The sequence below is a fragment of the Pantoea dispersa genome (genome assembly GCF_035783935.1).
GTDB classification, from domain to species: domain Bacteria; phylum Pseudomonadota; class Gammaproteobacteria; order Enterobacterales; family Enterobacteriaceae; genus Pantoea; species Pantoea dispersa_C.
Genome location: NZ_JALKOV010000009.1, coordinates 114,618 through 227,178, shown reverse-complemented (window position 1 = coordinate 227,178; position 112,561 = coordinate 114,618). Strand labels below are relative to the sequence as shown.

General features: G+C 56.3%; 114 protein-coding genes, 1 tRNA gene, 1 pseudogene and 1 riboswitch (2 of these 117 only partly in view). Of the genes and pseudogenes, 63 read left to right on the top strand and 53 right to left on the bottom strand.

The genetic code is table 11. The annotated features are described in order from the left end of the window. Positions 1-790, bottom strand: partial view of a glutamate--ammonia ligase gene (glnA, locus tag MXF20_RS17970; RefSeq protein WP_031279641.1) — the 5' portion only. It extends 620 nt beyond the left edge of the window; 790 of the gene's 1,410 nt are visible here — the first part of the coding sequence; its start codon is at positions 788-790; its stop codon lies beyond the left edge, outside the window. A gap of 440 nt (positions 791-1,230) precedes the next feature. Here glnA and typA point away from each other — a divergent pair, with 440 nt between their 5' ends. From typA to fabY, 5 genes are all read left to right on the top strand, one after another. Further along, the gene (typA, locus tag MXF20_RS17965) at positions 1,231-3,051 is read left to right on the top strand and encodes a ribosome-dependent GTPase TypA (protein WP_021507116.1); all 1,821 of its coding nucleotides are present in this window, start codon (positions 1,231-1,233) and stop codon (positions 3,049-3,051) included. 183 nt (positions 3,052-3,234) lie between these two features. Continuing rightward, positions 3,235-3,831, top strand: a complete 597-nt coding sequence (yihX, locus tag MXF20_RS17960; protein WP_325970606.1) for a glucose-1-phosphatase — start codon at positions 3,235-3,237, stop codon at positions 3,829-3,831. Positions 3,832-3,837: 6 nt separating this feature from the next. Continuing rightward, positions 3,838-4,704 carry a virulence factor BrkB family protein gene (locus tag MXF20_RS17955; protein ID WP_325970605.1) on the top strand — a complete coding sequence of 289 codons (867 nt, stop codon included), beginning with the start codon at positions 3,838-3,840 and terminating at the stop codon, positions 4,702-4,704. Beyond that, positions 4,701-5,138 (top strand): D-aminoacyl-tRNA deacylase, encoded by a 438-nt coding sequence (gene dtd / locus MXF20_RS17950; RefSeq protein ID WP_021507113.1) that lies wholly within the window; start codon positions 4,701-4,703, stop codon positions 5,136-5,138. The genes MXF20_RS17955 and dtd overlap by 4 nt, the downstream gene beginning before the upstream one ends. A 59-nt stretch (positions 5,139-5,197) precedes the next feature. Continuing rightward, on the top strand, positions 5,198-6,145 hold the full coding sequence (gene fabY / locus MXF20_RS17945; RefSeq protein ID WP_021507112.1) for a fatty acid biosynthesis protein FabY: 948 nt from the start codon (positions 5,198-5,200) through the stop codon (positions 6,143-6,145). Positions 6,146-6,350: 205 nt separating this feature from the next. Here the strand turns inward: fabY and MXF20_RS17940 are convergent, their stop codons facing one another. The 3 genes from MXF20_RS17940 to MXF20_RS17930 form a co-directional block, all read right to left on the bottom strand. Then, positions 6,351-8,030 carry an AsmA family protein gene (locus MXF20_RS17940; protein WP_325970604.1) on the bottom strand — a complete coding sequence of 560 codons (1,680 nt, stop codon included), beginning with the start codon at positions 8,028-8,030 and terminating at the stop codon, positions 6,351-6,353. 122 nt (positions 8,031-8,152) lie between these two features. Beyond that, positions 8,153-9,541 (bottom strand): uracil-xanthine permease family protein, encoded by a 1,389-nt coding sequence (locus tag MXF20_RS17935; protein WP_325970603.1) that lies wholly within the window; start codon positions 9,539-9,541, stop codon positions 8,153-8,155. Positions 9,542-9,616: 75 nt separating this feature from the next. Beyond that, a complete protein-coding gene (locus MXF20_RS17930; protein ID WP_325970602.1) occupies positions 9,617-10,567 on the bottom strand; it encodes a zinc-binding alcohol dehydrogenase family protein in 951 nt (316 codons plus the stop codon). A gap of 70 nt (positions 10,568-10,637) precedes the next feature. Between MXF20_RS17930 and MXF20_RS17925 the strand changes: the two genes are divergently transcribed. Further along, positions 10,638-11,123, top strand: coding sequence for a MarR family winged helix-turn-helix transcriptional regulator (locus MXF20_RS17925; RefSeq protein ID WP_325970601.1), 486 nt, complete (start codon positions 10,638-10,640; stop codon positions 11,121-11,123). On the opposite strand, the gene recG is transcribed toward MXF20_RS17925, so the two are convergent. From recG to gmk, 5 genes are read right to left on the bottom strand one after another with little or no spacing between them, the layout of a single operon-like run. Next, entirely contained in the window at positions 11,120-13,198 is a 2,079-nt protein-coding gene (recG, locus tag MXF20_RS17920) for an ATP-dependent DNA helicase RecG (RefSeq protein WP_325970600.1), read from the bottom strand. The genes MXF20_RS17925 and recG overlap by 4 nt on opposite strands. Then, positions 13,195-13,890 (bottom strand): tRNA (guanosine(18)-2'-O)-methyltransferase TrmH, encoded by a 696-nt coding sequence (gene trmH / locus MXF20_RS17915; RefSeq protein WP_325970599.1) that lies wholly within the window; start codon positions 13,888-13,890, stop codon positions 13,195-13,197. The genes recG and trmH overlap by 4 nt, the downstream gene beginning before the upstream one ends. Before the next feature lie 3 nt (positions 13,891-13,893). Then, the gene (spoT, locus tag MXF20_RS17910; protein ID WP_325970598.1) at positions 13,894-16,008 is read right to left on the bottom strand and encodes a bifunctional GTP diphosphokinase/guanosine-3',5'-bis pyrophosphate 3'-pyrophosphohydrolase; all 2,115 of its coding nucleotides are present in this window, start codon (positions 16,006-16,008) and stop codon (positions 13,894-13,896) included. Between the two features lie 20 nt (positions 16,009-16,028). Further along, on the bottom strand, positions 16,029-16,304 hold the full coding sequence (gene rpoZ, locus MXF20_RS17905; RefSeq protein WP_021314198.1) for a DNA-directed RNA polymerase subunit omega: 276 nt from the start codon (positions 16,302-16,304) through the stop codon (positions 16,029-16,031). A gap of 57 nt (positions 16,305-16,361) precedes the next feature. Further along, positions 16,362-16,985, bottom strand: coding sequence for a guanylate kinase (gene gmk, locus MXF20_RS17900; RefSeq protein ID WP_325970597.1), 624 nt, complete (start codon positions 16,983-16,985; stop codon positions 16,362-16,364). 238 nt (positions 16,986-17,223) lie between these two features. On the opposite strand from gmk, the gene ligB reads away from it, so the two are divergent. After that, positions 17,224-18,993: an NAD-dependent DNA ligase LigB gene (gene ligB, locus MXF20_RS17895; protein ID WP_325970596.1), complete on the top strand. Its 1,770-nt coding sequence runs from the start codon at positions 17,224-17,226 to the stop codon at positions 18,991-18,993. Here ligB and MXF20_RS17890 read toward each other — a convergent pair. After that, positions 18,907-19,524, bottom strand: a complete 618-nt coding sequence (locus tag MXF20_RS17890; protein ID WP_031279636.1) for a trimeric intracellular cation channel family protein — start codon at positions 19,522-19,524, stop codon at positions 18,907-18,909. The genes ligB and MXF20_RS17890 overlap by 87 nt on opposite strands. A 288-nt stretch (positions 19,525-19,812) precedes the next feature. Here MXF20_RS17890 and MXF20_RS17885 point away from each other — a divergent pair, with 288 nt between their 5' ends. Further along, complete coding sequence (locus MXF20_RS17885) at positions 19,813-20,502, top strand: response regulator transcription factor (RefSeq protein ID WP_325970595.1); 690 nt, start codon at positions 19,813-19,815, stop codon at positions 20,500-20,502. Positions 20,503-20,581: 79 nt separating this feature from the next. Here the strand turns inward: MXF20_RS17885 and MXF20_RS17880 are convergent, their stop codons facing one another. Together MXF20_RS17880 and MXF20_RS17875 are read right to left on the bottom strand one after the other, a co-directional pair. Then, positions 20,582-21,226 (bottom strand): oligosaccharide flippase family protein, encoded by a 645-nt coding sequence (locus MXF20_RS17880; RefSeq protein WP_325970594.1) that lies wholly within the window; start codon positions 21,224-21,226, stop codon positions 20,582-20,584. A 74-nt stretch (positions 21,227-21,300) separates the two neighbouring features. After that, positions 21,301-21,567 (bottom strand): hypothetical protein, encoded by a 267-nt coding sequence (locus MXF20_RS17875; protein WP_325970593.1) that lies wholly within the window; start codon positions 21,565-21,567, stop codon positions 21,301-21,303. Between the two features lie 153 nt (positions 21,568-21,720). Here MXF20_RS17875 and MXF20_RS17870 point away from each other — a divergent pair, with 153 nt between their 5' ends. Then, complete coding sequence (locus MXF20_RS17870) at positions 21,721-21,993, top strand: hypothetical protein (protein ID WP_325970592.1); 273 nt, start codon at positions 21,721-21,723, stop codon at positions 21,991-21,993. A gap of 10 nt (positions 21,994-22,003) precedes the next feature. Here the strand turns inward: MXF20_RS17870 and MXF20_RS17865 are convergent, their stop codons facing one another. The 3 genes from MXF20_RS17865 to lpxP all read right to left on the bottom strand — a co-directional run bounded on the left by MXF20_RS17865 (position 22,004) and on the right by lpxP (position 24,637). Further along, positions 22,004-22,399 (bottom strand): polyketide cyclase, encoded by a 396-nt coding sequence (locus MXF20_RS17865; RefSeq protein ID WP_325970591.1) that lies wholly within the window; start codon positions 22,397-22,399, stop codon positions 22,004-22,006. 119 nt (positions 22,400-22,518) lie between these two features. Beyond that, positions 22,519-23,664: an alanine racemase gene (locus tag MXF20_RS17860; RefSeq protein WP_325970590.1), complete on the bottom strand. Its 1,146-nt coding sequence runs from the start codon at positions 23,662-23,664 to the stop codon at positions 22,519-22,521. A 49-nt stretch (positions 23,665-23,713) separates the two neighbouring features. Beyond that, positions 23,714-24,637: a kdo(2)-lipid IV(A) palmitoleoyltransferase gene (gene lpxP / locus MXF20_RS17855; protein WP_325970589.1), complete on the bottom strand. Its 924-nt coding sequence runs from the start codon at positions 24,635-24,637 to the stop codon at positions 23,714-23,716. A 432-nt stretch (positions 24,638-25,069) separates the two neighbouring features. Here lpxP and MXF20_RS17850 point away from each other — a divergent pair, with 432 nt between their 5' ends. The 5 genes from MXF20_RS17850 to MXF20_RS17830 all read left to right on the top strand — a co-directional run bounded on the left by MXF20_RS17850 (position 25,070) and on the right by MXF20_RS17830 (position 28,494). After that, on the top strand, positions 25,070-25,357 hold the full coding sequence (locus MXF20_RS17850; RefSeq protein ID WP_325970588.1) for a transcriptional regulator: 288 nt from the start codon (positions 25,070-25,072) through the stop codon (positions 25,355-25,357). Continuing rightward, positions 25,354-26,649: a type II toxin-antitoxin system HipA family toxin gene (locus MXF20_RS17845; RefSeq protein ID WP_325970587.1), complete on the top strand. Its 1,296-nt coding sequence runs from the start codon at positions 25,354-25,356 to the stop codon at positions 26,647-26,649. The genes MXF20_RS17850 and MXF20_RS17845 overlap by 4 nt, the downstream gene beginning before the upstream one ends. Before the next feature lie 513 nt (positions 26,650-27,162). Continuing rightward, positions 27,163-27,588, top strand: coding sequence for a hypothetical protein (locus tag MXF20_RS17840; protein WP_325970586.1), 426 nt, complete (start codon positions 27,163-27,165; stop codon positions 27,586-27,588). A 15-nt stretch (positions 27,589-27,603) separates the two neighbouring features. Next, complete coding sequence (locus tag MXF20_RS17835; RefSeq protein ID WP_325970585.1) at positions 27,604-27,912, top strand: helix-turn-helix transcriptional regulator; 309 nt, start codon at positions 27,604-27,606, stop codon at positions 27,910-27,912. Then, on the top strand, positions 27,913-28,494 hold the full coding sequence (locus tag MXF20_RS17830; protein ID WP_325970584.1) for an ImmA/IrrE family metallo-endopeptidase: 582 nt from the start codon (positions 27,913-27,915) through the stop codon (positions 28,492-28,494). It abuts the gene before it with no gap. 331 nt (positions 28,495-28,825) lie between these two features. Here the strand turns inward: MXF20_RS17830 and dcd are convergent, their stop codons facing one another. From dcd to MXF20_RS17815, 3 genes are read right to left on the bottom strand one after another with little or no spacing between them, the layout of a single operon-like run. After that, positions 28,826-29,455 carry a dCTP deaminase gene (dcd, locus tag MXF20_RS17825; RefSeq protein ID WP_325970583.1) on the bottom strand — a complete coding sequence of 210 codons (630 nt, stop codon included), beginning with the start codon at positions 29,453-29,455 and terminating at the stop codon, positions 28,826-28,828. Next, entirely contained in the window at positions 29,439-30,536 is a 1,098-nt protein-coding gene (locus MXF20_RS17820) for a hypothetical protein (protein WP_325970582.1), read from the bottom strand. Before MXF20_RS17820 ends, dcd begins: the two co-directional genes overlap by 17 nt. Next, positions 30,536-30,841, bottom strand: a complete 306-nt coding sequence (locus MXF20_RS17815; protein WP_325970581.1) for a hypothetical protein — start codon at positions 30,839-30,841, stop codon at positions 30,536-30,538. Before MXF20_RS17815 ends, MXF20_RS17820 begins: the two co-directional genes overlap by 1 nt. Positions 30,842-31,493: 652 nt before the next feature. Here MXF20_RS17815 and MXF20_RS17810 point away from each other — a divergent pair. Further along, positions 31,494-32,613 (top strand): annotated as a pseudogene (locus tag MXF20_RS17810) (IS3 family transposase). 267 nt (positions 32,614-32,880) lie between these two features. Here the strand turns inward: MXF20_RS17810 and MXF20_RS17805 are convergent. Further along, positions 32,881-33,744: a YicC/YloC family endoribonuclease gene (locus tag MXF20_RS17805; protein WP_325970580.1), complete on the bottom strand. Its 864-nt coding sequence runs from the start codon at positions 33,742-33,744 to the stop codon at positions 32,881-32,883. Positions 33,745-34,311: 567 nt separating this feature from the next. Here MXF20_RS17805 and MXF20_RS17800 point away from each other — a divergent pair. From MXF20_RS17800 to pyrE, 15 genes are all read left to right on the top strand, one after another. Further along, positions 34,312-34,836 carry a fimbrial protein gene (locus tag MXF20_RS17800; protein WP_325970579.1) on the top strand — a complete coding sequence of 175 codons (525 nt, stop codon included), beginning with the start codon at positions 34,312-34,314 and terminating at the stop codon, positions 34,834-34,836. A gap of 65 nt (positions 34,837-34,901) precedes the next feature. Continuing rightward, a complete protein-coding gene (locus tag MXF20_RS17795) occupies positions 34,902-35,435 on the top strand; it encodes a fimbrial protein (RefSeq protein ID WP_418936860.1) in 534 nt (177 codons plus the stop codon). 110 nt (positions 35,436-35,545) lie between these two features. Then, complete coding sequence (locus MXF20_RS17790) at positions 35,546-38,011, top strand: outer membrane usher protein (protein ID WP_418936861.1); 2,466 nt, start codon at positions 35,546-35,548, stop codon at positions 38,009-38,011. A gap of 14 nt (positions 38,012-38,025) precedes the next feature. Next, complete coding sequence (locus MXF20_RS17785; protein WP_325970577.1) at positions 38,026-38,775, top strand: fimbria/pilus periplasmic chaperone; 750 nt, start codon at positions 38,026-38,028, stop codon at positions 38,773-38,775. Between the two features lie 3 nt (positions 38,776-38,778). Then, a complete protein-coding gene (locus tag MXF20_RS17780) occupies positions 38,779-39,309 on the top strand; it encodes a fimbrial protein (protein ID WP_325970576.1) in 531 nt (176 codons plus the stop codon). Positions 39,310-39,328: 19 nt separating this feature from the next. After that, a complete protein-coding gene (locus MXF20_RS17775; RefSeq protein WP_325970575.1) occupies positions 39,329-39,808 on the top strand; it encodes a fimbrial protein in 480 nt (159 codons plus the stop codon). Positions 39,809-39,817: 9 nt separating this feature from the next. Next, positions 39,818-40,333 carry a fimbrial protein gene (locus MXF20_RS17770; RefSeq protein WP_325970574.1) on the top strand — a complete coding sequence of 172 codons (516 nt, stop codon included), beginning with the start codon at positions 39,818-39,820 and terminating at the stop codon, positions 40,331-40,333. A gap of 9 nt (positions 40,334-40,342) precedes the next feature. Next, on the top strand, positions 40,343-41,194 hold the full coding sequence (locus MXF20_RS17765) for a winged helix-turn-helix domain-containing protein (protein WP_325970573.1): 852 nt from the start codon (positions 40,343-40,345) through the stop codon (positions 41,192-41,194). Next, the gene (locus MXF20_RS17760) at positions 41,161-41,670 is read left to right on the top strand and encodes a hypothetical protein (protein WP_325970572.1); all 510 of its coding nucleotides are present in this window, start codon (positions 41,161-41,163) and stop codon (positions 41,668-41,670) included. Before MXF20_RS17765 ends, MXF20_RS17760 begins: the two co-directional genes overlap by 34 nt. 367 nt (positions 41,671-42,037) lie before the next feature. Beyond that, positions 42,038-42,262 (top strand): hypothetical protein, encoded by a 225-nt coding sequence (locus MXF20_RS17755; protein ID WP_325970571.1) that lies wholly within the window; start codon positions 42,038-42,040, stop codon positions 42,260-42,262. A gap of 115 nt (positions 42,263-42,377) precedes the next feature. Further along, on the top strand, positions 42,378-43,097 hold the full coding sequence (locus tag MXF20_RS17750) for a fimbrial protein (protein WP_325970570.1): 720 nt from the start codon (positions 42,378-42,380) through the stop codon (positions 43,095-43,097). 277 nt (positions 43,098-43,374) lie between these two features. Then, entirely contained in the window at positions 43,375-45,210 is a 1,836-nt protein-coding gene (locus MXF20_RS17745) for a PglL family O-oligosaccharyltransferase (RefSeq protein WP_325970569.1), read from the top strand. 7 nt (positions 45,211-45,217) lie between these two features. Beyond that, entirely contained in the window at positions 45,218-45,619 is a 402-nt protein-coding gene (locus tag MXF20_RS17740; protein ID WP_325970568.1) for a DUF3574 domain-containing protein, read from the top strand. 85 nt (positions 45,620-45,704) lie between these two features. Beyond that, complete coding sequence (rph, locus tag MXF20_RS17735) at positions 45,705-46,421, top strand: ribonuclease PH (protein ID WP_325970567.1); 717 nt, start codon at positions 45,705-45,707, stop codon at positions 46,419-46,421. A gap of 49 nt (positions 46,422-46,470) precedes the next feature. Next, positions 46,471-47,112 (top strand): orotate phosphoribosyltransferase, encoded by a 642-nt coding sequence (pyrE, locus tag MXF20_RS17730; RefSeq protein WP_021507081.1) that lies wholly within the window; start codon positions 46,471-46,473, stop codon positions 47,110-47,112. Between the two features lie 210 nt (positions 47,113-47,322). On the opposite strand, the gene slmA is transcribed toward pyrE, so the two are convergent. The 3 genes from slmA to coaBC form a co-directional block, all read right to left on the bottom strand. Further along, positions 47,323-47,919: a nucleoid occlusion factor SlmA gene (gene slmA / locus MXF20_RS17725; protein WP_021507079.1), complete on the bottom strand. Its 597-nt coding sequence runs from the start codon at positions 47,917-47,919 to the stop codon at positions 47,323-47,325. 115 nt (positions 47,920-48,034) lie between these two features. Next, positions 48,035-48,493, bottom strand: coding sequence for a dUTP diphosphatase (gene dut / locus MXF20_RS17720; protein ID WP_325970566.1), 459 nt, complete (start codon positions 48,491-48,493; stop codon positions 48,035-48,037). After that, complete coding sequence (gene coaBC / locus MXF20_RS17715; RefSeq protein ID WP_325970565.1) at positions 48,462-49,691, bottom strand: bifunctional phosphopantothenoylcysteine decarboxylase/phosphopantothenate--cysteine ligase CoaBC; 1,230 nt, start codon at positions 49,689-49,691, stop codon at positions 48,462-48,464. Before coaBC ends, dut begins: the two co-directional genes overlap by 32 nt. 190 nt (positions 49,692-49,881) lie before the next feature. On the opposite strand from coaBC, the gene radC reads away from it, so the two are divergent. The 4 genes from radC (at position 49,882) to mutM (ending at position 52,077) form a co-directional block, all read left to right on the top strand. Further along, positions 49,882-50,538 (top strand): RadC family protein, encoded by a 657-nt coding sequence (gene radC, locus MXF20_RS17710; RefSeq protein WP_021507076.1) that lies wholly within the window; start codon positions 49,882-49,884, stop codon positions 50,536-50,538. Between the two features lie 243 nt (positions 50,539-50,781). Next, complete coding sequence (rpmB, locus tag MXF20_RS17705; protein ID WP_010616494.1) at positions 50,782-51,018, top strand: 50S ribosomal protein L28; 237 nt, start codon at positions 50,782-50,784, stop codon at positions 51,016-51,018. 11 nt (positions 51,019-51,029) lie between these two features. Next, the gene (gene rpmG, locus MXF20_RS17700) at positions 51,030-51,197 is read left to right on the top strand and encodes a 50S ribosomal protein L33 (protein ID WP_001051798.1); all 168 of its coding nucleotides are present in this window, start codon (positions 51,030-51,032) and stop codon (positions 51,195-51,197) included. A gap of 70 nt (positions 51,198-51,267) precedes the next feature. Next, positions 51,268-52,077 (top strand): bifunctional DNA-formamidopyrimidine glycosylase/DNA-(apurinic or apyrimidinic site) lyase, encoded by an 810-nt coding sequence (gene mutM, locus MXF20_RS17695; RefSeq protein WP_325970564.1) that lies wholly within the window; start codon positions 51,268-51,270, stop codon positions 52,075-52,077. On the opposite strand, the gene coaD is transcribed toward mutM, so the two are convergent. The 8 genes from coaD to MXF20_RS17655 all read right to left on the bottom strand — a co-directional run bounded on the left by coaD (position 52,078) and on the right by MXF20_RS17655 (position 60,247). Beyond that, positions 52,078-52,563, bottom strand: coding sequence for a pantetheine-phosphate adenylyltransferase (coaD, locus tag MXF20_RS17690; protein ID WP_058771021.1), 486 nt, complete (start codon positions 52,561-52,563; stop codon positions 52,078-52,080). Continuing rightward, a complete protein-coding gene (locus tag MXF20_RS17685) occupies positions 52,560-53,336 on the bottom strand; it encodes a glycosyltransferase family 2 protein (protein ID WP_325970563.1) in 777 nt (258 codons plus the stop codon). Before MXF20_RS17685 ends, coaD begins: the two co-directional genes overlap by 4 nt. A gap of 3 nt (positions 53,337-53,339) precedes the next feature. Continuing rightward, positions 53,340-54,614 carry a lipid IV(A) 3-deoxy-D-manno-octulosonic acid transferase gene (gene waaA, locus MXF20_RS17680; protein WP_325970562.1) on the bottom strand — a complete coding sequence of 425 codons (1,275 nt, stop codon included), beginning with the start codon at positions 54,612-54,614 and terminating at the stop codon, positions 53,340-53,342. Positions 54,615-54,699: 85 nt separating this feature from the next. Next, positions 54,700-55,833: a glycosyltransferase family 4 protein gene (locus tag MXF20_RS17675; protein WP_325970561.1), complete on the bottom strand. Its 1,134-nt coding sequence runs from the start codon at positions 55,831-55,833 to the stop codon at positions 54,700-54,702. After that, complete coding sequence (gene rfaQ / locus MXF20_RS17670) at positions 55,826-56,902, bottom strand: putative lipopolysaccharide heptosyltransferase III (protein WP_325970560.1); 1,077 nt, start codon at positions 56,900-56,902, stop codon at positions 55,826-55,828. The genes MXF20_RS17675 and rfaQ overlap by 8 nt, the downstream gene beginning before the upstream one ends. Positions 56,903-56,975: 73 nt before the next feature. Continuing rightward, positions 56,976-57,977: a glycosyltransferase gene (locus tag MXF20_RS17665; protein ID WP_325970558.1), complete on the bottom strand. Its 1,002-nt coding sequence runs from the start codon at positions 57,975-57,977 to the stop codon at positions 56,976-56,978. Further along, positions 57,958-59,079, bottom strand: a complete 1,122-nt coding sequence (locus MXF20_RS17660; protein WP_325970557.1) for a glycosyltransferase family 9 protein — start codon at positions 59,077-59,079, stop codon at positions 57,958-57,960. The genes MXF20_RS17665 and MXF20_RS17660 overlap by 20 nt, the downstream gene beginning before the upstream one ends. 43 nt (positions 59,080-59,122) lie before the next feature. Next, positions 59,123-60,247 (bottom strand): glycosyltransferase, encoded by a 1,125-nt coding sequence (locus tag MXF20_RS17655; protein ID WP_325970618.1) that lies wholly within the window; start codon positions 60,245-60,247, stop codon positions 59,123-59,125. 314 nt (positions 60,248-60,561) lie between these two features. Between MXF20_RS17655 and MXF20_RS17650 the strand changes: the two genes are divergently transcribed. Further along, positions 60,562-61,527 (top strand): deacetylase, encoded by a 966-nt coding sequence (locus MXF20_RS17650; RefSeq protein WP_325970556.1) that lies wholly within the window; start codon positions 60,562-60,564, stop codon positions 61,525-61,527. Positions 61,528-61,540: 13 nt separating this feature from the next. On the opposite strand, the gene rfaC is transcribed toward MXF20_RS17650, so the two are convergent. Genes rfaC through rfaD form a run of 3 tightly spaced genes read right to left on the bottom strand, consistent with a single transcriptional unit; the run spans position 61,541 to position 64,505 of the window. Then, on the bottom strand, positions 61,541-62,509 hold the full coding sequence (rfaC, locus tag MXF20_RS17645; RefSeq protein WP_325970555.1) for a lipopolysaccharide heptosyltransferase RfaC: 969 nt from the start codon (positions 62,507-62,509) through the stop codon (positions 61,541-61,543). A 2-nt stretch (positions 62,510-62,511) separates the two neighbouring features. Next, complete coding sequence (gene rfaF / locus MXF20_RS17640) at positions 62,512-63,555, bottom strand: ADP-heptose--LPS heptosyltransferase RfaF (RefSeq protein ID WP_325970554.1); 1,044 nt, start codon at positions 63,553-63,555, stop codon at positions 62,512-62,514. A 17-nt stretch (positions 63,556-63,572) separates the two neighbouring features. After that, the gene (gene rfaD, locus MXF20_RS17635) at positions 63,573-64,505 is read right to left on the bottom strand and encodes an ADP-glyceromanno-heptose 6-epimerase (RefSeq protein WP_325970553.1); all 933 of its coding nucleotides are present in this window, start codon (positions 64,503-64,505) and stop codon (positions 63,573-63,575) included. Positions 64,506-64,736: 231 nt separating this feature from the next. Here rfaD and MXF20_RS17630 point away from each other — a divergent pair, with 231 nt between their 5' ends. Both MXF20_RS17630 and tdh read left to right on the top strand, forming a co-directional pair. Beyond that, positions 64,737-65,948 carry a glycine C-acetyltransferase gene (locus MXF20_RS17630; protein WP_325970552.1) on the top strand — a complete coding sequence of 404 codons (1,212 nt, stop codon included), beginning with the start codon at positions 64,737-64,739 and terminating at the stop codon, positions 65,946-65,948. Further along, entirely contained in the window at positions 65,945-66,973 is a 1,029-nt protein-coding gene (tdh, locus tag MXF20_RS17625) for an L-threonine 3-dehydrogenase (RefSeq protein ID WP_325970551.1), read from the top strand. The genes MXF20_RS17630 and tdh overlap by 4 nt, the downstream gene beginning before the upstream one ends. Before the next feature lie 30 nt (positions 66,974-67,003). On the opposite strand, the gene MXF20_RS17620 is transcribed toward tdh, so the two are convergent. The 4 genes from MXF20_RS17620 to envC form a co-directional block, all read right to left on the bottom strand. Further along, positions 67,004-67,915 (bottom strand): hypothetical protein, encoded by a 912-nt coding sequence (locus MXF20_RS17620; protein ID WP_325970550.1) that lies wholly within the window; start codon positions 67,913-67,915, stop codon positions 67,004-67,006. Beyond that, positions 67,908-69,137 carry a glycosyltransferase gene (locus tag MXF20_RS17615; protein ID WP_325970549.1) on the bottom strand — a complete coding sequence of 410 codons (1,230 nt, stop codon included), beginning with the start codon at positions 69,135-69,137 and terminating at the stop codon, positions 67,908-67,910. Before MXF20_RS17615 ends, MXF20_RS17620 begins: the two co-directional genes overlap by 8 nt. Before the next feature lie 67 nt (positions 69,138-69,204). Then, on the bottom strand, positions 69,205-70,113 hold the full coding sequence (locus MXF20_RS17610) for a divergent polysaccharide deacetylase family protein (RefSeq protein ID WP_325970548.1): 909 nt from the start codon (positions 70,111-70,113) through the stop codon (positions 69,205-69,207). Further along, positions 70,114-71,415 (bottom strand): murein hydrolase activator EnvC, encoded by a 1,302-nt coding sequence (envC, locus tag MXF20_RS17605; protein WP_325970546.1) that lies wholly within the window; start codon positions 71,413-71,415, stop codon positions 70,114-70,116. 249 nt (positions 71,416-71,664) lie between these two features. On the opposite strand from envC, the gene MXF20_RS17600 reads away from it, so the two are divergent. The 5 genes from MXF20_RS17600 (at position 71,665) to cysE (ending at position 74,778) form a co-directional block, all read left to right on the top strand. After that, positions 71,665-72,096 carry a rhodanese-like domain-containing protein gene (locus MXF20_RS17600; RefSeq protein WP_325970544.1) on the top strand — a complete coding sequence of 144 codons (432 nt, stop codon included), beginning with the start codon at positions 71,665-71,667 and terminating at the stop codon, positions 72,094-72,096. 19 nt (positions 72,097-72,115) lie between these two features. Continuing rightward, the gene (gene grxC, locus MXF20_RS17595) at positions 72,116-72,370 is read left to right on the top strand and encodes a glutaredoxin 3 (protein WP_010616518.1); all 255 of its coding nucleotides are present in this window, start codon (positions 72,116-72,118) and stop codon (positions 72,368-72,370) included. A gap of 40 nt (positions 72,371-72,410) precedes the next feature. Beyond that, on the top strand, positions 72,411-72,875 hold the full coding sequence (secB, locus tag MXF20_RS17590) for a protein-export chaperone SecB (RefSeq protein ID WP_125309602.1): 465 nt from the start codon (positions 72,411-72,413) through the stop codon (positions 72,873-72,875). After that, positions 72,875-73,894 carry an NAD(P)H-dependent glycerol-3-phosphate dehydrogenase gene (gpsA, locus tag MXF20_RS17585; RefSeq protein ID WP_125309600.1) on the top strand — a complete coding sequence of 340 codons (1,020 nt, stop codon included), beginning with the start codon at positions 72,875-72,877 and terminating at the stop codon, positions 73,892-73,894. The genes secB and gpsA overlap by 1 nt, the downstream gene beginning before the upstream one ends. Positions 73,895-73,962: 68 nt before the next feature. Continuing rightward, positions 73,963-74,778: a serine O-acetyltransferase gene (gene cysE / locus MXF20_RS17580; RefSeq protein WP_125309598.1), complete on the top strand. Its 816-nt coding sequence runs from the start codon at positions 73,963-73,965 to the stop codon at positions 74,776-74,778. Here the strand turns inward: cysE and trmL are convergent. The 3 genes from trmL to cpxR are packed head-to-tail and all read right to left on the bottom strand — an operon-like array spanning position 74,775 to position 77,355. Further along, entirely contained in the window at positions 74,775-75,248 is a 474-nt protein-coding gene (trmL, locus tag MXF20_RS17575) for a tRNA (uridine(34)/cytosine(34)/5-carboxymethylaminomethyluridine(34)-2'-O)-methyltransferase TrmL (protein ID WP_325970542.1), read from the bottom strand. The genes cysE and trmL overlap by 4 nt on opposite strands. Positions 75,249-75,283: 35 nt before the next feature. Continuing rightward, complete coding sequence (gene cpxA, locus MXF20_RS17570) at positions 75,284-76,660, bottom strand: envelope stress sensor histidine kinase CpxA (protein ID WP_031279625.1); 1,377 nt, start codon at positions 76,658-76,660, stop codon at positions 75,284-75,286. Beyond that, complete coding sequence (gene cpxR / locus MXF20_RS17565) at positions 76,657-77,355, bottom strand: envelope stress response regulator transcription factor CpxR (RefSeq protein WP_007885339.1); 699 nt, start codon at positions 77,353-77,355, stop codon at positions 76,657-76,659. The genes cpxA and cpxR overlap by 4 nt, the downstream gene beginning before the upstream one ends. A 150-nt stretch (positions 77,356-77,505) precedes the next feature. On the opposite strand from cpxR, the gene cpxP reads away from it, so the two are divergent. Beyond that, positions 77,506-78,018: a cell-envelope stress modulator CpxP gene (cpxP, locus tag MXF20_RS17560; RefSeq protein ID WP_325970540.1), complete on the top strand. Its 513-nt coding sequence runs from the start codon at positions 77,506-77,508 to the stop codon at positions 78,016-78,018. 218 nt (positions 78,019-78,236) lie between these two features. Here the strand turns inward: cpxP and MXF20_RS17555 are convergent, their stop codons facing one another. Continuing rightward, entirely contained in the window at positions 78,237-78,893 is a 657-nt protein-coding gene (locus tag MXF20_RS17555) for a tyrosine-type recombinase/integrase (RefSeq protein ID WP_325970539.1), read from the bottom strand. Between the two features lie 309 nt (positions 78,894-79,202). Here MXF20_RS17555 and MXF20_RS17550 point away from each other — a divergent pair, with 309 nt between their 5' ends. The 6 genes from MXF20_RS17550 to MXF20_RS17525 all read left to right on the top strand — a co-directional run bounded on the left by MXF20_RS17550 (position 79,203) and on the right by MXF20_RS17525 (position 84,219). After that, positions 79,203-79,445, top strand: coding sequence for an ogr/Delta-like zinc finger family protein (locus MXF20_RS17550; RefSeq protein WP_325970538.1), 243 nt, complete (start codon positions 79,203-79,205; stop codon positions 79,443-79,445). Between the two features lie 101 nt (positions 79,446-79,546). Next, positions 79,547-79,849, top strand: a complete 303-nt coding sequence (locus tag MXF20_RS17545; protein WP_325970537.1) for an NINE protein — start codon at positions 79,547-79,549, stop codon at positions 79,847-79,849. 277 nt (positions 79,850-80,126) lie between these two features. After that, positions 80,127-81,029 (top strand): CDF family cation-efflux transporter FieF, encoded by a 903-nt coding sequence (gene fieF / locus MXF20_RS17540; RefSeq protein ID WP_325970536.1) that lies wholly within the window; start codon positions 80,127-80,129, stop codon positions 81,027-81,029. A gap of 207 nt (positions 81,030-81,236) precedes the next feature. Further along, positions 81,237-82,199: a 6-phosphofructokinase gene (gene pfkA, locus MXF20_RS17535; protein WP_021507047.1), complete on the top strand. Its 963-nt coding sequence runs from the start codon at positions 81,237-81,239 to the stop codon at positions 82,197-82,199. 147 nt (positions 82,200-82,346) lie between these two features. Next, positions 82,347-83,336, top strand: coding sequence for a sulfate ABC transporter substrate-binding protein (locus tag MXF20_RS17530; RefSeq protein ID WP_211725470.1), 990 nt, complete (start codon positions 82,347-82,349; stop codon positions 83,334-83,336). A gap of 127 nt (positions 83,337-83,463) precedes the next feature. Then, positions 83,464-84,219: a CDP-diacylglycerol diphosphatase gene (locus tag MXF20_RS17525; RefSeq protein WP_325970535.1), complete on the top strand. Its 756-nt coding sequence runs from the start codon at positions 83,464-83,466 to the stop codon at positions 84,217-84,219. A gap of 67 nt (positions 84,220-84,286) precedes the next feature. Here MXF20_RS17525 and tpiA read toward each other — a convergent pair whose 3' ends face one another. From tpiA to fpr, 3 genes are all read right to left on the bottom strand, one after another. Continuing rightward, positions 84,287-85,054, bottom strand: a complete 768-nt coding sequence (gene tpiA / locus MXF20_RS17520; RefSeq protein ID WP_125309590.1) for a triose-phosphate isomerase — start codon at positions 85,052-85,054, stop codon at positions 84,287-84,289. Between the two features lie 121 nt (positions 85,055-85,175). Next, on the bottom strand, positions 85,176-85,766 hold the full coding sequence (locus MXF20_RS17515; RefSeq protein ID WP_325970533.1) for a YiiQ family protein: 591 nt from the start codon (positions 85,764-85,766) through the stop codon (positions 85,176-85,178). A 105-nt stretch (positions 85,767-85,871) separates the two neighbouring features. Beyond that, positions 85,872-86,618, bottom strand: coding sequence for a ferredoxin--NADP(+) reductase (fpr, locus tag MXF20_RS17510; protein ID WP_325970530.1), 747 nt, complete (start codon positions 86,616-86,618; stop codon positions 85,872-85,874). A gap of 291 nt (positions 86,619-86,909) precedes the next feature. Here fpr and emrD point away from each other — a divergent pair, with 291 nt between their 5' ends. After that, complete coding sequence (gene emrD, locus MXF20_RS17505) at positions 86,910-88,103, top strand: multidrug efflux MFS transporter EmrD (RefSeq protein ID WP_325970617.1); 1,194 nt, start codon at positions 86,910-86,912, stop codon at positions 88,101-88,103. Here emrD and glpX read toward each other — a convergent pair. From glpX to MXF20_RS17490, 3 genes are all read right to left on the bottom strand, one after another. Next, on the bottom strand, positions 88,093-89,103 hold the full coding sequence (glpX, locus tag MXF20_RS17500; RefSeq protein WP_325970528.1) for a class II fructose-bisphosphatase: 1,011 nt from the start codon (positions 89,101-89,103) through the stop codon (positions 88,093-88,095). The genes emrD and glpX overlap by 11 nt on opposite strands. A gap of 95 nt (positions 89,104-89,198) precedes the next feature. After that, entirely contained in the window at positions 89,199-90,710 is a 1,512-nt protein-coding gene (glpK, locus tag MXF20_RS17495; protein WP_211727024.1) for a glycerol kinase GlpK, read from the bottom strand. Positions 90,711-90,739: 29 nt separating this feature from the next. Continuing rightward, positions 90,740-91,588 (bottom strand): MIP/aquaporin family protein, encoded by an 849-nt coding sequence (locus MXF20_RS17490; RefSeq protein WP_325970527.1) that lies wholly within the window; start codon positions 91,586-91,588, stop codon positions 90,740-90,742. A 418-nt stretch (positions 91,589-92,006) separates the two neighbouring features. On the opposite strand from MXF20_RS17490, the gene zapB reads away from it, so the two are divergent. Further along, positions 92,007-92,246: a cell division protein ZapB gene (gene zapB / locus MXF20_RS17485; protein WP_021507038.1), complete on the top strand. Its 240-nt coding sequence runs from the start codon at positions 92,007-92,009 to the stop codon at positions 92,244-92,246. 51 nt (positions 92,247-92,297) lie between these two features. On the opposite strand, the gene rraA is transcribed toward zapB, so the two are convergent. The 5 genes from rraA to MXF20_RS17460 form a co-directional block, all read right to left on the bottom strand. After that, positions 92,298-92,783, bottom strand: coding sequence for a ribonuclease E activity regulator RraA (gene rraA, locus MXF20_RS17480; RefSeq protein ID WP_021507037.1), 486 nt, complete (start codon positions 92,781-92,783; stop codon positions 92,298-92,300). A gap of 165 nt (positions 92,784-92,948) precedes the next feature. Further along, positions 92,949-93,497, bottom strand: a complete 549-nt coding sequence (gene mtlR, locus MXF20_RS17475; RefSeq protein ID WP_325970526.1) for a mannitol operon repressor MtlR — start codon at positions 93,495-93,497, stop codon at positions 92,949-92,951. Positions 93,498-93,557: 60 nt separating this feature from the next. Then, on the bottom strand, positions 93,558-94,706 hold the full coding sequence (mtlD, locus tag MXF20_RS17470; RefSeq protein ID WP_325970524.1) for a mannitol-1-phosphate 5-dehydrogenase: 1,149 nt from the start codon (positions 94,704-94,706) through the stop codon (positions 93,558-93,560). A 94-nt stretch (positions 94,707-94,800) separates the two neighbouring features. Then, positions 94,801-96,735: a PTS mannitol transporter subunit IICBA gene (locus MXF20_RS17465; RefSeq protein WP_325970522.1), complete on the bottom strand. Its 1,935-nt coding sequence runs from the start codon at positions 96,733-96,735 to the stop codon at positions 94,801-94,803. Positions 96,736-97,168: 433 nt separating this feature from the next. Beyond that, positions 97,169-97,885 (bottom strand): DUF3053 domain-containing protein, encoded by a 717-nt coding sequence (locus tag MXF20_RS17460; protein WP_325970520.1) that lies wholly within the window; start codon positions 97,883-97,885, stop codon positions 97,169-97,171. Positions 97,886-98,155: 270 nt separating this feature from the next. Next, positions 98,156-98,250, top strand: a riboswitch (guanidine-I (ykkC/yxkD leader). Between the two features lie 63 nt (positions 98,251-98,313). Here MXF20_RS17460 and MXF20_RS17455 point away from each other — a divergent pair. The 7 genes from MXF20_RS17455 (at position 98,314) to MXF20_RS17425 (ending at position 106,566) form a co-directional block, all read left to right on the top strand. Then, positions 98,314-99,372 (top strand): putative urea ABC transporter substrate-binding protein, encoded by a 1,059-nt coding sequence (locus MXF20_RS17455; protein ID WP_325970518.1) that lies wholly within the window; start codon positions 98,314-98,316, stop codon positions 99,370-99,372. A gap of 14 nt (positions 99,373-99,386) precedes the next feature. After that, complete coding sequence (locus MXF20_RS17450; RefSeq protein ID WP_058771035.1) at positions 99,387-100,199, top strand: ABC transporter permease; 813 nt, start codon at positions 99,387-99,389, stop codon at positions 100,197-100,199. 10 nt (positions 100,200-100,209) lie between these two features. Beyond that, on the top strand, positions 100,210-100,971 hold the full coding sequence (locus tag MXF20_RS17445; RefSeq protein WP_325970516.1) for an ABC transporter ATP-binding protein: 762 nt from the start codon (positions 100,210-100,212) through the stop codon (positions 100,969-100,971). A gap of 11 nt (positions 100,972-100,982) precedes the next feature. After that, on the top strand, positions 100,983-101,690 hold the full coding sequence (locus MXF20_RS17440; RefSeq protein ID WP_325970513.1) for an urea amidolyase associated protein UAAP1: 708 nt from the start codon (positions 100,983-100,985) through the stop codon (positions 101,688-101,690). Beyond that, a complete protein-coding gene (locus MXF20_RS17435; protein ID WP_325970511.1) occupies positions 101,690-102,325 on the top strand; it encodes an urea amidolyase associated protein UAAP2 in 636 nt (211 codons plus the stop codon). The genes MXF20_RS17440 and MXF20_RS17435 overlap by 1 nt, the downstream gene beginning before the upstream one ends. A gap of 80 nt (positions 102,326-102,405) precedes the next feature. Next, entirely contained in the window at positions 102,406-106,005 is a 3,600-nt protein-coding gene (gene uca, locus MXF20_RS17430) for an urea carboxylase (RefSeq protein ID WP_325970508.1), read from the top strand. 264 nt (positions 106,006-106,269) lie between these two features. After that, a complete protein-coding gene (locus MXF20_RS17425; protein ID WP_058781651.1) occupies positions 106,270-106,566 on the top strand; it encodes an HTH-type transcriptional regulator in 297 nt (98 codons plus the stop codon). Between the two features lie 46 nt (positions 106,567-106,612). On the opposite strand, the gene MXF20_RS17420 is transcribed toward MXF20_RS17425, so the two are convergent. Beyond that, on the bottom strand, positions 106,613-107,206 hold the full coding sequence (locus tag MXF20_RS17420) for an HD domain-containing protein (protein WP_211725844.1): 594 nt from the start codon (positions 107,204-107,206) through the stop codon (positions 106,613-106,615). A 60-nt stretch (positions 107,207-107,266) separates the two neighbouring features. Here MXF20_RS17420 and MXF20_RS17415 point away from each other — a divergent pair, with 60 nt between their 5' ends. The 5 genes from MXF20_RS17415 to dppA form a co-directional block, all read left to right on the top strand. Continuing rightward, positions 107,267-107,731, top strand: coding sequence for a MarR family winged helix-turn-helix transcriptional regulator (locus tag MXF20_RS17415; RefSeq protein ID WP_010616544.1), 465 nt, complete (start codon positions 107,267-107,269; stop codon positions 107,729-107,731). Between the two features lie 95 nt (positions 107,732-107,826). Then, the gene (locus MXF20_RS17410) at positions 107,827-108,255 is read left to right on the top strand and encodes an organic hydroperoxide resistance protein (RefSeq protein ID WP_021507024.1); all 429 of its coding nucleotides are present in this window, start codon (positions 107,827-107,829) and stop codon (positions 108,253-108,255) included. A 269-nt stretch (positions 108,256-108,524) separates the two neighbouring features. Continuing rightward, positions 108,525-110,219, top strand: a complete 1,695-nt coding sequence (gene eptB, locus MXF20_RS17405) for a kdo(2)-lipid A phosphoethanolamine 7''-transferase (RefSeq protein ID WP_325970502.1) — start codon at positions 108,525-108,527, stop codon at positions 110,217-110,219. Positions 110,220-110,343: 124 nt separating this feature from the next. Beyond that, a tRNA-Pro gene (locus tag MXF20_RS17400) sits at positions 110,344-110,420 on the top strand. Positions 110,421-111,399: 979 nt separating this feature from the next. Next, positions 111,400-112,561 carry the 5' portion of a dipeptide ABC transporter periplasmic-binding protein DppA gene (dppA, locus tag MXF20_RS17395; protein WP_325970500.1) on the top strand. The gene runs 449 nt beyond the window's last position, so the window shows 1,162 of its 1,611 coding nt (coding positions 1-1,162); it begins with the start codon at positions 111,400-111,402; its stop codon lies off the right edge, out of view.

Below are 112,561 nucleotides of genomic sequence, written 5' to 3'. Positions count from 1 at the left end.
CGCCAAACATCGGCTTCGGCATAAAGGTTGCCGTTTTGCCGTAGGCGTGCGCAACGTTGTGCACGACATATTTGTAGATCTGAATTTCGTCAGCTTTCTTGGTCATGGTGTTGAAGCGGGTCGCCACTTCGTTCTGACCCGCGGTTGCCACTTCGTGGTGATGCGCTTCAACCACCAGACCCATCTGCTCCATGGTCAGACACATGGCAGAACGGATGTCCTGTGATGAGTCAACCGGTGGCACCGGGAAGTAGCCGCCTTTCAGACCTGGACGGTGACCTTTGTTACCGCCTTCGTACTCTTTACCGGTGTTCCAGGCTGCTTCGATGTCGTCGATAGCCACGTGTGAGCCGGAAGTTGACGAGCCGAAACGGATGTCGTCAAACAGGAAGAACTCTGGCTCAGGTCCGAACAGTACGGTGTCGGCGATGCCGGAAGAACGCAGGAACTCTTCTGCGCGCTTGGCAATGGAGCGCGGGTCGCGATCGTAGCCCTGCAGCGTGCCTGGCTCGAGAATGTCACAGCGGATGATGAGCGTCGGATCTTCGAAGAACGGATCCATTACGGCAGTTGTTGCATCCGGCATCAGCACCATGTCTGATTCGTTAATGCCTTTCCAGCCGCCGATGGAAGAGCCATCGAACATTTTGCCTTCTTCGAAGAAGTCAGCGTTAACCTGGTGAGCAGGGATAGTAACGTGCTGTTCTTTACCTTTGGTATCGGTAAAACGCAGGTCAACAAACTTAACTTCGTGCTCGTTCATCATCGAGAGAACGTGTTCAGCGGACATACTCAACTCTCCTGGAAATGGTCATTTTGTCGTCGTGGTGAGAGAACTTCTGTTGCCGGGAATGTGTCACGACTACTGACCACCCCTGACCAAGATCTCGGCAAGCTCTTCAACCGTTGTGCAACTGTCGTTTTCGCTTAAAAGATATAAAGCGAATTCTGTGCCAACTTTATTACAATGGTGAAAATGGCGCTGCGATGCGCCCTGCGGTGAGACGACGGCTGCACCAGCGTGGATGGAATGCACCAAAATAGTGCCGTCAGTTTAGGGGTGAGCACTTAAATGGTGCAAAGCGCCATCAAAGTGCAGCTTAATGCACCGTTATTGGTGCTAAAAACGCGCACTGCGAGAATCTTTCGGCGAAAACTGTGATCATGTTCAGTCTTTCGCTTAATCCGTGTACAATACCGCGTTATTTCTATAATGCCTGAGGCAAAGCTGTGATCGAAAATTTGCGTAACATCGCCATCATCGCGCACGTTGACCATGGAAAGACCACCCTGGTTGACAAACTGCTGCAACAGTCCGGTACTTTTGATGCCCGTACCGAAGCGACTGAGCGTGTGATGGACTCCAACGATTTGGAGAAAGAGCGTGGGATTACCATCCTCGCGAAAAACACCGCCATCAAATGGAACGACTACCGTATCAACATCGTTGATACCCCGGGACACGCCGACTTCGGTGGTGAAGTTGAGCGCGTCATGTCCATGGTGGATTCGGTGCTGCTGGTTGTAGACGCGATGGATGGCCCTATGCCGCAAACCCGCTTCGTAACCAAGAAAGCCTTTGCCCACGGTTTGAAGCCGATTGTAGTGATCAACAAAGTTGACCGTCCTGGCGCGCGTCCGGACTGGGTTGTGGACCAGGTATTTGACCTGTTCGTCAACCTCGACGCGACTGACGAGCAGCTCGATTTCCCGATCATTTATGCGTCTGCGCTGAATGGTATCGCCGGTCTGGATCACACCGACATGGCTGACGACATGACCCCGCTGTATCAGGCGATCGTCGACCACGTTTCTCCACCGCAGGTTGAAGTTGAAGCCCCACTGCAGATGCAGATCTCGCAGCTGGACTACAACAACTACCTCGGCGTAATCGGTATCGGCCGCATCAAGCGCGGTAAAGTGAAGCCAAACCAGCAGGTTACTGTGATCGACAGCGAAGGGAAAACCCGTAACGCGAAAGTCGGTAAAGTGCTGGGCCATCTGGGTCTGGAGCGTATTGAATCCGATCTGGCTGAAGCGGGCGACATCATCGCTATCACCGGTCTGGGCGAGCTGAACATCTCCGACACCATCTGCGACACGCAGAACGTCGAAGCGCTGCCAGCGCTGAGCGTGGATGAGCCAACCGTAACCATGTTCTTCAACGTCAACACCTCACCGTTCTGTGGTAAAGAAGGTAAGTTTGTGACGTCGCGTCAGATCCTTGAGCGTCTGAACAAAGAGCTGGTGCACAACGTGGCGCTGCGCGTGGAAGAGACCGAAGATGCCGACGCGTTCCGCGTATCTGGTCGTGGTGAGCTGCACCTGTCCGTTCTGATCGAAAACATGCGTCGTGAAGGTTACGAGCTGGCGGTTTCCCGTCCGAAAGTTATCTTCCGCGAATTCGAAGGCCGCAAGCAGGAGCCATTCGAGAACGTTACCCTCGACATCGAAGAAACCCATCAGGGTTCGGTGATGCAGGCCATGGGTGAGCGTAAAGGCGATCTGAAAAACATGGATCCGGATGGTAAAGGCCGCGTACGTCTCGACTACGTGATCCCAAGCCGTGGTCTGATCGGCTTCCGTAACGAATTCATGACCATGACTTCCGGTACCGGTCTGCTGTACTCCACCTTCAGCCACTACGACGACGTGCGTCCGGGCGAAGTGGGCCAGCGTCAGAACGGCGTGCTCATCTCCAACGGTCAGGGTAAAGCGGTTGCTTTCGCCCTGTTCGGTCTGCAGGATCGCGGTAAGCTGTTCCTCGGTCACGGTGCGGAAGTGTATGAAGGCCAGATCATCGGTATTCACAGCCGCTCTAACGACCTGACCGTTAACTGCCTGACCGGTAAGAAACTGACCAACATGCGTGCGTCAGGTACTGACGAAGCCACCACCCTGGTACCACCGCAGAAAATGACGCTGGAACAGGCTATCGAGTTCATCGATGACGACGAACTGGTAGAAGTGACGCCACAGTCAGTGCGTATTCGTAAACGTCACCTGACCGAGAACGATCGCAAGCGCGCGTCTCGCGGCAGCAAAGAGTAAGCGAAACCGTCTGATAATGAGCCCCGCACCCGCGGGGCTTTTTTTTGTCTGTCGGTTGTGACGGCGCGGCCTGGGCGAAATCAGACCCCGCTTGCGGAATGCGGATTTCCCCTAAGCGTACCTGTTCAGGCTTCTCTTTTACCGCTAGAGTGAATGATCCAGGGAACGTAGAGGAGAGGTGTCATGCTGTACATCTTTGATTTAGGCAATGTGATTGTTGATATCGATTTCAATCGGGTACTCGGCGTCTGGAGCGATCTGGGACGCGTGCCGCTTGCCACGCTGCAAAGCCGTTTTCGCATGGACGAGACTTTTGAGCAGCACGAGCGGGGCGAAATCAGCGACCCGGAGTTTGCCGCGCGGCTGTGTGACCAGCTCGATATTGCGCTGAGCTATCCGCAGTTCACTGCCGGCTGGCAGGCGGTGTTTATTGGCGTGCGCCCGGAAACGCTGGCGATCATGAACCAGCTGCGCGCCAGCGGCGAACGCGTGGTGATTCTGTCCAACACTAACCAGCTGCATTTCGAGTTCTGGCCAACGCAGTATCCGGAAGTGCAGCAGGCTGCCGACCACATCTATATGTCGCAGGATATTGGCATGCGCAAACCGGAAGCGCGCATCTGGCACTACGTGCTGGAACACGAAGGCTTCACTGCCGATCAGGCCGTATTTTTCGATGATAACCAGGCGAACATTGATGCGGCGCGCGCGCTGGGCATTGAGAGCGTGCTGGTGGAAGACGCGAAAACCGTGCCTGACTGGTTCGCGATCCGTCGCTGAGTGACCATGCGAACTCATCTGCGCCACTCGGCGCATGCGTTTTTCCTGTGGATCAAGCTGCTGTGGCGCCGCATTGATGAAGACAACATGACCACGCAGGCCGGTAACCTGGCCTACGTGTCACTGCTGGCGCTGGTGCCGCTGATCGCCGTGGTGTTTGCACTGTTTGCCGCGTTCCCGGTGTTCTCTGACATCAGCGTGCAGCTGAAGAACTTCATCTTCACTAACTTCATGCCGGCCGCCGGTGACGTGATTCAGCGCTATCTCGATCAGTTTGTCGCCAACGTCAATAAAATGACGGCGGTGGGAGCGGTCGGGCTGATTGTCACGGCGCTGCTGCTGATGCATTCGGTCGACAGCGCGCTGAACGCCATCTGGCGCAGCGACAAGCCGCGCCCGATGGTTTACTCCTTTGCGGTGTACTGGATGATCCTGACGCTGGGACCGCTGCTGGCCGGTGCCAGTCTGGCCATCAGCTCCTATCTGCTGTCGCTGCGCTGGGTGAACGTCACCGGCGTCACCAGCCTGATCGAGCAGGCGCTGCGCATCTTCCCGCTGGTTCTGTCGATTCTCGCCTTCTGGCTGTTGTACAGCATTGTGCCGACACGGCGCGTGCCGGGGCGCGATGCGCTGATCGGCGCAGTGGTGGCAGGCCTGCTGTTCGAGCTGGGCAAAAAGGGCTTTGCGCTCTATGTTACGATGTTCCCTTCGTATCAGTTAATTTACGGCGTGCTGGCGGTGATCCCCATCCTGTTTCTGTGGGTTTACTGGACCTGGTGTATTGTGTTGTTAGGCGCGGAAGTGACCGTCACGCTGGATGACTATCGCCAGTTAAAACAGCAGGAACGCGATAAAGAACGAGAGGAAACATGATTGCTTTGATTCAGCGCGTGACGCGCGCCAGCGTCAGCGTGGACAACGCCACGGTGGGCGAAATTGGCGCCGGTCTGCTGGTGCTGCTGGGGGTGGAAAAGGGGGATGACGAGCAGAAATCACAGCGCCTGGCGGAGAAAGTCTTAGGCTATCGCATCTTTGGCGATGAGAACGACAAAATGAACCTCAGCGTACAGCAGACAGGCGGCAGCGTGCTGGTGGTTTCGCAATTCACCCTGGCGGCGGACACGCAAAAAGGCATGCGTCCCTCTTTCTCTGGCGGTGCGCATCCGGCGGAAGCCGAGCGCCTCTATCACGACTTTAGCGATCGCTGCCGGGCGCTGGGCGTCACCACTGCCAACGGGCGCTTTGCCGCCAACATGCAGGTTTCACTGATTAACGATGGTCCGGTGACCTTCTGGTTACAGGTGTGAGATTTTTAGCCGAGCGGCAAGGGATCAGCCACGCAAGCTCCGAACGAGAGAATCACTTTATGTATCATCTTCGCGTACCGCAAACGGCGGAAGAGCTGGATATGTATTACCAGTTCCGCTGGGAAATGTTACGAAAGCCGCTGCGCCAGCCGCAGGGCTCAGAACGTGATGCCTGGGATGCGCTGGCGCATCACCAGATGGTGGTGGATGAGCACGGCAAACCGGTAGCGGTCGGCCGGCTGTATATCAATGCGGAAAATGAAGCGGCGATCCGCTTTCTGGCGGTGCATCCGTCGGTGCAGGGCAAAGGGCTGGGCACGCTGGTGGCGATGACGCTGGAGTCGGTGGCGCGCCAGGAAGGAGCCAAACGCGTGACCTGTAGCGCGCGCGAGGATGCGGTGGAGTTCTTTGCCAAGCTGGGCTTTGTTAATCAGGGTGAAATTACCGCGCCGCAAACCACGCCGGTGCGCCACTTCCTGATGATTAAACCGGTGGTGACGCTGGATGATATTCTGCATCGCGCCGACTGGTGCGGACAGCTACAGCAGGCGTGGTACGAGCACATCCCGCTGAGCGAAAAAATGGGCGTGCGTATTCTGCAGTACACCGGGCAGAAGTTTGTCACCACCATGCCGGAAGCTGGCAACCAGAACCCGCACCACACGCTGTTTGCCGGCAGCCTGTTTTCACTTGCCACACTCACCGGCTGGGGATTGATCTGGCTGCTGCTGCGCGAACGCCATCTTGGCGGCACCATCATTCTGGCCGATGCACATATTCGCTATAGCAAACCGATCAGCGGACGGCCCGGTGCCATCGCCGATCTCGGCTCGCTGAGCGGCGATCTCGACCGACTGGCGCGCGGACGTAAAGCACGCGTACAGATGGAGGTGGAGCTGTTTGGTGATGATGAGCTGGGCGCGGTGTTTGAAGGTGTGTATATCGTCTTACCCGCCGATCCTGACGGACCGCTGGAAGAGGGCGGTTCAGGCGCGCGCATTAATTAACCACGCAGCGCGCAACAAAACCACAGAGTCACTCTGCATGGCGTAATGCTTGCCAGCTAAGATTCAAATGCATTCAACAACAGTTGCATTTTTGGTAGCGGCGCAATTTATTGCGCGATAAATCGCGCCGCTACAAGTATTGTGCGACTGGCGATGGCCTGACTCGTCCGCATCGCGCTTTTCAGCGCGATCGGTCAGGCAAATATCACTGCACCTGCCCGCCACGCATTGTCTGCTGCAGCGACTGCGTATCCGTGGTCACCGACAAACTGCCTTCTGCGCTAGCACGCAGCGGTGCGCCCGCGCTGAGCGAGCCCTTCAGCTGCAGCTGCAAATTACTGCTACCGCTTAGCGGCAACGCAGGCCAGCCCCAGTTTTGCAGCACGTTTGCCGGCACCGCCTGGCCTTTCAGGTTCAGCGTAAACGGACGCTGTGCTTCCTGTCCTGCGGTTGCCGTGCCTTCCAGTAAGCCACTGCCGTTAAAAGCGCTCATCTCGCTGACCTCAATCTGCCGATCGCTGGCGTTCAGGCTAATCGACGGATGGCGCAAATCGGTGCGGTTAAAGGTGGCTTCCGCCGCGTTAAAGCTGGCTTTGCCGGCCCAGATGCCCCATTGATGCTGGCGCGCCAGCAGCAGATTCTCTGCATTACCGTCAAGCGCGGTCATCTGGAACGGGAAGGCCGGATTGATATCAATCACCAGGTTACGGTTAGCGGTGGCACGCTTCACCAGCACGCTATCCAGCCAGCCCGGCAGTGTCTGCTGCCAGCGATCGCGCCAGTTTTGCGGCAGCGTGTATTCCAGGCCGGCAATGGCTAAATCGTCAAGCGTCAGGCGCTTGTCGCTGCGCGTCCAGCTGCCGCTGGCGCGAATCACGCCGTTGACCCAGCGTGAGCTGAACTGCGTCAGCTGAATGCCCTGCGGTGAGAATTCGGCGTTGACGATCGGATCGTTGAGTTCAAAGCTGCCGTTAATAAAGTTACCGGCGTTCATGGCCAGCGAACCGTCGTCGCTCTGCCAGTCATCGCCGCGCAGCGTGATGTTCTTCAGGGTCAGATCGAGATCGGTCACCGCCCAGTCCGGGCCCTGCAGGCGCGCATCGGTCATATCCAGCCGGTTGATGCTCACCGAAGGCACGTCGCGCAGCGGACTGAGGAAGTCGCTCAGGCTCTGCTGGGTTTGCAGGCGAATGTCGTTGAGGCGCAGCTGATTGATTTGCCAGTTACCCTGCGCGTCGCGCTCGGCGCTCCCGGTCATTGAGCCACGCGCCAGATCGGCCCCAATATTGGCCAGCACCAGCCGGCGTTTGGCGATATTGCCCTGCAGCAGCACGTTGTTACCGGCGACGCCGTCCAGCGTCATGGCCCCTGCGCTCATCTGGAACTGCGCATCGCTGCCCAGCATATCGTCAGGCGTGGGCTTCCACGGCACAATGCCGCCGTTTACCCGCTGCGCTGCCAGCGGCAGCGCGCTGTGCGGGCTTTCGATCTGCACATTATTGAGCTGCAGCCGGTTGGCCTGAATCGGCAGCGTGGTTTGTGGTGACTGGTTAGCGAGGTTGATGTCGCCGTCGCGCACCTCAATGCTGTCAAAATGCAGCGGATCGCTGAACTGCACCAGTGCCAGTCCGAGATCGACGCGCTTCGCCACCAGCACTGCCGGCTGGCCGTCGTGGCCGAAGCTGAAGTCATCCAGCATGATGTGGGAAGGCGAGGAGAAGTTGTGCTCAATTTTACTCAGCGACAGATGCCAGGCGGTTTTATCGCTTACCCAACGGCTAAACCAGCCTGCGCCCCACTGGGTTTGCAGCAGCACATAGAGAACCACCAGCGCCAGCAGAATCAGCAGTAACAAGGTAAGGAAAAACTTGCCTAAAAATTTCATCGCATCCATCCATCCCGATATTTATCCGGTGAGTGGTTGTTATGCCTGAATTACCGTTACAGCTCAACAGCCTGGATGAAAAAGCGGATAAATAACAGGCAGGCCGTAGCCTGCCAGCAGCATTACTTTTCCTGCGGAAAGACGAGGTTGAGCACGATAGCGGTGATACCACCGGCGGCAATGCCGGATGACAGCAGGGTTTTCAGCCAGTCCGGGGCAAACTGCAGAATCAGCGGCTGTTGCGACACGCCAAGGCCCACCGCCAGCGACAGCGCGATGATCATGATGGCACGCCGGTTAAGCGGCTCGCGCGACACAATGCGCACGCCGGAAGCGGCAATGGTGCCGAACATCACGATGGTGGCACCGCCCAGCACCGGTTCCGGAATATGCTGCACAAAGCCGCTCACCGCCGGGAACAGGCCGAGCACGATCAGCATCAGCGCCACCACAAAGCCCACGTAGCGGCTGGCTACGCCGGTCAGCTGAATCACACCGTTGTTCTGACCAAAGCAGGAGTTAGGGAAGGTATTGAACAGCGCCGACACACAGGAGTTAAGACCGTTGGCCAGCACGCCGCCTTTCAGGCGCTTCATATACAGCGGACCGCTGACCGGCTGTTCAGAGACATCGGAGGTGGCAGTGATATCGCCGATGGTCTCCAGCGAAGTCACCATGAACACCAGCATCAGCGGGATCAGCAGATTCCAGTCAAAACCCAGGCCGTAATAGAGCGGCGACGGCACGGCCAGCAGCGCCTGATTAGTCGGCGCGGAGGTGGCGGGCAGCATATCCAGCGCCCAGGCCAGCGCATAACCCACCGCCATGGCGATCACCAGCGATGCGACGCGCAGATAAGGGTTGCGCTGGCGATTAAGCAGGATGATCACCAGCAGCACGGCACCGGCCAGCAGCAGATTTTTCGGCGCACCAAAGCTGTGATCGTTCATGGCGGCGAAGCCACCGCCAATCGAGGTCAGGCCGACCTGAATCAGCGACAGACCGATAATCATCACCACAATGCCGGACACCAGCGGCGTGATGATGCGGCGCGCGAGGTGCAGCACGCGTGACAGCAACATCTCGGTACAGGAGGCCACCATCAGGGTACCAAACAGCGCCGCCATCATGGTCGGCACATCGGCACCGCCGTTTTTCAGCGCCATACCGCCCATGATCAGCGGCGTGACAAAGTTAAAGCTGGTGCCCTGAATCGACAGCAGGCCAGATCCCACCGGTCCCCAGGTTTTGATTTGCAGAATGGACGCCACGCCCGATGCAAACAGCGACATGCTGATGATGTGCTGCGTGTCCTGCGCCGGTAAGCCGAGTGCCTGGCAGATCAGCAGTGCCGGGGTAATCACCGCCACAAACATCGCCAGCAAATGCTGGCAGGCGGCAAACAGCGTTTGCGGCAGTGGCGGACGATCTTCAAGACGGTAAATCAGTTCACTTTTGCTCTCGCCTGCCTCGCTGGCAGTCTGGCGGGATTCAGCAGTATTGACGGACATGGTGGCTTCTCAATAACAACAAAGGGGCGATTTTAAACGGTTGCGTTGTGAAAGCAATCGTTTGCAATGCCCCTTTTAGTTGTGATTGATCTGGAGCGTAAACACCGTGCGGCAGCGGCTGTCATCCTGCTGCCACGCCTGCGCTACCTCACTCAGCGGACGCTGATTAAAGGCGATGGAGAAGTCACTTTCAGCGGCGGCGTGCAGCATCTCACCGATACAGGCGATCAGCTCGCTGTCAGAGACGCTGCCCAGCCCGCTGCCCATCAGCGTCAGCCCGGATGAGCGCAGCAGTTTACTGTGCAGCGTGATTTCCTGGCCGCTGAGCGAGCCAATTTGCACGAAGCGCACCGTTTTCTCACCGCCGGCCACGGCCGCGTGCATGATGTCGAGCGCACTCTGGCCCCACAGATAATCCAGCACCACATCAATGCCTTGCTGCATCAGCGCTGGCAGCGCGCCGGGCAGTTCATCCAGCGTCAGGATGATATCGGCGCCCTGCGTGCGCAGCTGTTCCAGCACCGCGCGGTTACGGCCGGTAGCGATGATTTTCCCGGCACCGAGGTGACGCGCTATGCGCACCGCCAGCCCGCCGGAGGTGCCGGTTGCGCCGTTAATCAGCACGGTTTCACCTGCCTGTAACCGGGCGCGGCGTGTCAGTGCGGCCCACGAGGACATGCCAGGATTGGCGATTGCCGCAGCCAGCAGCGGATCAAGCGTCGGCGGCAGCGCAACCACCGCCGCAGCCGGCACCCGGGTCTGCTGCGCCATACTGCCCCACGGCGCGCTAAACGCGAGAAAATAGACCGGATCGCCGTTGCTTAATGTGCCGGTGCCATCAATACCGGCGATAAACGGATAGTGGCTACCTGCGCTGTAATGGGTTCCGGCGGCACGGGCTTTCGCCAGCTGGCTAATCGCAGCGGCCTTCACCGTCACCACCACATGATGTTCATCGGCCTGCGGTGCCGGAAAATCGCCCCATACTGGTTTCTCGCCTGCGGCACTGACAATGGCTGCTTTCATGTTTTCACCTTCAGTTCATCGGATAATATGTGTAATATGCACACATTAGGCTTGCTCCGGGATGACGTCAATGAAAAGCGTGCAAAATACACATAATAAGGCTGACTTCGATGATCTGCACAACGCGCTGCTAATGATTGTCGGCACCTTTAATCGTCCGCAACGTGATGAATTACTGATAAAAGAGTCTGGTATCCAGCTGGACCGCGCCCTGTTTCCGCTGCTGATCCAGATTGGCCGCTTTGGTCCCCTCGGCGTGGTGGAGCTGGCGGATCGCGCCGGGCGCGATTACACCACCGTCAGCCGTCAGGTGGCGAAGCTGGAGGAGCTGGGACTGGCGCAGCGGCAGAAAAATGCCAGAGACAAGCGGGTGAATGAGGCGGTGATCACGGCGGCGGGAAAAGCAATGACGGACAAAATCGACGCGGCGCGCACGCAGATTTATCAGCAGCTGTTTGCTAACTGGCCCGCTGAAGAGCGCGCTGAGTTAACGCGCCTGTTGCAGCGCTTTGTCGGCGATTTCATGGCGGTGGATCGTCAGCCGCAGGCGGATTAAGCGTGGCTGTAGCGTTCGGTTTCCGGCAGCCAGCGCTCGATCAGTGCCTGAGCCTGTTCAGGATAATGCTGGTGAATATGGCGCGCCACGCGCTGAACTTCCGGAATCATGCTTTGATCGCGCAGTAAATCGGCAACTTTAAACTCGGCGTTACCGGTCTGGCGCGTGCCGAGCAGTTCACCGGGACCGCGAATCTCCAGATCGTGCTGGGCGATGACAAACCCGTCGTTGCTGTCGCGCAGCACCTGCAAACGTTTCTGCGCGGTCTTACTCAGCGGCGCTTTGTACAGCAGCACGCAGTGTGAGGCGACGGCACCGCGGCCAACGCGTCCGCGCAGCTGATGCAGCTGCGCCAGTCCGAGTCGTTCCGGGTTTTCAATGATCATCAGGCTGGCGTTGGGCACATCCACGCCGACCTCAATCACCGTAGTAGCCACCAGCAGCTGGATTTCGTTGGCCTTGAACGCCGCCATCACCGCCTGCTTCTCCGCCGGCTTCATGCGGCCGTGTACCAGACCGATCTGCAGATCCGGCAGCGCCACCTTCAGTTCCTGCCAGGTGGCTTCCGCCGCCTGCGCTTCCAGCACCTCGGATTCATCGATCAGCGTACACACCCAATAGGCCTGACGGCCTTCGTGGCAGGCGCTCTGCACCCGGGTAATGATGTCGCTGCGGCGAGTATCGGGAATCGCCACCGTGGTCACCGGCGTACGGCCCGGCGGCAGCTCGTCAATGGTTGAGGTATCCAGATCGGCGTAAGCGGTCATCGCCAGGGTGCGCGGAATTGGGGTGGCGGTCATGATCAGCTGATGCGGATGGAAACCCTGCTCTTCGCCTTTTTCCCACAGCGCCAGCCGCTGATGCACGCCGAAACGGTGCTGCTCATCAATGATCACCAGCGCCATGCCGTTAAACTTCACCTGTTCCTGGAACAGCGCATGCGTGCCGACCACCATCGCCACCTGACCGCGGGCAATCGCCTCCTGCTGCGCTTCGCGCGCTTTCCCTTTCTGCTTTCCGGCCAGCCAGCCAACCTCTACGCCAAGCGGCGCAAACCACTGGCGGAAATTACTGGCGTGCTGTTCTGCCAGCAGCTCGGTCGGCGCCATCAGCGCTACCTGCTTGCCGTGGGCGATCACGTTCAGCGCCGCCAGCGCGGCCACCAGCGTTTTACCGGAGCCGACATCGCCCTGCACCAGGCGCATCATCGGGAAGTCGTGCGCCAGATCGCGCTCAATCTCTGTGACCACGCGCCGCTGCGCCGCGGTGGGCGAGAAAGGCAGCGCGGCCAGCAGCTTATCCACCAGTTCGTGGCGTGCCGGCATGGGCAGGGCGTGATGGCGCTGTGCGCCAGCGCGTACCGCCAGCATGCTGAGATTGTGCGCCAGCAGCTCTTCAAGAATCAGGCGCTTCTGCGCCGGATGACGGCCGGTTTCCAGCTCGCTCAGGCGCAGGTCCGGCGGCGGCCGGTGCAGGGTGCGCAGCGCCTCCGGCAGGCTAATCAACCCGCCGCTCAGCTCCGGCGGCAGCAGTTCGGCAATCGGGCAGCTTTCCAGCAGCGTCAGCGCCTGATCGGTGAGATTGCGCAGCGTAGCCTGGCGAATACCTTCGGTGGTGGGATAGACCGGCGTCAGGGTTTCCTGCAGCTCAACGCCACCCAGCTCGCCCTGGACGCGATACTCCGGATGAATGATTTCGGCGCCGCGCTGGCCGCGTTTGATCTCGCCGTAAGCGGTGACGCGACGGCCCGGCGCCAGGCTGTTTTTCATGCCGGCGTTGAAATTGAAGAAGCGCATCGTCAGCACGCCGCTGCCGTCGCTGATCTGGCATACCAGCATGCGGCGTCGGCCAAAGGTGATTTCGCTGTGCAGCACTTCACCTTCCACCGTCGCCCAGATGCCGGGCAGCAGATCGTTAATTTTGTACAGCTGGGTGCGGTCTTCGTAGCGCAGCGGCAGGTGCAGCAGCAGATCCTGAATGGTAAACAGGCCGAGTTTCGCCAGTTTACCCGCCTGGCTGGCGCCGACGCCGGTCAGGGTACTGAGCGGGATGGCATCCAGCAGACGGCCTTTCATTTTTTACCCGTCGCTTGCATGGTGGCCCACCAGGCGGCATCGGCTTCGACATCGCCCTGCGCGTTGATGTGCGGATAGGGCAGGCCTTTCTGCTTCGCTACGCGCGCCAGCACCGGATAACCGCCCTCAAACAGCAGGCGCTGCTGCTCATCCTCGTCCAGCAGGCTGTGCTGGCGGCGATACATGCCGGCGTTTTGCCGCTGACGCTGGGCTTCATACAGAATCAGCGCGGAGGCCACCGAGACATTCAGCGACTGCACCATGCCGACCATCGGAATGATGATATCGCGATCGGCCAGTGCCAGCGCTTCGGCGGTGATGCCGGTTTTTTCCTGACCCATCAGAATACAGGTCGGTTTGGTGTAATCGATCTCGCGGAAGTCGACCGCTTTGTCTGACAGATGCGTCGCCAGCACCTGCATGCCGCGATCTTTCAGATGGCGCACCGCATCAGCGATGTGGCGATGGGTTTTCACCTTCACCCAACTGTTGCTGCCCGCTGACGCCGACACCATGGTGCGCATGCGCACGCTGGGCCATACCGCGTGGACTTCATGGATGCCGACGGCGTCAGCGGTGCGGATCACCGCAGAGACATTGTGCGGCTTATGCACCTGCTCCATGCAGACGGTGAGATCGTGCTGGCGCATGGCCAGCATCTCCTGGATACGAGCAAAACGTTGAGCGTTCATGCACTAATTACGGTTACGGTGAACTTTAATCACGTCCGGCATCACGCGGATTTTACGCATGATATTGGCCAGATGGACGCGATCGTTCGCGGTGAGGCGGATGAAGGCGCTGTAAACGCGGCCGTCACGCTCTTCGGTATTGAGGCTTTGAATATTCGAACCAGCGGTGTTGATCGCCGCAGTCAGGTTGGCCAGCGCGCCCTGGTGGTTAAACATATCCACCTTAATCTCGGCGACAAACTCCTGATCGGTCACTTTATCCCATTCCACCGGCATGAACTTTTCCGGTTCTTTCTGGTAGCCGCGAATGTTGCGGCAGGATTCGTGATGCACCACCAGCCCTTTACCGGGACTGACGTGCGCGACAATCGGGTCGCCAGGAATCGGACGGCAGCACTTGGCGAAGGTGATCAGTACGCCATCAGCGCCTTTGATCGGCAGCTTTTTGCTGCGCTTACTGCTGCCAGAAGCAGGTTCTTCGCTGCCGGATTGCAGCAGGTTCTTCGCCACTACCACGCTCATGGCGTTGCCGAGGCCAATTTCCGCCAGCAGATCGTCGATGCTGGTGAGCTTCATGCGCTCCAGCTCCTGCTGAATATTCTCTGCCGGAATCTCGGCCAGCTTTTTGCTGCCGCCGAGCGCGTGGCTCAGCAGACGTCGACCGAGGTTGACGGAATCTTCGCGTTTGAGGTTTTTCAGCAGCTGGCGAATTTTGGCGCGCGCTTTCGAGCTCACCACAAAGTTGAGCCACGCGGCATTTGGCCGGGCGCCAGGTGCGGTAATGATTTCAATCGTCTGGCCGCTGGTCAGCGCCTGCGACAGCGGATACGGCTGGCGATCGACGCGCGCACCGACGCAGGCGTGACCGATATCGGTGTGCACCGCATAGGCGAAATCCACCGGCGTGGCGCCAGCGGGCAGTTCGACGATGCGGCCTTCCGGCGTAAACACGTAGATCTCATCCGGGAACAGATCGGATTTTACGCTCTCGATAAACTCGAACGAGCTGCCGGCGCTCTGCTGCAGCTCCAGCAGGCTTTGCAGCCAGCGCTGGGCGCGAATTTGCGCGGTAGTGCCGCTTTCGCCGGCTTCTTTATAGGCCCAGTGGGCCGCCACCCCCATTTCCGCCATCTGATCCATATCTTCGGTACGGATTTGCACCTCAACCGGCACGCCGTGCGGGCCGATCATCGAGGTATGCAGTGACTGATAGCCGTTGGCTTTGGGAATGGCGATGTAATCTTTTACGCGTCCGGGACGCGGTTTGTACAGGCTGTGCATCTGACCGAGCACGCGATAGCAGGTATCAAGGTCTTTCACGATGACGCGGAAGGCATAGATATCCATGATCGAGTGAAATCGTTGCTCTTTCAGGTGCATTTTGCGGTAGATCGAATAGAGATGCTTCTCACGCCCGCTGACGCGGCAGGGAATGCCGGCTTCCTGCAGGCGCCCGTCGATTTCCGACAGGATCTTCTGAATCATCTCTTTACGGTTACCGCGCGCTGCTTTCACCACCTCTTTAATCACGCGGAAACGGTTCGGATAGAGCGCTTCAAAGCCGAGCTCTTCCAGTTCCGTTTTCAGGTGGTGAATACCGAGGCGGTGCGCCAGAGGACTGTAAATCTCCAGCGTTTCCAGCGCGATGCGCCGCTTTTTATCCGGACGCAGCGCGCCCAGCGTACGCATATTATGCGTGCGGTCAGCCAGTTTGATCAGGATGACGCGAATGTCCTGCACCATCGCCATGATCATTTTGCGGAAGTTTTCAGCCTGGGCTTCTTTCTTGTCGCGGAATTTCAGCTTATCGAGCTTGGAAACGCCTTCCACCAGCTCGGCCACGCTTTTCCCGAACAGCTGTTCCATGTCCTGGTAGGTGGCGGGCGTATCCTCAATCACATCATGCAGCAGCGCCGCCATCAGCGTTTCGTGGTCGAGTTTCATCTCGGCCAGAATGCAGGCAACCGCAACGGGATGGGTAATATAGGGTTCGCCGCTGGAGCGTGTCTGTCCCTCGTGGGCATCACGTGCGACAAGATAAGCTTGCTTGAGGCGCTTGATTTGCTCCTCAGGCAAGTATTTTTCAATCAGCTGATTGAGGCTTTCAAACAGATACAAGGTTGACCTGCAGAGTGCTGTTAACGACGACCTTCAGCGATAGCGGTAACGGCTTGTAACTCAGCGGCTTCCTGCTCTTGCTGTTCCTGACGATCACGCACATCCAGAATCTGGTTGGTGATCAGGCCTTCTTCGATTTCGCGCAGGGCGATAACGGTGGCTTTATCGTTCTCTTCCGGAACCAGCGGATCTTTGCCGCCTACCTGCATCTGACGTGCACGACGTGCAGCGACCAACACCAGGTCAAAACGGTTACCAACTTTCTCTACTGCGTCCTGAACGGTTACGCGTGCCATAGGTGTGCTACTCCACAGATGATGAAGAAATGACTGGGCATAATACTGAAAGTGACTTCAGACTGCCAATAGTTTGCTGATTAAAGCATCATGTCGCGCTTTCTGGCGACCCATACGCAGACGTTCTGCGCGAATAATGGTTTTCAGATCCGACAGCGCCAGATCGAAATCATCATTAACAATCAAATAATCATATTCGGCATAGTGGCTCATTTCTGCCACTGCCTGTGCCATGCGGCGGGCGATCACCTCTTCGCTGTCCTGACCGCGACCGCGCAGGCGGCGATCCAGCTCTTCGGTGGACGGCGGCAGAACAAAGATGCTGCGGGCGGCCGGCATTTTCTGGCGAATCTGCTGCGCGCCCTGCCAGTCAATGTCGAGAAACACGTCAACGCCGGTGGCCAGCACCTGCTCAATCGCCGCGCGGGAAGTGCCGTAATAGTTGCCAAACACTTCTGCGTGCTCAAGGAAAGCATCTTCGGCGATCATGCGCTCGAATTCAGGCTTTGAGACGAAAAAGTAGTGTTCACCATGCGCTTCGCCGGGGCGCACGCCGCGGGTGGTATGAGAAACAGACACCTGCGTATCGTACAGCGGTTGTGTCTTTAACAGCGCCTGAATCAGGCTGGATTTACCTGCGCCGCTGGGGGCGGAAACAATATAGAGCGTGCCTTGAGCCATGGTTATCTTGAATTGAGTAAAGAGCGGAGTCGATTTCCTGCACAGTATACACGGCTTAAGCGCAGCACGCAGCGTTTGCCGCCCGCAGGCGGCAATTCTTTTTCTGTGCGCGGCCTCTCGCGGCGGCGCAATTTCCTGCAATCCGGACGAAAACCCGTCAGCCTCGCTCCACACTTCGCTTTTTAGCGCTGGTATCGCTCGCTGCGGCACGCTGCAATCAGCAAAAAAGGAGGCGACGATGAAAGGATGGAGAGGGCTGTGCGCGATGTTGCTGGCGGGATGTGCGAACGTAATGGCGATATGTCCCAACTGGTCGCCGGTGCGCGCAGAGCAGGAGATGGCCGGGCTGCATAATCAGTTGCGCCACTGGGATGATGCTTACTACCGCCAGGGGCAAAGTCCGGTAAGCGATGCCGACTACGACAGCCTGCAGCAGCGCTTACAGCAGTGGCAGCGCTGCTTCACGCCGGCGCTGCCGGGCTATGCGTCGCGGCTCAGCACCGACGGCAGCACGCTGCATCCGGTGGCGCATACCGGCGTGCGCAAGCTGCGTGACAGGCTGGCGGTGGCCTACTGGATGCAGGATAAACCGGCGCTGTGGGTGCAGCCGAAAGTCGATGGTGTGGCGGTGACGCTGGTGTATCGTCACGGCGAACTGGCTGCCCTGATTAGCCGGGGCGATGGACTGCGCGGTGAACAGTGGCTGGCGAAAGCACCGCACATTGCGGCGATCCCGCAGCATATCGCCACTGACCGTGCGGAAGTGGTGCTGCAGGGGGAACTGTTTCTGACGATGACCGATCACCAGCAGGCACGCGATGGCGGTCAGAATGCGCGCGCTCAGGTGGCGGGCGCGATGATGCGGCGCGAGGCCAGTCCGCTGTTGTCGCGCATTGGCGTGTTTATCTGGGCCTGGCCGGATGGGCCGCCGATGATGCAGGCGCGGCTGGCGCAGCTCGCGCAGTGGGGCTTTGGTCTGACGCAGCAGTGGAGCCGGCAGGTCAGTAATGAAGAGGAGGTCGCAGCGTGGCGCGAGCGCTGGTATCGCCAGCCGCTCCCTTTTGTCACCGATGGCGTGGTGATTCACCAGTCACCGCAGCGTGTCGGGCGCGACTGGCAGCCCGGCCAGGGCAGCTGGTCGGCCGCATGGAAATATCAGCCCGCCGAAGTCAGTAGCGAGGTGCTGTCCGTGGATTTCAACGTGGGACGTACCGGCAAAATTGCCGTGGTGCTGAATCTGCAGCCGGTGCAGCTGGAGGATAAAACCGTCCGGCGGGTCAATCTGGGTTCGCTGCGCCGCTGGAAGCAGTGGGATGTCATCGCCGGCGATCAGGTCACGCTGTCGCTGGCCGGGCTGGGTATTCCGCGGCTGGAACGGGTGATCTGGCGCGTGGCGCAGCGCGACTATCCCCAGCCGCCGCAGGACGACGAATTTCATGCGCTGAGCTGTCTGCACTTCAGCGCGGGATGTCGCGCGCAGTTTCTCTCGCGCCTCAGCTGGCTGAGTCATAAGTCGGTGCTGGATATTGCTGGCGTGCAGCACAGCAGCTGGCAGCGCCTGCTGGACAGCGGCAGCATCAGCCACCTGTTCTCCTGGCTGACGCTCACGCCAGCGCAGATTGCGCAGGCGCAGGGCATCTCCAGCGTGCGCGCACAGCAAATCTGGCATCGTTTTAACCTGACGCGCCAGCAGCCGCTGCGCCGCTGGATCAGCGCGCTGGGCTTACCGCTGCCGCGCACGGCGCTACAGGCGTTGCCCGATACGCAGTGGTCGCAGCTGCTGGCGCGTTCAGCCGACAGCTGGCAGCAGCTGCCGGGCATCGGCAGTGTCCTGGCGCAGCGGCTGGTGGCGATGCTGCAGGATGCGCACCTGCAGTCGCTGATTCACTTTTTGCAGCAGCAGGATATTCCTGCGCAGCCCTCAGTGCTCGGGATGGGGATAGTTGAAAATCGGCAGGCCGAGGCGGAAGCGCAGCGCCAGCAGGCGGGCGAAGAAGCCGAACAGTAGCGTGATGATCACCACCACTTCATGCGCCAGCGGCGTTTTCAGCAGCAGGATATACATCCAGCCGGAGGCAAAAGCGATACCGGCATACAGCTCTTTCTGGAACACCAGCGGGATGCGGTTGCAGAACATATCGCGCAGCACGCCACCAAACACGCCGGTAATCACCGCGGCGATGGCCGCGATAATCGCCGCATGGCCAGAATCCAGCGCAACCTGTGCGCCGATAATCGAGAACACCACCAGCCCGAGCGCATCCAGCACCAGAAATACCTTGCGCAGATGGTTCATCAGCGGCGCGACAAAGGTGGTGACCACGGCTGCCGCGGCGACAATCATGATGTACTCCGGGTGTTTCACCCAGCCGAGCGGATAGTGGCCCAGCAGAATATCGCGTACCGAGCCGCCGCCAATCGCCGTGACCGACGCAATAATAATGACGCCAAACAGATCCATTTTGCGTCGGCCTGCCGCCAGCGCACCGGTCATCGCTTCGGCGGTAATACCAATAATGTACAGGACGGTTAATAACATAGAGCACTCCAGTAAACTGGCGGCAAGGCTAAAGATTTCCCAGAGTGTAGACCACTGAGATTTTCTAAAAAAATCTTTTCGGATTAGCCAGATTGATAATGTGCTGGCTTAGTGGTTTGTCAGAGAGGAATCACCGTCATCGGCCGGGATTTTCGCATCAATAAAAATGATGCGAAACGCCAGGGCTGGCCTGATTTAAGTTTCGCTGTGAATGTGTCGTACCTGATTAATGCCTGCTCACTCAGGCTCATCATTTACGGGCGCGACGTGCAGCAACTTTGGACAGGCATGAAAAAATTCAGCGAAGACATCCTCTATTACTCCTCCGATAAGCTGGCCGCGCTTGGGCTGGAAAGCCTGCTATCAGCGTTACCGGTGGGTTGCCGGGTGCATGAACTCTGGTCGCTCAGTACCGTCATCTCTCAGTGTGAAAGAGTGCGGCCGCGGTTGCTGGTGTTTATTTTTCACGAGAATATGCCGCTGGCGGGCACCTTCAAAGTGCTGTATGCGCTGCAGCAGCAGTTTCCGGCCATGCAGATGCTGGTACTGACCCGACGTCTGTTGCCGATGATGCGGGCGCTTGGTCGCTACCTGCCGGGACTTAGCGTGCTTGACTTAAAGTCTTCGCACGCCGCGCTGTGCGACTGGCTGCTCACCTGTATTGCCGGTGGATCGCCACAGCAGCAGGAGGGCGCCGACATTCTGCTGCCGGATCGGCAACTGCGGGTGCTGCTGATGATGGCGTGGGGCTACAACACCGAACAGATTGGTAACCGGCTCGGCATCAGCCATAAAACGGTGAATGCGCACAAGCTTAATGCGCTAACCCGCCTGCAGGTGAAAAGCAAAAATGATATGGCTGACTTATATATGGTGATTGATGAACTGCGCATGCTGGTGGGATGGCTGCGCCTGCACCGCAATGGCAAGCTGAGCGAACTGGCTTATCACTCGCTGGAAGAATTACTGGAAGCGTAAAAAGAAAAAAGCGTGCTGGTAACCAGCACGCGAACGCATCTTGCAGATGCCCAGAGCCCACCATACAGACTTGTTGTTATTATCCGTTTCTTGCTCGCACTGCGGCGAAAGCTTTCAGGCTAAAACGGTATTCCGGTTGAAACCAGGAGCGCCCGTAGTAGCAGTAGACCAGCATTCTGATGGAAACCATCGCCAGGTAACCCCAGATAGCGCACAGCACTGACGGCGTCAGCCACACGGTAAACAGCGTGACCGCCAGCCCGGCCAGCACGGAAGAGGTTTCCGTAAAGGCAATGCGCGTAAATTGTTTTTCCCGCTGCAGAATGGCGCGATAGTGCTGCCCCTGCGGAATAATAATAAAGATGACGGATATCATCTCCAGCATAATTGCCAGTTCCGGCTGGCCCATCAGACGGCTGTAAATATCACTGCCGATGAACAGCACGGCAAAAATAAATAAGCCGCTTAATACATTGCCCCAGTAAAGCGTGGACAGTTCGCTGTTATTTAAGTTTTGATTGCGAATAAGGCTATTACCGAAGCCGCGATCGGCCAGCGTATCAATCACTAATAGCATGACTATGGCAATGGCGAGCAAATTGATTTCATTCGCCTGCAGTATTTGCGCCAGCAGTGAAAGCTGTAATACCCCAATACCCACGATTTTAATTGAAGACAAAACGGACCATTTGGCGCTGGCCAGATTTCTTTCGCGTATCGCCATGCTCTGCTCATTATGGTACATGTACCAGTGCAATTAAGGTTTCACCCGGGCGGCGGCCCAGAGTCCAGGTCACATCAATGCAGCGCTTCCTGCCGCAGCCCTGAGATACCTTTCAGCGCCGGCCACGTCGCGATGCTGTTAATTAAGTGATGTTCTGATGATAAAGTAATGCCCCTGGCGCGTAATATTTTTTTTGTCTGCACGGTATCTCCTCCGGTAAGGAGGAAATCCGCGAGATCGTTATAAAATCCCTTTGCATTATTATATTCCCCGGCCAGCATCCTTCTGGCAATCTCAACAAATTCTTTTTCAGATAACAAAGGATAGGTTGAGCGATCCATGTTGTTCCCTGCTGTTGTTATTATTAAGTACTGCTGTGTGTGAGGGAGTTATACCGTGTTTTAATTAAATTAACACCATAAGAAAACTCCTATAAATCGACTGCAGGAATAAATGGTTTCAGAATATAGATGTGAATATATAAGTAATGGCTGATGCGATTTATTAGTCATTTTCTATCATTCATCGTGTGGCAAAGTTGCGCCAGCCTATGCGACGGAAAAAACAGTGATAAATCAGAAGCACTCAGCCATCGTCAGGCCGACGCCACCAGGAATTTTCCCGGTAGCGACGCTTTAGCCAGACTGGTGAATGATGAGAAAATGCGCGCTGTCGTGGGTGAAACAGTTAAACACTGCTGCGCGAAAAAAATGCCGTTTTTTTATCGATTACTTCCAGCGGAGGATAAAGTGCAGCTGGATGGATAATGCATTGATTCTAATGGGTTAACAGATGCAGGAGGCGCTCGAGGTCGCGCTTAACCCAGGCAACATCCTGCGCAAACTTCTCATCAGACATCAGCGGCTGGCGATAAATGACCATCACCACTTCTGCGCCCTGCTGATTGGCTATCACCCGCATCGGCATATAAATCTCTTTACCACTGCCGGTATCGATCCAGTGATCCATCACGCCAAACGGGTTATAGGGGGTAAAACGAATCTTCACCGTACCTTCCGGCCCTTTCGCTTTCCAGTACTGGCCTTCCTGCGTCAATGTGCTGCTGCTCAGGCCGCTGGCCCACTTCGCGAAACATTCAGGTTTCCAGATGGTTTCATAGAGATCTAACCAGTTGCGGGGAATGGTGAGCGTCACTGTCTGAGATGGCAGCATGGAACCTCCAGGGTGCAGGTAAACGGCAAATTAAACCTGAAACATCGCCTCACCTTAACTGAAGGTCACCGGGCTGCAAACGGCCCGGTGACGGAAGTGTGCGGCAACAGCGCTTTCTGTCAGATAAAGCGGCCGCGCCCTTCAATGTCATGCAGTTCGGCGCTGCCATCAGCCTGGCGCAGTACGAAGCGTTCGGATTGTGCCACTACCGCGCAGCTGTGGTTGGGGAAGATGCGCAGCAGGGCACCCACCGCAGGCGCACGTTCACCATAGGTTACAAAGCCGTGCTCTTCCGACAGCTTCTGCACTTCATACTGATGGCCATGCTCGTCAACCGCGATGCCGAAACCGCTGGCATTGGTGCCGTGCGGGCCTTTGTCCGAGCTCAGCATTTTGGATCCGGCATCAATGATGGCGTAATGCGGATTGACTGCCACCACGCGCGTCACGACCGTCAATGCCAGCGCATCCGCATCACATAAGCCCAGACGCCAGGCGGTGAGATCCAGCAGGGCATAATTACCGGGACGGATTTCATCGCTGCCGGCGGCTACCGGTGCCGCCAGCGCCGTGGGCGTGGAACCCACCGAGATCGGGCAGGGGACAAAGCCGGCATCCAGTAATCGCCGCTGTAAATCACGCATCAGCACCATTTCCTGCTGCGCCACTTCGGCTATCGCGGCGGCATGACCCGCAGCGTAGGCGTGACCGGCGTGCGAGATCAGTCCGGCGAAGGGCAAGCCGCTGGCAACAATCTGCTGCGCCAGCGTTAGCGCCATGTCGCTGTGCGGATCGACGCCAACGCGCTGCAGACCCACATCCACCTTGATGGCAATTGCCAGCGCGCAGTCAGGCTGGCGCTGATGGGCGTCAGCAATGGCAGCGACCCCAGCCGCGCAGTCCGCGATGCAGGTAATACGCGCCTGACGCTGTGCCGCCAGCTGCAGCAGTTCGGTCAGTGCGGCGGCGTGCACCACCGGATAAGCCAGCAGTACATCGCGTGCCCCGCCGTGCACAAACGCCACGCCTTCACTGGGTTTTGATACGGTGATACCGTGCGCGCCCAGCTGGCGCTGCTGCTCAGCGATCCAGACGCTTTTATGGGTTTTGATGTGGGGACGCAGCGCGACGCCGGCGGCATCGGCTTTCTGTTGCATCCGCTGCAGGTTACGCTGCAGGCGCGCAGCATCAATTTCAAGGTAGGGCGTAAGGCGGTCGGCGAGCAACGGTCGCTGCCAGCCTGCTGTAAGAGAGTGTTCCATCATGATAGTCCGCAGGTTTGTCTTGGTGCGGACTATCATCGACCAGCGGCGATCAGACGTAAAGTGACGCTTCGCCTGGCGGACGGGTTTTGAAGCGGCGATGCAGCCACAGGTATTGCTCAGGCGCGCGCAGAATTTCTTTTTCAATCACCCGGTTCATGTAGGCTGCAGCGGCCGCTTCGTCATCATGCGGATAGCCTTCCAGCTGCGGCTGAATGATCAGCTGATAGCCATCTTTGCGGGCATTGCGAATCAGCACGATGGTCAGCATTGCCGGTTTAGCCAGCCGCGACAGCACAAAGGTGCCGTTGGTGGTGGCGGCTTTCTCAACCGCGAACAGCGGCGCAAACACGCTGCCTTTCGGGCCGTAATCCTGATCCGGTGCGAACCAGACGGCTTCGCCCTGTTTCAGGGCCTGCACCATACCGCGCAGATCGCGTCGATCAATCATCGCTTTATTGGATCGCATGCGGCCTTTGGTCTGCGCCCATTCCATCGCCTGATTGTTGTGCGGACGATACATCGCCATCATCGGCTGACACAGCCCGGTAATGCGACCGCCCAGCTCCAGCGACATAAAGTGCACGCCAATCACCATTACGCCGCGCTGCTGGCTCTGCGCATGCTGAAGATTGGCGATGCCCTGCACCTGAAACAGCTGACGCACACGCGCATCGGACCAGAACCAGGCGATGCCGGTTTCCGCCAGCGCCATGCCCAGCGATTCAAAGTTGCCGGCAATCATCATCTCTTTCTCGCGTTCATTAATATGCGGGAAGCAGAGTTCGATGTTGCGTCGGGTGATGCGTTCGCGCCGCTTCAGGAAATGACGTGATAACCGACCCGCCGTGGCACCCAGCCGGATCAACATGGGATAGGGAAGCTGCACCAGCAGCCAGAGCACTGCCAGCCCGAACCAGGTAAACCAGTAGCGGGGATGCAAAAGTTTGGAACAGAACTGCCCGGTTTTCTTCATAGCGCCTTCATGTCTGGAGTGAATGTAACGCGCGAAGAAGTCGGTCCATGGTTCCCGGTGCGGTACAACTGTAGTTATTACGACCGGCACTTTAGCAAATAGTGCCGTATAAGTGATGTAAACTCTGCAATCTTCAGGATTCAGATGATTGATGGATCGTGCACTAAACAGTGCAGGAGTGAAATCGGATTGGGTTTAAACTGCAGAAAAACAATGGGTTGGTAACTTGCCTGGTCAGATTTATATGTCATTTTCGGTCAGTAACAGACACAGTTGTTCATCATTCAGGCAATAATCCTTACATTGCGAAAATTAAATATTGGTCTACTGCATCGACTGGCAGCCCGCTGCAAATGAATTTTAGATACAGTGATGTCCTTTTTGCGCTAAAAAAACTATAATGAGACACTATTGTATCTATATGGAGGCACTATGGCGCAGTTAAGCTTACTCTCGGGATACAGTGTGCAGCAAAATCTTGCTGAATACCTGCGGCAGCGCCGTAAAGCCGGCAAAATGTCACGCGATGACCTGGCCCAGCGCAGCACGGTTCCAGCCTCCACCATCAAAAAGTTTGAAACCACCGGTCAGATTTCTCTGCGTCAGTTGTTATTACTGTGGCAAAGCCTGGACGATTTATCGCGTATTCAGACCCTGCTTGAACCCCAAAGGCGGCTCACGCATTTACCTGCCACTATCGATGAGGTGCTGAAAGGATGAGTTTCTCCCCGGTTAACAGGCTGGAAGCATGGCGCACACTGAGTGATGGCCAGCAAATTCAGGTGGGTGTATTAGCGCAAAACCGGGCAGGGATTTTTTTCCAGTACCACACCGATTATCTCAGCACGTACGCCAATCTTTCCCCCTTCAAACTGGAATGGAACGCGTCCGTCCAGCCGGCTCCTCCTGAACCCCATGACGGCCTGCCTGGCACGTTTGCGGACTCATTGCCTGATGGCTGGGGGTTATTGCTAATGGATCGTGTGTTTCGTCAGCATGGCCTTTTTCCCGGGCAAATTACGGCACTTGACCGTTTGGCTTTTGTGGGTGACAGAGCGATGGGAGCGCTCAGTTATTTGCCTCACTCCAGCTATAAAGAGACGTACCACGAGGGCGAGCTTGAGCTGCACGAATTAGGCTTACAGGCGCAGGCGATATTTGATGGTCAAACGGATGATGTGCTCGGTGCATTGGTAGCAGCGGGCAGTTCAGGTGGTGCCAGACCCAAAGCGCAACTCTATTTTTCTGACGACGATTTTCTACATTGTCGGGCCATTGCCAGGCCCGGTGATGAAGCCTGGCTGGTGAAATTTACCTCCGGGCATCTCGCTCTGGGTCATGAAGAAGGCCTTTGTGAAGCGGCGTACCTGACGATGGCCGCCCGGGCAGGCCTAGCTGTGCCTGACTGGCAACTCTTGCCAGCCCCTGCCGCATCAGGGGCTCGCTATTGGCTGGGGCTTAAACGGTTTGATTGGGTTAGCGGGTCTGAATGGAATGGCAGGTTACATATGCACAGCGCATGCGGATTGCTGGGCGCAGATTTCCGACAGCCTTCTCTGGATTATGCCGATCTCATTCGGGCAAGTAGCGTGCTTTGCCAAAGTCCTTCCGCCGGGCAAATACAATTTCGTCGTGCGTTGTTTAATCTGTTTTCACTTAATCAGGATGATCACAGTAAAAACTGGTCATTCCTGCAGGACGATCAGGGTAATTGGTCTCTGGCCCCGTTTTACGATGTGACTTTCAGCCTGCATCCGTTTGGGGAACACGCCACCGCGTTTAACGGTTATGGCAAAAATCCCCCGTTAAAGGCGATACAGAAACTGGCTGCAGAAGCGAGTTTCGCTTCGTGGCACGAGGCGCGGCAGTGCATTGAAGAAATAGTCGATGCCATTGCCCATTTCCCGCAAGTGGCGAAACAGCTGGAGATAAAAGCCCCAACGATAAAATTAATTGAGCAGCAACTTAAAACCATGCGATCCAGCAACCAGGCGCTATACAAACCGGCGTAATGGCTGCTGTTAGCAAGGAAAGATAAAGCCCTGAGCAGGGCTGTACAGAGATAAGTGTTACTCGATGTTGAATCTGAATGTTGAAGTTTTAATTAACTAATTGATTTTTATGCTTTTTTATTTTAAGTTAAAAATATGTACACTCATAAGTACACGATACTTTGAAATTAGATTGTTGTTTTTAGATAGATTGTTAATTAGGTTAGTTAACAAGTCTGTTTTCTGCTGACTTTTCATATCTTGTTTGACAAATATGGATAAGTGCAAGTTTATAAGGGTGTACTTCACAATATAAGCGGTCCCCATCCTTAAAATAGAGGCCCATTAAGTATGAAATAACCATGGGAATTGAATCCATCTCTCACCTCGGATCGGCTCAAACGTCTCGCTTCCCTTATAAGAGATGTAAGGGATGACGTAATAAATCGGCATGATGAAGATCTTGGTGATCCAGCTCGTTCTACAAGGATGAGGGCATATGAATGTTCTCGTACAAGGATCATTTGTGCAGCTATGCGTCAGAGGGATTGGCCGTGGCTTGGTATTGTAAAAAAGGATGGGAAGTTCACTTTTTCAATTGAGTCAGTCCCTATACGTTTTATACGTTTGTATCGAGGAAAGCCTAGTAGCCCGGAGGAGCGGCGATTAATCCCTTCTATCGAAGCCTTGAGTCAAATGTCTTTGCTTGAACCAGAGATCGGTAATGTAGCAAGTGACCTTTGGTTTTTTGCTATCGAAGTTGATGAATTCAGGTATGTGGAGCGTGTTACATTCTCTGGATTCCTTGATGGGACGCAGGTTTCTTGTTGGGAGATACCACTTGATGAGCGTGTTGCTGCTATTAGTTTATTTGAAGCAGATCTTCCGGAACCTATTAAAATTGAGAAAGCATCTGTCTTTCTTAAAAAGAAAGTCAAAAAAGCAGAGAACGATGGATAAAATAGTTTATAAATTATGGCACTAAAATTTTATGGGGAAAGACTTCGTCTAGCCCGCCTAATAAAGGGTGTTACGCTTCAAAAGATTGGAGATGCTGTCGCTGTAACTCGTCAGAGCATACATCAATATGAAAGTGACGTTCGGGCTCCAGCTACGGACGTTCTTAATGCGCTAGCAGAGTATCTTGAAGTTTCTCCTGGCTTCTTTAGCGTGCCTCTTTCAGGAGAGGTTAAGCCGGAACAATGTCATTTTCGTAAAAGACTCACGACTCCAGCAGGAGTGAAGGACAGAGTACAGGCGTATAGTACAATACTTGAGCAGTAGGTGGTGGAGTTACATGAACATTTGGATTTACCGGGGAATAAATTTGATTCAAGAAATAACAGCGAGATTCCAGAGTTAACTCCGCCCATTATTGAGAAAATTGCCGAAGTTGCTCGTCTTCGTTGGGGCTTAACGTCGGATGCTCCAATAGATAACATGATAAATGTCTTGGAAAATCAGGGAGCGATAGTCACTTGTTTTGATGGTGTATTTGATAAAGTAGATGCATTATCAGTTAGTAGAAAATTTCCTATTATGATACGTAATAAAGCCAGGGAAAGTGCTTGCCGAATGCGATTTGATCTGGTGCATGAGTGTGGTCATCTCATTATGCATGACGGTATCGAAACTGGGTGTACAAAAACAGTGAGAGAGGCTGATATATTTGCTAGCGCTTTCTTGTTTCCACGAGAATCTTTCGCGAAAGAATTTCCGACCTGTTTAAGCAAAGTAGGGAGCATTGATTGGAAAAAAATTTATGAATTAATGTTACGTTGGAAGGTAAGTGCTAAAGCGATAATTTTTAGAGTAAACTTTCTAGGATTCATAAATGCTCAACAATACAGGAATGCAAATGTTTAGTTTAGCCAAATCAGACAAAGTAGACAAGAGCGACTTGATGAAATAATATCTCTTGAAGAACCGCATATTCTTGAAGAGGGAATATATGTTCTCAAGGAAAAATTAGGAGTATCATTTGATGATGTTAGCTGACTAAATAAAAATTAGCCCCGAATTATTATCTAAGATTTCAGGTTTAACTTATTCATACAGAGAGAATAAGAATCTGGATGATGTGATAGTGCCATTCAGATTTTGAAAAAATTAACTAGAATTTTTAAATGCCAACAGTAACTTAAATTGTTGCTCTAAGTTACTGTTTTTTAATGCTTTTAAATATGGTGGTTCTTCTTCATTGAGTTTCGTCATAACCTCTGCTTCTATTTAGTATAACTAGTTCAGAATCTTTTTCTGCGGCAGATATTGTAGGTCTAACGTTACCGAAGTATTTACGTTGTTCCTCTTGATCAAGATAATTACCCTCACCTTCATTACGAAATATTCTGATTTGACAGATTCTTGAGCCAACTATAAGTTCTAATGGAGTATTACCATGATTAAACAACTCAAGTGAAATACAACCTCTGTATCCAGGTTGGATCATTGTATTTAATGAAAGTCCAAGACGGGTATAGCTGCTTCTGGACAAAACATCTGCATAGCAATCTGGAGGGAAACTTACATATTCAAGTGTGGTCGCTAAAACTACTTGATTAGGATAGACAATGAATCTGTCTCCAATGTCTCTTCGAGTCTCTTGAAAAAACGTTCTAATAGGCTGATGCACTTCATGGCTTTTCGAGGGAAACAATTCTATAGATGGTTTTCTTGTCATGATTGAAACCAAAAAATCATAGCCAAGGCGTAGATCAATTGTAAAATTACCTATTTGGTTTCGGTTTAATAACGGATTGATATATAGTGATTTTGGATCATCAGATTCGTAAGACTCGAGTAATTCAGTTTTATTTAGCAGATGCATATATGTCCCACTTTTCAATCACCATCACATTTCTAATCGACTTTTCTACTAAATCATTTATAGTCTTTTCAATTGTCTCTTTACTCAATCCTGCCCAAACTCCGGTTGGGTTATCCCAAATATTACATAGGTAATGCCAACTAGTATCTATAAAGGAATGCATTTCTTTTTTGTCAGAAATTTCGAAAGGTCTGACATTATCAAATGCGATACTTACGTCTTTTTGGGTTAAGGGCAATGACAAATTTGAACATAACAACTTATTATCTTTATGTAGTGCTTCAATTACCGCATTAAACATATCAACAACTGGATTTTTAGTCTGAGATAAAAAATCCTCGACTATTTTTATTCTATTTTGTGTTGATGGATGGGTAAAACTTGAAGACGCACCACCTGCTAATTTTTTAAGCAAGTCGATGCCGCTGCTTCCTACAAATTGCGAACTAAAGAGATCAGCAAAATATTCTCGGCAATGATTTAACCAAGTATCACTGTCGCTATCATTCCATTTTGCCTTTCCATCTGGAATAGGTAATATACCGTTATTTGTTTGTCTAAAATAGAATGAAGATATTTCAGAAATCCCTCTGCTTATATCAACGTAATGTCCTAGTTCATGATATAGAGGAGTCGAAAATAATGGCCTGCGACGATAAATTTCTGGTAAGGAAATTTGAATTAATTCAGCATCAAAAGAGATATTTAAGGTTTTTTCAAAGAATTCATAAAACTCTTTATTTATAGGTTTGAAGTAAAAACCCATAATGTCTGGCGAAAGAGCTGTAGTGATCAGGGTCTTATCGCTAATCCACTGCTGACATGCCTCATTGAGGCAATAAACTATCTCATATGGTATTTTTTTTGTGGTGCTGCTATTAAAGAAATTAACCGCATTTGTAATGAATTGAGTACACATTACAATTGTTTGTTCATCTATTGATGCATGATCATCACATAATTTATCTGCAACACTGTTTAATTGAACCAGATATTTATGTAAATCTTGTGAAAAATAGGGAGATTCAGAAATCTCCCTCAACTTGTTACGCACTAGCGTTAACTGAGTGTAAGCCAGCATTAGATATGCTCTAAAACATGTTTAGCAAGGTTGGGCTCAAGCATATCTTCACTCGTTACAACAGTCAGCACTTCTGCAAGGGCGTGAGTATGCTGCATTTCAACAGCTAGCGAGATTGATTCCCTGAAAGTAGGAATATGTAAAGATTGCTCACGAGCGCTGTTTAAAGACGATGCTTCTCTAATTACTTGGTAAACCCTTGATTTTAAAGCGCTTGATACTTCTTGGTTTGATGCAATCAATTGAAGAACCATTCTCATCAATTTGAGTGAATCAGTTGCATGTTGAGGAATTGCATAAAGCATATGGCCCCCTTATCATCTCTTTGAAGCATCCTTCTCATACGCTCGTTTATGCTCAAACAGAGAAAGTGCTGTTCGTTTAACAAACACAATATGTAGTGTCAAAGCATCAATGAATCACTACATATGGTAAAATATCGCTAGATAAAGACACAAAAGCTCTGTTTTTCAGAGCTTTTGTGTCTTTATCCTTTTACTCCCTTAAGGGCAAGTGTATGTCAAGCTGAACTTTCATTCAAGCGACCATTGCCGAAATATAAAACTGCTTGATGGTAATCAAAAACAACTAGTACGGTATAACCTGTTTTTCGCAAAAATCTATGGTCCTTGCAAATTTGCAGATAAACAGCGATGTATGGATATCGACTTAGTTTTTGAACGAGTGTAAAAAATTATATCTAAGAGTATTACCTAATTGTAACACGCACTGATGCCATTCACGCCATATTGCATTTATTGAATAGATTAACAATATAATTTTTAATTATGCGGTTATATTTCCTGGGTAATGTATTGGTGCCTGTTCCTTTTAATATTTTATTTTTTATCGTAGCTATGCTACTCTCGCTTTTTTCTAATTTTATTGACCTGCTCCCCGTTGATTAACACACCGCGATGTTAGTAATGTCTTCATAAGCCACATGAGGACATCTCCATGAAGAAGCGTTTTTCCGACGAACAGATCATCAGTATCCTCCGTGAAGCTGAAGCCGGGATTTCTGCCCGTGAGCTCTGCCGTAAGCACGCCATTTCCAACGCACCTTTTATACCTGGCGTAAAAAGTATGGTGGTATGGAGGTGTCCGAGGTTAAGCGCCTGAAGTCGCTTGAGGAAGAGAACGCCAGACTCAGGAAGCTGCTTGCCGAAGCCATGCTGGACAGGGAGGCACTTCAGGTGGCTCTGGTGCGAAAGTACTGACGACAGACCAGAAGCGGGAAGCCGTTGAGTTTATGTGTGATGCGACCGGTCTGTCGCAACGTCGTGCCTGCAGGCTAACAGGTTTGTCCCTGTCGACCTGCCGCTATGAGGCTCAGCGTCCGGCGGCTGATGCGCATTTATCAAGGCGCATAACAGAACTGGCGCTCGAACGAAGGCGTTTTGGGTACCGGCGCATCTGGCAGTTATTGCGTCGGGAGGGTCTTCACGTCAACCACAAGCGGGTATACCGCATTTACCACCTTAACGGCCTGAGCGTGAAGCGCAGGCGACGTCGTAAGGGGCTGGCGACTGAGCGGCTTCCGCTTCTTCGCCCAGATGCGCCGAACCTGACATGGTCGATGGATTTTGTCATGGATGCACTTGCCAGCGGTCGTCGAATTAAGTGCCTGACTTGTGTGGATGATTTCACGAAGGAGTGTCTGACGATCACCGTTGCTTTCGGTATTTCAGGGGTTCAGGTCACGCGTATTCTGGACAGCATCGCGCTCTTTCGAGGCTATCCGGCGACAATAAGAACTGATCATGGCCCGGAGTTTACCTGCCGCGCACTCGATCAATGGGCCTTTAAGCATGGTGTGGAGTTGCGACTTATTCTGCCAGGTAAGCCAACGCAGAACGGATTTGTTGAGAGTTTCAACGGTCGCTTTCGGGATGAATGCCTGAGTGAACACTGGTTCAGCGATATTTTTCATGCCCGGAAAATCATTAATGGCTGGCGGCAGGACTATAACGAGTCCAGACCTCATTCATCGCTGAAATACCAGACGCCGGCTGAATTTGCAGCAAGCTGGAGAAATGGAAAATTAGAAGGTAAACAAACCGACATTACTAACTAAGAGTTGTATCTAATACTGGGGTAGGTCATCAGCTCTAATCCATGCCTTGATTTGTATGTCTATCATTTTTGTCATGTATGACTCTGCTTATGTGCTGTGTGTACATAATTATGATGCCATAAAAGTCATTATGTACATAGATAAGTACACGCTAAACATGCGCTGTAGTGATACCTGATGAGACAATGTGATAAAAAATAGCCCGGTAATTCGGGCTATTAGAGGTGAGGTTAGCTTAGATGAGACAAAGTGAGATCGCCTGAGATATTACTCAATGTTCTGGATCTGCTCGCGCATCTGCTCGATCAACACCTTAAGCTCAATCGCTGAGGCGGTGATGTCCGCATTGATCGATTTCGATGCCAGCGTGTTCGACTCACGGTTGAACTCCTGCATCATAAAGTCGAGGCGGCGGCCGACGGCTTCTTTCTTCTTCAGAATGTTGTAAGTCTCTTTCACGTGCGCATCGAGGCGATCCAGCTCTTCGGCTACATCAATACGCTGGGCCATCATCACCAGTTCCTGCTCAAGGCGATTGTTCTCCAGCTGAACCTCGGCTTCTTCCAGCTTGCTCACCAGACGCTCGCGCTGCCATTTCAGCACTTCCGGCATCTGTGCACGTACTTTGCTGACCTGCTCGGTCACGCCCTGCAGCCGTTGTTCGATGAGCGCTTTCAGCGCGTTGCCTTCACTTTCACGCGCAATGATGAAATCGTCCAGCGCGCCATCCAGCGCCGCCAGCAGTTCAGCATTAATGGCGTCCAGATCCTGCTCCTGCGCAGTCATCACACCGGGCCAGCGCAGGATATCCAGTGGATTAATCGCGCCTTCATCACTCTGCATCTTCACCCAGTTTGCCGCCTGCACCAGCTGTTTGGCCAGTGACTCATTCAGCTGCAGCTCGCCCTGGGCGCTGGCATCGGCGTCGAATCGCAGGTTGCACTCGATTTTGCCGCGCGTCAGACGGTTGCGGATGCGTTCGCGGACCACCGGCTCCAGGCTGCGAAACTGCTCCGGCAGACGGATATAGGTTTCGAGATAACGCTGGTTCACGGAACGCAGTTCCCAGGCGGCGCTGCCCCAGCTGCCTTTGGCGTCACGGCGGGCGTATGCGGTCATACTGCGGATCATAAGCTTGTACTCATTCAGGAAATGTTCTTCGAATTATAGCGAGGGTGGTCCTGGCATGATAGGCGTAAGCGCACAGCATGACGCAAAGACGGTGGATTACCTTTTTTATTGTTATTTACCGATGCTGGCAGGCAATAAAAATATCAATGTTGTGAATGCAGAGATAAATAATGTTTTAATCTGGCGAAAAAATAGCTACTGCGTGAAATGAGCTGCGGTAATTATCGCCAGCTTGTGAATGAACCTTCTTTTTCCCTTGATTAAAATCATCAAAACGCCACCATAAAACTGTGAATTTTGTTAATACATTGTTTTTATTGATTTTAATAACCATTAAAACACAAAGGATTTGTGAGTATTGTTTTTGATCATATATAACGAAAATACCGTTGCGCAGGTCGAAATTGATCTCTATCGTTGGCCCCACTTGAGGACGACAACCACAAAAATGATGTGGGCGGCCATCAGGAAAAATATAAGTAATTAAATTTTTCTATACACAGCAAATTGAATAAGACCGACGCAGAACGCGCTACTTGTTTTATTCACCTAAATGGAAATCAGCAAATGAACATGAACAAAATCGTTGTGGCTTTAGGTCTGTCTATGTCTCTGGTAGCGGGTTCTGCGATGGCAGCAGGTGAAGGTAACGGTACTGTGACGTTTAAAGGTGCGATTGTTGATGCGCCATGCTCCATCGAGCCGGGTTCAATCGACCAGACGGTTGAGCTGGGTCAGATTTCCAACGTGGCGCTGAAAGATGGTGGCCGTTCTACGCCGCGTCCATTCCAGATCAAGCTGGAGAACTGCGATGCCGCAACTAAAAAAGAAGTGACGGTAACTTTCTCTGGTACTGGTTCTCAGGCTGTTCCAGGCAAGCTCGCAATTAGCGGGACCGCATCAGGCGCGGCAATTGGTATCAATTTCGGCGACAGCGAAATTGAACTGGGTACCGCTACGCCAGCACAACAACTGATGGATGGTAACAACCAGCTCTCCTTCGCAGCCTTCCTGCAGGGTGGCGGTGCCTCGAGCACCATCGTCCCGGGCGAATTCCAGAGCGTGGCTGACTTCGCACTGAACTATCAGTAATGGTCAGAGACTGGCGGGCTTCGTGGTCCGCCACTCTATCTTTTCGCTTAAGGAACTGCGGCGATGTGTCGTTTATGCCTGCGGCGATAGTTTCGGCATCGGTGCTTTTCATCAATGACTGCCGCGCCGAGCAGCTGATCGACCGCGGCCGCGTTGCATTACGCGGCGCCATTCACCAGGGTGCCTGCGCCATTAAGGTCGATGATGCTGAACAAACCATTGCGATGGGGGTGTTGCCGCTGGCGCGCCTGCAGCGTGACGGTAAAGGGCCAGGTTTTCCCTTCTCTATCCAGCTGGTGAATTGTCCAGTGGAGTACAGCGCATCGGGAGGCGTGGCACGCACCTTTTCTATCACCTTTGACCATGATGGTCCGCCGGGTCAGCAGCGTTTTGCTGTGTATGGCGATGCCAAAGGGGTAGAGCTGATGATCACGGATACGCAGGGCAACACCATTGCTCCCGGTGAGGCGCAGCCGATCGATCAACATCTGACGCAGCAGCATGATCTGCGTTATCGGCTCACGCTGGTCAGTAACCAGCAGCAACTGCATAGCGGGAGTTACGCCGCCGCGATTCGTTTTCATATTAATTACAACTGATCTTTCACGGTTTACGGACACCGCTTGCCATGAAAAAGGCTTCATTAACTGCGTCAGCCTCATGCGCACGCAGGCAGCGTACCAGGCTGACGCCGCTCAGCGTGGCGTTAATGTTAGCCCTCGGCTACAGTGATCCGCTCTTCGCCGCCGGTGCGGTGTCATTCAACACCGACATTCTTGATCTCAACGATCGGCAAAACATCGATCTGTCACAGTTTGCCCAGGCGGGTTACATCATGCCGGGCGAATACATGATGGAGTTGCGCGTCAACCAGACGCAGATTCCGGAAATGCTGGTGCGCTACTACGCGCCCGAAAATGCACCCAATGAAAGCCTGCCCTGCCTGACTCCGGAAATGGTGGATAAACTGGCGCTGAAACCGGAAGTCCTGAAAAACGTGTCGTGGCTGCAGGATGGCCAGTGTCTGGCGGTGGATTCCATCTCCGGCATGCAGGTACGCGGCAATCTGGGTGAATCACGGCTCAACATCACCATTCCACAGGCATGGCTGGAGTACAGCGCCGCCAACTGGGAACCGCCGTCGCGCTGGGATAACGGCGTTCCTGGCCTGTTAATGGATTACAACCTGTTTGCTTCCACCACGCGCGCGCAATACGGCGCTAACAGCCAGAGTGTGAGCGGCAACGGCACCGGTGGTGTTAACGCTGGTGCCTGGCGCCTGCGTGCGGACTGGCAAATGCAGCAAAATCGCGGTGATGGCAGCCACCGTCAGGAATTCACCTGGACACGTTTTTACGCCTATCGGCCGCTGCCCGCTATTCAGGCTAAAGCCACGCTGGGAGAGAACTATCTCGACTCCGGCATGTTTGACAGCTTTCGCTATCTTGGCGCAGCGATCACCAGCGATGACAACATGCTGCCGCCTAATCTGCGTGGCTATGCCCCGGAAGTGACCGGCATCGCCAAAACCAACGCGAAAGTCACTATCAGCCAGCAGGGGCGGGTGATTTATGAGTCGCAGGTGGCAGCAGGTCCCTTTCGTATTCAGGATCTTAACGATGCTGTCTCCGGCCAGCTTGACGTGCGCGTCGAGGAGCAGGACGGCAGCGTACAGACCTTCAGCGTCGATACCGCCACCATCCCTTATCTGACCCGTCCGGGACGCGTGCGTTATAAATTCGCCAGCGGCAAACCCGGCAGAGAAGAGCACAAAACGCAGGGGCCCACGTTTGCTACCGGCGAGTTCTCCTGGGGGATCAGCAACGGCTGGTCGATGTACGGCGGCGGGCTGGCCGCTGGCAATTACAAAGCGTTATCGATGGGGCTGGGACGCGATCTGCTGTTGCTGGGCGCCATTTCGTTTGATGCCACTCAGTCACAGGCCGGCTTGCCGCAGCAGGGCAGCAAAAGCGGCGGCTCTTATCGCCTGAGCTATTCCAAACGCTTTGAAGAACTTGATGGTCAGGTAACGTTTGCCGGTTACCGTTTTTCGCAGCGCAACTTCATGAGTCTGCCGCAGTATCTCGACGCGCGTTATCGCAACCAGCAGGTTTCCAACAGTAAAGAGCTCTACACCATTACGCTCAACAAGCACTTTCGCAGCCTGAACCTGAGTAGCTACCTCAGCTACAGCCATCAGACCTATTGGGATCGCGACCCGCTGGATCGCTGGAGCTTTTCCACCTCGCGCTACTTTGATGTCGGTCGGTTTAAGAATCTGAGTTTAAGTCTGTCGCTAAACCGGACGCAATATAACGGCAAAAATGATGACAGCGTTTACCTCAATTTCAGTATGCCGATTGGCGGTGACAGCAGCCTGAGTTACAGCCAGCAAACCAGCGGTAAGCAGACCACTCATTCGGCCAGTTTTTATGACCGGCTGGACAATAACAGCAGTTACAGCCTGAGCGCGGGCCTCAACAGCGATCGTCGTCAGTCGTTCAGTGGGTTTTACAGTCATCAGGGCAGCCTGACCAGCATGACGGCCAGCGCCAGCGCGCAGCAGGGACAGTACCGCAGCGCCAGTCTGTCACTGCAGGGCGGTTTAACGCTCACGCCGCAGGGCGCGGCGCTGCACCGGCTGGGTATGCCTGGCAGCACGCGCCTGATGGTCGATACCGACGGCGTGTCCGGCGTGCCGGTCAACGGTGGTGGCAGTAATACGTACACTAATTTCTTTGGCAAAGCGGTGATTTCGGATGTGAACAGCTACTACCGCAACACCGCCAGTATTGATGTCACCGGACTGGCTGACAACGTGGAAGCTTCACGCCCGGTGACCCAGATCACCCTGACCGAAGGCGCCATCGGTTACCGGCGTTTTGGTGTGATTAAAGGGATCAAAGCGATGGCCGCCATCCGGCTGGAAGATGGCAGCTGGCCGCCCTTCGGTACCAGCGTCCAGAGTAACGGGCGTGAAGTCGGCATCCTGGATGATGACGGCCTGGTGTGGCTGAGCGGCATTGAGGCCGGTGCCAGCATGGATGTGCGCTGGAACGGCGAAACCCAGTGTCAGCTGGCATTGCCCGATCCTTTGCCGCAGCAGTTGCTCGATGAAGGTCAGAACTTGTTATTACTTTGCACGCGCCGCGCCGCGCCTGCTTCTTCAACGTAAGGAAAGAGTTAATCATGCTGGTAAAAACGCTGAGCGGCGCTTTGCTGCTCTCCACGCTGACGCTATCGCTGCAGGCTCACGCGGCGATTGCGCTTGATCGCACCCGGGTCATTTTTAACGGTAACGAAAAAAATGTCTCACTGAATATCAGTAATGAAAACAAGCAGCTGCCTTATCTGGCGCAGGGCTGGATTGAAGACAGCAGCGGTAAAAAAATTACGTCACCGCTGGTGCTGCTGCCGCCGGTGCAGCGCGTCGAGCCGGGCGAGCGCAGCGTGGTGAAAGTGCAGTCGCTGCCAGCCATCAAGTCTCTGCCACAGGATCGTGAATCGGTGTTCTATTTCAGCATGCGTGAAATTCCGCCGCGCAGTGATAAGAGCAACGTGCTGCAAATCGCGCTGCAGACGCGTATCAAGCTGTTCTATCGTCCGGAAGCGATCGTAGTGAGCAATCCATCGGTGGTGACACCGTGGCAGGAAAAACTGACGCTGACCCGTCAGGGCGCACGCTACCAGCTCAATAATCCCACGCCTTATTTCATTACGCTGGTGGATGCACAGCCGGCAAAAGGTCAGTCGCTGAAGAAAAACTTTGAACCGGTCATGGTCGCGCCAAAATCCAGTATCGATCTGGGCGTGAACGCAGCAGAACTGGGCAGCGCGCCGCTGTTAACTTACATCAACGACTACGGTGGCCGGCCAACGCTGGCGCTGAAGTGTGCCGGCGACAGCTGCAGCGTGGTCAGTAACAAGGTGGAGCAGTAAGCGATGCGTGTCATGTTGCTGGTGCTGGCGCTGTTGAGCCTGACTCTGCAGGCAGCAACTAACGGTGTGGTGCATGTGTACGGTGCGCTGCAGGAGAGTCCATGCTGGCTTGACGTCGCTAACAATGATCAGGCGGCTGGCCTCGATACCACCTCAACCTCTGCGCTGCAACAGGTCGGCGAGCAGGTAATGAAGCAGGCGCTAACGCTGCATTTGCAGGACTGTCCGTACAGTATCCGCGATGTCGCCGATCCGCTATGGCTGCAACATGTGCCTTCCATCAGCATCGACTTTTTGGCGCAGCCCAGTCTGGCCGATCCGCAGCTGATTCGCGTACAGGGCTCTGACGGCGTGGGCCTGCAATTGTTTGATGAGAACCATCAGCCGCTGCCGCCCACCTTTCGCAATCTGCGCGTGCCGCTCAGCGCCGGTAGCAATGTGCTGAGCTGGCTGACGGTAGAGGAACGCACCGCGCTGCCGCTGCAGCCCGGTGCCTGGTCAGCCAGCGGTCAGTTACAGGTGAACTATGACTGAGCATCGACTTGTTTCATTAATGAAACATTACAGCAGGCTGCTGACCAGTAGCCTGCTGCTGTGCATCTGCTGGCCGCTCCATGCGGTGGAGCTGCGCCTGCACGGCACGCTGATCGAGAATCCACCCTGCACGCTGAATGACAACCAGAGCCTGATGATTGAGTTCGGTGATGCGCTGAGCGTAAAAAAGATCGATGGCGTCAACTATTTGCAGCGTAAAGCGATACCGGTTAAGTGCACCGAGGATCCGGGTGCGGCACTGCAGGTGCGTCTGACCGGTACCGCTTCGGGTTTCGACAGCAGCGCGCTACTCAGCAGCGTGAGTGCGCTGGGTATTCGCTTTTATCTGGCGAGTAAACCGCTGGCGGTAAACAGCACCTTGCCGATTGTTTTCCCCGGCACGCTCGATCTCGGCGCAGTGCCGGTACAGCAGCCGGGCGTGACGCTGGAGGGTGGAGACTTCACCGCCAGTGCGGCGCTGCTGCTGGAATATCAGTAAGGAGAGGCGATGAGAGCGGGCGTAATGCTGGTACTGGGATGGCTGCTGGTGTCACCGGCACAGGCGATAGAGATGCAGCTGCACGGCACGCTGGTGGCGGAACCCTGTTCGCTGGAACCGGATCAGCAGCAGCTGGAGCTCAACTTTGGCGACATCGTTGCGAAATCGCTGTATCAGAATCCGCGCACGCCGGCGCGTCCGCTGGTGATGCGCCTGAGCGGCTGTGATACCGAACTGGGTAAAGACGTCGAGTTGGTGTTCAACGGCATTGCTGACGCCGAGCAGCCCGATCTGCTGGCGCTGGCCGGCGATGCCGGTGCCAAAGGCGTGGCCATTGGACTGAGTGATGCGAACGGAAAGCTGGTGCCTATCAACCGGGGCGTGATGCATTTTCCACTGCAGCAGGGCGAGAACCAGCTGCAGTTTAGTGCCTGGCTGCAGGCTTCGGCGCAGGCAATTGCCGAACGCACTATTGAGCCCGGCAACGTGTCAGCGATTGCCACTTTTTATCTGAATTATCCCTGAGTGCCTGTTATGTGGTTGATAAATCAACATATCACGTTTGACCCGGATCGGCGCCTGTTGCGCGATCGGCATGATAACGAGCTGCTGCTCAACCAGAGCAGCGCGCGCTGCCTGGCGCTTTTTTTGCAAAAGCCGGGTGAGGTCATTAGCCACGAGACGCTGCTGGATGAAGGCTGGCGCAGTCAGGGCGTGCACGTGACGGAAAATTCGCTGCGCCAGATGCTGTCCATGCTGCGCAAACAGTTTTTACAGTTGCGGGTTGAGGGTGAAACCTTTGTCACCGTGCATCGTCAGGGCTACCGACTGCATGAGTCAGTGCGGGTGGAAGCCTGTTTACCGCTGGCGGAAGCCGTTGAGGAAGCGCGCATCACGCAGGAAGCACGTATTCAGCCGCTGGTGACGACCCATGTGCACACTGCGCCGCTGCCGGTTATGGCGCCGCCGCCGGCCGTAATCCCGGGGGAGGAGGCACCCGCTGCGGCGCCGCGCAGCCGTTACGGGCTAATACTGATCGGCATGTTGGTTAGCGCGGTGCTGCTGCTGGTGCTGGCCCTGCTGGGCATCAAGGTGCTGGAGATTCGTGATGTAGTGACCGTGACGTACATACCCTACAGTCATGCACAGGGACGACAGTGGTATATCCAGGACGACTTCAGTGCGACCGAGCGTGAAGAAATCGATCATAACCTGCAGCTGATGAGTGACAACCTGGCGCGCTTTGTCCAGCTGGCGGAAGACGAACGCCACATTTATATCAATCGCACCAAGCTGGCCGACCGCTACAGCTGGTTTATCTGTCAAAACCCTATCGAACAGAAGGATGCGTCATGTCGGTCAGCCATATATTTCGTCGCCGGGTAACCTGGGTGTTACAGGGAGGATTATTAATGCTGGCGCTGGTGCTGGCGGCCATCCTGATTTATCAGCTGTCGCGCCGCATACCGCATTGTGAAGCGGACTCGATTCTGATTTCCCAGGAGGCGGAACAGCTGGTGGTATCACACGGGCAGTGGAAAGTGCAAAACAGCCTGTTTCAGGCCACCGGCAACTATAGCGGTATGATCAGTTATTACTCCGCTCAGCAGCAACTGCGGCGCCGCGAACCGGTCGACGTCTCTTTTGAACTGCGCCACAGCTTTTCCGGCGCCGCGCTGCGCAGCGAAACCACCGCCATTTCCTACAACCTCGCCAATCGCGCCTCACCGCAAAGTATCGAGCGTTATATCTCCGCCGGACTGGCACCCGGCCATGTCAATTATGGCTGGATTTATCGCCTGCAGAATGTGCGTTATGTGATTGGCAATAATGCGAATCCGTCGGTGATTTGCAGGAAATAATTAACCAGGAGGGAACATGAGATTATTATTTTATATTTCCTTTGATTATTTTTTATTATTATGAATTTTAATCTTAATGCGAAAGTTTTTAACGGGTTTTCGACCATGTATTGTTTGGTCCAGGTCTATCAGCTATACCAAAATTTTTTATTTTCCTCAGGGTTTACCCTCCGCACGATCTTCTCGGTTTTCTGGCAGTCACCCAAATTTATCAGCTATCACATCGTATTAAATATAGTGAGGTGAAGTCATTTTTTATATCTCAGAAGGCAGATAACTGATGGTATTGTGCGAGCAGGGAGAATGTAATTTTTTTTGGCGATGGGATGGTTGTGTGTTACTTAAATTACTTTATCGGGATTTAATTATGAAGGTATTTTTAACTCATGGGGAAGTTATAATTATTTGCTTGTTGTTACTGGGAGCTATTCCATCTAAGGCGAACGCCAGTCTCAAAGAGGCCTGCTGGAGTGATCCGTTGCAGAATGCAGTTTTAACATCCGCTCAGTTAATCGGCATTGGTCAGCCCAGTAAAGGTTTAAAGGGGTGCTCAGCTTTACAACTTCGCCAGCGTATTTTACCGCAAATGTAATAATTCTGATAAGTATGAAAGGCACGGTATATTTATCGAAGGTGAGCTTGGTGCTTATTTTATTCCATCAGTATTAAACAGCGGTTATTATCGACTTACTGATGAGATTGATGTTATGGTGCAAGCACATGCGGGTGAGAGCTGGATTCCTTATCCCTTGAAAATGGCGGATAGAAAAACTGCGTCTCCTGGACCTTACTGGCTTCAACCGGGCCAGGAAGTCGTTTACGATAACTTCATGACTAGAAATTATGCGCGCATGAATTTTATTGTGACAAAAGATATTGTTGGTGGAGCAATCTTTATTCCTCCCAATATAGAGATAACGACTATTTATGCTATCATTTTCAGGAGCCGTGAAATACCTCTCCCGCCCAAACCTGATAAGCCATTGTTACGCATTTTCATTGGGCCTCACGGGATTATTATTCCCGTCCCCATTGTCTGTAATATTAATAATGGCACGGATATAAATGTTGAATTTAACCGTATTGCCGTGAGCTCCGTTTCCGAATCAGGCTCAAATACCACCAACGGCATAGATGTTCCGTTGGAGGTTAAATGCAGTTCCTCATTAAATCAGGAGGTCAATCTACGCTTAGTAGCCGGAACCCCCTCTTTCTCGGATGAACTCATCGCCACAAACTATCCGGATCTGGGCATTGCGGTTAAGCACAAAGGGCAGCTCCTGAAACCCATGGGCACCTCTGCGGTTCGGCTCATCAACGGCATGGCTTCAGAAGTCATCACCGTGTTCCCGGTGAAAAAGGAAGGACAACAGCTGAGTGGTGGCGAATTCAATGCCTCCGCAACGCTACTGATCAGCCTGCCATGACGATGCTGTAAACCGCGTTATTGATATTAATGTTAATTAATTTTTTGATGATGGTTACGATTAAACATTTATTTAGCAGTAACCTGCTTATTCTGAGCATCAGCACACGTCTGCTGGTTGAAAATCTTTTTCATCATCACAGGTCTGTGAATCACCATGATTCACGGGCGTTTTCACACCATTCACAGCTTTTTGGTCGTACATTTTCTGTAGCCAAAGTCTATCAACCATTTTTCAACGAGACAGTTTTTGGCCTGTTTCGGCAATTGGGTTTGCTATGCTCTTTCTCTGTTTTATGTCGTGGTATCTGTCCGGACGAGACCCGCGCGTCACGCCGCCTCTGTTGATGCAGCAATTCCTGCAGCGGCGGCGTCGTGGACAGTGCGGTGAGAAAGTCGCCTCTTTCCCTTTCGCTTCGCTGGGCTGTCTTATCTGTTTTCTCCCCACGCTTATTTATCTGCCCAACAGCGGGGGTAATGGTCTTAATTTACCGCTGAATTTACTCACTGCGGGTTGCCTCGCGCTGCTGGCGGCCACGCTACTGCTCAAAAACTGGCGCCAGCCGCGCGATTTGATCGATGACAATGTCATGACACATGCGCTGTTGCTGCTGCTGTTTTGCTTTGCGCTGGCGGTGATCCTGCAGGAGAACGATGCCGGGCTGCTAACCGGTGTCACCCGCCTGCTGGGGCTGAGCGCCGTGCTGATTCTGTGGCTACTGCTGGGGTTGATGCCACAGCTCTGGCAGCAGCGTCAGCGAGTGATTGCCGGCATCGTATTGCTCAGCACTTTACAGGCTCTGCTGGCAATCGCCCAAACCTGTTTTCCAGCCCAGCTGCACGCGCTGATGGAGTTTCGCTATTATGCCGGTCAGATTCGTCCATACGGCATTTTTCAGCAGTTCAATTTGCTGGCCAGCTTTGTGGCGACCGGCCTGGCAGCCGCGGTGTGGCTCAGCCTGCAATCCGATAATAAACACCGATTCTTACTCCTGTCTGCGGTCCTCATTAACAGTCTGGCACTGTTACTGACGCAGTCGCGTACTGGCGCCTTTGGGTTTGCGCTGGCTCTGCTGGTGATGCTGCTGGTGTGCGATCGCCGCCAGCGTGCGGTAATCATCAGGATTATTATCGTGATGGCGCTTGCTGTGCTGTGCGCCCTGTTGCTACGCAGCGAGTTAGCTCCCGGTATACGTGAATTCGCCGGATCGGATCTGGCACGCCAGCAACTGCTTGAGTACACGCTGCGCATGATCCTGGAGAAACCCTTCAGCGGCTGGGGCTTTGGGCAGTTTGAGTATCATTTTTCGCGATTTCGTATGGCGGACGCGACTTACCTGAAAGATTTTAACGCAACCCATCCGCATAACGAGTGGCTGTATAGCTGGGTAGAAGGCGGGGTGTTGCCCATGGTGGGCTACAGCGCTGTGCTGCTGGCGTGGCTTACGCCGCTGTGGCGCTGGCGTAGCCAGCCGCAGCGCCTGATGCTATGGAGCCTGACGCTGCCGGTCATGCTGCACACCATGGTGGAGTTTCCACTATATCAATCACTACCGCATCTGTGGCTGCTAATGCTGCTCACCCACCTGGCGTTACGCCAGCCAGAAGACCGGTCGATAATCGAACCGGCTGCACCGGGTATGCCGACAAGGATGCTGCGCCTGAACATGGCCGGCGGCGCAATTGCGCTGATGCTGTTCTTCTTCAGCGGCCTGCAAACCAACGCGTTGCTCACCCAGGCAGAGCGCGGCCAGTTCCACACCTTTCCCTCCCGTGATCAATTGTGGAATCCGTGGATCCAGGGTGAGCGCTATGAGTTTGGCGAAATGGTGCACTGCCTGATGCGCTATAACCAGACGCGGGATGAGCGCCTGCTGGCGCGCTTTGTTCAGCAGTCTTCGCTGTGGCTTGAGCGCCATAACGATCGCAACGTATTCCGTAATGCGGTGATGATTGAATGGCATCTGCGTCACTATCAGCGCTCGCGTAGACTGCTGCGAGAGGCGCTGAGCCTCTATCCGACAGATGAAAGCCTGCTGCAGCTGAAAGCAAAAATGATGACGGAATGGTCCTCAGCGGCCTATGCTGTGACAGATGAGACAGGCAACTTCTGAGGCTAAGATGTTGAATAAATGGATGAGGCCGCTGGGCTTCGCCATGGTTTTAAGTGGATGTCACACTTCCCCGCTCAATCCGCAGGTTATCCCACCGCACACCGCGCCCGTGGCCGTGTGCGGGGCTGGCGAGATGATGATGCAAACCACGTTATGGTTTGATCCGCCCACTGCAGGCGCTGCGGCCTGGTCGCAATTTGCGGAGCGCGAAATCACGCCGCGCTTTGCTTCGCCGCTGACGATCTACGATGGCCGCGGCCCGCAGGGCAGTCGCAAGGTGCTGGTGCTGCTGCATCCGGCGGATCGGGCGAGCTCCGATAGCATCAACGCGCTGCGCGACGACTATCAGCGCCGCTTTGCGTCAAAAGCGGTAACGCGTATCGATTCGCTGGTGTGCGCATCGCTGTGAGATGCCCTGGCTGCACGCGGGCAGGACAGCCGCCCGCGAAGTCCGTATAATGCGCAGCCAAACCCAAGCAAGCCGGAGAGAAACCATGCGTCCAGCAGGCCGTAGCACTTCTGAAGTGCGTCCCGTCACCCTCACTCGTCACTACACCAAACATGCGGAAGGCTCGGTACTCGTCGAGTTCGGCGAAACCAAAGTGCTGTGCACCGCGACCGTTGAAGAGGGCGTGCCGCGTTTTCTCAAAGGCAAAGGTCAGGGCTGGATTACCGCAGAATACGGCATGCTGCCGCGTTCGACGCACAGCCGCATGGCGCGTGAAGCGGCCAAAGGCAAGCAGGGCGGGCGCACGCTGGAGATTCAGCGTCTGATCGCCCGCTCGCTGCGTGCCGCGGTCGATCTGCAGGCGCTGGGCGAGTTTACCATCACGCTCGACTGCGACGTGATTCAGGCCGATGGCGGCACCCGCACCGCATCGATCACCGGTGCCTGCGTGGCGCTGGCCGATGCGCTTAACGCGCTGGTGGCGGCAGGTAAACTGAAAGCCAGCCCGCTGAAAGGCATGGTGGCGGCGATCTCGGTCGGCATCGTGGCCGGTGAAGCTCTGTGCGATCTGGAGTACGTCGAAGACTCCGCCGCCGAAACGGACATGAACGTGGTGATGACCGAAGATGGCCGCATGATTGAGGTACAGGGCACCGCGGAAGGTGAACCGTTCAGCCATGACGAATTGTTGCAGCTGCTGGCGCTGGCGCGCGGCGGCATTGAGCAGCTTATTCAGGCGCAGAAAGCGGCGCTATCTGATTGATGTAACAGGCGACCACAGAGTCGCCTTTTCTTTATTTGAGGAGTGAGAAATGAAAGCCTGGCAGCGTCAGTTTATTGAGTTCGCCCTGAACAAAGGGGTGCTGAAGTTTGGTGAGTTCACCCTGAAGTCCGGCCGTAAAAGCCCCTATTTCTTTAATGCCGGCCTGTTCAACACCGGGCGCGATTTAGCGCTGTTAGGCCGTTTCTATGCGCAGGCGCTGGTGGATGGCGGCGTCGATTTCGACCTGCTGTTTGGCCCGGCCTATAAAGGTATTCCCATTGCTACCACTACCGCCGTGGCGCTGGCCGATCATCATGACCGCGACGTGCCGTACTGCTTTAACCGTAAAGAGGCCAAAGATCACGGCGAAGGCGGTTTACTGGTGGGCAGCCCGCTGCAGGGCAAAGTGATGCTGGTCGATGATGTGATCACCGCCGGTACGGCAATTCGTGAATCGATGGACATTATCAACGCCCATAATGCCACGCTGGCCGGTGTACTGATTTCGCTCGACCGCCAGGAACGTGGCCGTGGCGAGATTTCTGCGATTCAGGAAGTGGAGCGCGATTATCAGTGCAAGGTCACGGCGATCATCACGCTGAGCGAGCTGATTGATTACCTGGCGGAGAAGCCAGAGATGGCCGATCATCTGGCGAAGGTAAAAGCGTATCGTAAAGAGTACGGTATTTAAGGTTTACCGCGGTCGCCATGAATGGCGACCCTACAGTAGCAGGATGCCTGGGCGTAGGGTGCGCATTGATGCGCACCTGGTGGCGGAGGTCGGGGCGTATCGCAAAGAGTACAGTATTTAAGGTTTACCGCGGTAGTCAGCGCCGCACGCTAGCGTAGCGGCGCAACTTATTGCGCGATGGATCGCGCCGCGACAAATCCGCTGTGCGTATTAAACCAGCTGTGCCGCAATCAACGGCCAGCGGCTGTCGAAATCGGCAGTCGGGCGATAGCGGAACTCCGAGCGCACATAGCGTGACAGCAAACCTTCGCAGAACGCCAGCAGCTGGCTGGCGAGCAACGTCTCATCGGTCTGGAACCCTTCGCCGTCGCGCATCTTCTTCTCTTTCATCACCTGGCGCAGCTGGACTTCGATGCGCTCAAACAGCTGATTAATGCGCCCCTGCAGGCGATCCTGTTCGAACATCAGCGCGTGGCCGGTGAGGATGCGTGTCAGTCCCGGATTACGCTCACCAAATCCCAGCAACAATTGCACGATCAGGCGCAGACGCGCCATCGTCTCTTTTTCATCTTTCAGGATCAGATTGATGCGGGTAATCAGACTGTCTTCTATAAACTCAATCAGGCTATCAAACATGCGCGTTTTGCTGGGAAAGTGGCGATATAACGCCGCTTCCGAAACGCCGACATTGGCGGCCAGCTTGGCGGTGGTGATACGCTGACTGCCATCGCCCGACTCCAGCATTTGCGCCAGCGCCTGCAAAATCTCTTCGCGACGATTCCGTTTCGCGACTTTTTTTTCTGCCATGACCTTCAACACCCCTGAAATTCACCAAAAACAGGCAATACTGCCTTATCTGCCACAGATAAAGCGGCCTGTGGCGACAAGAAATAAAAAGATGGCTATGCGAAAAGTGAGCGTATTACTGACGGCCAGAGTGACCGAAACCGCCTGCGCCGCGATCGCTGGCGTCAAAATCTTCCACCAGATTAAATTCGGCCTGCACCACCGGTACAAACACCAGCTGAGCCAGACGGTCGCCAGGCTGCAGCGTAAAGCTATCCTGGCCACGGTTCCACACCGAAACCATCAGTTGACCCTGATAGTCGGAGTCAATCAGCCCCACCAGGTTACCCAGCACGATGCCGTGTTTATGCCCAAGACCGGAGCGCGGCAGAATGACGGCGGCCAGCGACGGATCGGCAATGTGAATGGCCAGGCCGGTCGGCACCAGCGTGGTCATGCCCGGTGCGATTTCCAGCGCGTCGTCAAGGCAGGCGCGCAGATCGAGGCCCGCGGAGCCAGAGGTTGCATAGGTGGGTAATGGGAATGCCTTGCCTACGCGCGCATCAAGAATTTTTACGTCGATTTTTTTCATCATAACGGCTGACAATCTCGTCTATTAATTGTTGGCCAAGGAGCGTCTTATCACTGAGCGGTAAGACTTTCTCTCCCTCCTGCCAAAAAAGGTGAAGAGCATTGGTGTCGCTATTGAAGCCCTGTCCGGCCTGCGCCACATCATTGGCGCAAATCAGATCCAGGTTTTTCCGCACCCGTTTTTGCCGCGCGTATTCTTCCACATTCTGGGTTTCGGCAGCAAATCCCACCACGAAAGGGCGCTGTACTTTGAGCGCCGCGACGCCTGCGACAATATCCGGGTTCTTCACCAGCTGCAGCGTGACGTTATCATCGCCACCCTGTTTTTTAATTTTCTCTGCGGCAATGTTTGCCGCCCGGTAGTCTGCCACGGCTGCGCTGGCAATGAAAATATCTTGTTGGCTGATTTGCGCCATCACCGCCGCTTCCATCTCCAGTGCGCTGTTGACATCAATGCGCGTCACGCCGGCGGGCGTGGCTAAGTTCACCGGACCGGAAATCAGCGTCACGTTGGCGCCGCGCTTTGCCGCCGCCGAAGCCACCGCGTAGCCCATCTTGCCGGAGCTGTGATTGCTGATATAGCGCACCGGGTCCAGCGCTTCACGGGTCGGACCGGCGGTGATCATAATGTTGAGATGTTGCAGATCGTTGACGGGCGCTGCCCACTCCAGCGCATGCGCAACGATGGCCAGCGGGTCCAGCATGCGGCCCGGTCCGATATCACCGCACGCCTGGCTGCCGCTGTCTGGTCCCCAGATCAGCACGCCGCGCTGTGCCAGACGTTGCAGATTCTCCTGCGTTACTGCCGCACGGTACATCTGCTGGTTCATGGCCGGCACGATGGCGACTGGCGCCGCGCTGGCCAGGCAGGCGGTGGTGACCAGGTCGTTTGCCATTCCGGCGGTAATGCGTGCAATCAGATCGGCGGTTGCGGGCGCGAGTACGATCAGGTCGGCCCATTTTGCCAGCTCGATATGGCCCATCGCCGCTTCGGCCGCCGGGTCGAGCAGGTCATCAAACACCGGATAGCCGGAAACCGCCTGCAGGCTGAGCGGCGTAATAAAGGCTTTGGCCGCATCGGTCATCATCACGCGGACATCCGCACCACGGTCACGCAGACGGCGCACCAGTTCCGGTGCTTTATAGGCCGCGATGCCGCCGCTGACGCCCAGCAGAATTTTCTTTCCGGCTAATCCCATCATGTTGTTTGCCTCACTTCAACGCAGAGTGCCGCGCCTGGCGCGACAGATGCAGGCAACTTTATCACAAAATCGGCGACCCGCCTTTTCACTGCCTGCGCCCTTTGCGAGCCGGCTCTGGAATTTGTCACGCGCCGCTGGTGGCCTGCAATGCACCAGCGCACAATGGCGGCATTGCAGGGAGGGCGGAACGATGACGGAACTGGCACCACGGGAAAAACTGACGCTGCTGGGCGCCGAGGCGCTAAGCGATGCCGAGCTGCTGGCGATCTTTTTACGCACCGGCACGCGCGGCAACAGCGTCATGGGGCTGGCGCGGCTGATGCTGAACGAGTTCGGTTCGCTGTATCGCATCATGACCGCCAGTAAAGAGGAGCTGGGGCAGATAAAGGGCGTTGGCAGCGCCAAAATGACGCAACTGCACGCCATTGCGGAGCTGGGCCGGCGCTTTTTTGCCAGCCAGCTGGCGCGCGAAAATGTTATGGAGAATCCGCAGGTCACGCGCCACTACCTGCAAAGCGTGCTGGCACATCAGGAGCGTGAAATCTTTATGGCGTTGTTTCTGGATAATCAGCACCGCGTTTTGCAGGCGCAGAAGATGTTTTCCGGCTCCATTGCCAGCGTGGAAGTGCATCCGCGCGAAATTGTGCGGGAGGCGCTTAAGCTCAACGCGGCGGCGGTGATACTGGCGCACAATCATCCGTCTGGCATGGCGGAACCGAGTCGCGCCGACCGCGAGATTACCAGCAAAGTGGCGCAGGCCTGCGCGCTGCTGAATATCCGCTTATTAGATCATCTGGTGATTGGTCACGGTGAGTTTACCTCTTTCGCTGAGCGCGGCTGGCTGTAATTCGCGGCGTCAACTGGGCAGAAATCCGGCGTTTTTGCGCGATCCGGAGGGATCTTTATCTGTTCGGGACTTGAGCACTTCGGCTTAGCGGCGTATACTACGCCACCTTTGAGAATCTCGGGTTTGGCGTTTGGGCCAGCTTAGCGGGTTCACATGGAACTCGCCTGGGCGGGCTAAGGCCTGACGAGGCGGCCAAAACCTAGTTTTTAAAGCTCGAGCTGATTTGATTTTTGGAGAATAGAAATGTCACGAGTCTGCCAGGTAACTGGAAAGCGTCCGGTGACCGGTAACAACCGTTCCCACGCAATGAACGCGACGAAACGCCGTTTCCTGCCGAACCTGCACTCTCACCGTTTCTGGGTTGAGAGCGAGAAGCGCTTCGTTACTCTGCGTGTATCTGCTAAAGGTATGCGTGTTATTGATAAAAAGGGCATCGATACGGTTCTGGCCGAAATCCGCGCCCGTGGTGAGAAGTACTAAGGAACTGAATCATGGCTAAAGGTATTCGTGAGAAGATCAAGCTGGTTTCCTCTGCTGGTACAGGTCACTTCTATACCACCACGAAGAACAAACGTACTAAACCTGAGAAACTGGAACTGAAAAAGTTCGATCCGGTTGTACGTCAGCACGTGATCTACAAAGAAGCCAAAATTAAGTAATTTTGGTGTTCTTGCGAAAAACCCGGCTCCGGCCGGGTTTTTTGTTTCTGCGCTACGTTGAGGAGATGAGATGCCTGAATTACCTGAGGTAGAAACCAGCCGACGCGGTATAGAACCTCACCTGGTGGGGGAAACCATTCTGCATGCCATTGTGCGCAATCCGCGTCTGCGCTGGCCGGTTTCCCATGAAATCCACGTGCTGAGCGACCAGCCGGTGCTCAGCGTACAGCGCCGCGCCAAGTATCTGCTGCTGGAACTGCCGCACGGCTGGATCATCATTCATCTTGGCATGTCCGGCAGCCTGCGCGTCCTGCCTGGCGAGCTGCCGGCCGCGAAGCACGACCACATTGATTTAGTGATGAGCAACGGCAAAGTGCTGCGCTATACCGATCCGCGCCGTTTTGGCGCCTGGCTGTGGACTACCGACCCGGAAGGCAGCAGCGTGCTGGCGCACCTCGGTCCGGAACCGCTGAGCGATGCCTTCAGCGGCGGATATCTGTACGAAAAGTCGCGTGGCAAACGCACGGTGATTAAGCAGTGGCTGATGGATAACAAAGTGGTGGTAGGCGTGGGTAACATCTATGCCAGCGAATCGCTGTTTACCGCCGGGATCTTACCCGATCGTCCGGCGATGAGCCTGAGTGAAGCGGAAGCGGAGCTGCTGGCGAACACCATCAAAGCCGTGCTGCTGCGTTCGATTGAGCAGGGCGGCACCACGCTGCGTGATTTCCTGCAGACCGACGGTAAGCCAGGCTATTTTGCGCAGCAGCTGCAGGTGTATGGCCGCACCGGTGAGCCCTGTCGCGCCTGCGGGACGCCGATCCTCAGCGGCAAACACGGTCAGCGCAGCACCTTCTGGTGTCCACGCTGCCAGCACTGATTACGGCTGCGCCAGCTTAGCCAGCAGCGCCTGATGCACCACGGCAGGCAGAAATGCCTGCACATCACCCTGATGGCGCGCCACTTCCTTCACCAGCGACGACGAAACAAACGAGAAGCCTTCAGACGGCATCAGAAACACGCTCTCCAGCGTGGGCAGCAGATGACGGTTCATGTGCGCCAGCTGCAGCTCGTACTCAAAGTCGGATACCGCACGCAAACCGCGCACCAGCACGTTCGCGTTCTGCGCCTGGGCAAAGTTCGCCATCAAATCACTGAAGCCAACCACTTCTACGTTCGGCAGATGGGCCGTAACCTGGCGCGCCAGATCGACACGTTCATCAAGGCTAAACAGCGGCTTCTTGCCCGGGCTGGCGGCAATCGCCAGCACGATGCGATCGAACATCTGCGCCGCGCGCGTGACGATATCCAGATGGCCCAGCGTCATCGGGTCGAATGTGCCGGGATAAATCGCTTTTGTGCTCATACGCGGCCCTGTGTTGAGGTGTGATGCAGCGCCCAGAGCGCCGAGTATTTGTTGAAGGTGTATTGTGCGTTGACCACCGCCAGAATCCAGCCCTGTTTACCATCGAGAAAACCGGCGCGCAGCAGCAGCGTTTTGAGAAACGCGCCCGCGGTGTGGCCGAAAACAGACAAGACACCGCAGCGCTTGCCGCGCTGAAAGCGCTCCTGCGCCCAGGCTTCGGCATAGTTCATTTGCTTGCGCTGAAACGCGATCAGGTCACGACAGGTCAGGTGCTGCAAATCACCCGGCAGCGCCACCACCGGCGAGCCCTGTGTTTCCAGCGATTCGTGCACCAGATTGTCGTTATAGCCCAGATGGCGCGGATAAAGGCGCAGTACGCGATCGGGATACCAGCCGCTGTGGCGCATAAAGCGGCCAAGAAACAGATTACTGCGGCCGAGGCTGTAAACCTTATCGCTGGGCGGCTGGGTCAGCACCTGTTCAATGGCGCGGCGCAGTTCTGGCGTAACCCGCTCATCGGCATCCAGCATCAGGACCATATCACCGCTGGCAAAGGCCTGGGCGCGCTGACGCTGCTTGCCAAAGCCGGCCCAGTCGTCTGCCTGATAGACCTGCGCACCGTGCGCGCGTGCAACCTCGATGGTCGCATCGCTGCTGCCGGAATCCAGCAAAATGATTTCATCTGCCCAGCTTACGGAGGCCAGCGCCTCCGGAAGGAGTTCAGCTTCGTTTTTGGCGATCATCACCACGGAGAGGCGTTGGCGTTGCGACATGCGTTAATGAGCTCGTGGAGGCAGATGCGGTTCGAGTAACTGTAGCAGACGCTGCAGAGCGCCCTGATTCTGGTGCAGCACGTCCACCGCGTGGCGGCCATAGTAGCGGCGATAGTCGTCATCCTGCAGCAGGTTCGCCACTTCTTTCTCCAGCGACACCACGTCAGTGACGGTAATCAGCCCTTCTGCCTGCTGCAGGCGGGCGCAGATATCTTTGAAGTTCCAGATGTGCGGGCCCATCAGCACCGGAATGGCGTGCGCAGCGGGCTCGAGCGGATTATGACCGCCGCGCTCCACCAGGCTGCCACCGACAAAGGCCAGGTCGGCGATGCCGTACAGCAGCATCAGTTCGCCCATGGTATCGCCAATCACCACCTGCGTGGCGCTGGAAGGAATTTCACCGCTGCTGCGCAGGGTAAAGCTGAAGCCGCGTTTTTGCGTCAGGTTGCAGGCATCTTTAAAGCGTTCCGGATGGCGCGGCACCAGAATCAGCAACAGGTCGGGGAACTGTTGCAGCAGGCGACGATGGGCGTCGAGCACGATCGCCTCCTCACCTTCGTGCGTGCTGGTGGCGATCCACACCGGCCGGCGCGACGCCCACTGGCGGCGCAGCGTCACCGCGCGTGCTGCCAGCTCCGGCGTAACGGAGATATCAAACTTCAGACTGCCGGTCACCGCCAGGTGCGAGCGCTTCAGGCCGAGGCTGAGAAAACGATCGCCGTCCTCAACGTTCTGCGCGGCGATCAGCGTAATACGCTGCAGCAGGTCACGCATGAAACCGCCGAGCTTTTTATAACCTTTGGCGGAGCGTTCAGACAGGCGCGCGTTGGCAATCACCAGTGGAATCTGGCGCTGATGCAGAATGCGAATGATGTTCGGCCACAGCTCGGTTTCCATGATAATCACCAGTCGCGGGTCGACGGTATCAAGGAAACGGTTGATCGAACCGGGCAGATCGTATGGCAGATAGACGTGATGCACGTCTTTGCCAAACGCCGACTGCGCGCGCTCCGAGCCGGTTGGCGTCATGGTGGTCACGGTAATGGGCAGCGTCGGGTAGCGATGGCGTAGCGCGCGCACCAGCGGCACGGCGGCGAGGGTTTCACCAACCGAAACCGAGTGCAGCACGATGCCGTGCGGCGCCACTTTACCGCTGCAGTAGCCGTAGCGTTCTGCCCAGCGTTTACGATAGGCCGGTGCTTTTCGACCGCGCAGCCACAGGCGCAGCCAGATCAGTGGCTGAATCAGATAAAGCAGGGCTGTATAGAGAGTCGTCATAGTTAAGGTTACGACCAGTTCGCGTCAAAAAACACAGGAAAGGCGGCATGTTAACAGAAACTGACCGCCTGCTCATACCACTTCGTCAACGGCTTTGCAGGACGCGCTGATACAGCGAAGTCAGCGACTGCGCCAGTCTTTGCGGACCATAAGGTTCGATTTTGCGACGCGCGGCTGCGCCCAGCGCTGAATTGTGCGAAAGCGCGGGCGTCGCCATTACCGCTTCGTTTAACGCCTTGATATCCAACGCATCGCAGACAAAACCCTCTTCACCGTTGGTGATAAATTCCGCACCGCCACAGCCGGTACTGGTGATGATTGCCAGCCCGCAGGCCATCGCTTCCAGCACCACATTGGGAAACGGATCGTACAGCGTTGGCAGCAGCAGCGCATCGGCGGCATGGTAAAACGGCTGAACGTCCTGCTGCACGCCCGCGAAGCGCAGGCGATCGAGGCAGTTAAGCTGGTTGGCCAGCTGCTGATAGCGCGCCAGATGTTTGTCCTGACCGACGACAACGAGGTAGCGATCGCTATTAGCGACCGCTTCGATGGCAGCCTTTAGCCCTTTGCGTTCGAAGCCGGAGCCGACGTAGATCATCACCGTGGCATCCTGCGGCAGATTGAGTCGCTGACGCGCGGCGTGGCGCAGCCCTTCGCTGGCGGGCTGAAAACGCTGGCTATCAATGGCGTTATGGATGACGTGAATGTTATCGGCATCCAGCGTGAAGTGACGCAAAATGTCCTGCTTCACCATGTGCGAATTACAAATCACCGCTTTGAGCGAGGGCGCATTGAACATCTCCGCTTCCGCCTGCAGCACATAACGATGGTACGGACTCAGACTGGCGCTCAGTCGCTGCCACGGCGAAACAATGCGTGCGCGCTGCTCCAGCCATACGCGGTGCACACCGTCGCCGGCGCGGAAAATATCGCAGCCGGCAATGCGCTCGTGGCTCTGCACAATATCAAACTGTTCCCGCTCCCAGCAGGCGCGCGCCGCACGAGCAAAGCCGCGTTCACGCGAGATACGGCCGAACTTTGCCGGATTGCAGATGTGCAGGTGCCAGGCCGGATTGGGCGTGCCCTGCCAGCTGCGGGTAATGATGTTGAGGTCGAGCTGCTCGCCGTCCAGCGCTTCCAGCGCGCGTGAGATAAAGCGCTCGGCACCGCCGTCCGGCCGGTATTTCTGCCGGACAATCGCCAGCCGTAACTTAGTCATGCAAAAGGCTCCTGGCGGCGGCAAGCACATCCTCAACCGGGATGGCAGACAGATAGCGCTGCTCGGTATTGGTATTGATCGAATCCGGTGACGGCAGCGGCGCATAGTCGCCCGCCCAGATAACGCGGTTATTGTCGCCCCACGGGCGCCAGTGCTGCAGCTTGGTCGGGCCAAACAGTGCGAGGCACGGCGTTTGCAGCGCGGCGGCCATGTGCATCGGTGCGGAATCCACGCCAATAAACAGCTGTGCAGCGTCGATCAGCGCCGCCAGCTGTGGCAGTGACAGCTGGCCCGCCAGCGATACTACATTCGGCGTGCGGCACAGCGACTGGATATGGGCGATCATCGCCAGCTCTTTCTGATCGGGCGCGGCGGTCAGGACCACGCGGCGGCCATCGGCGGCCAGCGCATCAATCAGCTGCGCCACTTTTTCATCATCCCAGCATTTAAACACCCAGCGCGAGGTGGGCTGCACCACCACAAACGGGCCGCTGACTTGCTGCTGAGCAAGGACATCCTGCACTTTTTGCTGGTCGGCGGCGCTGAAATGCATGGAGGCGGTTGCCCCGGCGGTGGGGATGCCGAGCGGCTGTAGCGCCGTCATGTTTTGTTCTACGGTATGCAGCTGATGGTGACGGTCGGTGGAAACCAGCTGGTTATGGCACCAGCGCCAGAAGGCGTTGTCGCGCTTGCGGTACGCAAAGCCAATGCGCACCGGCGCGCCGGACAGGCCGGTAATAATGGCGCTGCGCCACTGATCGGCCAGATTGATCACCACATCGTAATGGTAGTCGCGCACCGCGCGTACCAGCGCCACCTCATGGCGAAACTTCTGCCAGCCGCCTTCCTTTTTCCAGTTGCGATCGATGATATGCAGCTGACGGATCGCCGGATGCGCTTCCAGCATCGGGCGCGTCTCTTTATACAGCAGCACATCAATGTTGGCCTGCGGATAGCGCTGGCGCAACGCATTGATGGCGGGCGTGGTCAGCAGCATATCGCCATGATGACGCAGCTTAATCAGCAATATATTTTGCGGTGCAAAGTGGGCTGGAATCGGGCTTGCCATACTCAAATCATCTCAAAATTCAGTGAGCTGATTGTAGGGCAAACCCTGTAGGGGTTAAAGCCGCGGTGGGCGCTTATTTATTGCGCCAGCGATAAATGCGGCTTAGCCACAGCAGCAGCTGATACCACTGACGCGCGCCACGCGCATTGCGCAGCATGCGTTTGTGCGTCTGGCTGCTAAACAGATCGGCGATCATTGCCTGGCGCGCCTCAGCATCCGGTTCGCGCCGGATAGCGTGGCACACGCTCAGCGCTTCGCGGGTGATCTGCGCGTGGAAGCTCGGGTAAATCTTCACCTTGTGACGATAGCGCGTATTAATCTCTTCCAGCATGCGCGCGATTTTCAGGTAGTGGCGCTGATAGTCAACGTTGTGCTGGCCGGTACGCTTGCGGTTGCTGATCGACGCATCATGCATGTAATAGCGATACAGCACCTGATCGGTATAGCGCACGCGCTTCACGTTCAGCATGAATTCGGTGGTCCACGGAATGTCCTGATGGTGCAGGCCGGGTTCAAACTGCAAATTGAGCTGCGCGATCAGTTCGCGACGGTAGATGCCCAGCCACACCACATGCAGGTAGCGCCGGGTTTTCAGCGCCATGTTGAGCCACTCCGGGCCGCTTAATACCCCGGTGCTGGTGAGGCGATCCAGCGGAATCATCGGCTTAATTGTCTGGCTGGCTTTAAAAAACCACTCGGCGTTGCACTGCGCGGCGTCCAGCTCATCGCGCTCCGCCATGTCGACCAGCGTCTGGTACATCGCCGGGTCCATGGTGTCGTCGGCGTCGGGGAAGCTGACGTATTTCCCGCGCGCCACCGCCAGTCCGGCATTGCGCGCGCGCGACACGCCACCGTTTGGCTGATGAATCACCTGAATGTGGGGATGTTGCTGCGCCAGCGCATCAGCGCGCTCGCCGGAACCGTCGGTGGATCCGTCATCCACAATGATGATCTCCAGCGACGTCAGGGTCTGTGCCAGCAGCGCAGTAATACAGCCGGTAAGATCGTCACCGGCATTAAACATCGGGATAATAAGGCTGAGTAGCGGGGAGGAGCTATCGGGCTGCGCTGTCATGTTCTTCGTTGTTCCGTCGCGCCAGGCGCTGCTGCTGCCGGGTGCGGATAAAGTCATGGATATCATTTAGCTTGCGTTCATCCAGTTCGAACAGCTGTTCAACCGGATGGGCAAATTTATACTGCGCAGCGAACACAAACGAGGAGGGTGCGATGTGGTTCGGGCCAATCAACAGCACGTCACCCAGCGGCCTTTGCTCCTCTACGCAGCAGGGACCGTAAATTAAAATCACCGGTACCTGTTGTGCATCGGCAATATACACATTGCCGGAATCCGAGGCGATATAGAAATCCATCTCACTAATGGCGGCAGGCAGCGCCTCGAGCGGAATTTTACCGACCAGACTCACCAGATTGTTTCGCTGACCGGCAACTTTAAACAACTCCTGAACGCGTGATTGTTCATTCGGTGCGCCGAAAGCAAAAAAAGTGCAGGGAAGATCGCTCAGGTGGTCGAAAAGCCGTCGCCAGATTAACGGCGGAATGGTTTTGGCCTGATTTCCTGCCGTTACGCTAATACCAATACGGATCCCCTGCGTCTGGGTAATTTCTGCTGGCAGCGTTGCCGGTTGCCACAGTGGCAGCGTGGCGTGTTTGGGATAACTCTCTTTGGTGAAAGAGCGATCGGCCAGTTTCAGGTAGTTTTCCAGCGTTAATGTATTCTTCTCGTGGTATACCACGCCGCTGGCCGTTAAATAAAACAGGCCCTGATAGCCTTTTCGGCGATAGCTGGATAGAAATTGTTTATTGCTGGCATTGCAGCAGGCGGCGATAAATAAATTGAGATTGGTGGGATGCAGCAAATAAATATTGTCGTAGCGGTTGAGCAGTTGCCACACCAGTTTTATTTTTTTCATCAGGCCCGAGCGATGATCTTCAATATACCAGATGTGCTCCAGCGTGGCGTCACGTTCAGCCAGTGGCGCCACGCTATAGCTCAGCAGGGCGTCACTCTTTCCGAGGTGGGATAATAACGGCGTGATATTAATATAGTCGCCGATTTTAGCAGTCTGTATTACCAGGTTTTTTCCGGTCCGGCCATGGACAAACTTCATCACCCATTTGACCGGGGAGAAAAGAATAAACAGTAGTACGTAGCTCAAGTCGTCATCCCCATGATTCGGTCACACCGTCATGGGGGACCGGTTAACTCGAAACGTGCTGCGTGGTTGAAAATGACGTTTCCGCCACCTGGATTAGCTGCAAATATTGCTGACAAACAACGCTCAAACTATAAATGCTTAAGTCCAGATGTTGCAACCTGGGGGGAGTTGTATAAATTTCTCGCATCTTTTCGGCCAGAGATGTTGCATTCATCTCAGCCAGACCGCGTGACAGCTCGCCGGTGAGGATCGACGTCGGGCCGCCCGGACAGCGGGTGCTGACCACGGCGGTGCCGCAGCTCAGGGCTTCGACCAGCACATTACCAAAACCTTCACTGTCGGAACTGACCACTAGCAGGCGTGCATGCCGTATCCAGGGATAAGGGTTGCGCTGAAAACCCTCAAAGCGCACGCGCTCCGCAATCCCTAAATTTTGCGCCTGCTCACGCAATCTTTGCGTTATTTTTTCGCTTCCCTGACCCAGTAAAACCAGCGGTGCGGTAATGCCACTCAGGGCATAGGCCTCCAGCAGGCGGTCATGGCGTTTGGTTTCGTGGAAGCGCCCGACGTGGACCAGAAAATCGGTGCCGGCTAACGGGCAGGGTTCGGCCGCCAGCCGGGCAAGGCACTCAAAATCGAAAGGATTGGCAATCACTTTTGCCTGGCCCGGCTGTACGCCAATGTTTTGCACCATATCGTCAATAACGTACTGTGACACCCCCACGATCTGGTGGTTCTGATAAACGTGCCGGATTTTGAGTCGCTTCAGCCACAACGAGAAGCCGGTTTTACGTGCCAGATACGAGGCGGAAAACACGCCGTGCAGGCAGAACCAGGTTCTGCTCTTGTCCAGAGCATGGGTCTGCCGGACGATACGGTCAGTTTTATGCAGATGAGAGAGAATCAGGTCGAATTTGCCGTGCTGCGCTTCATTCTGGCGCACCGCATTATCCAGCAGGCGAGCGCGGCGCGATGTTTCTGTCAGCTTGCGCCACGGCCGGGTGCAGCGATCGAGGATGACCTGGTAATCCACGCCGGCCGGAATAGGGTAATCACATACCTTCCGCAATGAGAAGATCGAAACCTGGTGCCCCTGACGAAGGAAGCCCTCCGCCAGAGTCAATACGACTTTTTCAGCCCCGCCGCCCGGCAGGCCGTCAATCACCATTAAAATACGTTTCGACAAAATTTTTACCCCTACATGCCAGTCTGCTGTAAAGACATAGCTGCTATCATTCCCGGTGCTATCAGGACTTAATATAAGAAAATTCAATTAATTATTTTTTATGGCCGGGTAATTTTACACGAACGTGCGTTCGGTTAATTGCTAAAATTCAGGCCAGTGATGAGTTTAAATTATTTTAGTTTAACTAACCTTATACCGCTATCGACTTCCCTTTGAACCCGAACGGGAAAAGTTTGCGCCCGCCAGGGGCGTTGCGTACCATAGCGTTTATAACACTGCAATTTACCGGATAAGTTATGGAAAAGCCTGCGTTTTTAATTACCCTCGACACCGAAGGGGATAACCTGTGGCGCAATCGCAGCGGCAAGGTCACCACGCATAACGTCCGGTTTTTGCCGCGCTTTCAGGCGCTGTGCGAAAAGTATGGTTTTAAACCCACCTGGCTGACCAACTATGAGATGGTGAGCGATCCGGCTTATGTCGAGTTCGGGCGCGACCTGCTGGCACGCGGTCAGGGCGAAATCGGTATGCATCTGCACGCCTGGTACAGTCCACCCGAATATGCGCTGACCGACGATGAGTGGCGTTACCAGCCTTACCTGATTGAATATCCGGAAAACGTCCTGCGCGATAAAGTCGCCTTCATGACCGATCTGCTGGAGAACGCCTTTCAGCGTAAAATGACCAGCCATCGCGCTGGCCGCTGGGCGTTTAATGAAGTGTATGCCCGCGCCTTAATTGATCAGGGATATCTGGTTGACTGCTCGGTCACGCCGCGCGTGAACTGGCGTAATGCGCAGGGCGCTCCGCAGGGACACGGCGGAACGGATTACAGCCATTTCCCCGATCGCGCTTATTTCATGGATGAACACGATATTTCCAAACCGGGCAACGGTCCGCTGCTGGAACTGCCGATGAGCATTCAGTATCGCTATGGCACGTTCACCAATCAGCTCAAAAAAGTGTGGAATGGCATCCGCGGCAGGCAGCGTGGACCGTCAGTGAACTGGCTGCGGCCGGTGGGCGGCAATCTGGCCCAGATGAAGCAGGTGGCAGAACAGACGCTCGGTCAGGGTAATGACTACGTCGAGTTTATGCTGCATTCATCCGAATTCATGCCAGACGGCAGCCCCACGTTTAAAACGGAGGCTGATATTGAACGTCTTTATGACGATCTGGAAGGTTTATTCAGCTGGCTGGCGACCCGGACGCAGGGCATGACGCTCACTGAATTTGCGCAGCTGAAGCACCAGCAGCGCTAACGCCGCAAAAGCGTTACAGCGCAATCTCAGCCAGCATCGTCATCACATCGTCGGGATGAATGTCCGCCATGCTGCTGCCCTGAGCGGGCCGCAGCGCATGCTGATTTTTCCCATAGCCGCCAATCAGCCCCGGATCGGTCGGGCCGAACAGCGTGATGTTGGGGCGATCCAGCGCGGCGGTCAGATGGCTCAGACCGGTATCCACCGAGACCACCGCCCGGGCGCCCGCCAGCTGCTGCGCCACCTGCTCCAGCGTCAGCTTCGGCAACACTTCAACGTGATCAAACCCTTCTGCCAGTCGCTGGGCGCGCTGATGTTCATGTTCGGCACCCCACGGCAGCCTGACACGCAGGCCAGTGGGCTGAACCTGCGCGATAAGCTGGCGCCAGTGATCTTCCGGCCAGTGTTTGTTGTCACGCGTTGTGGCATGCAGAAACACCAGATACGGTTGAGCATCCTGCGCTTGCGCCGCGAGGAAATGGCCGGCGATGGCGTAGTCGCCCTGCGTGGCCGGTTTTTCATAGCCCAGGCTTTTAGCGAACAGTTCGCGCGTGCGTTCGACGGCGTGCTGCTGCTTGTCGATCTCATGACGTTTGTCATACCACCAGCTGGCGAACGGTTCACGTGCGCTGCGGCTGTCCTGGCCATGTTTGATGCCTCTGGCCAGACGTGTCACCAGCGCCGCGCTTTTAATCAGCCCCTGGGCATCAATCACCACATCGTACTGGCGAGATTGCAGCTCGCGCTTAAAGCGCACGCGCTCTTCACGCTGCTGGCTGCCAAACCAGTGTTTGCGCCAGCGACGAATCGCCACCGGCAGGACGTTGTCAACGGCCGGATGCCAGCCGGGGATTTGCGCAAAATTCTCTTCCACCACCCAGTCGAAGCGAATGCCGGGAATCGCCTGCATCGCGTCGGTCAGCGCCGGCAAGGTGTGCAGCACATCGCCCATCGACGAGGTTTTAACAATCAAAACGTGCATGGTTACTCCTGCACCGGGTGCAGCAACTCGTTGAGTTCCTGATGCACGCGTGCCGGTTGAATATCAATCAGGCTCTGATGGTAGCCCTCAGCGGCATCGCCTTTGCGCACTTTGTGGTAGCCGGTAATGAGGCGAATGATGCGCGCCTGAGGGGACAGCGGCGGCGTGAAGTCCGGGCTGCTCGGACCATACAGCGCCACCAGCGGCCGGTTGAGCGCGGCGGCAATGTGCATCAGTCCGGAATCATTGCTGACGACCGCAGCACAGTGGGCAAGCAGAATCACCGCCTGCTCCAGCTGCGTTTCACCCGCCAGATTGCGGCAGTGTGCGCGTGCCGTGTCCGGTAGCGCCTGCAGAATCGCCTCGCCGGTTTCCCGATCTTTAGCCGAGCCGAACAGCAGCACCTGATAGCCTTCAGCGATCAGCTGGTCCGCCAGCGCGGCGTAGTGATAGTGCGGCCAGCGCTTCGCGGGACCAAACTCGGCACCGGGGCAGAAGCCGATGGCCGGGCGATCGGCCGACAGCGCAAACTGCGCTGACGTCATGCGCTTTTCATCGTCGTCGACGCGCAGCTGCGGCCACATCAGCGGCTGCGGCAACTGTGCTGCCGCCGCAACCGGCTGGTCATAGCCCAGCGCCACATAGCGTTCCACCATTAAGGGAAACGCGGCTTTGTCCAGCACCCGCACGTCATTCAGCACGCCATAGCGCATTTCGCCGCGCCAGCCGATACGGTGTTTGATGCCGGCAAAAAACGGCACCAGCGCCGATTTAAACGAGTTTGGCAGCACATAGGCGCGATCGTAACCGCTGGCCCGCAGCGCTTTGCCCAGCCGACGACGCTCGCCCAGCGCCAGCGCGCCGTGGCCAAGCGGCATCGCCAGCGCCTGATTCACTTCCGGCATGCGTGACAGCAGCGGCCGGCACCAGGCCGGCGCCATCACATCAATTACCGCCTCGGGATGCGCCTGTTTCAGCGTGCGATAGAGACTTTGCGACATCATCATATCGCCGACCCAGGAGGGGCCAATAACCAGAATTTTCATGGCCGGTGCCGGTTTCCTTATGCGTTTCGGTTCAGCCAGGCCATGTATTCGCCCACGCCCTGCGCAACGGTTTTGAACGGCTTGTCATAACCGGCGGCGCGCAGTTTGCTGAGATCCGCCTGCGTAAAGGCCTGGTAGCGTCCTTTCAGTTTGTCCGGGAACGGGATGTATTCGATCTGGCCTTGCTGGTGGAACTTCAGCACCGCATCCGCCACTTCCTGGAAAGATTCGGCGCGGCCGGTACCACAGTTATAGATGCCGGATACGCCGTTTTCCCAGCACCACAGATTGACCGCCACCACATCATCGACGTGGATGAAGTCACGACGGAAGCTGTCGCTGCCCTCGAACAGCTTAGGATTTTCACCGTTGCTGATCTGCGTATTGAGGTGGAACGCGACGCTCGCCATGCTGCCTTTATGGCCTTCACGCGGCCCGTACACGTTGAAATAGCGGAAGCCGCACACCGGCGAATCCGCTTCCGGCAGAATCTGGCGGACATAGTGGTCGAACAGCATTTTTGAGTAGCCGTACACGTTGAGCGGCTGCTCGTACTGGCGCTCTTCAATGAAGTTTTCGTTACGCCCGCCGTAGGTGGCGGCCGAGGAGGCATACAGGAACGGAATCTCACGTTCGAGGCAGAAGTGCAGCAGATCTTTTGAGTACTGATAGTTGTTGTCCATCATGTACTTACCGTCCCACTCGGTGGTGGCCGAACAGGCACCTTCGTGGAATACCGCTTCGATCGGGCCCAGATCTTCACCTGACATGATGTAGGTGAGGAACTCCTCTTTATCCATGTAATCCGCGATGTCCAGATCCGCCAGGTTCACGAACTTGGTGCCATCTTTCAGATTATCCACCACCAGGATGTCGGTGTGACCGCGATCGTTGAGCGCTTTCACAATGTTGCTGCCAATCATGCCCGCGCCGCCGGTTACGATAATCATATGCTTTGCCTTTAAACAGTTGGGGTGAAACAGGAGGTTTCACGCACGAATACCTAACATCATAACATTTCAGCCCGATGCGGACAGCCAGATGACGCCGATCGCGCTGCACAAATCCTGCGCGCTGCGTGAACTATGCTGCAAAACGGAGATTTCCCTGGCTGAATTGTCGTCCATTTGCTTTTCGATCAGTAATATGTGCCAAAATTTTGCTATCTGAGGAGCAGAATCATGTCCGATCAGTTCTATTCACAACTCCGTCAACAGCTTGAGACAACGCGGCAGGACGGATTGTTCAAACAGGAGCGCACGCTCACCTCGGCGCAGCAGGCGGAAATCAACGTCGCCAACAGCCCGCCGGTGATCAACTTCTGCGCCAATAACTATCTCGGCCTTGCGAACCATCCGGCACTGATTCAGGCCGCCAAAGACGGCATGGACACGCATGGCTTCGGCATGGCATCAGTGCGTTTTATCTGCGGCACGCAGGACAGCCATCAGCTGCTGGAGCGCCGCCTGGCGGAGTTCCTCGGCATGGAAGAGGCCATTCTGTTCTCCTCCTGCTTCGACGCCAACGGCGGGCTGTTTGAGACCCTGCTGGGCGCGGAAGACGCGATTATCTCCGATGCGCTCAATCATGCGTCGATCATTGACGGCATCCGTCTGTGCAAAGCCCAGCGCTATCGTTACGCCAACAATGATATGGCTGAGCTGCGCGCGCGCCTGCAGGAAGCCCGCGACAAGGGCGCGCGGCACCTGCTGATTGCCACCGACGGCGTGTTCTCCATGGATGGCGTGATCGCTAACCTGCAGGGCATTTGCGACCTGGCCGATGAGTTTAATGCGCTGGTGATGGTGGATGACTCACATGCGGTGGGCTTTGTCGGCGCGAGCGGGCGCGGCACGCATGAATACTGCGGCGTGATGGATCGCGTGGATATCCTGACCGGCACGCTGGGTAAAGCGCTGGGCGGCGCGTCCGGCGGCTATGTGGCGGCGAAACGCGAGGTGGTTGAATGGCTGCGTCAGCGCTCGCGCCCTTATCTGTTCTCCAACTCGCTGGCACCGGCGATTGTGGCCGCGTCGCTGCGCGTGCTGGATCTGCTGAACGAAGGCGATGGCCTGCGGCAGCGGCTGTGGGAGAACGCCCGCTTCTTCCGGGAAAAAATGACCGCCGCGGGCTTTACGCTGGCCGGTGCCGATCACGCCATCATTCCGGTGATGCTGGGCGATGCCAAAGTGGCACAGCAGTTCGCCAGCCTGCTCCAGCAGGAGGGCATCTACGTCACCGGCTTCTTCTATCCGGTGGTGCCGCAGGGCCAGGCGCGCATTCGCACGCAGATTTCTGCCGGCCATACGCAGGCGCAGCTGGAGCACGCGGTGGCGGCCTTCACGCGCATCGGGCAACAGTTAGGGGTTATCACTGCAGGAGCCAACGGATGAAAGCACTGGCTAAACTGAAAGCGGAAGAGGGGATCTGGATGGTGCACGACGCACCGGTGCCGGAGCCCGGTCATAACGATCTGCTGATTAAAATCCGCAAAACTGCCATTTGCGGCACCGATGTGCACATTTACAACTGGGATGACTGGTCGCGCAAAACCATTCCGGTGCCGATGATCACCGGTCACGAATACGTGGGCGAAGTGGTTGCCATCGGTCAGGAAGTGAAGGGTTTCGCCATTGGCGATCGCGTATCGGGCGAAGGTCACATCACCTGCGGCCACTGCCGCAACTGTCGCGCCGGGCGCACCCATTTATGCCGCAACACGGTGGGTGTCGGCGTCAACCGGCAGGGCTGCTTCGCCGAGTATCTGGTGATCCCGGCGTTTAACGCGTTCAAAATCCCCGACAACATTTCCGACGAGCTGGCGGCGATTTTCGATCCGTTCGGTAACGCGGTGCACACCGCGCTCTCGTTTGATTTGGTGGGAGAAGATGTGCTGATCTCCGGTGCCGGACCGATTGGCATTATGGCGGCAGCGGTGTGTAAGCACGTCGGCGCGCGAAATGTGGTGATCACTGACATCAATGAGTATCGCCTCGGGCTGGCGCGTGAAATGGGCGTGACGCGTGCGGTCAACGTGGCGCAGCAAAATCTGCGCGAGGTGATGACGGAACTGGGCATGACCGAAGGCTTTGACGTCGGACTGGAGATGTCCGGCGCGCCGCCAGCGTTTCGTACCATGCTGGAGACCATGAATCACGGCGGACGCATTGCGCTGCTGGGCATTCCGCCGGGAGAGATGTCGATAGACTGGAATCAGGTCATTTTCAAAGGGCTATTTATCAAGGGGATTTACGGCCGTGAGATGTTTGAAACCTGGTACAAAATGGCTGCGCTGATTCAGTCCGGCCTCGACCTGACGCCGATCATCACCCATCGCTATCACATCGACGACTTCCAACAGGGCTTCGACGAGATGCGCTCCGGACGTTCAGGCAAAGTGGTGCTGAGCTGGGATTAAACGGCACACCGGCCTGCGGGCCGGTAACGTTCAGGATTGCTGTTTTTCCGCATCGGTCAGGTAACGCACTTTACGCGTGTAGTCCTGGCCTTTGAAGCTCAGCGGCTGGTGCGGATCCTGCAAATATTTTTGCCATTCGCTTAAGGGGAAGCCGCCATGCGCGCCAATCACCTGCGGTGGAATCACGGCCGACTGACCGCCAATGCGTTTCGACACCGGCCAGTTAGCCCATTCACCCAGATTGACCGTGCGGACATCCAGCAGGTCGAGCAGGGCAGCGAGCGGTAGCTGATCGGTTGGCGGCTGGTCGTCGTTCATCAATTCCCAGGTATCATTAAATAACGTCAGCCACAGCGGGCAAATACGCTGCCACGTGCGACGGGAGGCTGCCAGATAGGCGCCATTCACGTGATCCTGCAAATAAGGGCGCACGGCGTGATGATAATAGGCCGGAATATGGTCTTTCGGCGCGCCGGCCAGTTTGGCAATCATCTTGCCCTGACGGAAACTGCTGTACAGATGATGCTCACGCATCGCGATATCCGGCGTTTTTAATAAATTGAGATCGGAGTCGATCATCAATATACCTTCGCCGGTTGCCTGCAACGGCGCCTGAAGTTTAATCAGGCGGCTGCGGTAAATCTGTTTATAGCGGTAGTTTTCTTCACGAAACGGCACCTCCAGCGTCACCACGCGCACTCTTTCCGGCAGTGGCGGAAAAGCGCTGGAAGGCTGATCGCTGACGATGACAATTTCGCTGATGGTCTCAGCGCAGCGGCTGGCAAAATAAGCGCTCAGCACTGCTTCTTCAATATAATCGGCGCCGGTACAGGGAATGACCACGGAGCTGACGGCAATCGAGCCCTGCGCATCCGCCTGCGTGGCGGGAATGTTGTGGCGCGAGAGAATATAGCGACGGTGTTTATTTAAAAAATCAAACATGCTTCTTTCTCTCCATGACGTTTTCCAGAATGTTTTCCACGCCCGATACGTAATGTTCAATGCTATAGCGCTCACGCACCCGCGTCGCAGCGGCGGCGATTAAACGCTGGCGCAGCGCAGTATCCTGCCACAGCGCGCTAAGATGCTGGCTAAGCTGTTGCGTGTTGCCATAGTCAAACAGTAAACCGGTCTTGCCGTGTTGAATTAATTCCGACGTTCCCACAACATTCGAACCTATCACCGCCGTATTCACCAGCATCGCTTCCAGTACCACGCGCGGCAGTCCTTCACTGGCTGAGGCGAGAATAAACGTATCGAATGCCGCCAGATAATCCAGCGCGTTATTTTGAAAGCCGGTGAAAATAACCTGCGCGGCAATCCCCTCTTTTTGCGCCAGCTGCTGCAGAGACTGTTGCTCCGGGCCGGCACCGACGATCACCATCTTCCATTTAGCGGCAGGATGCGCGCGGCTGAATTCACCTAATGCCTGCAAAATATGATGGTTGGATTTACGCGCAATCAGGGAACCGATGGAGCCGAAAATAAAGGTGTCCGCGGCATAAGCAAAGCGCTGACGCACCGCCTCGCGCACCGGCAGCGGCTGATGAATATCGATAGCATTGGATACGGTAAAGCAGCGCTGCGCATCAACACCGCTTTCGCTCAGGGTGCGGTGTACACCCTGTGACACGGCAATCACCGCATCACAGTGCCGATTAATCATGCTGACCAGCGCGCTATTGAGTAACGGGTCAATGCGGCAGTGCTGAATTAACGCCACGGGAGTCTGTTCAGCGGCGAGATAGCCCTCAACGTTGGTGCTGGGCTGATTATTCATGTACAGCGCATCATAACTGCCGTCGCGTAAAATAGCCGCTATCTGGCGGGCATTTGGCTGCATGCGCCACTGGCGATCGATGCGGTCGATGGCGTTTTTTTTCACCGCGCGGTTAAAAAACAGCAGGGTGCGCAGCAACTCTTTACTGATTTTTGCCCAAAGCGGCTGGCGGCGCTGGGCAATAAACATCACCGGAATGCCGATCGCGTCTAATACCGAGGCAATGGTTTCCTGATTGCCGCGCGCATAATTCTGATAAAAGCAGCAGGTGATAGCGAAACGCTGGCGATCGATGCGCTTAAGCAATTCCAGCATGCTGTTAGTGCCGCCGCCCCATTCGCGCCCGGTATCCAGCAGCAGAATTTTCTTTCTGGTTGACGTCATCTGTTCCGATATCCTTGCGCGGAAAAGGTGTGGCGTTAAATAGGGCGCAGCCCGCTGCGCCCGATAATCAGAATAGCTGTTTAAGCAACTGCACGAGTGGACTGCCGGTAATACTCTCTGTCACCACCTCCACTGCGCGACTCTGCGGTACGGCAGGTAGCGGCTGGCCCGGTTTACACACGCCAGGCGCGCGGAACGTCGGGGTACGCGGTTGCACCGGCGTGCTGGCCGGCGGCGTGGTGCCGTGGCGCAGCGGCTCATTAAGCAGCTGGCTGGGGCGAACCAGGGTGATATCGCCCGGCAGCGTCGGCAGCATCTGCTGCAACACCCGTACCGTGGTGGGATGCGGATGGCCAATGGCGATGGCGTAGCCATCACGCTGCGCCAGCTTCACCGCGCGGGTGAACTGGGTGCGAATTGCCGCTTCGTTCTGGCTGTCGTCGAGGAATACGCGCCGCTTCAGCACCTTAACCTGCGTGCCCTGCGCGGCCGGAACCGACTGGCTGTTGCCAATGGTCATGCTGTCGAGGAAGTAATAATTGTAGTGATTGAGCACCTGCATCACTTTCTGCATGCCGGGCAGGCTGGAGGTCATTTTGCTGCCCATATGGTTGTTCAGGCCAACCGCATACGGCACTTTGTTGCTGGCGTCACGCATGATGCGCGCGATCTCTTCGCTGCTCATCTCCGGCGTCAGCGTGTCCTTCTCCAGCGGCTGTTTGCTCAGCGGCGCCATCGGCAGGTGAATCAGCACCTCATGACCGCCCTGATGCGCTTTGGTCGCCATATCACGTGCGTGGGGCGCATTCGGCAGCACCGCTACAGAAATCGCGGCGGGCATTTGCAGCACTTTATTCTCTTCAACCGGGCGGTAGCCGAAGTCGTCAATGACGATAGCCAGTTTTCCCGCATGGGCGGCAAAGGTGAAAAACAGTCCGCACAGGGCGGCACTAAGCTTGTGAGGCTGAAATAACACTTATCTTCCTAACCACGGCAGTGGATTGACGGCCTGTCCCTGACGACGGATTTCAAAGTAGAGCGAGGGCGTGCCGCGGCCGCCGCTGGTGCCCACGAGGGCGATAGGCTGTCCTGCCTTCACCTGCGCACCGACGCTCACCAGCGCACTCTGGTTATAGCCGTAAAGGCTCATATCGCCTTTACCGTGTTCGACCACCACAACCAGGCCATAGCCTTGCAGCCAGTCGGCCATCAGTACGCGACCATCGGCAATGGCTTTCACTTCAGTGCCTTCCGGTGCATCAATCACCAGACCTTTCCAGCGCAGTTCGCCCTGCATTGCTTCACCAAAACGATGTTCAATGCGACCGCGCACCGGCCAGATGGCCTGCCCGCCGGGCCGGCCGAGACCACCGGTGCGCGCCATTAGCTCGCGCTCGCTCTGTGTGGGTGAATAGCTGGAGCCTTTGGCTTTTGCCTGGGCCTGCCGCTGGCGCACTTTTTCCGCCTCGCGCGCTTCGCGTTGCGCCCGTTCGCGCGCCTCACGTTCAGCTTTGGCGATTTTGTCCTGCAGGCGGCTTTCGTTCTGGCGCATTTCGACCAGATCGGCCTGATCTTTCTCCAGCGCACTCTCCAGCGCAGACAGCGTTTTCTTACGCGCGGCGCTGGCGGTTTCCAGCTTGTTCTGTTGCGTCTGCTGCTGAGCTAACAGCGACTTTTGCTGCTCCTGCTTGCCCTGCAGCGCCTGACGCTGCTGCGCCAGCTCCTGCTGAGTCTGCTTGAGCTCGTCGATGTTTTTTTGCCGGGCGGCATTGAGGTAGCCAAAATAGGCCAGAATACGTTCGCTGCGCTGCGCTTCTTCACCGCCAAGCAGCAGCTGTACGCCGTTATGCTGGCCCTGACGAAACGCGGCATCCAGCTGCTGCGCCAGCAATTTTTCCTGCTGCGCCTGCTGCTTTTCCAGCCGGGTAATGGAGGCGGTAGTTTGGGCGATTTCACCGTTTAGCGCGCTCAGGCTGTTGCGGGTTTCACGCAGCTGGCGGCTGGCCTGGGCAATCACTTTTTCCTGACTCTGCAGCTGATCGAGCAGTTTACTGCGCTGCAGCTTCTGTGCTTTAACGCTTTTTTCTTTTTCGGCGATGTCCTGCTGAATGGACTTTAGCTGCGTCTTGCTGTCATCAGCGCTATGCGCGACGACGGGCAACAGCAACGCACCCGCACAAAGCAGGCTGAGGGAGATATCGGACCAGCGAAATGACAACGGAGATGCCGGGTCGTTGTCACGGGTCCTTGTGTGTGTAACGGTCGCTTTTCCCTTCATAGTCGATAATTATTCCACGATGAACAGCCGCTTACCAGTTATCCCGGCCGGGTTTTGCTTTACGAAAGATGTCGGCCACAGCTTAGCGGGATAAAGATTGTCTCAATTTTGCGATTAGAACACTTTTTTTGGAAAATGACGCACAAATCGTAACTCTGCCCGCTTCGCGACTGTACATGCGAAGTGGCGCAGGTATACTCAGAACCCTTGTTTTAGCTTATTAGCCCCGGTCTGGAGTCGTTACCCCTCATGCAAGAAATTATGCAGTTTGCAAGCAATCACCCCATCCTTAGTCTGGCATGGGTCGCTTTACTTATTCTGGTGATTGTAACCACCGTTAAAGGAATGTTCTCTAAGGTAAAAACCATCAGCCGTGGTGAAGCAACCCACCTGATCAACAAAGAGGACGCGGTGGTGGTAGACGTTCGTTCACGCGACGACTATCGCAAGGGACACATTTCAGGGGCAATTAACATCGCCGCAGCCGATATCAAAAAAGGCAGCTTCGGCGAGCTGGAAAAGCACAAGTCGCAGCCCATAATTGTGGTATGCGCCACCGGCCAGAGCGCCGCGGAACCGGCGGCCAAACTCAGCGCCGCCGGTTTTGACAAAGTGTCCGTGCTGAAAGATGGTGTGAGCGGCTGGAGTGGCGAAAACCTGCCGCTGGTTCGCGGTAAATAACTTCCTGAGGTATCACCGCATGGCTAATGTTGAGATTTACACCAAAGTGACCTGTCCTTACTGCCACCGGGCGAAGGCGTTGCTGGATCAAAAAGGCGTGTCATACCAGGAGATTCCCATTGATGGGGACGCGGTGAAGCGCGAAGAGATGATTAAACGCAGCGGTCGCACCACGGTGCCACAGATCTTTATTGACGCGCAGCACATTGGCGGCTGTGACGATCTCTACGCGCTGGACGGGCGTCAGGGACTCGATCCCTTGCTCCGCGCATAACATTTTCGACCGACAATTTTCACTTAAAGGATTCAGTAACATGTCAGATCATAGCAGCAACGAAATGCAGTTCCAGATTCAACGCGTTTACACTAAAGACGTTTCGTTTGAAGCGCCAAACGCGCCACAGGTTTTCCAGAAAGAGTGGGAACCGGAAGTGAAGCTGGATCTGGACACCGCTTCTTCTCAGCTGGCGGATGAAGTGTATGAAGTCGTGCTGCGCGTTACTGTCACCGCTACCGTGGGCGAAGACACCGCGTTCCTGTGCGAAGTGCAGCAGGCCGGTATCTTCACCATCAGCGGTATCGAAGGCACGCAGATGGCGCATTGCCTCGGTGCATACTGCCCGAACATTCTGTTCCCGTATGCGCGCGAGTGCGTCACCAGCCTGGTATCGCGCGGTACTTTCCCGCAGCTTAACCTGGCACCGGTCAACTTTGATGCGCTGTTCATGAACTATCTGCAGCAGCAGGGTGAAGGCGAAGCGCCACGTCAGGATGCCTGATGACTACACTCAACGCTTCGATTAGCGTCATCGGTGCCGGATCGTACGGCACCGCTCTGGCCATTACGCTGGCCCGTAATGGCCATCCGGTTCTGCTGTGGGGCCACAATCCACAAAGCGTGGCGCAGCTACAGGCTGACCGATGCAATACCGCTTTCCTGCCCGATGTTCCTTTCCCTGATAATCTCGTTCCTGAAGCCGATTTAGCGCAAGTCGTCAGCGCCAGCCGCGATCTGCTGGTGGTGGTGCCGAGCCATGTATTTGGCGATGTGCTGATGCAGCTGAAACCGCTGCTGCGCGCGGATTCGCGCATTGTCTGGGCCACTAAAGGGCTGGAGAAAGAGACCGGGCGGCTGCTGCAGGATGTCGCGCGCGAGATTCTCGGCGACACTATCCCGCTGGCGGTGATTTCCGGCCCGACCTTTGCGAAAGAGCTGGCGGCCGGTTTGCCGACGGCCATCGCGCTGGCCGCCACCGACGCGCAGTTTGCCGACGACCTGCAGCAAAAGCTGCACTGCGGCAAAAGCTTCCGCGTTTACAACAATCCGGACTTTATCGGCGTGCAGCTGGGCGGGGCGGTGAAAAACGTCATTGCCATTGGGGCCGGTATCTCCGACGGCATTGGCTTTGGTGCCAACGCGCGTACGGCGCTGATCACCCGCGGTCTGGCAGAAATGAGCCGTCTCGGTGCTGCGCTGGGTGCCGATCCTACTACCTTTATGGGGATGGCAGGCCTTGGCGACCTGGTGCTGACCTGTACCGATAATCAGTCGCGCAACCGCCGTTTCGGCATGATGCTGGGGCAGGGTGAGAGCGTTGATGAGGCGCAACGCATTATCGGACAAGTTGTAGAAGGCTACCGAAACACGAAAGAAGTCAAAGCGTTAGCGGCGCGCGTCGGCGTGGAAATGCCAATAACCGAGCAAATTTATCAGGTATTATATTGCGAAAAATCGGCGCGAGAGGCAGCATTGAGCCTGCTTGGTCGTACAAGGAAGGACGAAAACAGCCAAAGCTAAAGCAGGACGCTTAAGCATTATCACCTGTAGCGCCTCATCGGGCGCTTTTTTATCGGGAGCACACAGCAATGTCGTCTGAAGAGTTAGAACTGGTCTGGAACCATATCAAAGCCGAAGCCAGAGCGCTGGCCGATTGTGAACCGATGCTGGCCAGTTTTTACCATGCGACCTTGCTCAAACACGAAAATCTCGGTAGTGCGCTCAGCTACATGCTGGCAAACAAGCTCGCCAACCCGATCATGCCCGCCATTGCCGTGCGCGAAATTGTAGAAGAAGCTTATCGTCAGGATCGCGAGATGATTGTCTCGGCCGCGTACGATATTCAGGCGGTGCGCCAGCGCGATCCGGCCGTCGATAAATATTCAACGCCGCTGCTCTATCTGAAAGGCTTCCACGCGCTGCAGGCTTATCGCATTGGCCACTGGCTGTGGAAAGAGGGACGGCGCGCGCTGGCGGTGTATCTGCAAAACGAAATCTCCGTTTCCTTTGCCGTGGATATCCATCCGGCGGCACGCATCGGGCGCGGCATCATGCTGGACCACGCGACCGGTATCGTGATTGGCGAAACGGCGATCGTGGAAAATGACGTCTCTATTCTGCAGTCGGTAACGCTGGGCGGTACCGGCAAAACCAGCGGCGATCGCCATCCGAAAATTCGTGAAGGGGTGATGATAGGCGCGGGGGCCAAAATTCTCGGCAATATTGAAGTCGGACGCGGTGCGAAAATCGGCGCCGGTTCGGTGGTGCTGCAACCGGTGCCGCCGCACACCACGGCGGCCGGCGTGCCGGCGCGCATTGTCGGCAAGCCAGCCAGCGACAAGCCGTCAATGGATATGGATCAGCACTTCACCGGCGCCGGTTTTGAGTACGGCGACGGTATCTAGCCTTTAATCAGCGCGCCAGCATAATCCAGCTGGCGCCACGCCTCATACACCACGACTGACACTGCATTCGACAGGTTCATGCTGCGGCTCTCTGCGCGCATCGGAATGCGGATCTTCTGCTCTGCCGGCAACGCATTGAGAATTTCTGGCGGCAGGCCACGGCTCTCCGGACCAAATATCAGGTAGTCGCCCGGCTGATAGCTGACGGCGCTGTGCGCGGGCATGCCTTTGGTGGTCAGCGCGAACAACCGTTGCGGCGCTTCCGACGCCAGAAAGTCGGCGTAGCTGGCGTGTTTTTTCAGCGAGGTATATTCATGGTAATCCAGTCCGGCGCGGCGCAGGCGTTTGTCATCCCAGGCGAAGCCTAACGGCTCAATCAGGTGCAGCTGAAAGCCGGTATTGGCGCACAGGCGGATAATGTTGCCTGTATTTGGCGGGATTTCTGGTTCAAATAAAACGATGTTTAGCATAAGGCCCCCGGAAACGAGGGCCGCAGCATAGCAAATTATTGCCGGGCGGAGTACAGCGGCAGCCACAGCGTCAGGCGCAGACCGCCTAACGGGCTGTCATCGGCTTTCACCCAGCCGCGGTGCTGTTGCACGGCGGTTTCGACAATCGCCAGCCCGAGCCCGGTGCCGCCGGATTCACGGTCGCGCGCTTCGTCGGTGCGGTAGAACGGACGGAAAATCTGCTCGCGGTCTTCCGGGCTGACGCCGGGACCGTCGTCGTCGACGTGCACGGTGATGCCCTGAATATCCACGGCAAAGCTAACGCTGATGTGCGTGTGCGAGTAGCGCAGTGCGTTGCGCACAATGTTCTCCAGCGCACTTTCCAGCGCGTGTGGGTTACCGTACAGCGGCCACGGACCGGGCGGATACGGCACGTCCATGGTTTTACCCATCTGCTCCGCTTCGAATTTGGCATCTTCCAGCACGCCGTTCCACAGCTGGTTGGCCTTCATCGCTTCGCTCACCAGCGCGTTTTTGTGCTGAGTGCGCGACAGCACCAGCAAGTCGTTGATCATGCCGTCGAGTCGCTGTGCTTCGGTCTCAATGCGCTCCAGCTCTTTGCCTTCGCCATGACGCCGGCGCAGTAGCGCAGTGGCCAGCTGCAGGCGCGTCAGCGGCGTGCGTAATTCATGGCTGATATCTGACAGCAGACGCTGCTGCGCCGTCATCATGCGTTCGAGCGCGCTCACCATCTGGTTGAAACTGGAGCCGGCAGCGAGAAATTCCTGCGGGCCCGATTCCAGTTCCGGGTGCTGACGCAAATTTCCGCTCGCCACTTCATCCGCCGCATGTTTTAGTTTGCGTGCCGGACGCGCCAGGCTCCACGCCAGCCACAGCAGCAGCGGCGAGCTGATCAACATGGTGACGATCAGCAGTAGCAGAGGACGGTCAAACAGCAGGTTGACGAAATCGAGCTGGGAACTGGTGGCGGGACGAATCAGATAGAGCTGGTAGTTGTCTTCGCCGTCGCGAACCGCAAAGGGGCCGACCATCTCAACGCGGCCATATTTTTTCTTCTGCGGGTGATCGGCATTATCGGACTGGCCGATAAAGTTGCGGATCACCTGCATTTCGTTGTGCTGTGCGCCGATTACCCGGCCTTCGCTGGTGACCAGCAGCAGGCGCTGACCGGGCGGCGCCCATTTATCAATGGCGCGGAACAGACGGCGCCACCACATCAGGTCGTTAGGCGGATCCTGTGACAGCTCCGCCTCTACGTGCTGCTCAATCATGGTGCCCTGGCGCTGTTCGCTCTCCATCAGCGAAGTCATCTGGCGCGAATCGAGTTTGGGCACCATCAGTACCAGCATCAACACCAGCGCCAGGGTGAGCCAGAAGATGGCGAAGATGCGGGTGGTCAAACTTCCAATCATGATGCCGAAACCATCAGATAGCCGCGTCCGCGCAGCGTTTTAAACCACGGGTGACCATCACGACGTTCCGGCAGCTTACGACGCAGGTTAGAGATGTGCATATCAATGGCGCGGTCAAACGGCGTCAGGCGCTTGCCCAGTACTTCCTGGCTGAGATGTTCGCGCGATACCACCTGGCCAAGATGCTGTGCCAGCAAATAGAGCAGGGTAAACTCGGTACCGGTCAGATCCAGCGTTTCGCTGTCGAAGCTGGCTTCCTGACGGCCCGGATTCAGGCGCAGGCAATCCACTTCCAGCGTCGGTGAGCTGTTATCGTGCTGTTGCTGCTGTTCGCTCCAGTTGGAACGGCGCAGAATTGCACGGATACGCGCCACCAGTTCGCGATCGTTAAACGGCTTCGGCAGATAGTCATCCGCACCCAGCTCAAGGCCGAGGACACGGTCCAGTTCGCTGCCGCGTGCGGTCAGCATAATGACGGGCGTTTGATGTTGCTGGCGCAGCTCTTTTAACGTGTCGATACCGTTCTTCTTCGGCATCATGACATCGAGCAAAAGCAGGTCGACGGTGTTGTCCAGCAGATTGAGCGCCTGCTCGCCATCGCTGGCGACAATCACCTCAAAACCTTCCATTTCAAGCAGTTCTTTAAGCAGCGAAGTTAATTCGCGGTCGTCATCAACCAACAGGATTTTATTCATTTTTTGTTGCCCTCCGCAGGCAAAATACCGTGTTCCTATAGTGGCAATCCAACGCTTTACGTAGTTTTACACCCCCTGACGGATGTTTGCAGCTGTCGCCGTACACTAGCTCTCGTTGAATCGCAAAACGGAACGAACCGGGAGTAAACGATGCGCTACTTAACCGCCGTCGTCTTTGCCTCAGCGATGGTTCTCAGTCACGCCAGCGCAGAAGCAGCAGACACGACGACGATTGACGAGATGCATCATAACGGCGGATTGACGACAGGCAGTATGACGCAAAATCCGCAAAGCTACATGTTCGATGGTATTGAGCTGACTGAACAACAGCGGCAACAGATGCGCGATCTGATGCAGCAAGCGCGCCATGAACGCCCGGTGTTAAGCGTTCAGGACATAGAAACTATGCATGACCTTGTCATTGCAGACAAATTTAACGAATCGGCTATCCGCCAGCAGGCAGAGAAACAGGCCCGCGAGCAGGTAGAACTGCAAATCGAGATGGCCCGGGTTCGTAATCAGATGTATCACCTGCTAACGCCTGCGCAGCAAGCGATATTGCAGAAGAATTTTGAGCGGCGCCTGAACGAAGCGCGTCGGCTCTCCGGATTGCAGCCCTCATCACCGCTGCAAGCAGTGAGTAGTACCAGCAGTAACCAGTAACATAGTATCCCTGTTTTCCTTGCCATAGACACCATCCCTGTCTTCCCCGCCATGATGGCGGGGTTTTTTTTATCAATAACTTAATAAAATTAAGCTAAACCAGTTAGTTATTTTGATTTATCAACCTACAGAAACCAGTTATAAGCAACTGGAAAAGGGTCACATTGTGGTCAGCAGTGGACACAAGGTGGACACGCTTTCCTGGCTAGCCTCATCCATCAGTTATGGCTGGCTCTCCGCCACCCTCGCTGCTTTTTTTCTATCCCGACAGCTTCCAGCCCTCTCCTTAATGGATTGAGCGTTACAGCGTGTAGGAGGAACTCTGGCGCGAAGTGGGCGTAAATCATTGTCTGCTCAATTTTCGCATGCCCGAGAATGTCACGCAGGGTGATGATGTTTCCGCCGTTCGTCATAAAATGACTCGCGAAGGTGTGCCTGAGAACGTATGTCGCCTGCCCGCGCGGCAACGCTGGTACTGCGGTTCGCAGCTTTTCTTTGAAGCTCTCATAAGCGACTTTGAATAACTTCCCGCTTTTGCGAGAGCTGATCAGCTTCTCCAGCTCTGACGAAATCGGGATCACCCTGCTTTTACCGTTCCTGGTAGCGAAAAAGTGGATGCGTCCCATACGTACCCGCATTGAATCACGTTCCGTCTGTTTTAAGGGCGGCAGCTCCTTTACCGGATTTGGCTGGCGATACTCACCGAGCTTAATCAACGTCGAGAACATGCCAGAAAGGCGATAAACATCACGGTTAATCGTGGCTAGTGATATTCCCGCTGCAAGTCTGGGCGTTCGCAGCTGGAGCAGATTTCTTATTGCTAAAGGCGTTTGCCGGCATATCACCAATCTGCGAGATGGTTTACGCAGGTGCATCCGCTCAATTTTCCCGTTCTTCAGCGTGACGCTATGAACTTTCCACCAATTACCCTGGCACGCGGCAGGGCTGATTTATTTCCTGAGCTGCATGCTAACGTGTCAGGCTTCAAGCCAACCATTGATGCTGCGGACTGGGTGATCAGGCGGGTGAATAACACAATTAATTGAAATGGATTCATCACCGTGCTGGAACTGGAAGTGAGCATCATGGACTGGGATGCGGAAGAAAATAGTGATGATGAATAGATTATAAATCAGACATCTCTTAAACTGCTCGGCGAGTTACATCAGAAGCGGTGAGGTCTTATGTTCACCTGCCCAAAGTGTAACGCCGCCGCAAGAACCCGTACTTGCCTGATGCTCAGCAGAGAAACTCGTCGCAGCTATCACCAGTGCTCGAACATGCTGTGCGGGCAGTCATTCACTACTCTGGAGACTGTAGAAAATTACCTGAACAATTTGACGCCTTCCGCGAGGGCTCATGGGATTCCGGCGGGTGCTTTTCCTCGGTCTAACTACGGTGAAAACCAGTTGAGTTTGACTCTTTGAAGTAAACCCAGCCCCTTACAAGGGGCGTTTTTGTGAGTAAAGGTTTGGCGTAGGCCTGCCGATGTTCGAATGACTTAAAACAAATTAATTATGGAGTGATTATGTCTGGAATGGTTTTTTGCCGTGGTTGCGGTAAGGAAATTCACGAGTCCGCAAAGGCTTGCCCACACTGCGGTGCAACTCAACCAACTCAGGCACAGGGAAATAAGAGCCGTATTGCAGCAGCGCTGCTGGCATTTTTCCTTGGAGGGTTTGGGGTTCATAAATTTTATTTAGGTCGGGTTGGGCAGGGGCTACTTTATCTCATTTTCTGCTGGACGTTTATTCCAGCATTTATTGCCTTTGTCGAATTCATTCTGTACCTGTGCTCTTCTGACGAAGATTTCGCCAGAAAGTATGGCTAACTAGTTAAAGTAAACCCCGCCAGATAAGCGGGGCTTTTTATAATGTGGTCAATAGATGGATGTGCCATGAAATAAATCATTTTATTTCAAGAGAATAGATTAAATAAATGGACGCCATCCCTGTCTTCCCCGCCATGATGGCGGGTTTTTTTTTGCCCTGAATTTGCCGGCAAAGGGCTTCCGTTTCGCCATCCTGTCACGCAGTCGGCACCAGAGAGTGATAAACTTGAGCCATTTTCCACCGCATGGCGTGCTGCAGCGCCTGACGAGGCAAGGCATGGATCCGTCTTATGCAAAACTGGTAAACCGCGCGGCGCTGGCGGCGACCACGCTGGCAACGCTGTTGCTGATCGTGAAAATTTTCGCCTGGTGGTACACCGGTTCGGTCAGCGTGCTGGCGGCGCTGGTGGATTCGCTGGTCGATATCGCCGCGTCACTGACCAATCTGCTGGTGGTGCGTTATTCGCTGCAGCCTGCCGATGACGATCACACCTTTGGTCACGGTAAAGCGGAATCACTGGCAGCACTGGCGCAAAGCATGTTTATCTCCGGATCGGCGCTGTTTTTGTTTCTTACCGGCCTGCAGCACCTCGCCTCGCCGGAAACGCTGCGTGCACCGCTGGTTGGTGTGGTGGTGACGCTGATTGCGCTCTGCTCGACGCTGGTGCTGGTCGCTTTTCAGCGCTGGGTGGTACGACGCACCCGCAGCCAGGCGATCCGTGCAGATATGCTGCATTATCAGTCCGATGTGGTGATGAACGGCGCGATCCTGGTGGCGCTGGGCTTAAGCAGTTATGGTTTTAAGCGTGCGGATGCGCTGTTTGCGCTCGGCATCGGCGTGTATATCCTCTACAACGCGCTGCGCATGGGGTATGAAGCGGTACAGTCGCTGCTCGATCGCGCGTTGCCGGAGCAGGAAAAACAGGCGATTATCGCGCTGGTAAGCCACTGGCCCGGCGTGCGCGGAGCGCATGCGTTACGTACGCGCCAGTCCGGCCCGACGCGGTTCATCCAGCTTCACCTGGAGATGGACGATCATCTCCCGCTGGTGCAGGCGCACCAGGTGGCTGATCAGATTGAGCAGGCGTTACGGCAAAAATTTCCCGGCTCGGATGTGATCATTCATCAGGACCCCTGTTCTGTTGTGCCGCAAAATCAGCAGGGTTTTTTCCAGTTTTAGCAGTTAAAAATCATAGCGTTACGTAATAAAAATGACGTAACGCTAACAACTTTGTAAAAAATTAGCGAAAACTTGTCTGACCTGAATCAATTCAGCATCAAGCCTTTGATATACTATCTGCAACTATTAAGCCGTGCGATCGCGAGCTGGTCCACACCGGTCGACAGGCAGGAATAATCCTTAGTTTTGAACAATCCAGAGGTTGTCATGATCAAAAAAATCGGAGTACTGACCAGCGGCGGCGACGCCCCAGGCATGAACGCAGCCATTCGCGGAGTTGTCCGTTCCGCGCTGAGTGAAGGCCTTGAAGTTTTTGGTATCTATGACGGCTATCTGGGTTTGTACGAAGACCGAATGATCAACCTCGACCGCTACAGCGTGTCGGACATGATTAACCGCGGCGGCACCTTCCTCGGCTCAGCGCGTTTCCCGGAATTCCGCAACGAAGAAGTGCGTCAGGTCGCGATCGAAAACATGAAAAAGCGCGGCATTGATGCGCTGGTGGTGATCGGCGGTGACGGTTCCTACATGGGTGCTAAACGCCTGACTGAAATGGGCTTCCCGTGCATCGGTCTGCCAGGCACCATCGACAACGACGTAGCCGGTACCGATTACACCATCGGTTATTTCACCGCGCTGGAAACCGTGGTGGAAGCGATTGACCGCCTGCGCGACACCTCTTCTTCACATCAGCGTATCTCCATCGTTGAAGTGATGGGCCGCTACTGTGGTGACCTGACCTTAGCGGCGGCCATTGCCGGTGGCTGTGAGTTTATCGTACTGCCTGAAATCCCTTACACGCGCGAAGAGCTGGTGGCAGAGATTCAGGCCGGTATCGCGAAAGGTAAGAAGCACGCCATCGTAGCCATCACCGAACACATCTGTGACATCGACGATCTGGCGCACTTCATTGAGGCGGAAACCAAGCGTGAAACCCGTGCCACCGTGCTCGGCCACATCCAGCGCGGCGGTGCGCCATGCGCTTACGACCGTATCCTGGCATCGCGTATGGGCGCTTATTCGATTGAGCTGCTGCTGCAGGGCTACGGCGGTCGCTGCGTGGGTATTCAGAACGAGAAGATGGTGCACCACGACATCATCGACGCGATTGAAAACATGAAGCGTCCGTTCAAGCGTGACTGGCTGGATACCGCGAAAAAACTTTACTAATCAATGACTCATCGGGCGCGATCGCTTTCGCGCCCTTTTTTATGCCCCTCTATATTCCCCATAGTTATAACGGCTTATTTTTAATTCTTTAATCCGTAGAATGCTTTGTGTCAGTCTTATTCTATAACGACCTCGGGAGAGCAAGCAATGAACAAGTGGAGTATTGGTGTCACCCTGTTACTGGCTTCAACCAGTGTTCTGGCTAAGGATATTCAGCTGTTAAACGTCTCTTACGATCCAACCCGTGAGCTGTACGAGCAGTACAACAAAGCATTTAGCGCGCACTATAAGCAGGAAACCGGCGATAACGTGGTGATTCGCCAGTCGCACGGCGGTTCCGGTAAGCAGGCGACTTCCGTGATCAATGGCATTCGCGCGGATGTGGTTACGCTGGCGCTGCAGTCCGACGTCGATGCTATTGCTGACCGCGGTCGTATTGATAAAAACTGGATCAAACGTCTGCCAGACAACTCGGCACCTTATACTTCCACCATCGTGTTCCTGGTGCGCAAAGGCAATCCTAAAGGCATTCATGACTGGCCGGATCTGATTAAGCCAGGCGTTTCCGTGATCACGCCAAACCCGAAAACCTCCGGCGGTGCACGCTGGAACTATCTGGCGGCCTGGGGCTGGGCGCTGGATCAAAACCACGGCGACCAGGCGAAAGCGCTGGCCTACGTCAAAGCGCTGTTTAAAAACGTTGAAGTGCAGGATTCCGGCGCACGCGGCGCGACCAATACCTTCGTTGAGCGCGGTATCGGTGATGTGCTGATTGCATGGGAAAACGAAGCTTATCTGGCGGTCGATAAGCTGGGCAAAGATAAGTTTGAAATCGTTACGCCGAGCGAATCAATCCTTGCCGAACCGACAGTCTCGGTAGTCGATAAAGTGGTGGATGAGCAGGGCACGCGTAAAGTGGCAGAAGAGTATCTGAAATATCTCTACTCACCGGAAGGCCAGACCATCGCGGCACAAAACTATTATCGTCCGCGCGATCCTGAGGTGGCGAAGAAGTTTGCCAGCAGCTTCGCGCCGGTCAAACTGTTCACCATTGATGACAAGTTTGGTGGCTGGAGCAAAGCGCAGAAAGCGCACTTTGCCGACGGCGGCAGCTACGATCAGGTCATGAAACCGTAACCGCGTTTTCATCGTAACGAAACGGTCAGCTCTATGCTGGCCGTTTTGCTTTGCAGCGCGGAAAAAGCCGTGACTTTCCGCCGGCTACAGGTGAGGATGCAGGCAGCTTATCACTGAGGATCTGGCCATGCAGGGGCGCCGCCGTACTGTTAAGTTGCTGCTTGTCGCATTCATCATATTGATTGCCGGACTGATCGCCGGCGCGCTGCATTTCCATAAAAACGCTGATGCGCTGTGGCAGATCGTCAGCGAAAAGTGCGTGCCGGATATGACACAACACGGTAAGCCGGCACCCTGTCAGCAGGTCAATCTGGCGCAGGGTTATGTGACGCTCAAAGATTTGAACGGCCCGCTGCAATATCTGCTGATGCCGATAGCGAAAATCACCGGCATGGAAAGCCCGATCCTTCTCGATCCCACCACGCCCAATCTGTTTGCCGCAGCCTGGCAGCAGCGCAGCCTGCTGGCGCAGAAACGCGGTGCGCCTGTCGACGACCGTGTGCTGTCGCTGGCCATCAACGCACAGTATGGCCGGACCCAGAATCAGCTGCACATCCATATCTCCTGCCTGCGACCGGAGGTGCGTCAGCAGCTGGATACGCTGGCACCGAAGCTGAACGCACAGTGGCAGACGGCAACGCTGCTGCGGCATCGCTGGCTGATTCGCACGCTAAGCACCGCCGAACTGGCGCAGCAGAGCGTGTTTATCCGGCTGGCAGAAGAGGTGCCGCATGCGCGCGGTGAGATGGGCAAATACGGGCTGGCGCTGGCCCAGCTGCCGGATGGCCGTCTGGCCCTGATGGCGCTGGAGCGCAACTGGCTGAAGCTGAATCGCGGTTCGGCGGAAGAACTGCAGGATCACCAGTGCCGATTGCTGGAGTAAGTCGCGTCGCGACCAATCAGGCAATAAAAAAGGCGGCTCATCAGCCGCCTTTCTCTGCGTGAGAAACTTACGCGTTTTTCGCTGCTGCAGCGGCTTTGACGATCACGGCGAAAGCGTCGGCTTTCAGAGATGCACCGCCCACCAGCGCGCCGTCGATGTCTGGCTGGGTGAACAGTTCAGCGGCATTTTTGTCGTTAACCGAACCGCCGTACTGAATAATTACCTGCTCAGCGATTGCGGCATCTTTCTTCGCGATGTGGTCACGAATGAATTTGTGTACTGCCTGCGCCTGCGCTGGGGTGGCTGATTTGCCGGTACCTATGGCCCAGACTGGCTCATAGGCGATAACCACGCCTTCAAAGGCGGCAGCGCCCTGGGTTTCCAGCACGGCGTCGATCTGACGTGCGCACACTTCTTCGGTTTTGCCCGCTTCGTTTTCCGCTTCGGTCTCACCGATGCACAGTACCGGCACCAGGCCTGCGGCCTTCAGCACGGCGAATTTCTTCGCGATGAACTCGTCGCTCTCTTTGTGGTAGGTGCGGCGCTCAGAGTGGCCGATGATGATGTATTTCGCGCCGATGTCTTTCAGCATCTCGGCAGAGGTTTCACCGGTGAAAGCGCCAGACAGGTTCACGTCAACGTTCTGCGCACCCAGCGCAATGTGGCTGCCGGAAATCGCGTGTTTAGCCTGATCCAGATAGATCGCCGGCGGAGCAATCGCCACACCGCAGCCTTCCACTCCTGACAGCTCTTTGCGCAGACCTTCAATCAGCTCGCCCGCCATGTGCTTGCTGCCATTCAGTTTCCAGTTACCCATAACCAGTGGATGTCGCATTCTTTCCTCCGCATAACGCGATTCATGAAATAGCGCTGCCATCGGGGCAGCGATGTCTGCCAGACAGTATAGAGATCAAATGGGTCGCTGGCTTTGCTTTTCGTCATTTTTGCCGGGGAGATCAGGGGGTAGCGAGCGCCAGTTTGATGGGCTCGACGGCGAAGGTCAGCCCTTTGTCACCGTTGTCGGCAACCACAAAGCGCAGTGCACCTTCGGTACGGGCAAAATAGCGTGCGCCCTTGCCGGCGCTGAGCAACGCATCGAGCTTTTTGTGTCCCTCTTCCGGCGATAAACCGGGCACAAAAAAGCGCACTAGCGCAGTCATGTAATCCATGGCGCGCGTCTGTGCCGCTTTCATATCCGGGCCGGGCACCGGCAGCCAGGTAATCTGCAGCGTTTTAATCTTGCCGGTGCCCTGTTCCAGCGCGGTAGAGGCATACAGCGTTTCGCTGATTTTGCTGGCGGCGCGCGTCAGGTGGCTCTTGTCATCGCGGTTATCAATGGCGCGATACTCCTGCAGCGGCAGGTCTGGGTTAGCGGCGTTGTACTTTTCGCGGAACTGGGCGATGGTCATATCAAAGGTGGGCGCACCCGCCAGCAGATACGGTGCCGCAGGCAGGTGATCGTTGCGATCCTGCGCGGGCGCGTCCTCCGCCCAGGCGGGAAATGTCAGTGCGACGCTGAGCAGCAGCGCGACTGGCAGATTCTTCATTGCTTCGGCCCTAAATCATTCACTTAGCCCACGATTAGAACGGTTTTTACCGCTGAAAGTCAAAACCCGCGCCGGGAAAAATCTGACATTTTACGGCTGGCGTGATTACCAGTAATGCTCGCTGGTCATGTGGCCCGGTTTACGCTTGAAATGCTTGCGCATGTCGCGGCTATCTTTTAGCAATTGCTGAGTATCGCGCACCATCTGCGGATTACCGCACAGCATCACGTGGCTGGTGTCGGCGTGCATCGGCAGGCCGACGGCGTTTTCCAGTTCCCCGCTCTCGATCAGCTGCGGCACGCGGCCATGCAGTGAACCGGGCATTTGCTCGCGGCTGACCACGGTCTGAATGTGCAGCTTGCCCTGATAGCGCTGCTGCAGCTGCTGCATCAATGGCAGAAAACTGAGGTCGGCGGCATAGCGCGCAGCGTGTACCAGCACAATGTTGTCGAAGCGCTCCAGCCCTTCGCCCTGTTGCAGAATCGACAGGTACGGACCGATTGCCGTGCCGGTCGCCAGCATCCACAGCGTCTGGCAGTCGGGGATCTCATCCAGCACAAAGAAACCGGCCGCCTCTTTGGTCACCATCACCTGATCGCCGGGCTGCAGCGCCTGCAGGCGCGGGCTGAGCTTTCCTTCCGGCACCGTCACCAGATAGAACTCCAGCAGCGGATCGTGCGGCGCGTTAACGTAGGAGTAGGCGCGCTGCACGCGTTCACCATCGACTTCCAGCGCCAGCTTGGCAAACTGTCCGGCGGTAAAAGGGTCGATGGGCGCAGTAACGCGCAGACTGAACAGTGCATCGGTCCAGTTTTTCACTTCTTTTACTTCTGCATTGATCCACTCAGCCATGTTTGCTCCTGATGATGACTTATTCCTCTCTTACTATCTTCGTCAGCCCAGCGCCAGATTTCCAGCCCCGCAGCGGGCAAAGGGCTCTCTGCGACAAATCATTAGCACGGAACAGCAACTGTAGCGGCCACGTTACAGCCTGGTGCAGAAGCTTGACGGTGCCCGTTCTCCCGCTTTACGTCTGCCTCTCGCTTTGTCAGCAATTCCTGATATTTTTGCCGCCATAACTCTCTGACAGCCCTGTTTAGTGCTGTCTTTACTTTGTTTCTCAGGCAGACATTTTGTTCCATGATGATGAGTAATACGCAAAACCGCTTCCTGCTGTTCATGCTGATTGTGCTGGTGGCGGTCGGACAGATGGCCCAGACCATCTATGTGCCCGCGATGGCGAACATGGCAGAGGCGCTTAACGTGCGCAGCGGCGCCATGCAGCAGGTGATGGCGGCCTATCTGATGACCTACGGCGGATCGCAGCTGATCTACGGTCCGCTGTCGGACAGCATTGGCCGGCGTCCGGTGATCCTCGCGGGCATGACGATCTTCGCGGCGGGCGCGCTGATCGCCCTGTTTGCGCCGTCGCTGAGTGTGCTGGTGCTGGGCAGTGCGGTACAGGGATTGGGCACCGGCGTGGCTGGCGTGATGGCGCGCACCATGCCGCGCGATCTCTATTCTGGCATTGCGCTGCGCCAGGCCAACAGCCTGCTCAACATGGGCATTCTGGTCAGCCCGCTGCTGGCGCCGGTAATCGGCGCGCTGCTGACCCATCTGTTTGGCTGGCACGCCTGCTTTGCTTTCCTGCTGCTGCTGTGTGTTGGCGTAACGGCCGCGATGGCGCGCTGGCTACCGGAAACCCGTCCGGCGGATGCGCCCGCGACACCGTTTCTGCGCCGCTACATCACGCTGCTCAGCGACGGCAACTTTGTGCGTTATCTGTTGCTGTTGATCGGCGCGCTGGCGGGCATTGCGGTATTTGAGGCCAGCTGTGGCGTGCTGATGGCGGGCGTGCTGGGGCTGGACGGGCTGACGGTAAGCATCCTGTTTATTCTGCCGATTCCGGCGGCGTTTTTTGGTGCCTGGTTTGCCGGCCGCGAACAAAAGTCCTGGCATACGCTGATGTGGTATGGCGTGAACAGCTGCCTGCTGGCGGGCCTGCTGATGTGGCTGCCGGCGTGGTTTGGCGTGATGAATATCTGGACGCTACTGGTGCCGGCTGCGCTGTTCTTCTTTGGTGCCGGCATGCTGTTTCCGCTGGCGACCTCTGGCGCGATGGAGCCCTACGCGTGGCTGGCCGGCAGCGCCGGTGCGCTGATTGGCGGTCTGCAGAATCTCGGTTCTGGCGTGGTGGCGTGGCTCTCAGCGCTGCTGCCGCAGCACGATCAGTCGAGCCTCGGCATGCTGATGTTTGTGACGTCGCTGGTGATGCTGCTGTGCTGGTGGCCGCTCTCGCGTCATCCGGAGAGCGGCAAACAGACGGTTACAGGATAAAAGGATGCAGCGCCGCGTCTTTGCGGTCCAGATAGTGGATCGACTGAATGCGGCGAATGGTGCGCGATTTGCCGCGCACCAGCAGCGTTTCGCTGGTGGCGATGTTGCCCTGGCGCGTGATGCCCTTTAGCAGATCGCCCGTGGTGATGCCGGTCGCCGCGAAAATCACATTATCGTTACGCGCCATCTGTTGCAGCGTCAGCACTTCCCCGGCGTTGATGCCCATTTCGGCACAGCGCTGCAGCTCCTGCTCACCCAGACGGCGGTTTTCGGCCGAATCCCCTTTGACCTGATGACGAGCCAGCAGGCGCGCCTGCATGTCGCCATCCATGGCGCGGATCACCGCCGCTGACACCACGCCTTCCGGCGCGCCGCCGATGCCATACAGCACGTCCACTTCGCTGTCCGGCATGCAGGTGAGAATCGAGGCCGCGACGTCACCGTCCGGGAACGCAAACACGCGCACGCCCAGCTGCTGCAGCTGTGCGATGACCGCATCGTGACGCGGTTTGGCGAGAATCGACACCGTCAGCTGGCTGAGCGGTTTATTAAGCGCCTGCGCAATCGCCTGCAGATTGGTGGCGAGCGGCAGGTTGAGATCGATAGCGCCGCGCGCGCCCGGACCGACAATCAGCTTTTCCATATACATATCAGGTGCGTGCAGGAAGCTGCCTTTATCGCCCACCGCCAGCACCGCCAGTGCGTTGGCCTGGCCCATCGCAGTCATGCGCGTGCCTTCGATAGGATCGACTGCAATGTCCACTGCATCGCCGTGGCCGGTACCGACTTTCTCACCAATGTACAGCATCGGCGCTTCGTCGATTTCGCCTTCGCCAATCACGATCTGGCCGTCGATGTTGATGGTGTTGAGCATAATGCGCATGGCGTTGACGGCAGCGCCGTCGGCGGCATTCTTGTCGCCGCGTCCTAACCAGTGATAGCCCGCTAACGCAGCGGCTTCGGTCACACGGGAAAATTCAATCGCGAGTTCTCGTTTCATGGTCTGCACCTGACAAAAAACAGGCGGGCAGTGTAGCACAGCGGGGCAGGGGGACGGGAAAAACCCGCGGCAGGGCGCCGCGGGTCAGCACAGTTTTACTCTTCTTCTTCCCACGCTTTGGCACGCGCCACGGCTTTTTTCCAGCCGGCATAGCGCACGTTGCGTTCGGTGGTTTCGATGCTTGGGCGGAATTCACGCTCCACCACCGCTTTAGCACGGACTTCTTCCAGATCGTTCCAGAAACCGACTGCCAGACCGGCGAGGTACGCCGCACCCAGCGCAGTCACTTCGCGTACTTCCGGACGCTCTACGCGCGTGCCGAGAATATCCGACTGGAACTGCATCAGGAAGTTGTTAGCCACCGCACCGCCATCCACGCGCAGCGACTGCAGGCGGGTATCGGCATCGTTCTGCATCGCTTCCAGCACATCACGCGTCTGGTAAGCGATGGACTCCAGCGTGGCACGAATGATGTGGTTGGCGTTGGCACCACGCGTCAGACCGAAGATTGCGCCGCGCGCATACGGGTCCCAGTACGGTGCGCCAAGGCCGGTAAAGGCTGGCACCATGTACACGCCGTTGGTGTCTTTGACTTTCATCGCGAAGTATTCGGAGTCGCCCGCATCGCTGATCAGCTTCATCTCATCGCGCAGCCACTGAATGGACGCACCACCGATGAATACGGCACCTTCCAGCGCGTAGTTCACCTCGCCGCGTGGACCGCAGGCGATGGTGGTCAGCAGACCGTGAGTGGAGGTCACCGCTTCGGTACCGGTGTTCATCAGCATAAAGCAGCCGGTGCCATAGGTGTTTTTCGCCATGCCAGGCTGCACACACAGCTGGCCATACAGCGCAGCCTGCTGGTCACCGGCAATACCGGCGATAGGAATACGCGTACCGCCTTTACCACCAATGTTGGTCTGACCGTAGATTTCGGACGATCCTTTCACTTCCGGCAGCATTTCACGCGGAATATCCAGAATCTCCAGCATTCGCGCATCCCACTCCAGCTTGTGGATGTTGTACATCATGGTACGCGATGCGTTGGTGTGATCGGTGATGTGCACGCGGCCCTGCGTCATTTTCCACACCAGCCAGGTGTCAACGGTACCAAACAGCAGCTCACCGCGTTTCGCCCGCTCACGTGCGCCTTCAACGTGGTCGAGAATCCACTTCACCTTGGTGCCGGAGAAGTAGGGGTTAATCACCAGGCCGGTGGTGTGCTGGATGTACTCTTCCAGACCCTCTTTCTTCAGCTTGTTACAGTAGTCGGCGGTACGCGGATCCTGCCAGACGATAGCGTTGTAAATCGGTTTGCCGGTCTCTTTGTCCCAGACAATCGCGGTTTCACGCTGGTTGGTGATGCCGATGGCGGCGATCTGGTCAGAACGGATATCGGCATGCGCCAGCACTTCCACCAGCGTCGAGCTCTGTGACGCCCAGATATCCATCGGGTCATGCTCAACCCAGCCGGCTTTCGGGTAGATCTGGGTGAATTCGCGCTGTGAGACGGCGACGATGTTGGCGTCATGATCGAGCACCACGGCACGTGAGCTGGTTGTGCCCTGATCGAGCGCGACAATATATTTTTTATCAGTCGTAGTCATTATGGTTTCCTGATGATTAACGATGAAACTTACGCTTTACGCTGCTCAGCGCGCGCGACCGGTTTTTCTGTTTTAGTGGTTTCGGCAAGGTTGCCCGGCAGGTGACGGCCAATCAGCGCACGATAACCAAAGGCACCGAGGCAGGCACCGACCAGCGGGCCAAAAATCGGCACCAGGAAGTAAGGAATATCTTTACCACCGGTGAATGCCACGTTACCCCAGCCAGCGAAGAAGGCGAACAGCTTCGGACCGAAGTCACGCGCCGGGTTGAGGGCGAAGCCGGTCAGTGGACCCATGGAACCACCAATCACCGCCACCAGCAGGCCAATCAGCAGCGGCGCCAGCGGGCCACGCGGTACGCCGTTGCCGTCGTCGGTCAGCGCCATGATCACCGCCATCAGCACGGCGGTAATCACCATTTCCACCAGGAAAGCCTGACCTACAGTGATGTGCGGGTTCGGATAGGTGGAGAAGATACCGGCCAGATCGAGGCTCTGCACGCTGCCACGCACCATCTGGTGGCTGGCTTCGTAATCAAAGAACAGATTGTAGTAAAGACCGTAGACCAGCGCCGCCGCACAGAACGCGCCAGCGATTTGCGACACAATATAAGGTAAAACTTTGCGGCCTTCGAAGTTGGCGAACAGGCACAGCGCAACCGTGACAGCCGGATTGAGGTGCGCGCCGGATACGCCTGCGCTCAGATAGACCGCCATGGAGACAGCAAGACCCCAGATAATACAAATTTCCCACTGGCCGAATGCGGCACCGGCCAGCTTCAGCGCCGCCACACAGCCGGCACCAAAAAAGATGATCAACCCGGTACCGAGAAACTCGGCGATGCACTGACCTTTTAGTGTGTTCGTTGTCTGACTCATAATGGAATTCCTGAAGCGAGGTTAAATTTTATCAGTTTTTGTTCTCAATCCTTGAGTCGCCCAGCTCTAATGTAGGGGTGATGTGAATTTATCGTTAACGAGCATAAACGAGAAATAGCGAAATCGAATTTTGTGTGCCGTGTCATAAAAATGCGCGTTTTCGCGTCTTTTGCCTGTGTTTAGGGCCAAAAACCCCCGCTGCGCTGCACCCGGCGCGTGTGACCGCGCGCAAAAATGCGCGAAGATGCGCGTTTTTCCAGGTATAAACTGAAAAGTGTTACAGACTTCCCTCGCAGGCCTTGTGCTGCTGGACTTGCCGGGTGTGGCTACATACAATCGGGACATCGTGGCTGGACGCACTATTTTAAAGCACGCCCGGTCTATCAACGCCTTGCAAGATTTAGGAGAGGTCAGAAAGATGTCATTTGAAGTATTCGAGAAACTGGAAGCGAAAGTACAGCAGGCGATTGATACCATCACCCTGCTGCAGATGGAAATTGAAGAGCTGAAAGAGCAGAACAATAACCTGAAAAACGAAATGAGCCAGGCATCCGGCAATCACGAAGCGCTGGCGCGTGAAAATCAGCACCTGAAAGAAGAGCAGCATGTATGGCAGGAGCGCCTGCGTGCACTGCTGGGAAAAATGGAAGAAGTTTAAGCCACAGCGCTTAAACCAACGGGTGCCGCGGCACCCGTTTTTGTTTGTCGATTACTCGATGTCGAGCGCGTCTTCAGACAGGATCATGCCGGTGTTGTCGGCGTAAAGATGATCGCCGGAGAAGAAGGTGACGCCGCCGAAGTTAACCCGCACGTCGCTCTCGCCGATGCCTTCGCCCGCGGCGCCGGCCGGAATCGCCGCAATCGCCTGAATGCCGATCTCCAGCTCTTCCAGCTCATCAACCTGGCGAACCGAGCCGTAGACCACAATGCCTTCCCACTCGTTTTGCGCCGCCAGTCTTGCTAACTGTGCGTCAACCAGCGCGCGTCGCACCGAGCCGCCGCCATCGACCAGCAGCACGCGACCGCGACCGTTCTCTTCGAGCAGGTCATACAGCAGGCCGTTGTCTTCGAAACATTTCACTGTGGTAATTTGACCACCGAATGAGGTGCGCCCACCAAAGTTCGAAAAAAGCGGTTCAACAACGTTCACTTCTTCATGGTAGATGTCGCAGAGTTCAGATGTATCGTATTTCATAGGGATGTCGTCTGTTTGCCACAGGAGCGGTAAGTATATCGCTATCTGACGATTGTTGGCAAAATCATCAACCGCCAAAAAAAGCGCTGCATCAATATCCTGCGTAATATTTTGTCTGCGGCGGGGAGAACAGTAGCGCGTGATGAGAACGCCGTAAGCGCATGGCTACACGGCGGGCTTCTTGAAAGCCTGTTTGTGCGAGATACGGGAAATCAGCTCGGTCAGCGACAGCACCATGGTGGAGCGCACCATCTGCAGATAGCGCTGCTGCTGCATGGCGCGCAGCGCGGCATCGTCGCGGGTAAAATCGGGTTGTGGCGGCCAGGCCAGCACGCAGTGCAGTTCGCCGAACGGACCCAGCACTTCATCGTCGGTAAAGCGGTAGTCGCTGGTGTCGTGATTCAGCTCCTCACGCAGCGCCAGCAGCAGTTCGCAGTCTTCGTATTCGTGGCGATTAATCACCCCAAGGCCGTAGATGAGCTTCAGACGCACCGACAGCTCGCCCAGCGGGCCATCGCCCAGCAGCAGCGGTTCCACCGCGTATTTCACCGCGTAGTCATCTTTGCGAAAGACCTGCAGCACCAGCAGATTGACTGCTTCCGCCAGCAGTTCGACAGCGGCGATCAGGAAGCTTCTCACCGAACGACCGGCGTTCAGCCGCTCAAGCACCCGGTTTTCAAAAGCCTGCTTCTCTTCCATTATTGCCTGCATCATTCAGCTACCGTCGACGGGCACGCTGCTGCCGTGCCCGATTTGACCACTAAAGGGCGCGCATTATGCCATAGCGTGGTAAGCGCTCACCACTGAGCTCACCACTTCGCTGTCGGCATCAAGGCCAGAAATCTCCGCCAGTGCCGCCTGCGGGCCTTTCTGCGCGATCAGCGTTGCCAGCTCCTGCGCCTGCGGATCGGCTTCGCTGCGATAGTGCATCGCGGCGGCAATGCCCTGCACCAGGCTGGCGTGTGGCAGCTGGTACTCCAGCGTGCCCAGCGTCGGCTTGATCAGGCGATCGCCGGCACTCAGCTTGCGCAGCGGCTGACGGCCGACGCGCTCAACGTCATCTTTCAGGTACGGGTTTTCGAAACGCGTCAGGATTTTCTGGATATACGCGGCATGTTTCTCTGCATCAAAACCATAGCGCTGGATCAGCACCGCGCCGCTCTCCTGCATCGCGCCCTGCACCACGGCACGCACTTTCTGGTCGAGAATGGCTTCGCGGATGGTGGCGTGACCGGCCAGCTTACCGAGATAAGCGGTGATGGCGTGACCGGTGTTGAGGGTAAACAGCTTGCGCTCGACGAACGCCATCAGGTTATCGGTTAGCTCCATGCCAGGAATGTCCGGCAGCGCGCCTTTAAACTGGGTTTTGTCGACAATCCACTCGCTGAAGGTTTCTACGGTCACTTCCAGCGGATCGGTGCTGCCGGCTTCGGACGGTGGCACGATACGGTCCACCGCGGAATCGACAAAGCCAACGTGCTCTTCAACCCACGCATGATACTGCTGCGGTAGCGCTTTCAGTACGTGCTGCTTCAGCTGGCTGGTGCCGCGCACCATGTTTTCACAGGCGATAATATTCAGCGGACGGACATTACCGTTGTCACTGCGTTTGGCCAGACCCTGCGCCACGCTGCCCGCGATGCGCTCGAGGATCTGCGGACCAACCGCCGTGGTAACGATATCAACCTCAGCGATCAGCGTGACGATGTCGTCGCTGGTGCTGTTCACCGCGCTGACGCCGGTAACGATTTCAACCTGCGCCTGCTCGCCCACCACGTGAACCGGATACTCATGACGGGCGTTAAGGGCATCAAGTACCACCTGATTCACATCGGCAAACACCAGTTCGATACCGGCATCCGCCAGCAGCTTACCGATAAATCCACGGCCGATGTTACCTGCTCCAAAATGTAACGCTTTCATAAATTTGACCCATATCAAATGACGAAAGGGCGGGCATGTCCGCCCCGGAAAGTGGGGACGGGCTTGCCCGCCCCAGGGAAGTTAAAACCGCTGATTACGCGTGGGCAGTGTTGCCAGACAACAGATCCAGCACGTCCTGCACGCTGGTGGTGTTCGCCAGCTTCTCAATCACGCTGTCGTCGTCGAGCGCGTTGGTCAGGCTGGTGATCACCTGAATGTGTTCGTTATTGCGTGCGGCAATACCGATCACCAGTCGCGCGACTTCGTCCGGCTCATCACCAAACTGCACGCCGGCCGGATACTGGCAGAATACCACGCCGGTTTTCAGCACGCGGTCTTTGGCTTCAACGGTGCCGTGCGGCACGGCGATGGATTCGCCGAGATAGGTTGGCGTCAGCTGCTCGCGCGCCAGCATCGCTTCAACATATTCCGGCTGCACGTAGCCGCCTTTCACCAGCTGCTCGCCGGCGAAGCGAATCGCCTGCTCTTTATTGCTGGCGCTCAGGCCGAGGAACACGTTATCCGCGCCCAGTCTGAACAGGTGTGCGCTGCCGTCGTCATAGCTGTCTGCCAGCGCGGTCTGTACCGTTTCACGGTGGGCTTCGCTGCGGTTCGCTGCCACCAGACGATCGGTAAGATTGGTGTACAGCGCGCTGTCGAGGAAGTTGTTCAGCGAGATGTGCTGCGCCTGCGGCGCCTGACGCATCGCACGCTCGGTCAGATCGCGGTGGGTAATCACCAGATCAACATCGCCCGGCAGCGAGTTAATCGCGCTGTTGGTCACCGAGATATTGCTCAGGCCCGCATCCTGCACTTTCTTGCGCAGCACGCCTGCGCCCATGGCGCTGGAGCCCATACCGGCATCACAGGCGACGATGATTTTGCGCACGTGGCTGACGTCAACGCTGCTGGCATCGGCAACCACCGGTGAACCGGCAACCGCCTGGCCTTTGGACTGCGCTTTCATGTCTTTCATGCGCTGGGTTGCCGCTTCGATATCGTCTTCTTCTTTCACTTTGCTGGTTTTCAGCAGGATAGAAGAAACCACGAAGGAGACAGCGAAAGCCGCAACGATCGCCGCGATGTTAGCGAAGTAAGCGCCTTTTGGCGTCATCGCCAGCACGGCCAGAATCGAACCTGGTGAGGCCGGTGATACCAGACCGCCGTTCAGCAGCGTCAGGGTGAACACGCCGGTCATACCGCCGAGGATCACTGCCAGCAGCAGGCGCGGCGCCATCAGCACGTACGGGAAGTAGATTTCGTGGATACCGCCGAGGAAGTGGATGATCGCTGCACCGCCCGCCGACTGCTTGGCGCTACCGCGGCCGAAGATCATATAAGCAACCAGCACGCCCATGCCCGGACCCGGGTTCGCTTCAATCAGGAAGAAGATTGATTTGCCCGCTTCGCTGGCCTGCTGGATACCCAGCGGCGAGAAGATACCGTGGTTGATGGCGTTATTGAGGAACAGGATTTTCGCCGGTTCAACAAAGATCGAGGTCAGCGGCAGCAGGTTGTTCTGCACCATCAGGTTTACGCCGGCGGCGAGAATGTGCGACAGACCTTCTACCAGTGGACCGATAGCGAGGAACGCCAGCAGCGCCAGCAGCATACCGATGATACCGGCCGAGAAGTTGTTAACCAGCATCTCGAAGCCGCTTTTGATTTTGCCGTCAACCGCGCGGTCAAACGACTTGATCGCCCAGCCGCCCAGCGGACCAGCAATCATCGAGCCAAGGAACATTGGCATATCGGCACCGACGATCACGCCCATGGTGGTGATGGCACCGACCACGCCGCCGCGATCGCCACCCACCAGACGACCCCCGGTGAAGCCGATCAGCAACGGCAGCAGGTAGGTGATCATCGGGCCAACCAGTTTGGCCAGCGTTTCGTTAGGAATCCATCCGGTTGGAATGAACAGTGCTGTGATGATACCCCAGGCGATAAACGCACCGATGTTTGGCATCACCATATTACTCAGAAAGCGACCAAAGCTCTGAACCTTGACCTTGACTGATGAGGACATAAACCCACCCCTTATTGAGACGCGCTGCAATAAGAGAGCGCGTTTGTTTTTGTTAAGACGTTACGGCGGGGGCCGTGGCATTACTGTATGCACGCGGACTCTAGCACTAGTTGATTACGCTGCGTAGCGTCGGGAAAAAGTGTGACGCATATCACGCTGGATTGGGGTGGACAGGGGGCTTAAAGGTGACATTGATCACATAAATACCCTGTAAGAAAGCAACGCTGGCGAAAAAATGCGCGCAATAGCGATAAAAATGTGACAGAAGTCACTTTCATGATGGTGTGGTTTGTTTCACAAATGTGATTGAGATCACAAACTATTTTTGGTTGAAAATGCGCCAGATCACACTCTGGGCTGACAGAAAAGAGCGATGTAAGGAAGTGACGAAAATCTGAAAAAGCGGGCAGGGGGATACTGCCCGCTGAGCGGCTTACTGCAAACCGCCCTGTACGGCGTTTTGTGCCTGGGTCAGCGCCTGCGTGTTGCTGGCGAGATTGCTCATCAGCGTATTGTACTGCGTGGCCTGCTCCTGCGTCGGGAACTGAACACCGCCGTCGTTGAAGCTGACGCGCGTGCCCTGCGACTGCAGGAAATCGCCGGCCTGAACTGCCGACTGGCTCAGCGCCTGCAGCTGCGGCAGCAGCGGGATCAGCGTGCTGGCTGGCTGAGTCACCACTTTGGCGTACACGCTGTCGTACACTTTCTTCAGATCGTCCGGCTGCTTCAGCGTGGCTTTGCTGCTGTCGGCCTGCATCTTGGCGCTCTGAATCTGCTGCGTCAGCACGCTCAGATTGCCGCTGGCCTGGCGCAGGCTGTCGCGGCGCGTCAGATAATCCTGCGGCACGCGGATGGCCGCCAGCTCATCCACCACCGGGCGCATGCCCTGATCCACCGCCTGATTCACCTGCTGCGAGAAGCCATACAGAATGGCGTAATCCCCGGCGTAATTACCGAAGGTTTGCTTCTGGTTTTCACTCAGGCTGGGCAGATGTTCACCGCTGCGCATCACGGTGTTCTGCAGAAAATCACTAAAGGCTTTGCGCTGATCGCCCTCTTTATCGCCGCAGGCGGTGAGCTGCAGCACAAGCAGCGCGCCGGTCAGCAGCATGCCGCTACGCATCCAGATGCGGGAAATTCCTGACGCCATAATTCAACTCCTGTTGTGACGATGGCTAAATTCGATTCGCTGGGAAAGGTCCTAAAGAATAGTGCAATGGCCTCTGCTGTACAACGGCTGGTCTGCAGTGCTTCACGCTGGTGCGTGGCTGCTGCACCATTGTGCAGCGCACGGTGTCTGCGCCAGCCGCCCTGCTCAATAAGTGATGTATTTCAGGCTGATAGCAACCTGGCACCGATATTGCCTGTTTTCTGACAGATGCAGGAGCGATAGCGGGCAACCGACGTCGCCACACAATTTGCAATGGGTCACTAGGGTTCCGATCGCGAGATGCTGGTCCGAGAGTGACCGACCGTCCTCTGACGGTTACACGGCGGGAAAAAAGCCCGGGAGGAAAGCGAGAACGTTGCTCGCCGCCTCCTGCCTGATTTTCGTCCGTTAACGCCAGAGGAATCATCATGATTAAAGCCTGTCTGCGCCTGCTGCTGATTTGCAGCGTCGCCCTGTTCAGCGTTCCGTCGCTGGCCGCCGCTAAACCTTCCTTTAAGCTTTGCTGGTCCATTTACGCCGGCTGGATGCCGTGGGATTACGCCCAGCAAAGCGGCATCGTAAAAAAGTGGGCCGATAAGTACGGCATCGATATTCAGTTCGTGCAGGTTAACGATTATATCGAGTCGGTCAATCAGTACACCGCAGGCGGCTTTGACGGCTGCACCATGACCAATATGGATGCGCTGACCATTCCCGCCACTGGCGGCGTCGACAGCACCGCGCTGATTGTCGGCGACTACTCCAACGGTAACGACGGCATTCTGCTCAAAGGCGCGGACAGCGTCAGCGCGCTGAAAGGCAAACCCATCAATCTCGTCGAACTCTCGGTCTCGCACTATCTGCTGGCGCGCGCGCTGGAGAAATCCGGCATGAGCGAGAAGGACGTCAGGGTAGTGAACACCGCCGATGCCGATCTGGTGGCGGCATTTGGTACCGCTGATGTTAACGCCATCGTCACGTGGAATCCGCTGCTGGCGGAAGCAGAGAAGCAGCCGGACAGCCATCTGGTGTTCTCCTCGGCGCAGATCCCGGGCGAAATCCTCGACCTGCTGGTGGTCAACACCGCCACGCTCAACAAATATCCTCAGCTCGGCAAAGCGCTTACCGGCGCCTGGTACGAGGCGCTGCACAGCATGGCCGGTCAGAGCGACAGTGCCAAAGCGGCGCGCACGCAGATGGCGCAGGCATCCGGTACCGATCTGGCCGGCTTTGATCAACAGCTTGCCGCCACGCACCTGTTCAGCGATGCCAAAACCACGCTGGATTTTATCGACAGCCCGCAGCTGAAAGCCACCATGCAGCTGGTGGCCGAGTTCTCCTTTAAGCACGGCCTGCTGGGCGAAGGTGCGCCGGGCGCTGATGCGGTAGGCGTCGCCACGCCGGCCGGTAACTGGGGCGATGCCAGCAACATCAAACTGCGCTTCACTGACACCTTTACCAAACTGGCCGCTGCCGGTCAGCTGTAAGCGAGGCGCTGCCGATGCGTAAATTGATCAACTACCAACCGCTGCCGCTCGGCCGCCTGCTGCTTGGCATTCTGCCGCTGCTGGCGGTGCTGCTGGTCTATCTGTTCGCGTCGGATGCGCGCCTCAGCCTGAACGCGGCAGACAAACTGCTGCCGGGATTCAACGCCATGGGCGAGGCCATCAGCCGGATGGCGTTTCAGCCCAGCCCGCGCACCGGCGAGTATCTGCTGTGGAGCGATACCGCCGCCAGCCTGCTGCGTTTGCTGAGCGGCGTTGCTATCAGCGCGCTGCTGGCGCTGGCAATCGGCCTGTTCACCGGCGCGCTGCCGGTGGTGCGCGCGGTGCTGGCACCGCTGGTGACGCTGTTTGCGCTGGTGCCGCCGCTGGCGATTCTGCCGATTCTGTTTATCTGCTTTGGCCTCGGGGAAGTCTCCAAAGTGGTGCTGATTGTCATCGGCATCACGCCGCTGATCGCGCGCGATCTGCAGCTGCAGGTGCAGAAAATCCCGCAGGAGCAACTGGTCAAAGCGCAGACGCTAGGTGCACATAGCGCGCAGATTCTGTGGCGGGTGATTCTGCCGCAGCTGATGCCGCGCCTGTGCGATGCGGTGCGGCTGTCGCTCTGTTCGGCGTGGCTGTTCCTGATTGCTGCCGAAGCGATTGCGGCCACGGAAGGCCTCGGTTACCGCATCTTCCTGATGCGCCGCTATCTGGCCATGGATGTGATTCTGCCGTACGTGGCGTGGATCACCCTGCTGGCCTTTGCCCTCGACCTGCTGCTGCGGCTCGTCAGCCGACGCTGCTGGCCGTGGTATCACGCCAAATAAGGAGCGCGCGATGCCCTTACTGCAACTGAAAAATCTGGAAAAGCACTACGGCGATCAGGTGGTGCTGGAGCGGCTGAATATAGAGGTCGAGCGCGGCGAGTTCGTGGCGATTGTCGGTGCCTCCGGCTGCGGCAAAACCACGTTTCTGAATATGCTGCTCGGCACCGAAGCGCCGACCAAAGGCGAGCTGCTGCTGGATGGCGCACCGATTCCCGACGAGCCGGATGCCCATCGCGGCGTGGTGTTTCAGCGCTACTCGGTGTTTCCACATCTGACGGTGCTCGGCAACGTGATGCTGGCCGACGAGTTCAGCAGCGCGCGCTGGCTGGGACGCGTCTGGGGACGCAAACGTCAGGCGATTCGCCAGCGCGCGCAGGCAATGCTGGCGCAGGTCGGACTGGAGCAGGCGCAGAGCAAATATCCGCATCAGCTGTCGGGCGGCATGCAGCAGCGTCTGGCACTGGCGCAGGCGCTGATGAAACAGCCGCGCATTCTGCTGCTGGATGAACCCTTTGGCGCACTCGATCCGGGCATTCGCGGCGAGATGCATCAGCTGATCACCCAGCTGTGGCAGCAGCATCAGCTGACCATTTTCATGATCACCCACGATCTGAAAGAGGGCTTCAGCCTCGCGTCGCGTCTGCTGGTGTTCGACAAACTGCGCCACGATCCACACGCGCCGCAAGCCTGGGGCGCCACCATCACTTACGACCTGCCGCTGGATCGCACACAGCCCGCCGCTGCTGTGCTGTCCGCGACGCAGGTGGCTTAAAGGAGAGCACGATGCAGCCATACCAAACCCTGCTGCCCGCCGGGGCGCACTGGTCTTTTGTCATGCGCAGCGGCAGCGCGCTGACGCTGACCGACGTGGAGGGCGGCGCCAGCGCCAGCCTGCTGTTTTATAACCCGGAAAACCTGCTGGAGCGCTACAACGCGCCGGACACGCTCAAGTGCCAGCATACTTTTCGGCTCACCGCCGGCCACTGTCTCTACTCGGACATGGGGCGCATTTTCTGCGGCATTGAACTGGACAGTTTCGGCTGGCACGAGAGCGTGTGCGGCACGCTGAACGCGGCACAGACTGCCGCGCGCTATGGGGTCAGCGACTATCAGCAGGCGCGCAACCTGCGCCATCAAAACGGCTACGACAGCTTTCTGGTGGAGCTGGCGAAATATGGCCTCGGCCAGCGCGACATGGCGGCCTGCCTCAACCTGTTTGCCCAGGTGCGCGCCGATGACAGCGGGCGCTTGACGCTGGAACGCCAGGGCGAAGCCGGCGCGCAGGTCCGGCTGCGTTTCGCCATGGACACGCTGGTGCTGCTGCACACCTGTCCGCACCCGCTCAGCCCGGCGACCGCTTATCCGCGCCAGCCGCTGCAGCTGACGCTGGATGCGCAGCGCGCGCCGCTGCCGGAAATCTGTCTGCAGCGCGCGGAAAACCAGCGCGGCCTGCGCAATAACGCCCTCTATCAACTGCAGGGAGAAGTGTGATGATCAAAGAGAGTGAACAAAATCCGGCGCAGGCGCGTCTGCAACAGCAGATCGACGCTGGTGATTACTGGCTGCAGCGCATTGCTGCCGGCGAGACGCTGCGCATTACCGATCTGGAAGGCAATCAGGCGGCGGATACGCTGTTTTTCAACGCCGACGATACCGCCGAGCGCTACAGCATGAGCGAGACGCTGCGCGGTCAGCACAACGTGTTTCTCACGGCCGGCAGCGTGCTGCGTTCTAATCTTGACCGGCCGATGTTGACCATCACTGCCGATACCTGTGGCCGTCACGATACGCTCGGCGGTGCCTGCTCGTGCGAGAGCAATACGGTGCGTTATGACCTCGAAAAGCGCCACATGCACTCCTGCCGTGACAGCTGGATGCTGGCGGTGGCGGCGCACCCGGAGTCTGGCCTGACACGCCGCGATATCACGCACAACATTAACTTCTTTATGAATGTGCCGGTGACCCACGACGGCGGCCTGACGTTTGCCGATGGCATCTCCGCGCCGGGTAAATATGTTGAGATGGTGGCGCAGATGAACATTCTGGTGCTGATCTCCAACTGTCCGCAGCTCAACAATCCCTGTAACGGTTACAACCCGACGCCGATTGCCGTCAGCGTGTGGTGATTCTCTGACGCAACGGGACGACCCGTTTTACGCCGTCACAGCTGGTGCAGGACGACCTGCCGCAATAAGAGTATTCAGTCATGATTGATCGCGTATTGATTGCCAACCGTGGCGCGATTGCCGTGCGCATTATCCGAACCCTGCAGGCCATGAATATCCGGGCGATTGCCGTCTATGCCGAAGCCGATCGCCACGCGCGCCACGTGCGGCTGGCCGACGAAGCCTGGTCGCTGGGCGAGGGCCAGGTGCGTGACACCTACCTCAACCAGGACAAGCTGCTGGCGATTGCCGCGCAGAGCGGCGCACAGGCGCTGCATCCGGGCTATGGCTTTCTCAGTGAAAAACCGGAGTTCGTCACGCGCTGCGAAGCGACGGGCCTGCATTTTCTCGGACCGGACGCGGCGCAGATGCTGGCGTTTGGCCTGAAACATCGCGCGCGTGAACTGGCTGAGCAGAACGCGGTGCCGCTGCTGCCGGGCAGCGGCCTGCTGACCTCATTGCAGCAGGCTCAGGCTGCCGCGCAACAGATTGGCTATCCGGTGATGCTGAAAAGCACCGCCGGCGGGGGCGGCATCGGGATGCAGCGCTGCAACAGCGCGGACGAGCTGGAAGACGCCTTTACCCGCGTGAAGCGGCTGGCAGGCAATAATTTCGCCGACGATGGCGTGTTTTTAGAGAAATTTATCGCCCGGGCGCGCCATATCGAAGTACAGATTTTTGGCGATGGCCAGGGCAACGTGATTGCGCTGGGCGAACGCGACTGCTCGGCGCAGCGCCGCAATCAGAAGGTGCTGGAGGAGACGCCCGCGCCGCGACTCAGCGATGCGGTGCGCGCGCAGTTGCAGGCCACCGCCGTACGGCTGGCGCGCGCCGTCAACTATCGCAGCGCCGGCACGGTGGAGTATGTTTACGATGAGGTCAGCCAGCAGTTCTGGTTCCTCGAGGTAAATACCCGCCTGCAGGTTGAGCATGGCGTCACTGAACTGGTATACGGCGTGGATCTGGTGCGCTGGATGGTGGAGCTGGCGCAGCAGCGTCTGCCGCCGCTGGCGACGCTGCAACCGGTGGCACAGGGCCATGCGATTCAGGTGCGGCTGTATGCTGAAGATCCGGCCAAACAGTTTCAGCCAAGCGCCGGGCTGCTCAGCCACGTACAGTTCCCGACGGCGCTCGATCACGCCACGCTGCGCATCGATAGCAGCGTTGAGAGTGGCATGGAGGTTTCACCGTTTTACGATCCGATGCTGGCGAAGATCATCGTGCATGCGGCCGATCGTCAGCGGGCGCTCGACGGCATGATCGAAGCGCTGGCGCAGAGTGAGCTGTACGGTATCGAAACCAACCTGCGCTGGCTGCGTCAGCTGTGTACGCTGCCGGACGTGCAGCAGGGGCGCATCATTACTGCCACGCTCGGCAGCGTGACGTGGCAGCCGCCGACGCTGGATATCCTCAGCGGCGGCACCCTCACCACGGTGCAGGATGCGCCGGGCCGCGTCGGCTACTGGCACGTTGGCGTACCGCCTTCCGGGCCGTTCGACAGCCGCGCCTTCCAGCTCGGCAACCGCCTGCTGGGTAACGAGGCCCAGGCGGCCGGGCTGGAAATCACGCTGCGCGGCCCGACGCTGCGCTTTAATCAGGCGTGCAGCTTTGTGCTGAGCGGCGCGCCGCTGACGGCTACCCTCGACAGCCAGCCGCTGGCGATGCATCAGGTGCTGCATGCGCAGGCCGGACAAACCCTGACGCTGGGCGACGTGCGCGACGGCTGCCGCAGCTATCTGCTGCTGGCCGGCGGGCTGGACACGCCGCGCTATCTGGGCAGCCGCAGTACCTTTACGCTGGGTAAGTTTGGCGGCCATGCCGGACGGGCGCTGCGTGCCGGCGACGTGCTGCAGCTGGCCGCGCCGCGTCAGGCTGAGGCGGCGAGCCTGCCCGGGACGCTGCTGCCGCCGCTCAACGGTGAATGGCAGCTGCGCGTTATTTATGGTCCGCACGGCGCGCCCGCCTTCTTTACTGATGATGATATCGACGAATTTTTCGCCGCTGAGTGGCAGGTGCACTATAACTCCAGCCGCACCGGGATTCGGCTGATCGGCCCGAAACCTGACTGGGCGCGCAGCGATGGCGGCGAGGCGGGCATGCATCCGTCCAATATTCACGACAACGCCTATGCCTTTGGTACGGTGGATTTTACCGGCGATATGCCGGTGATCCTCGGTCCGGACGGCCCTTCGCTGGGCGGCTTTGTCTGTCCGGCGACGGTGATCGACGCCGATCTATGGAAGCTGGGTCAACTCAAAGCGGGCGATCGACTGCGCTTTGTGCCGATCGCCCTGGCTGATGCCGATCGTCTGGCGCAGGCGCAGCGCAGCGAGATCGCGAATCTGCAGGCGGAAGCGGTGCGCGTGGCGCCCGCACGGCCGCTGATCGATCCGATCTTGCACCAGCATGCAGCAACCGCAGGGCGGCCTGCACTGTGCGTGCGCGCTGCGGGCGACCGTTTTCTGCTGGTGGAGTACGGCGCGCTGACGCTGGACATTGCGCTGCGCTTTCGCGTTCACGCGCTGATGCAGTGGCTGGAGGCGCATCCGCTGGCGGGCCAGCTGGAGCTGACGCCGGGTATCCGCTCGCTGCAGGTGCACTACGACGCGCAGCGGTGCACAAGAAGTGAGCTGTTGGCGCAAATTTTGCACGCTGATAATCTGCTGGGCGATCTTGCCGACGCGGCTGTGCCATCGCGCACCGTGTGGCTGCCGCTCAGCTGGGACGATGCCGCCTGTCGTGAAGCGATTACCCGCTACAGCCAGTCGGTACGCCCGAACGCGCCCTGGTGCCCGAGTAACATTGAGTTTATCCGGCGCATCAACGGGCTCGACAGCGTGGAGGCGGTGAAACAGATTGTGTTCAGCGCCTCGTATCTGGTGATGGGGCTGGGCGATGTCTATCTCGGTGCACCGGTGGCGACGCCGCTCGATCCGCGTCACCGGCTGGTGACCACCAAATACAATCCGGCGCGCACCTGGACGGCGGAAAACTCGGTAGGCATCGGCGGCGCGTACCTGTGCGTTTATGGTATGGAAGGGCCGGGCGGCTATCAGTTTGTCGGACGCACGCTACAGATGTGGAATCGCGATCGCCGCACCAGCGCCTTTAGCCAGCCGTGGCTGCTGCGCTTCTTCGACCAAATCCGTTTTTATCCGGTGAGTGCCGACGAACTGCTGCAAATCCGCGAACGTTTCCCGTGGGGCGATTATCCGCTGCGCGTGGAAGCCGGGGAATTTCGCCTCGCCGACTATCAGGCGCTGCTGGCTGAACAGGCAACGGAGATCGACGCGTTCCAGCAGCAGCGGCAGCAGGCGTTTGACGCCGAACTGGCACGCTGGCGCGCCGATGGCCAGTTTACCTTCGACAGCCAGCTACAGGCGCAGAGCAGCGAGGAAGTGGTGGTGCCGGCGGGCTGCCATAGCGTTGAGAGCCAGGTGGCGGGCAGCGTGTGGCAGTGGCTGGTGGCAGAAGGCGGTGAGGTTACCGCGGGTGCCACGGTCGGCATTCTTGAATCGATGAAGATGGAAATCCCGATCGTGGCGCCGGTCAGTGGCAAAATCCACAGCCTGCAACGCCAGGCTGGGCAGCAAGTGCAGGCGGGTCAGCTACTTATGGTGATCGATCCGTTTGCGGTATAAGAAAGAAGAAAAAATAATCAGGAAACAGGCAGCAAAGCCGGGGATCTGACCCATACTTAGAGACCCGGTTAAATGTTGCATTGCCCTGACATCTTTTAGCAGTGTGCAACAGGCTGTGTCCCGCAATGGTTTCATTAAAACATTATCTTTCCCCGATGAGGGAGGACTGTTGCGGGATACAGCCTGATATGGCCGGTTTCAGCGCCTGGTGGCGCTTACCTCTCTACTTTCACGTGCTTCATAGTGAGTTTTAAGGAGTTCTCTATGGAAATAAAAGATCCAATGGTCGAATTACTCAGCAGTCTTGAGCAAATTGTTTTGACACGTGATGCAAAGACTCCCGTATCAGAAATTGCACTCAATACCGTTTCCGTTCCCGAACCGCAGCGTTTACGCGAGATGACCGGCATGCAGGTGGATGAATTTGCCCGCGTGATGGGGGTGAGCGTCTCGTCAGTAAAAAGCTGGGAAGCGCAACGCACGCGCCCATCCGCCACGGCTCGCAAACTAATGAAACTGCTGCAGGCCAACCCGTATCTGGGCCGGCAGCTGCTGGAATAACGCCGACTATCGGTTCTCTGTGACCCGCCTGCACGGCGGGTTTTTTTCAGCTTAAGCCACCGTATTTCGCCGCCTGTTTGACAAACCAGCTCTCCGGCACGCTGTGCGGCGGTTTCGCCAGCTGCGCAATGCCCTGTTCAATGATGTGATTCGCCTGCTGCCATAAACGCCGGTCGCCTTGCTGTAACAGCTGAATCTGAATCTGTTTCTCGACCAGATAAACCCGGGCAAAGTTGGGATCAAACTGCACGATGGCGCGCGTGTTATCGATGATATCGGCGAGCTTGATGGTTTGCGCCTCGGGCGAGGCTTCGGCGGTGTGGCGAAAGTGCGCCAGCTTACGGGCGGTACGATTCTTTGCCTGCGGCTGGGCGCTGTCGGTGAGCATATCGACCAGCTGGGCGACGCGCGTCCCGAAGTGATTTTCAATATCCAGTAAGGTACTGGCGGTATCTTCGACCGTATCGTGCAGCCAGGCGGCAGCGATCATCGCTTCGTCATCGCTGACGCTGCGCACCAGCTCCGCGACGGCGGCCGGATGCACAATATAGGGTTCGTCGGTATATTTGCGACGCTGGCCCGCATCGGCATGTGCCTGCGTGGCATAACGGCGCGCCTGCTCTTCCAGTGAATCACGCATCTTCACACTCCAGGAAAAAGTTGCTTGCAATTATCTAGCGCGCTATCTATATTGAGTCGCATGAACAGTAATCAAGATGACAAAAAAGTGAAGCCTGCGCCACTCCAGCTTGATCAGCATCTGTGTTTCGCGCTCTATTCGGCGAACCTGGCGATGCATAAAGTCTATCGCCAGCTGCTGGCGGCGCTGGAGATCACCTATCCGCAATATCTGGTGATGCTGGTGCTGTGGCATCAGGATGATCTGACGGTGTCGGAAATTGGTGAAAAGCTGTTTCTCGATTCGGCCACGCTGACGCCGCTGCTGAAACGGCTGGAGAGCGCCGGTCTGCTGCGCCGCCAGCGTTCGCGTCAGGATGAGCGGCAGGTGGTGGTCACGCTGACCGATCAGGGACGCGCGCTGCAGGAAAAAGCCGCCAGCATTCCGGAAGCGGTACAGTGCGCGACCGCCTGCGACACCGACACCATGGCGGCGCTGAAACAGCAGCTGGACGATTTGCGCGGTAACCTGAATCGCGCCACCTGAGCATCCGGGATGTCGCTGCGGCGGCATCCAGATAGTGAAGTTTCCCTTGTGCCTTATAAATAGCACGCGATTATATAGCGAATAGTGAGGTTATGATGTCTTTAGAAAAAGTGATTTACACCGCCAAAGCCAAAGCAACCGGTGGCCGTGATGGCCGCGCCACCTCGTCTGATAATGTGCTGGACGTGAAGCTGGGCGTACCAAAAGAGATGGGCGGCGCGGGCGGCGAGGTGACGAATCCGGAGCAGCTGTTTGCTGCCGGTTACTCTGCCTGCTTCCTCGGCGCGATGAAATTTGTCGCCGGCCGCGACAAAATCGCCATGCCAAAAGACGCCTGGATTGAAGGCGAAGTCGGTATCGGCCCGATCCCAACCGGTTTTGGCATTGAAGCAAAACTGAATATCCATCTGCCAGAGATGGACGCGGCGGAAGCGCAGAAGCTGGTTGATGCGGCACACATCGTTTGCCCGTACTCAAACGCCACGCGCGGCAACATCGACGTGACGCTGAATATCATCAACTAAGGTGATACGTGCGTAACAGGCTCCTGCGGGAGCCTGTTTTATTGTGAACTCCCTCCCGCATCCCGGCGAACTAAAGAATTTTCTGGTCTTACCATTGGTTAAATGTTCTACTGCTGCGCTCCGTGCATCATCGTGATTATTTAGGTTCAGATTCGTCCCGATCCTACTCGCCAGGTCACGCTTTTCTGCTACGCAAGCGAACCTTACGGTCTTTGCACAGTCACATTTACGGTTGAAGCATCGACACCAGGTCGGGAACAGAAATTTATATGAATTACATTAAAAGTTTAACGCAGCAAAAGTTATCGCTTTTGCTGGCGCTCTATCTTGGCATCTTATTGAATTTGCCAATCTTTTATCGCCGTTTTGACGGCTTCTTAACCAAATCCACCGTCACCAACTGGTTATCTGCCGCGGCAGAAGTGACCGCCGCCGTGCTGCTGACCTTCTTCCTGATGCGATTGCTGTCGCTGGGCGGCAAGTGGTTTTATCGCGTCATCGCCAGCCTGCTGGTGGTGATTTCGGTGGCCGCCGCCTATTACATGGCGTTCTTTAACGTGGTGATCGGCTACGGCATTGTGGCGTCGGTCATGACCACCGATGTCGATCTCTCTAAAGAGGTCATCGGCATGCACTTTGTGCTGTGGATGGTGCTGGTGAGCGCACTGCCGCTGCTGCTGATCTGGCGCAACAACCTGAGCCTGACGCTGATTGAACAGCTAAAGACGCCGGGTCAGCGCCTGAAACCTACGCTAATTATGCTGCTGAGCGTGGCGCTGGTGTGGCTGCCGATTCGCTATTTCGACAAGCTGCAAAAAGCCAATGAAGAGATCACTAACATCGATCTGCCAAGCTATGGCGGCGTGGTGGCGCACTCTTATCTGCCTTCTAACTGGATCGCGGCGCTGGGCCTGTTCGCCTGGACCAAGGTGGACGAGAAGCTGGACAGCCAGGAGTTGCTCGATCCGGCGAAGAAGTTTACCTACGTGGCGCCGGCCGGCATCGACGATACCTATGTAGTGTTTGTGATTGGCGAGACCACGCGCTGGGATCACATGGGCATGCTGGGCTACAACCGCGATACCACGCCGAAGCTGTCGAAAGAGAAGAACCTGGTGGCATTCCGCGGTGAATCCTGTGATACCGCCACCAAGCTGTCGTTGCGCTGTATGTTTGTACGCGAGGGCGGCACCATGGATAACCCTGGCCGTACGCTGAAAGAGCAGAACATTTTTGCCGTGATGAAAGAGCTGGGCTTTACCTCCGAGCTGTTCGCCATGCAGAGCGAAGTGTGGTTCTACGACAACGCTGATGTGAATAACTTTTCGTTCCGCGAGCAGATTGGTTCGGAGAAGCGTAACCAGGGCAAAGCGGTGGACGATATGCTGCTGGTGCCGGAGCTGCAGGCTTCGCTGCAGCGCTTCCCGAAAGGCAAGCATCTGGTAATTCTGCACACCAAAGGTTCGCACTATCTCTATTCGCAGCGCTATCCGCGTGAGTTTGCCCGTTATCAGCCCGAGTGTATTGGCGTGGACGATAAGTGCAGCAAAGCCCAGCTGATTAATGCCTACGACAACTCGATTCTGTATGTCGATACCATGCTGGACAGCGTGCTGGATCAGCTGCGTGATAAGAAGGCGATTGTGTTCTATGCCGCCGACCACGGCGAGTCGATCAGCGACAACATGCACCTGCACGGTACGCCGCGCGAGATGGCACCGCCGGAGCAGTTCCGTGTGCCGATGATTGTCTGGGCGTCGGATAAGTATTTGCAGGACCCGACCAACCGCAGCAACTTTGAGCGCTTGCAGGCGCAGCAGCGCGTCGGCAAAACCCATCGTCACGTTGAGCTGTTCGACACCATTTTAGGTTGTCTGGGTTACAGCTCGCCGGATGGCGGTATTAAAGCGGCGAATAACTGGTGTCAGGCACCTGCCTCGACCAGCAGTGCAAAAGCGTTGTAATTCGTGCCTGGATCTTATTGAGCAGGCAGGTGTTTGAGGCACTGCTTGCTTTCCAGGCAATCAGGCGGATTTTCGGGAAAAGGGATTGACGCTCTAAAGTCACGGCAGTAATATTCGCCCCCATCGGCGAGTAGCGCAGCTTGGTAGCGCAACTGGTTTGGGACCAGTGGGTCGGAGGTTCGAATCCTCTCTCGCCGACCATCATTTAAGAAACCTGCTTTGCAAAAAGCAGGTTTTTTTTCGTCTGTCGTTTTTGCACTCTCAGGGTGAAATACGGGACCGCTCCGTAAAGACGCTGTCTCGTCCCTGATCGCTCGGCACACGCCATCCATGGCGTGTGACGCTTTACTCCACGGCCCCGCATTTCACCCTTTGTCCGGCTTCGGTGATGGCTGAGGATTTACTGGCTGCCGTGCATACCCTCCTGGTGCGTATAAATACGCACCCTAGAAAAGTGCATAATCCTATAGGAGCGCCATTCATGGCGACCGGATGGTCACGCCGGAATCCACGTCCATCATTCATGGCGATCTGATGACCTTCCCTGAACCAGACACAAATCCCGGCAGCAATTAAGCAAAGTCATCAATTTACGCGTTCTATTAATCATCACCGGGATAAACCGTATTATTCTTCAACACCGCTCTTCATCCCTCGCTGCATCAAAGCACCTCTCTTAATTCGCGACACATTCTGCTTATGACCGGCTTTTGCTTTTTGCTGATTTCTTATGCCATTACGCCAGCATATTTCGCTGCCTGAACGTCATAACGCACGGGGAATCGTTCAGATATTCAACATTTACCGACAACTTTCAGACGTTTTTTAGCGGTGATAATCACTGTCATCAGGCGCTATTGCCAGATAATCACGCGGCACCGCACGCTTTATCACCTTTTTTAATTTTGGTTTAGCGCGCAAACACTGTTTTTTATCGTTGCTTGCACTTACTCACACTCTGTGTAAATAACCCCACGTTGTATTGACGTTCATTGCAACTGTTGACAAATTGATGCGTCAATAAGATGCAGAGACGGCCAGCGCTGGCAGGTTCCACGGGGTCAGTGCTAAAACAATAACCGCTCGCATTTTGGTCATTACATAACTGACCTGCCCGAACCGCATAAAAAAATCAGAGGTCGGGCGACGCACACAACATCACATCACAATGGAGCAAAACATGATCAACTCCCTGGCCAAATCCAGGATGCTGAAGGTCGGTCTTAGCCTGATTGCTATGACTGTGGCCGCGGGCGTTCAGGCAAAAACCCTCGTTTACTGTTCAGAAGGTTCGCCGGAAGGCTTCAACCCGCAGCTGTTCACATCCGGCACCACTTACGATGCCAGCTCAGTGCCGATCTACAACCGTCTGGTTGAGTTCAAAACCGGTACCACCGAGCTGCAGCCGGGCCTGGCAGAAAAATGGGACGTCAGCGAAGATGGTAAAACCTATACCTTCCATCTGCGTCAGGGCGTGAAGTGGCAAACCACCAAAGACTTCAAGCCGACCCGCACCTTCAACGCTGATGACGTCGTGTTCTCCTTCGAGCGCCAGCTCGACAAAAACAACAAGTACCACGGTGTCTCCGGCGGCAGCTACGAATACTTCGAAGGCATGGACATGCCGAAGCTGATCGCCAAAATCGAAAAAGTGGATGACTACACCGTACGCTTCACGCTGACCCGTCCGGAAGCGCCATTCCTCGCCGACCTCGGCATGGACTTCGCGTCAATCCTGTCGAAAGAGTATGCCGACAACATGCTGAAAGCCGGCACGCCAGAAAAACTGGACCTCAACCCGGTGGGCACCGGTCCGTTCGTGCTGCAGCAGTATCAGAAAGATTCACGCATTCTGTACAAAGCCAACCCGGACTTCTGGGGCACCAAGCCAAAAATCGATCGCCTGGTGTTCTCCATTACGCCAGACGCCTCGGTGCGCTACGCCAAGCTGCAGAAAGGTGAGTGTCAGGTGATGCCGTATCCAAACCCGGCTGACATCGCCAGCATGAAGAAAGACACCAAAATCAACCTGATGGAACAGCCAGGACTGAACGTCGGTTACCTGTCTTTCAACACCGAGAAAAAACCGCTGGATAACGTCAAAGTGCGTCAGGCGCTGACCATGGCGGTGAACAAACAAGCCATCATTGATGCGGTCTATCAGGGCGCCGGTCAGGCAGCGAAAAACCTGATCCCACCAACCATGTGGGGCTACAACAATGACGTCAAAGACTACGCTTACGATCCGGCCAAAGCCAAAGAGCTGCTGAAAGAAGCTGGCATGCCGGATGGCTTCAGCATCGATCTGTGGGCGATGCCGGTACAGCGTCCGTACAACCCGA

Excerpts from the sequence above, each read along its gene's own strand:
- rpmB (WP_010616494.1), top strand. The coding sequence starts at position 50,782 with ATGTCACGAGTCTGCCAGGTAACTGGAAAGCGTCCGGTGACCGGTAAC.
- glpK (WP_211727024.1), bottom strand. The coding sequence starts at position 90,710 with ATGACTACGACTGATAAAAAATATATTGTCGCGCTCGATCAGGGCACA.
- uca (WP_325970508.1), top strand. The coding sequence starts at position 102,406 with ATGATTGATCGCGTATTGATTGCCAACCGTGGCGCGATTGCCGTGCGC.
- fabY (WP_021507112.1), top strand. The coding sequence starts at position 5,198 with ATGTATCATCTTCGCGTACCGCAAACGGCGGAAGAGCTGGATATGTAT.
- MXF20_RS17655 (WP_325970618.1), bottom strand. The coding sequence starts at position 60,247 with ATGGTGATTGACGGCCTGCCGGGCGGCGGGGCTGAAAAAGTCGTATTG.
- MXF20_RS17460 (WP_325970520.1), bottom strand. The coding sequence starts at position 97,885 with ATGGCGTCAGGAATTTCCCGCATCTGGATGCGTAGCGGCATGCTGCTG.
- trmL (WP_325970542.1), bottom strand. The coding sequence starts at position 75,248 with ATGCTAAACATCGTTTTATTTGAACCAGAAATCCCGCCAAATACAGGC.
- MXF20_RS17550 (WP_325970538.1), top strand. The coding sequence starts at position 79,203 with ATGTTCACCTGCCCAAAGTGTAACGCCGCCGCAAGAACCCGTACTTGC.
- rfaF (WP_325970554.1), bottom strand. The coding sequence starts at position 63,555 with ATGAAAATTCTGGTTATTGGCCCCTCCTGGGTCGGCGATATGATGATG.
- MXF20_RS17870 (WP_325970592.1), top strand. The coding sequence starts at position 21,721 with ATGCGATTTATTAGTCATTTTCTATCATTCATCGTGTGGCAAAGTTGC.
- MXF20_RS17555 (WP_325970539.1), bottom strand. The coding sequence starts at position 78,893 with ATGCACCTGCGTAAACCATCTCGCAGATTGGTGATATGCCGGCAAACG.
- secB (WP_125309602.1), top strand. The coding sequence starts at position 72,411 with ATGTCAGATCATAGCAGCAACGAAATGCAGTTCCAGATTCAACGCGTT.
- coaBC (WP_325970565.1), bottom strand. The coding sequence starts at position 49,691 with ATGATGGGATTAGCCGGAAAGAAAATTCTGCTGGGCGTCAGCGGCGGC.
- MXF20_RS17740 (WP_325970568.1), top strand. The coding sequence starts at position 45,218 with ATGTTGAATAAATGGATGAGGCCGCTGGGCTTCGCCATGGTTTTAAGT.
- MXF20_RS17815 (WP_325970581.1), bottom strand. The coding sequence starts at position 30,841 with ATGCTTTATGCAATTCCTCAACATGCAACTGATTCACTCAAATTGATG.
- fieF (WP_325970536.1), top strand. The coding sequence starts at position 80,127 with ATGGATCCGTCTTATGCAAAACTGGTAAACCGCGCGGCGCTGGCGGCG.
- MXF20_RS17790 (WP_418936861.1), top strand. The coding sequence starts at position 35,546 with ATGTTAGCCCTCGGCTACAGTGATCCGCTCTTCGCCGCCGGTGCGGTG.
- MXF20_RS17935 (WP_325970603.1), bottom strand. The coding sequence starts at position 9,541 with ATGTCCGTCAATACTGCTGAATCCCGCCAGACTGCCAGCGAGGCAGGC.
- MXF20_RS17615 (WP_325970549.1), bottom strand. The coding sequence starts at position 69,137 with ATGACGTCAACCAGAAAGAAAATTCTGCTGCTGGATACCGGGCGCGAA.
- dut (WP_325970566.1), bottom strand. The coding sequence starts at position 48,493 with ATGATGAAAAAAATCGACGTAAAAATTCTTGATGCGCGCGTAGGCAAG.
- MXF20_RS17465 (WP_325970522.1), bottom strand. The coding sequence starts at position 96,735 with ATGTCCTCATCAGTCAAGGTCAAGGTTCAGAGCTTTGGTCGCTTTCTG.
- rraA (WP_021507037.1), bottom strand. The coding sequence starts at position 92,783 with ATGAAATACGATACATCTGAACTCTGCGACATCTACCATGAAGAAGTG.
- MXF20_RS17925 (WP_325970601.1), top strand. The coding sequence starts at position 10,638 with ATGAAAAGCGTGCAAAATACACATAATAAGGCTGACTTCGATGATCTG.
- MXF20_RS17675 (WP_325970561.1), bottom strand. The coding sequence starts at position 55,833 with ATGACTAAGTTACGGCTGGCGATTGTCCGGCAGAAATACCGGCCGGAC.
- cysE (WP_125309598.1), top strand. The coding sequence starts at position 73,963 with ATGTCGTCTGAAGAGTTAGAACTGGTCTGGAACCATATCAAAGCCGAA.
- rpoZ (WP_021314198.1), bottom strand. The coding sequence starts at position 16,304 with ATGGCACGCGTAACCGTTCAGGACGCAGTAGAGAAAGTTGGTAACCGT.
- MXF20_RS17630 (WP_325970552.1), top strand. The coding sequence starts at position 64,737 with ATGTCCGATCAGTTCTATTCACAACTCCGTCAACAGCTTGAGACAACG.
- MXF20_RS17875 (WP_325970593.1), bottom strand. The coding sequence starts at position 21,567 with ATGGATCGCTCAACCTATCCTTTGTTATCTGAAAAAGAATTTGTTGAG.
- gpsA (WP_125309600.1), top strand. The coding sequence starts at position 72,875 with ATGACTACACTCAACGCTTCGATTAGCGTCATCGGTGCCGGATCGTAC.
- rph (WP_325970567.1), top strand. The coding sequence starts at position 45,705 with ATGCGTCCAGCAGGCCGTAGCACTTCTGAAGTGCGTCCCGTCACCCTC.
- grxC (WP_010616518.1), top strand. The coding sequence starts at position 72,116 with ATGGCTAATGTTGAGATTTACACCAAAGTGACCTGTCCTTACTGCCAC.
- ligB (WP_325970596.1), top strand. The coding sequence starts at position 17,224 with ATGAAAGGATGGAGAGGGCTGTGCGCGATGTTGCTGGCGGGATGTGCG.
- MXF20_RS17450 (WP_058771035.1), top strand. The coding sequence starts at position 99,387 with ATGCGTAAATTGATCAACTACCAACCGCTGCCGCTCGGCCGCCTGCTG.
- MXF20_RS17420 (WP_211725844.1), bottom strand. The coding sequence starts at position 107,206 with ATGCGTGATTCACTGGAAGAGCAGGCGCGCCGTTATGCCACGCAGGCA.
- MXF20_RS17435 (WP_325970511.1), top strand. The coding sequence starts at position 101,690 with ATGATCAAAGAGAGTGAACAAAATCCGGCGCAGGCGCGTCTGCAACAG.
- dcd (WP_325970583.1), bottom strand. The coding sequence starts at position 29,455 with ATGCATCTGCTAAATAAAACTGAATTACTCGAGTCTTACGAATCTGAT.
- fpr (WP_325970530.1), bottom strand. The coding sequence starts at position 86,618 with ATGGCTGAGTGGATCAATGCAGAAGTAAAAGAAGTGAAAAACTGGACC.
- cpxA (WP_031279625.1), bottom strand. The coding sequence starts at position 76,660 with ATGATTGGAAGTTTGACCACCCGCATCTTCGCCATCTTCTGGCTCACC.
- MXF20_RS17845 (WP_325970587.1), top strand. The coding sequence starts at position 25,354 with ATGAGTTTCTCCCCGGTTAACAGGCTGGAAGCATGGCGCACACTGAGT.
- rfaQ (WP_325970560.1), bottom strand. The coding sequence starts at position 56,902 with ATGGCAAGCCCGATTCCAGCCCACTTTGCACCGCAAAATATATTGCTG.
- MXF20_RS17805 (WP_325970580.1), bottom strand. The coding sequence starts at position 33,744 with ATGATCCGCAGTATGACCGCATACGCCCGCCGTGACGCCAAAGGCAGC.
- MXF20_RS17445 (WP_325970516.1), top strand. The coding sequence starts at position 100,210 with ATGCCCTTACTGCAACTGAAAAATCTGGAAAAGCACTACGGCGATCAG.
- MXF20_RS17545 (WP_325970537.1), top strand. The coding sequence starts at position 79,547 with ATGTCTGGAATGGTTTTTTGCCGTGGTTGCGGTAAGGAAATTCACGAG.
- waaA (WP_325970562.1), bottom strand. The coding sequence starts at position 54,614 with ATGACGACTCTCTATACAGCCCTGCTTTATCTGATTCAGCCACTGATC.
- MXF20_RS17885 (WP_325970595.1), top strand. The coding sequence starts at position 19,813 with ATGAAAAAATTCAGCGAAGACATCCTCTATTACTCCTCCGATAAGCTG.
- MXF20_RS17515 (WP_325970533.1), bottom strand. The coding sequence starts at position 85,766 with ATGAAGAATCTGCCAGTCGCGCTGCTGCTCAGCGTCGCACTGACATTT.
- MXF20_RS17455 (WP_325970518.1), top strand. The coding sequence starts at position 98,314 with ATGATTAAAGCCTGTCTGCGCCTGCTGCTGATTTGCAGCGTCGCCCTG.
- MXF20_RS17525 (WP_325970535.1), top strand. The coding sequence starts at position 83,464 with ATGCAGGGGCGCCGCCGTACTGTTAAGTTGCTGCTTGTCGCATTCATC.
- mtlR (WP_325970526.1), bottom strand. The coding sequence starts at position 93,497 with ATGATGCAGGCAATAATGGAAGAGAAGCAGGCTTTTGAAAACCGGGTG.
- dtd (WP_021507113.1), top strand. The coding sequence starts at position 4,701 with ATGATTGCTTTGATTCAGCGCGTGACGCGCGCCAGCGTCAGCGTGGAC.
- MXF20_RS17755 (WP_325970571.1), top strand. The coding sequence starts at position 42,038 with ATGAAGGTATTTTTAACTCATGGGGAAGTTATAATTATTTGCTTGTTG.
- radC (WP_021507076.1), top strand. The coding sequence starts at position 49,882 with ATGACGGAACTGGCACCACGGGAAAAACTGACGCTGCTGGGCGCCGAG.
- MXF20_RS17765 (WP_325970573.1), top strand. The coding sequence starts at position 40,343 with ATGTGGTTGATAAATCAACATATCACGTTTGACCCGGATCGGCGCCTG.
- MXF20_RS17760 (WP_325970572.1), top strand. The coding sequence starts at position 41,161 with ATGTCGGTCAGCCATATATTTCGTCGCCGGGTAACCTGGGTGTTACAG.
- MXF20_RS17800 (WP_325970579.1), top strand. The coding sequence starts at position 34,312 with ATGAACATGAACAAAATCGTTGTGGCTTTAGGTCTGTCTATGTCTCTG.
- MXF20_RS17940 (WP_325970604.1), bottom strand. The coding sequence starts at position 8,030 with ATGAAATTTTTAGGCAAGTTTTTCCTTACCTTGTTACTGCTGATTCTG.
- MXF20_RS17745 (WP_325970569.1), top strand. The coding sequence starts at position 43,375 with ATGCTCTTTCTCTGTTTTATGTCGTGGTATCTGTCCGGACGAGACCCG.
- gmk (WP_325970597.1), bottom strand. The coding sequence starts at position 16,985 with ATGGCTCAAGGCACGCTCTATATTGTTTCCGCCCCCAGCGGCGCAGGT.
- trmH (WP_325970599.1), bottom strand. The coding sequence starts at position 13,890 with ATGAACGCTCAACGTTTTGCTCGTATCCAGGAGATGCTGGCCATGCGC.
- coaD (WP_058771021.1), bottom strand. The coding sequence starts at position 52,563 with ATGAGCACAAAAGCGATTTATCCCGGCACATTCGACCCGATGACGCTG.
- rfaC (WP_325970555.1), bottom strand. The coding sequence starts at position 62,509 with ATGCACGTTTTGATTGTTAAAACCTCGTCGATGGGCGATGTGCTGCAC.
- MXF20_RS17865 (WP_325970591.1), bottom strand. The coding sequence starts at position 22,399 with ATGCTGCCATCTCAGACAGTGACGCTCACCATTCCCCGCAACTGGTTA.
- MXF20_RS17930 (WP_325970602.1), bottom strand. The coding sequence starts at position 10,567 with ATGAAAGCAGCCATTGTCAGTGCCGCAGGCGAGAAACCAGTATGGGGC.
- cpxP (WP_325970540.1), top strand. The coding sequence starts at position 77,506 with ATGCGCTACTTAACCGCCGTCGTCTTTGCCTCAGCGATGGTTCTCAGT.
- rfaD (WP_325970553.1), bottom strand. The coding sequence starts at position 64,505 with ATGATTATCGTAACCGGCGGCGCGGGCATGATTGGCAGCAACATTGTG.
- glpX (WP_325970528.1), bottom strand. The coding sequence starts at position 89,103 with ATGAAACGAGAACTCGCGATTGAATTTTCCCGTGTGACCGAAGCCGCT.
- MXF20_RS17415 (WP_010616544.1), top strand. The coding sequence starts at position 107,267 with ATGAACAGTAATCAAGATGACAAAAAAGTGAAGCCTGCGCCACTCCAG.
- MXF20_RS17840 (WP_325970586.1), top strand. The coding sequence starts at position 27,163 with ATGCGTCAGAGGGATTGGCCGTGGCTTGGTATTGTAAAAAAGGATGGG.
- zapB (WP_021507038.1), top strand. The coding sequence starts at position 92,007 with ATGTCATTTGAAGTATTCGAGAAACTGGAAGCGAAAGTACAGCAGGCG.
- MXF20_RS17490 (WP_325970527.1), bottom strand. The coding sequence starts at position 91,588 with ATGAGTCAGACAACGAACACACTAAAAGGTCAGTGCATCGCCGAGTTT.
- slmA (WP_021507079.1), bottom strand. The coding sequence starts at position 47,919 with ATGGCAGAAAAAAAAGTCGCGAAACGGAATCGTCGCGAAGAGATTTTG.
- MXF20_RS17820 (WP_325970582.1), bottom strand. The coding sequence starts at position 30,536 with ATGCTGGCTTACACTCAGTTAACGCTAGTGCGTAACAAGTTGAGGGAG.
- lpxP (WP_325970589.1), bottom strand. The coding sequence starts at position 24,637 with ATGAAGAAAACCGGGCAGTTCTGTTCCAAACTTTTGCATCCCCGCTAC.
- MXF20_RS17770 (WP_325970574.1), top strand. The coding sequence starts at position 39,818 with ATGAGAGCGGGCGTAATGCTGGTACTGGGATGGCTGCTGGTGTCACCG.
- tdh (WP_325970551.1), top strand. The coding sequence starts at position 65,945 with ATGAAAGCACTGGCTAAACTGAAAGCGGAAGAGGGGATCTGGATGGTG.
- MXF20_RS17685 (WP_325970563.1), bottom strand. The coding sequence starts at position 53,336 with ATGTCGCAACGCCAACGCCTCTCCGTGGTGATGATCGCCAAAAACGAA.
- mtlD (WP_325970524.1), bottom strand. The coding sequence starts at position 94,706 with ATGAAAGCGTTACATTTTGGAGCAGGTAACATCGGCCGTGGATTTATC.
- cpxR (WP_007885339.1), bottom strand. The coding sequence starts at position 77,355 with ATGAATAAAATCCTGTTGGTTGATGACGACCGCGAATTAACTTCGCTG.
- rpmG (WP_001051798.1), top strand. The coding sequence starts at position 51,030 with ATGGCTAAAGGTATTCGTGAGAAGATCAAGCTGGTTTCCTCTGCTGGT.
- MXF20_RS17440 (WP_325970513.1), top strand. The coding sequence starts at position 100,983 with ATGCAGCCATACCAAACCCTGCTGCCCGCCGGGGCGCACTGGTCTTTT.
- MXF20_RS17750 (WP_325970570.1), top strand. The coding sequence starts at position 42,378 with ATGGTGCAAGCACATGCGGGTGAGAGCTGGATTCCTTATCCCTTGAAA.
- MXF20_RS17955 (WP_325970605.1), top strand. The coding sequence starts at position 3,838 with ATGCGAACTCATCTGCGCCACTCGGCGCATGCGTTTTTCCTGTGGATC.
- MXF20_RS17410 (WP_021507024.1), top strand. The coding sequence starts at position 107,827 with ATGTCTTTAGAAAAAGTGATTTACACCGCCAAAGCCAAAGCAACCGGT.
- emrD (WP_325970617.1), top strand. The coding sequence starts at position 86,910 with ATGATGAGTAATACGCAAAACCGCTTCCTGCTGTTCATGCTGATTGTG.
- envC (WP_325970546.1), bottom strand. The coding sequence starts at position 71,415 with ATGAAGGGAAAAGCGACCGTTACACACACAAGGACCCGTGACAACGAC.
- yihX (WP_325970606.1), top strand. The coding sequence starts at position 3,235 with ATGCTGTACATCTTTGATTTAGGCAATGTGATTGTTGATATCGATTTC.
- MXF20_RS17890 (WP_031279636.1), bottom strand. The coding sequence starts at position 19,524 with ATGTTATTAACCGTCCTGTACATTATTGGTATTACCGCCGAAGCGATG.
- MXF20_RS17620 (WP_325970550.1), bottom strand. The coding sequence starts at position 67,915 with ATGTTTGATTTTTTAAATAAACACCGTCGCTATATTCTCTCGCGCCAC.
- recG (WP_325970600.1), bottom strand. The coding sequence starts at position 13,198 with ATGAAAGGCCGTCTGCTGGATGCCATCCCGCTCAGTACCCTGACCGGC.
- MXF20_RS17775 (WP_325970575.1), top strand. The coding sequence starts at position 39,329 with ATGAAACATTACAGCAGGCTGCTGACCAGTAGCCTGCTGCTGTGCATC.
- pfkA (WP_021507047.1), top strand. The coding sequence starts at position 81,237 with ATGATCAAAAAAATCGGAGTACTGACCAGCGGCGGCGACGCCCCAGGC.
- MXF20_RS17785 (WP_325970577.1), top strand. The coding sequence starts at position 38,026 with ATGCTGGTAAAAACGCTGAGCGGCGCTTTGCTGCTCTCCACGCTGACG.
- mutM (WP_325970564.1), top strand. The coding sequence starts at position 51,268 with ATGCCTGAATTACCTGAGGTAGAAACCAGCCGACGCGGTATAGAACCT.
- MXF20_RS17600 (WP_325970544.1), top strand. The coding sequence starts at position 71,665 with ATGCAAGAAATTATGCAGTTTGCAAGCAATCACCCCATCCTTAGTCTG.
- MXF20_RS17650 (WP_325970556.1), top strand. The coding sequence starts at position 60,562 with ATGGAAAAGCCTGCGTTTTTAATTACCCTCGACACCGAAGGGGATAAC.
- MXF20_RS17530 (WP_211725470.1), top strand. The coding sequence starts at position 82,347 with ATGAACAAGTGGAGTATTGGTGTCACCCTGTTACTGGCTTCAACCAGT.
- MXF20_RS17425 (WP_058781651.1), top strand. The coding sequence starts at position 106,270 with ATGGAAATAAAAGATCCAATGGTCGAATTACTCAGCAGTCTTGAGCAA.
- MXF20_RS17880 (WP_325970594.1), bottom strand. The coding sequence starts at position 21,226 with ATGGCGATACGCGAAAGAAATCTGGCCAGCGCCAAATGGTCCGTTTTG.
- MXF20_RS17835 (WP_325970585.1), top strand. The coding sequence starts at position 27,604 with ATGGCACTAAAATTTTATGGGGAAAGACTTCGTCTAGCCCGCCTAATA.
- eptB (WP_325970502.1), top strand. The coding sequence starts at position 108,525 with ATGAATTACATTAAAAGTTTAACGCAGCAAAAGTTATCGCTTTTGCTG.
- MXF20_RS17665 (WP_325970558.1), bottom strand. The coding sequence starts at position 57,977 with ATGACAGCGCAGCCCGATAGCTCCTCCCCGCTACTCAGCCTTATTATC.
- tpiA (WP_125309590.1), bottom strand. The coding sequence starts at position 85,054 with ATGCGACATCCACTGGTTATGGGTAACTGGAAACTGAATGGCAGCAAG.
- MXF20_RS17860 (WP_325970590.1), bottom strand. The coding sequence starts at position 23,664 with ATGATGGAACACTCTCTTACAGCAGGCTGGCAGCGACCGTTGCTCGCC.
- pyrE (WP_021507081.1), top strand. The coding sequence starts at position 46,471 with ATGAAAGCCTGGCAGCGTCAGTTTATTGAGTTCGCCCTGAACAAAGGG.
- MXF20_RS17780 (WP_325970576.1), top strand. The coding sequence starts at position 38,779 with ATGCGTGTCATGTTGCTGGTGCTGGCGCTGTTGAGCCTGACTCTGCAG.
- MXF20_RS17850 (WP_325970588.1), top strand. The coding sequence starts at position 25,070 with ATGGCGCAGTTAAGCTTACTCTCGGGATACAGTGTGCAGCAAAATCTT.